We start from the raw sequence: 114,107 nt of genomic DNA on the forward strand, positions 1-114,107 counted from the left end.
CCCTCCGCACGAGCGTGCTGCGCACCCTTGGCGCTGGAGGCCCGGCGAACTGAACCGATCCGGCTCGACCGGCAAGGGCTACTTCGGGGCGAGGCGGGGAAGCAGGCGGATCCAGTGGCGGTCGAGGCCTGAGGGGCTGAGGGCTGCCGCGTCGGACATGGTGCAGCCGTGGATGATGCCTGGGTAGACCTCCGCAGTGCGCCGAACGGCGGCGCACCGGCGGCCGCGTGGTGACGCCACCGCATCGCAAGTTCAAGAAGAACCCGCCGGAGTGGCACGAGGAGATCTACGAGCGCCGGCGCAAGGCGCACTCCTCACGCCGGATCCGGGTCGGGCACGGCATCGCACACCTCAAGAACTGGAGATCTCTGACCCGCCACCTCGGGCGCCGCGAGCACATGAGCGACACGGTCCAATCTGTCGCCGGACTGCTTTCACACCAGTAGACCACCACCCGCGGAGACCGTCAGTCACAACGGCCACCGGGCCGACCTGGAGCCTTCGACGTGCCACCGCCAACCATGCACGAGCTCGTTAGGTCTGGCTGGAGCACGACATCGCGCACCAGGGAGAACGGCTGGGGGCGCCCACCATGTGGTGCGCGCCCCGAGGCGTTGGTGCTTGTTGGCGGTATGCGCGGGTCACGCCGGCCGTGTCGTGACGCAGCAGGGACCTGATCTCCTCCAACGATGGGCGGCCGACCCGGCCCGCGGGCGTCGGTCGCTTGCGCGGTGGGGCTGTCAGCGGGCGTGGTGGTGGATTCCCCGCTGGCCGGGGATGCCGTTCGGCCGCGTGGCGGTGCGGCGGTGGGTGGCCCGGTTGCCCCGGCCGGGCACGGGGTTGCGGCGTACGGGGGCGCTGGGAGCGAGGGCCAGCAGGCCGATGAGGGCGGCGACCACGACAAGGATGAGGGCGGTGACGAGGGTCATGTTCCTGCCTTCCGTCGGGTTCGGACTACCTGTAGCTACTCATTGTTGCCAGAATGAGCGGCGATAAACACGGTGGGTGACATTCGTTGCCGTGGTGGCGTCTCTGCATGGCGGCTGTGAACGTCAGTGGCGGTGTCAGCAGGTTCGGCGGGTGTGGACGTGGTCCGACCGTCCCGGACCCCAACGCCCGGGCGCCAAGCCGGATCCAGGCAGTACCGGCGATCCTCCCAGCCTCTCGGGCAGGCCCGCGGGCCGCGCCGCCTCCTCCACCACCCGATGACGGGGTGAGGTGTTCGGCGGCGCCGACGTCCCGCAGCTGTCGGACCCCGCAGGCGACCTGCGAGTGAGTCAGGCGGGTGGCCGCGACCAATTGCCGGGTCTGGAGACCGGCCGGCCTGGCCTCCATCAAGGCGACCCGGACCCGGTCACCGTAGTGCGTGCTGATCGGGGTGGCCGCACCGCGCATCCGGCGGCGGGCGGTCCGCATCTCACTCGCCGTTGAGGAGTTGGGCGAGCTGCTCGTCCAGGGTGAACCGGCCGCTGTCGAGTCCCCCGCGGTGAATCCTTTTCCCAGTACGGCTGTTCCAGCTGGGCGGGTTGGCCGGTCGGGGCGGAGACCGTCCGCGTGCAGCAGGACACCTGTGAAGAGGCCGTCATGTCGATCAACTGATGGCGGCCGCCACCATTCCCCGCTCCACCCCGGCCGCCTCCTGCCCGCTCCACACATCCCGGTACTGGCCGCGCGACGTACGCGGCCCGAGGCCAACCTTCCCAGCCCAGCGCGCAAAGACGGCTGCCCGTCCGGGATCCGCGATACGAGCCCGTGGCGAACCCGAAGACGCTGATCAGAAGCGGCAGGCAGAACTCCGCACCACCCAGGGGATCATCCCGCCCAGCACTCCCGTCAAAGCCTTCTGGGGCAATGACTGCCGGCAGCTCTCGAACGCCCAGACGCGGACCACCCCACCCCTCACCAGCCCAACCTTCTTCCGGCTCGTCGCCACGGACGCCACGACCGGCGGCCAGGCCCGCACCCATTCATCCTGCACCGGCGTCTTCGCGACGCCGGCCCCGTCTCCTGAGACATCCGACGGCGCGCACATCCGAGTTGAGGGTCTCGGGCCGGTAGGGCCGGTCGCGAGTGCCACGCCGACAGAAACGTCACTCTCCCAGCCGGTCCGCGGCCCGTGGGTAACTGGCCCGGTCCGTGAGGGTTACCAGGACTGCCGGGTGCAAGGGAGCGGGTTGATGGGTGCCGAGGTGACGTCGCCGGACTATGTCAGTGTCTGCGTAAGTCGTCCCGGAGCAAATCGTTTTCCGGGCTTTCTTCTGTCGGGTCGGATGTGGAGTGGCACTACGGAAGGGAAACTTGTGAACCGCCGTCAACGCTTTACAGGGGTCACCGTCGCCGCCGTCTGCATCGCTGCCCTGGCGAGTGCTCCGGCATCAGCAGCGTCAGGAACGACCATGGCCTACATCTCTGGCAGCAGCACTGCACTGACGGGCAGCTGCCGAACCTTCGACTGGGGGGCGCGCTCCGTCGGCATCACTTGCTACCTGTACAGAAACGGCGCGACCGTGGAGCGCTCCACTACAAGTGGCAAGGGTGGTGCGTCGTCACCGACCTTCTACGTGCCCTGTCCGGTTCCCGGCCGCTGGGAGGTAGCGGCGTATGGACCCGACGGGCAGAGTGACCACAAATACCTCACCGTCTGATCCAGCCTCCTTCCCCTATCTCCCATGGTGGCGCACATGCCAAACGTAGCCTTTCCAGCGCTCGGGTTCCCCGTGTGGGACTGCGACAGCCCGCTGCCCCCGAGGCCTGAGGACGTCTACGGGGCCACTGAAGACGGTGGCCCTGTCACTACCATCGGTCTCCCGCGAGGCCGGCAGGGCCCCGATACTCCGTGGGTCCACGTCTACTCGTTCTCCCCTGACTATCCGCGCAGTATTGGGGCTGCCAGCTATACCGGAGCAGCCTTCACACACCTGATTGAGGTGCTCACTGCAGGGATTGCCTCCGAGAGCGAGCGGCGGCGGATCGCCGAGGACCTCGGAATGATCCCGCTGCGGGACCATTCCGGGCGGCCTGGGACGGTGCGGGTGCTGGGGCGGCTCGTCGAGGGCGCCGGCTGGCAGGTCGGAGAAAGCAGCTCGGTGTTCGCTGCGATCACAGGACATTCAGGCCTCGCCATCGCCCGACACCTCGTTCCCGAGCTGCCCGCCCTGGTCGACGCAGACCCCACCCTCTGGGGCGATTCCATCGCGGACCTGACACGGCTCCTCACGCCCAGGGATTGAAAGAAGCGACACAACACCGTCCTTCTGCCAGGCTGCGAAGTAGCCGTAGACGGTTTCCCATGGCGCGAAGTCGTGCGGAAGGTACCTCCAGGCAATGCCGGTGCGGTCGACGTAGAGGACCGCGTCCATGATCCGGCGCAGGTCATGCTCGGGTGGCCGGCCGATGTCCATGCCCTTCCCTCTCCGCTCGGCCCGCCAGGCCGACAGGATCGGTTCCAGGAGTTCCCACCGGGCATCGGACAAGTCACTCGGATACGGTCGTTGGCGCATGTTTCGGCACTACCGCCGGCCGGCACCGCCAGACAGGGCGCAAACGGGGGTGAGTAGGGGTGCCTTGGGATCAGACAGGAGTGAAGGGGCCGAAACGGACCGACGACCGACGCCGGCATCCACATCTGACACACAGGCACCAGACTCAACAGTCACCCCGTGGCAGCCACCCGTCCAAGTCGCAAGGAAATACCTTCGCCGGGCCAAAAGCTCTTTAAGGGTTCTGGCACAGATTCCGTGAAGCCGATCAACGGGGTTGGCCTCGTCGACGAGGGCCCGTGGGCGAGGAGAAGGCCGGGGTGCCGGACCGCCCCTCCACAGCGACCGGCGGGCTGGGCGGACAGCCGGCCGCCGGCCGCTGCGGCGGACCTCGGCGCGACCGGCGTCCTGCTTCCGTATGGGGCGCGTGTCAGCGCAGGCGGAGCGCCTCGCTGATGGTGGTGAACAGGTCGGTCTGGTTGGTGATGCCCAGGACGCGGTAGGCCTGGGGGCCCTGGGCCGCGATGCGGACCTCGGTGCCGGTGTGTTCCTGGGACTGGCCCGGGGTGTTGGTGGAGTAGTTGACCTTCAGCTGCTGGCCCTCGTCGGTCACCAGGGTGGAGGACAGGCCGGGCGGGGTGGCTTCCAGCGGGACGATCTGGCTGGTGTGCCCGTGGTCGGCGGTGGTGACCACGAGGGTGTCGGGGTGGCCGGCCGCGTAATCCCGGGCGACCTTGACCGCGCGGTCGAAGGCCGCGGTCTCGCCGATCTGGCCACAGGGGTCGGCGGCGTGGTCCTGCTTGTCGATCGAGGCTCCCTCGATCTGCAGGAAGAAGCCCTGCTTGGAGTGCTTCTGCTTCTGCTTGGCCTCCAGGAGCTGGATCGCCTTGGTCGCGGACGCCTCCAGGCTCGGGGTCGTGGACGGGCGCTTGGGGTTGGAGGTGACGCAGCGCTGCGGTTCCGTGCCGCCGACCGCGGCCGGCTTGCCGGTCCACTCGACGGGCACGTTGCCGGTGGCGAACAGGCCGAGTACCGGCTCGCCGGGCTTCGCGCCGTTCAGGCCCGCGCTGTCGGTGACGACGTTGTAGCCGAGCTTCTGGGCCTGCTCGGTGACGGTGAGGCCCTTGTACCGGCCGTCGGTGACCTTCTGGTCGAAGCGCTGCTTGCCGCCTCCGAGGAGGACGTCGACCTGGTGGTTGACCGACTGCTCTGCGATGGAGCCGGGGCCGCCCGCCGCGATGGTGTCGGTGGGGCACTTGGCCATGTCGGCCGGGCCCTGGCAGGAGCGGTCGGTGGTGTGGGAGGCGAGGACGGCCGGGGTGGCGTCGGTGAGCTCGGCGGTGGTGACGCTGCCGGTGGCGTAGCCCTTCCTCTGGGCGAGTTCCAGGAGGGTGGGGGCGGCCTTGTCGGTGCCGGGGGTCTTGGAGATGCGGCCGTTGACCGTCTTGATCCCGGTGGCCCAGCCGGTGCCGCTGGCCGCGGAGTCGGTGACGTAGTCGGGCGTGCCGTCCGCGTGGACCGCGTAGGTGGTGTAGGAGCCGGTGAGCGGGAACTTGTCCATGTTCAGGCGGCCGTTGGCGCCGGCGGTGTAGTCGCGGGCGAGGGTGATCTCCGAGTCGCCCATGCCGTCGCCGATGAGCAGGATGACGTTCTTCGCGTTGCCGCCCTGAACCGCTGCCCTTGCCCGCTGGGCTGTGTCGGTCGCGCCTGCGGTGGAGGTGACCGCCACGGCTGCGACGGCTGAGGCTGCGGCGACGGCGGTGGCCACCGCGAGGTGGCGGCGCGTGGGCTTGGGCATGGGTTCCACTCCTCGATGCAACTGGATGGCCGGTGCGTCGACCGGCGTGGAGCAGACCATCAGGGGCTTGCGAAGACGAGGTGAACGGCTGGTCGAACGCGCGTGTCCCGGACCCCCGGTGTCGGTCAAGTGGTCGAGCCCGGTCGGAGGGTGGCCGTGCCGCAGGCACTCGGCGCCGCCGGCGCGAGCGAGGGTCGTGGGGCCAACGGCGAAGCGTCCGGCGTTCTCACGAGCCGCCCCGGTCACAGCTGAACAACATTCAGCTTTTGGCCACCACCGTGCCGTGCCCGTATGGGAGAACAGGCTGCATGTGCGGAGACGACGCGATACCCGAGAGAGCGGACCTGACGGAGAGCCAGTGGGCCGAGAGCCTGGGGCTGGCAAGCCGACGTGCCGGCGAACCCACGCTGCGCCGGCGGACACTGCTGGCCTCGATGGTGGTGGGCGCCACGCTCGCCACCCTGCCGGGCGGGCCGCGGCCGAGCCGGCGCACACGGACGGCCCGGAAAAGTTCCCGCTGCCCACCGGAGTGGGCCGCGACGGCACCCTGTCCGTGCTGATCACCGGCGACGCGGGAACCGGGGGAACCGCTCAGTACGCGGTGGCCGCGGCCGCCCGCCAGGTCTGCGCGGCCGAGGGCGTGCTGCTGGCCGTGGGGCTCGGCGACAACATCTACGAGAACGGCCCCGATTCCGACCACGACTCCGAATTCGCCTCGAAGTTCGAGAATCCCAACACCGGCATCGACGTCCCCTGGCTCATGGTGCTCGGCAACCACGACTGCTCCGGCATCATCCCCGGCAGCGGCGGCGACCCGTCCCGGGGCGACCGAGAGGTGGCCTACGCGGCGGTCTCCCCCCGGTGGTACATGCCGTCCCGGTACTACTCGGTGACCGTTCCCGCCACCCCCGGGGGCACCACGCCGCTCGTGGAGTTCTTCGCCCTCGACACGAACCCCGTGGCCTCCACCGTCACGCAGACCGACCCGTACTACCAATGGGACGGCCCGTACATGCGCGAGCAGCGCCGCTGGCTCGACGAGTCGCTGTCCCGCTCACAGGCCAGGTGGAAGGTCGTGCTCGGCCACCACCCCCATCTGAACAACGGCAAGCACGGCAACGCCGGCCGCTATGACGGATTCCTCGTCGGCCACTACACACGCGGGATCCACCTCAAAGAGCTGTACGAGGAAGTCGTCTGCGGACGAGCCGACCTGATCCTGTCCGGGCACGACCACACCCTCCAGGTGCTGGAGCCCACGGCGGCCGGCCGGGGCACCCGGCAGATCGTCTGCGGAGCGGCCGGCAAGACGGGCGACGGCCGGGCACACGGGTCGACCCCGGCCCGCTGGCAGGACTTCTCCCGACACGGCTTCATGATCGCCAAGATTGCCGCGGACCGCCTGACCCTGAACGCCTACACCGTCAACGTCGACACCGCACAGGCCGCCTTGGCCCACACCTCGTCCGTCCAGCCCCTGCGAGTTCCGGCCGTCTGAACCCCGGGGTCGTCTTCCTGCCCGTCGCGTCGCCGCGATACGCCATGGCCCTGGAGCCGGCCGCGTTCCGTTGAAGCGTGCAACGGCGAGCGGGGGCGTCGACGGGAAGTCCTGTCAACGCCCCCGCTCCGCTCCGATCAGCCCTGTTCGCGGATGCCCCACGGGGAGCCGTACGCGGTCAGCAGGTCCAGGAACGGGCGCGCGGGCAGGGCCTCCGGGCCGAGTACGCCCGACTCCGCCCAGACCCCGCCGGCCATGAGTTCGAGCGCCACGACCGGGTTGACCGCGGTCTGCCAGACCACGGCCTGTGAACCGTACTCGCCCATCGACCACTCGTTGTCCACCACGTGGTACAGGTACACCTCGCGCGGCCGGCCGTCCTTGCTGCCCTTCACCCAGGTCCCCGCGCAGGTCTTGCCCGACATCCGTTCGCCCAGCGTGGCCGGGTCGGGCAAACACGCCGCCACCACGTCGCGCGGCGAAACCCGTACCGGGGTGCCGTCCGCTCCGCGCACCGTGACCGGTTCGGTCGAGTCCAGGCCCAGCGCGTGCAGGGTCTTCAGCTTGCCGATGAAGTCCTCGCCCAGGCCGTACTTGAAGGTGACCCGTCGGGCGTCCACCCAGCGCGGTACCAGCAGCACCTCCTCGTGCTCGACGTTGACGCACTCGACCGGGCCGATGCCCTCCGGGAAGTCGAACACCTCCGGCTCGCTGAACGGCTCGGTGGTGAACCATCCGCGGTCCCGCTCGTAGACCACCGGCGGGTTCAGGCACTCCTCGATCGTCGTCCAGATGTTGAAGGACGGGGCGAACTCGTGGCCCTCGACCGTCAGGTTCGCCCCGTCGCGGATGCCGATCTCCTCGATCTCGTCGAAGAGCTCGTCGGCCGCGTACCGGGCGAAGACGTCCGACAGGCCGGGCTCCACGCCCATGCCGACGAGAGCCAGCCGCCCCGACTTCTCCCAGGCCTCGGCCCGCTCGAACTGCTCGTCGCCGAGCTTGACCCCGCACTCCTCGTAGGGCTTGCCGGGGTGCGGCCGGGACAGGGACATGGCCATGTCCACGTAGTGGCTGTCCGCGGCGAGGGCCGCCTCGAACAGCGGCATGACGAACCGCGGGTCCGTGGCGTTCAGCAGCACGTCGCACTGCTCCTCGGTCAGGAGCGCCGCCACCGCCGCCTGGTCCGAGGCATCGATGCGGCGCGCGTGGAACCGGCCGCCGGCCTCGCCGAGCGCGGCGACGGCCGCCTCCGCGCGGGCCAGGTCGTAGTCGGCGACCACGAAACGGTCGAAGAAGTCCCGGCGGGCCGCGATCCGGGTGATCGCGGTACCGACGCCGCCGGCGCCCACAAGCAGAACACGCATGACGAAACCCTCTCTCGGTGAGGTTCGCGGAGTTCCGCGCCTCATGGGAGGGATGAAAGCCGGGGCCGCAAGATAAGGTCAATGGCGTTGGCATAAGGAGAAGGAGGTGTCTGATGGCGAAGCCCGTGGTCCCCGAGGAAGCCCGCAGGCGCCGGCGCCCCACCCGGCAGGGCGTCGTCCTGTCCGAGCGGCTGATCGTCGAAACCGCCCTGCGCATGCTGCGCGAACACGGCAGTGCCGGCCTGACCGCCCGCCGGCTCGGCGCCGCCCTCGGCGCTGACCCCAGCACCCTGTACCGGTACTTCGACGGCATGGACTCCCTCACCCTGGCCATCGGTGAGGAGCTCATCGGCCGGGCCCTCGACGGCTGGGCGGTCACCGGCCAGTGGCGTCACGACCTGCGCGAACTGGGGCTCCGCATTCACGGCGCCTACCTCTCGCACCCACAGGCAGCCGTACTGACCGCCGGCCGGGTGACCGGCCGGCCCCGCGAGATCGCCGCCGACGAAGCCGTACTCGGCATCCTGCGCACCGCGGGCTTCCCCGACCCGGAGGCGGTCCTGATCTACCACGCCTTCATCGACCAGAGCCTGGCCTTCGCGGCCCTCGACGCCGGCGCCCTCGCCCTGTCCGAGTCTTCCCGGACCTCCGACGAGGGGCAGTGGGAGTCCACCTACGCCCGGCTGCCGGTCGACGAGTACCCGCACATCAACGCCACCAGGCGGCTGCTCGCCGCCCGGATGAACCACAGCGCCTACCCGGTCGCCCTGGACATGCTGCTCGCGAGCGCGGAGACACGCCTCCAGGCACTGCGGGACGGCTGACCCGGCCACTCCCCCAGGACCTGCGCGGATCCCTTACGCCAACACCATTGACCCTTCCCCGCCCGCACGGGTTTCCTCTTCGCAGTTCACACCCTGTTCACACCGCGCCCGCAACGGCGTGGCCCGCACACCGCACTCAGTACAGCGAGGGACGATGGCCGCAGACACCCCGCCGGTAACCACCCCCCGGGCCGCCACGGCCACCGCCACGCCCGCCGCCGCGGGCGGCTCGACCCTCACCGTCGGCACGGGCGTCGTGGTCGGCACTGTCGGCACCTCGGCCCCGAGCGGGAACGGCACGCCGACGGCACACGCCCCGGCCGGCGCCCTCACACCGGACGCGATCGGCTTCCTCGACGCCCTCGCCATCGGCCTCAACGCCACGTCGCCCGCCTACTCGCTGGCCGCCGTCATCGGCCCCCTCGTCGCCCTGGTAGGCGTCCACGCCCCCGGAGTGATGCTCGCGTCCTTCGTCCCCATGCTGCTGATCGCCTCCGCCTTCCACTTCCTCAACCGGGCCGATCCCGACTGCGGCACGACCTTCTCCTGGGTCACCCGCGCTCTGGGCCCCACCACCGGATGGATGGGCGGCTGGGCCATAGCGATGACCGGAGTGCTCGTCGTCGGCTCGCTCGCCGACGTCGCCGTCGGCTTCGGCCTGCTCGCCGTCGGGGCCGACGGACTGGCCGACAACACCCTGGTCCGCGAGGCCCTCACCGTCCTGCTGATCCTCCTCATGTCCTGGCTGTGCGTACGCGGCACCGAGGTGTCGGCCCGCTTCCAGAACGTGCTCGTGCTGCTCCAGGTCCTGTGCCTCGTCGTGTTCGCGGGCGTCGCCGTGTTCCGCGTATACGCCGGGACGGGGTCCCTGGACGCCGTTCGCCCCGCCGCCGGCTGGCTCGACCCCTTCGGGGCCGGCGGCTCCGCGCTCACCGGCGGCCTGCTGCTCGGCGTCTTCGCGTACTGGGGCTGGGAATCCGCCGTCAACCTGACCGAGGAGACCAAGGACCCCGCCAACGCCCCCGGCCGGGCCGGCATCTGGTCGACGGTGGTCCTCCTGGCGACCTACCTGGCCGTGGCCTTCGCGGTCGTGGCCTACGCCGGCACCGCGTACCTCGCCGGACGGGCGGACACGGAGGAGGACGTGTTCGCCGCGCTCGCCCGTGAGGTGCTCGGCGGCTGGGACTGGATCCTGCTCCTCGCCGTCGCCACCTCCGCCCTCGCCTCGACGCAGACGACCATCATCCCGGCCTCCCGCACCGCGCTCTCGATGGCCCGCCGCAAGGCACTGCCCGCCGGATTCGGTCACATAGACGCCCGCCGGGGCACACCGAGCACCAGCACCTGGTGGGTCACAGGCACGGCGATCGTCTGGTACGTCGTCATCCACCGGATCAGCGAGAACGCCCTCGCGGACTCCCTGACCGCCCTGTCGCTGCTCATCGCCTTCTACTACGCCCTCACCGGCATCGCGTGCGCCGTCTGGTACCGGCGTCGGCTGATGCGGGGGCCGGGCCCCTTCCTCCTGCTCGGCGCGGGCCCGCTGCTCGGCTCGGCCATGCTGATCTGGCTGCTGGTCGAGTCCGTCGTCGACATGGCCGATCCGGCCAACGCCTCCAGTTCGACGGCCTGGTTCGGGCTGGGCGCCCCGCTGGTCATCGCGCTCTTCCTGGCCGGCGCCGGGGTGGTGCTGATGCTGGTGCGCCGCGCCGCGTCCGGAGCCTTCTGGCGCGAACGCCCCGGCGTGGCTCCCGAGGCGCCGTAGGCCCCCACGCGTGCCGGCCTCCCGGCCGGGGTCCGGTCGGGAGGATCCCCGAAGACTCTGCTTCACCGCCCGCGCGCGTCACCGGCGGCACTCTCGCGATCTCGGACGAGAGGACGCTCCCGGCACCTGGGCGACACGGATGGCCCGGAGCCAGTTGACCGCATAAGCCCGAAATATGTCGGTAACGTGTGACCAGCCCGCCTGGTGGTGGTGTGGACCGCCCCGTCCGAGCCGGTGCTCCGTTCGCGCCATGCGCCCGCATCCTCCGTGGCGAGGACGCCAGGAATCCGCGCCGCTCGAATGGAGCTGCCCCATGAGTCAGAGCCGAGCAACCGAGGCGACGCGCCGTTCCCTGGCGGGCGCGGTCGAGGCGTTGCCGATGGCCGATGAGCAGGATTTCGAGGACGTCGCCCGGGGGTTCGTCGGGCGCAGCATCGTCCGGCAGATCACCGCGGTGGACGGGCGGATCGTCTGGGACCTGGACGCCTACCGGTTCATGGACGGGGGCGAGGGCGGGGGCGGGGACGCGCCGGAGACGGTCAATCCGAGCCTGTGGCGCCAGGGGCGACTGCTGATCCAGGACGGCCTGTTCGAGGTCGTTCCCGGGATCTACCAGCTCAGGGGCTTCGACCTGTCGGTCATGAGCGTCATCGAGGGCGACAGCGGCGTCATCGTCGTCGATCCGCTGGTCACCAAGGAGACCGCGGCCGCGGCCTTCGCCCTCTACACCGAGCACCGGGGCCCGCGTCCGGTCTCCGCGGTCATCTACACCCATTCGCACATCGACCACTTCGGGGGCGTGAAGGGGGTGGTCGGTGACGACGACGTCACCTCGGGGCGCACGCAGATCATCGCCCCGGACGGTTTCATGGAACACGCGGTGTCGGAGAACGTGTTCGCCGGTACGGCCATGGCCCGGCGGGCCGGCTACATGTACGGAGCCGCCCTGGACAAAGGACCGTCCGGACAGATCGGTGCGGGCCTGGGGCTGACCGTCTCGGACGGCGAAGCGACGCTCATTCCTCCCACCGTCCACATCACGAAGACCGGTCAGACGCTCACCGTCGACGGAGTCCGGATCGTCTTCCAGGTCACGCCGGGCACGGAAGCGCCAGCAGAGATGAACTTCTACCTTCCCGAACACCGAGCCCTGTGCACCGCGGAGAACACCTCCCACACGCTCCACAACATCCTCACCATCCGCGGTGCGCAGGTACGCGACGCCCGTGCCTGGGCCGACTACCTGACGGAGACCATCGGCCTGTGGGGCGACGAGCTCGACGTCGTGTTCGCCTCGCACCACTGGCCGACGTGGGGGCGGTCGAACGGGGTGGAGTTCCTCAGCCTGCAGCGCGACCTGTACGCCTACGTCCACGACCAGACCCTGCGGCTGCTGAACCAGGGTTACGTCGGGCGCGAGATCGCCGAGATGCTCCGGATGCCGCCGGCCCTGGAGGCCGCCTGGTCCACCCGCGGGTACTACGGCTCGGTCAGCCACAACGTGAAGGCCGTCTACCAGCGGTACATGGGCTGGTACGACGGGAACCCCGCCCACCTGTGGGAGCACCCGCCGGTCGCGGCGGCGCAGCGGTACGTCGCGGCGATGGGCGGTCCGGACGCGGCCGTCGGCGTCGCCCAGCGGGCCTTCGACGAGGGCGACTACCGCTGGGCGGTCGAGGTCCTCAACCACGTCCTGTTCACCGACGAGCACCACGCCCGTGCGCGCACGCTGCAGGCCGACGCTTTCGAGCAGCTCGGCTACGGGGCCGAGAACGGCACCTGGCGCAACGCGTTCCTCTCCGGCGCCCACGAACTGCGGCACGGGAAGTTCGGTACGCCCACCACCGCGGCCACGCCCGACATCATGGCGGCGCTGACGGTCGAACAGGTCTTCGCCGGCATCGGTGTCCGTATCGACGGCCCGCGCGCCTGGGACGAGCACATCGTGCTGTCCTGGGTCATCACGGACGAGGGGACCACCCACGTGGTCGAGGTGCGCAACGGCGCGCTGAACCAGCGCGTGGCCTCCGGCCCCGCGCCCGGCTCGACGACGTTCACCCTCACCCGCCCGGCGCTCATCTCCCTCGTCGTCGGCGGCCAGGACCTGCCGACCGCCCTCGCGGAGGGCACGGTGAGCGTCGAGGGCGACCCCTCGGACCTCGGCCGACTCGTGGACCTGCTCGGCCCCGCCGATCCGGACTTCGCCATCGTGACGCCGTGACGCAGTGAGGTAGGCGTGATGGGTGGGGTTCGGGTTGCGGACCTCATCCTGCCACGTCAGCGAACTCCGGCGTCCAGGTGGCCGGGTACGGCAGGCAGAGCGGCCACTCGGCATCGACGACGCTGATCAGCCCGGCCGACTCGCCCCGGCCGTCCGCGAGTGGCTGATCATCAGCGGCCCGGAGCGTGGGCGCATCCGGTCCGGCAACAGGGTGGACGACGAGGACCTGAAGCCGCTCCTCAACGACGACGGCGCGCCGATGACCTTCACGCGCTGGTACCTGACGTGGCTTGAGAAGGCTGAACGTCAGCCGGTACCTGGCCCGGCGGCAGACTGAGCTGCGCTCCCGGCAGTGCTCGCCCCGGGCTTCCTTGTCCCGCTTTCGGTGCCGGACCCGGCGTACGGATCAGGTCGCCGGACCGCTCCGAAGTGGCACTGAGCGCCCCTGCCACATCGTCTCTCCTGTGTTCCATCGAGTCATCAGTCGGTCTTCCGCCTCCGCTTGCCAGCGGGCAAGGCTGGAACGGACGCCGCTTCGGGGTGGTCCCGGCCCACCACCGGTTCAGTGCGCCGAGTCAGCCGGGCCATGGCCGCGCCCGCGCCTTGAGGATCCCCGGTCTGTCCCCGAAGCACAGCTGGTGACCAGGTCCGTCGTGCAGCGGCACTCTATAGAGTCGCCCGCGTGATCAAGAAGAGAATCCTCGCGGCCCTGCTCATCGGGGGCCTCCTGGCCGTGGGCGCTCCGGCAGCCTCCGCCGAGGACACGACGACGTACGTGACCACCGGCCCCGTCTTCAACAAGCCCAAGGGCACGACCGCCGAGCGGGGCGCGATCCTCAGCCACCTCGGCCGCCTCGTCAACGGCGCCCCGAGCGGGTCGGACATCCGGATATCGCTGTATCTGTTCGGATCGAGCTGGCTCGCGGACCAGCTCGTGGCGGCGCACCACAGGAACGTGAACGTGACCGTCCTCGTCGATGACGACAGCATCACGGACCCCTGGATGTCCGGCTCCGGTGCGGCGGTGCGGGACAAGCTGACCACGGCCTTCGCGGCGACCCCGCCCGCGGGCGAGACGTACGGCAAGTCCTGGTTCAAGGTATGTGCCGCGAACCAGCCGTGCCTGGCCAAGGGCACGGGCGGCGTCAACCACAACAAGTTCTTCCTCTTCTCCCGGACCACCGGAAGCGGCCTGCCCGACAAGGGCAAGCCGGTCGACAACGTCGTCGTGCAGTCCTCGGGCAACCTCACCGCGTGGGACCGCGAGTCCGCCTGGAACGACGCCATGACCGTCGCCGACAACGCGGAGCTGCACGCCGGCTACACCCGTTACTTCGACCTGATGGCCGCCTCGCAGGCGCTGCCGGACGGTTCCGGGCGGGTCGACGACCTGGCGATCGACGTGGAGGCGGGGCCGGCCAAGGGCTACTTCTTCCCGCGCGACTCGACCGACGTCGTCGAGAACATCCTGAGCATGATCGAGACTCCGGTGACGAATCCGGACGGGTCCACCGCCCCGGTCTGCCACGGGAACACCGCCGGCCACGGCACGGCCGACGGGCGTACCGTGATCCGCATCGCCAACGGTCACATCTCCCGGCCTGTCGTCGCCGAGAAGCTCTGGAAGCTGGCCAACGCCGGCTGCTTCGTCGACGTCGTCTACGGCAAGCTCTCCGACTACGGAGCGCAGGGTGTGCACCGCGAGACGGCCTACTGGCTCACGCGGTCGACCGAGAAGGGCAAGATCTCCCTCCACCGTCTGGCCAACGACGATCTGAAGAACCCGGCCGACCCCCAGGTCTCCGGAAGCTTCAGCCACACCAAGTACCTGCTCATCGAGGGCTCGTACAAGGGCGCGAAGGACCAGAAGCTCGTCTTCACCGGTAGCCACACCTACACCGGGATGGCCCTGACCAGCAACGACGAGGCGCTCCTGAAGTACAACAGCCCGACCGTGCACGACGCCTACGTGGCGAACTTCCGCGAGCAGCGCGCCGCCTCGGTCGCGGAGGCCCAGTACGGCGGAGTCCTGTAGGGAGCGTGCGCTCAGGTCACCAGGCGGCCGTCCCGGCCCTGGGGCCCACCGTCGTCGGAGGCGGGCCGCCTGTGGTGGGGTGGCGCGATGATCGCCACAGTGCTTTCGGAGCGCGAACTGGACCAGCGGGGTGGCGCTTCCGTCTTCGTCGTGGGGCCGGACTGTGTCGTCCTGCACGAGAGGCACACCCGGCTGGCGGGGCCCCGGGGTCGCTCGGTGTTCGGTGACCCGCCGTGATGGACGCCGGCATCCGGGGCGGGCGGCTTCGCCGTTCGGGCGCGTGCGTGTGTCACGGGCCGGCCGGGCACCGGGTGTCGCGAGCGCGGGATGTGCGCGCGGCACCCGGTGGTGCGGAGGTGACCGGAGCCCTGTGTTCCAGAGCGTCATCGGGGGTTCAGAAGGTCAGACGGGTTCCGCAGGGTGGGGCCCGGGGCACCGGACCGCGGGAGAGGCTCAGGCGTCGGCCGCAGCGTGAACCCGCTGCCCGCCGACGAAGGTCTGCAGTACCCCTGCGTGCGCGATTTCCTCCTCAGGGCGGGAGAAGATGTCTCGGTCGAGGACGGCGAGGTCGGCCAGCCGGCCCGGAGTGATCGTGCCGGTGTCGTCCAGGTGGTTCACATACGCGCTGCCTGCGGTGTATGCCGTCAGGGCTGCGTTCAGGGTGATGCGCTGCTCGGGGAGGAACACCGGCCGGTCGGAGCCCGGGTCCTTCCGGTTGACGGCGTTGTGGAGCGCCGCGAGCGGGTCGGGGCTGGTCACCGGCCAGTCGCTGCCCGCGGCGAGGACGGCGCCACTGCGTACGAGGTCTGCGAACGGGTACTGGCGGGCGGCTCGTTCGGCTCCCAGGAAGGGAATGGTCAGCTCGTCCATCTGCGGTTCGTGTGCAGCCCACAGAGCCTGGATGTTGGCGGTCGCCCCCAGCGTGCGGAACCGCGGGACGTCGGCCTCGTCCACGACCTGGAGATGTGCCAGGTGGTGCCGGTTGCCGCGCTGCCCGTTGGCGGTGAGCGCGGCCTCGACGGCGTCCAGTGCCTCCCGTACGGCGCGGTCGCCGAGTGCGTGGAAGTGGACTTGGAAGCCCTCGTGGTCCAGCCGGGTCACGATCCGTGCTAGCTCGGCCGGTTCGATGAAGGACAGGCCCGCATTGGCGGAGGCGCAGCCGCAGGCCGTGAAGTACGGCCCGAGCAGGGCGGCGGTCCCGTTCTCGGCGATGCCGTCCTGCATGATCTTGACTGTGTGTGCCTTGATCCGGCCGACAGTGAAGGTGTCGCGGCGCGCGAGCAGCTTTCCGACCTGTTCCAGGCCCTTTTCCCGGTCCCACCAGAGGGCGCCGCGGACCCGGGCGGTCAGCAATCCCTCCAGAGCGGCGCGCCGGTAAGCAGGAGCGGGGTCCGCGGTCGAGGCGTGCTCGCCCAAGAGGGCGTCCTGCCAGGCAGTGATGCCGTGGGAGTGCAGGACTTCCTGTGCACGCAGCAGCCCTGTCAGCTGCTCGTCGAGGGTGACCTGCGGGACGTGGCGTGCCACCAGTGCCATGGCGCCCTCCTGCAGGACTCCGCTGGGCTCCCCGTCGCTGCCGCGCTCGATGCGGCCGTCGGCGGGGTCGGGCGTCAGGCGGGTCACACCGGCCAGTTCCAGGGCCGGGGTGTTGACCCACGCGCCGTGGTGATCGCGGTTGACGAGGTAGACCGGCCGGTCAGGCACGGCCGCGTCGAGCAGGTCACGGCTAGGGATGCCTCCGGGGAAGGTCTCCATCGACCAGCCGCCGCCGGTGATCCACGGGCGGTCGGGGTGGGCGTCGGCCCAGGTTCGGATCCGGGCCAGGCACTCGGACGCCTCGGTGGCACCGCTCAGGTCGCACTGGCCCAGTTCCACTCCGGCACCCACCGGGTGGACGTGGGCGTCCTGGAAGCCGGGAACCAGCAGCCGCCCGCGCAGGTCCACCACCTCGGTCGCCGGCCCGATCAGGTCGTGGACCTCGTCGTGCCCGACCGCGACGATCTTCTCCCCCCGCACGGCGACCGAGGTCGCGAACGGCCGCGTGGGGTCCACCGTATGGACCGGCCCCCCGGTGAAGACGAGATCGGCGTGATGCTCAGACATGGGTACTCCAGAGAATCTCGGAAAAGGCGGCCGGTGGACGCTGGGCCCACCGGCGCAGAGGGGCGGGCCGGCTGGTCAGGCGGGTGAGCCGGGCGAGGCGGGTGAGGCAGGTGAGTCGGGGCTGTCCATCGGCAGGGCGATGGCGTCCGCGTCGGTGCCGCGGCCGGTCGAGAAGTACGAGGACCGGCGGTACCACTTGGCCACCGCCGCGGCGATCAGCCCGCTGGCGAGGAACAGGGAGGGGATCAGCAGCATGAACCAGCCGTTGTCGGGGCGCGCCTCGAAGTGGTCGCTCATGGTCGCGTACTGGTACGCGAGGTATCCGCCCAGGCCGAAGAGGACCAGCGCGCTCGCGGCCGGGATCACGACGGACCGCAGGGCCTCCAGCGGCCCTTCGCGCAGCGCGCTCTTGAACCGCACGGCGCAGGCCACGGCCGTGAACCCGTAGTAGAAGGCCACGACCAGGCCGATCGAGTTGACGGCGGTGAGGATCATCAGGTTGATCTTCGGAATACCGATGGCCAGCACCGCGACGGCCGTCGCCATCGCCATGATGATCACCGTGGCGGCGGCGGGCGAGCCGAAACGGGGGTTGACCCGGGTCCAGACCCGCCCGAGCGTGCGGTCACGGCCCATGGCCAGAGCGCCGCGCGCGGTGGGGATGACGCTGGACTGCAGCGAGGCGAAGGCCGAACACATCAGCGCGGCCAGTGGCAGCGAGGCCCAGGGCTCGCCCGTGAGTTCCGACCCGAGGAAGGTCAGCGCCTGGGGTCCCTGCGTCACCAGCGTTTCTGCGTCCATCGCCCGCTGGAAGGCGATCGCGGCGAACACGAGCAGACCGAGCATGGCGAAGAGGGCGATCAGCCCGCCGCGTGCCGCGTCCGAGGCGTTGCGTGTCTCCTCGTTGACGGTGAAAGCGGCATCCCAGCCCCAGAAGACGAACACCGCCAGGACCAGCCCCTGCGCCAGCGACTGGAAGGAGCCGATGGCGAACGGGTTGAGCCATTCGAACGAGAACTCCTGGTGGCCCGAGACCAGGGCCCAGCCGCAGAACCCCAGCAGGACCGTGTACTCGAAGGCCAGCAGGACCCACTGGAAGCGGGTCGCCGACCGCACGCCCGTCACCGCGGTCAGCGTCACCGCGGCCAGCACCACCAGTCCCACCACGGTGCTCACACCGGTGGAGGTCGGATCCAGCGTGATTCCGAAGAGTTTGTGGAGCCCCGCCTTGTTGGCGAACTGGAGCATCACCATGCCGGTGATCGCGCTGGTGTAGGCCATGAAGACCACGTTGGCGATGAGGACCACCCAGCCGGTCAGGAATCCCAGCCACGGACTGAGGGACCTGCCGACCCAGGTGTAGCCGTTGCCGCAGTTGGGCTCTGTCCTGTTCAGCCGGGAGTACGACAGTGCGATGCCCAGGATCGGCAGGAAGGCCACCAGGAGCAGTGCGGGCGTCTGCCGGCCCGCATAGAGGGCCATCGCGCCCATCCCGATGCCGATACTGGTGGTCGCCGCCGTACTGGAGGCCGCGATCGCGATCCCGTCCCGCACGCCGAGGGTGCGTCGCATCCCGGTCGACGGGGGTCTGTGCTCAGCAGGGAGGTCCATGCCGCTCCTAGGAGGGGTGGGGGCCGTGAAACACGGCGGGCGATGAACGTTCGGTGTGCGGAGATGAAACCGGCCCGCCATGGTTACGTCAATAAGTTGTCATAAGCCGGCCGGACCCGGCGAGGGCCGCGGAACGCAGCGGGCGATGAGCGAACGGTGTACTTCGAGGAAACTTGCCTGCCATAATTACGTCAACAGGTTGTCGTAGACTGAGCCGGATTCCGGAGGCCCCGATGACTGCATCCGCACGCATCCCTGCCGAACGCCGTCGGCGGCGGCCCACCCGGAACGGAACCGTGCTGAGCGCGGAAGGGATCACCACGGCCGCACTGGCCCTCATCGAAGCACCGGGCGGCAACGCCCTCACCGTGCGCAGCCTGGGCGTCGCTCTGGGTTGTGACCCCAGTGCGGTCTACCGCTACTTCGCGGACACCGACGCGGTGCTCCTGGCAGCGGCGGACCGCTTGATCGACGATTCACTGCAAGGCTTCGTACCGGGGAGCAGCTGGCAGGATGACCTTCGGGACTTCGCGCTGCGGCTGCACCGGTCGATGCTGACCCACCCCAGGCTCGCGGCCGTACGGGCCTGCCGTGTCACCGCCGGACCGGCCGAGGCCCGTGCAGTCGATACCGGAATCGGTATCCTCCTCCGCGCGGGGTTCGAGCCCGGCCAGGCTGTACGCCACTACCGCATGTTCGTCGACACGGTCCTGGCCCAGGCCGCTGTCGATGCGGCGGTACTCGACCTCGACGCGCAGCGGCGCGAGCAACAGGACATGGCCTGGAGCGAGTACCACGCCGACCTCCCGGCCGACGCGTACCCGCACCTGAACGCCGTCCGCGACCACCTCTCGAGGATGAACGAACCCACCTTCCCCGACATCCTGGAGACGATGATCGACCACTTCACCACGCACTTGAACCGGCCCCTCAAGGCGTCGGCGGGCGGGACGTCGCCGCGCTGAGGCCATCAGGGAGCAGGGCGCCGCGCGTGCGAAGCGGCGTACGCGGACAGAGGCGGGTGGTCCGTGTGGTGAGGGGGCTCGTGGCCCGGTCAGGAAGTCGGCGAGCGCTCCGGTCAGTTCGCGGGTCCGTCGCGGCCCGCCTGAGTGGCCGGCCGGCCGTCCGCGCCGCGACTGTCGGCTCCCGCGGCGCCGTGATCGCGGCGGCGCACTGCCTGTCCCCGGCCTTGCGGGCCTTGGCCCCTACCCGTCGCCGGCCGCGGTGAACTCAGAGGGCCCGAGCCCGTACCGTTCGACCGCCGGCGATTCCACGTCCGTGCCTGGAAGTCTCCCGCCCGCGCCCCGACCGAGCCGACACCCCGCACGACACCGCCCGCCGGCGTCCGCGGGCCGGAGCCGGCTTCGCCGTCCCGGTCTGCCGGGTAGCTTCCGAGCGGGGGTCCGGAGGCCCAACCAGCAAACCCGCGCACAGGTTCGCGGGAGATGACCAAGCGGTCGCGCCCCGGCCGAGTGCCGCGACGGACTCTCCCTCCGGCTCGGCACGACTGCCGAACGCCCTGCGGACGCTTGATCCCCACCGGCTCCGCGCGAATGGCTGAAACACCCTCGTCCCGGACCCGCTTGGTGAGCGTGGTTGTTTGGCGAACACCCAACTGAGTAGGCGTACATCCGTGCGTTCGCCGTTTCCGTAGCGGTCCAGTCACCCCTGGTCCGTTTGCGGTTACCACGCGTACGGATCGTCCGCCGACGACGCCGTCGCACCATGCGGCGTCCCCCTCGACCCGAGGAGCACCATGACCCCGATCCTCTTCGTCCATGCCAAGGGCGGCCCTCCCCTGGAGTACGCGGTCCCGCGCATCGTCGCCCATGCCGAGGTGCACGTCCTGGCGCTCGCGCCGTTGCCCCGAACCACCGAGTCGGTGTGGTTGCCCGGGTGTGCGTCGGTCACCACGGCCCTGCCGGGCGAGGGCGCGGACCTGGTCGATCTCATCTGTTCCCACGCTCGCCGCGTCGGCGCCGAGGCGGTGCTGACCCTGTCGGAGTACGCGGTGGTGGCCGTCGCCCACGCGAGCCTGCGGCTGGGTCTGCGCGGTGCGGGCGAGCGGGTTGCGGGGGCGCGGGACAAACGCCTGATGCGCCGGATCTGGCAGGCCGCCGGGGTGCCCGTACCGGGGTTCGCGGAGATCCACGCGCCGGAGGACATCACGGCCGCCTTCGGAACCCTCAGGCCGCCGCTCCTCCTGAAGGCCGCCTGGAGCGCGGGTTCCACGGCCCACCTCAGCGTGTGGAACGAACAGCAGGCCGAGGCGGCCTGGAAGACCGGACGTTCCGTCATGGAAGCCTCCTCCGCGCAGGGTTACGCGGAACTGCACGCCGCGGACCAGGGCGTCAGCGATTTCCTACTGGAGGAGATCGTGACCGGAGAGGCGTCCTACTGGTTCGACGGGGACGGGTGGGGCGACTACGTCAGCGTGGAGGGGATCGTCGCCGACGGCCACTACCACCCGCTCTGCATCACCGGGCGGATGCCCACCATCGCGCCCTTCACCGAGCGGGCGAGCCTGGCTCCGGCCGCCCTCCCGGACGCGTTGCAGCACCGGATCGAGGAGGTGTCGCGGGCCGCCGTCGACGCGCTCGGCCTCGACACCTGCGCCACCCACACCGAGATCAAACTCGGCGCGGACGGAGCCATGTGGTTGATCGAGGCCGCGGCCCGTTTCGGTGGAGTGATGACCACCCGGCAGGTGGAGACCGTCTTCGGGCTCGACATGATCGGCATGCTGGTGCGCCAGTTGCTCGGCCGGGAGGTCGCCTACCCGCAGCGGATGCTGACCGAGGGCAAGGGCGCCGCCGGATCCCTCGTCGTCCTCGCCGTCGACCCCGAGGGCCGGCCCTGGACCGAGCACCCGGCGTGGGACTTCGACGCGGTCGACTGGCCCGCCCTGGTCTCGCCCGGAACCCGTGTGGAGCTGGTGCGCGAGCACAGTCTCGCGCCGGGCAGCCCCGTCCCTCCGTACGAGGAGGCGGGAGGGGCCAATTCCATGGCCGCGCTGTGTTTTCTCACCGCCGAGTCCGGGCCGGCGCTGCTGGCCGACTGCGGCCGCATCCTCGCGGCACTGCCGAACGCGCTGACCGCGCCGTCCGTCGCTCCCCACGCTGCCGCCGCCCCCACCACGCCCTCCGTCCTGTCCGCCGACCGCTCGACGCCCGGGAGCATCGCATGACGAACGCCGGAACCATCGCTGCCGCCCCGTCCCCCCGGGGCGCCGCCGTGGACACCCTGCTCACGCTCCCCCTGTTCGAGCAGCTGGCCGGAGTGCTGGGCGGGCATCCGTACGTGAAGGTCGTCGTGGACCGCGACCAGAACCACTGGCACGTCCTCGACAGCGCCGTGCACTCCTTCCACGTCAACTACATAGCCACCGAGATCCAGGGGCTGACCCTCGACCAGCTCGACGCCGAACTCGACCGCTTCAACCATGACGTCTACCAGGACCCCGCACGACGCTTCCTCCTCGGTGTCCTGTCGCTGCACTCCGGGGGCGGTCCGGAGCGGGACGAGCCGTTCATGGTCCTGGAGACCACCGAGGCCGACACCATGGGCGCGGATCTGTTGATCGAGTTCCACGCCTTCGTACGGGACCACCTCGAACCCGGGCTGGAGCTGCTGGTGAAGCCGGCCAACCACGGGCAGGAGAACGCCCTCGCGGCGGTGCCGGAGACCGTGGTGCCCCGTGCACGGGGTCACGCGCTCCTGGCGACCGCGCCCTTCGTGCCGTTGACGCTCGCCTCGGCCACCGGCCGGCTCCGCGCCTTCGCCTCGGGCGAGGAGTACCTGGCCGCCCGCGGGGACCTGACCTGGTACGACATCGTCGCCATGCCGGTGGTCCCCGACGACATCCCGCGGCTCGCCGGTCTGATCAACGCCCGGCCCACCACCCCGCTGTCGCACACCAACATGCTGGCCGCCGGCTGGGGCATCCCCAACGCCATAGTCCGCGGAGTCCTCGACACGATCGCCGACGAGAAGCTGGACGGTGCCTGGGTCCATTACGAGGTCACCGCCGACGCGTTCGTCATCCGGCGCGCCGAGGAGCCCTCGGACCTCTCCGAACCGACGTGGCACACGCAGCGGGTCCGCCTCGACGCGCCGCACGTGACGGACGTTCCCCTCGTACCGCTGTCCGCGTTACGCGCCCGCGACCGGAACCGTTACGGCACCAAGGCGGCCAACCTCGGGGAACTGCACCACGTACTGCGCCACGGCTCGGGCCGACTGACCGGCTACTACTCCGTGCCCCGCCCGCCCCGGGCCGACCTGCTCGGTCACCTGGCCGCCCGGCTGGGGATGCCCGAGGACGGCGATCTCGCCCAGTACGCGGGCGCGTTCCTGACCCGGCACGTCCAGGCACCGGCGGGCATCGCCGTCCCCTTCGCCGTCCAACAGCGCTTCCTGGACTCCTCGCCGGCCGTGCAACAGAGCATCGGCAAGCTGAAGATGGCCCTGGAGCTGAACGCCATGGACGCCGTGGACACGGTCTGCCTCCAATTGCAGCACTTGGTGCGCACCCTTCCGGTGCCCGAGGACCTGGTGCGCGCCCTGGACACCCAGCTGGTCGAGCACTTGGCGGGCACGGACCGCTTCGCCGTGCGGTCCTCCTCCAACGCCGAGGACCTGCCGGGATTCTCCGCGGCCGGGATCTACGAGTCCCACACCAAGGTCACCGATCTGCCGGGGCTGCTGGACGCCATCCGCCAGGTATGGGCCTCGTTGCTCTCCCCCCGCAGCGTGCGGCTGCGCCATCAGGCCGGCATCTCCCTGGACGACACCTACATGGGGGTGATCGTCCAACGCTACGAGCCGTCGCCGCTCGGAGGCGTCATGGTCACCTGCAATCCGACCAACCGGGCCGACTTCCGCAACGTGTACCTCAATTGCGCGCACGGGTCCACGGCCGACGTCGTCGACGGCCGGACGATGCCCCTGCAGTACCTGTACAACACGGTCGAGGGCGGCGGCCGCACGATCTCGCTGGGCGCGGCCACCGAGGACCTGCCCCAGGAGACGAGGGCCCACCTGGGCCGGCTGGCCTTGGCGGGCCGCCTGCTCCAATCCCATTTCGCCACGGACTACACCTTCGCGGGGCCGCTCGACATCGAGTGGCTGCTCGGGCCGGGAGGCGTGCCCCACATCCTCCAGCTGCGCCCGTACAGCGCCTGACCCGCCCGTACTTCTCCGCGTCCCGTCCACCCGAAGGGTCACGCCCATGCCCGTGCCCGTGTCCCTGCGTGCGCGCGTGAAACGCCGCGTCCGTCCACCCGCCGCGGTGCTCCGCGTGATCCGACTGAACAACGGGTTCCAGCTGCTGTTCAACCTGCTGTGGTGGATGCCGGTCTTCTACCAGTACCAGAAGCAGGCGGGCCTGTCGGACAGTCAGATCTTCGGCATCCAGAGCGTCTACTACGTGGCGTTCTGCCTGCTGGAGATCCCCACCGGCTTCCTCGCCGACCGCATCGGACAGCGCCGCTGCATACAGCTCGGGGCGGCCGCGATGGTCGCGGCGAACCTCCTCCCGGTCGCCTCGCCGTCCTTCGCGGGCTTCGTGGCACACTTCCTGGCCATCGCCGCCGCCCGCTCGCTGGTGTCGGGGGCATCCAGCGCCTACCTGTACGAGTACCTGCACGAGCACGATGCGGACGCGCACTACGTACAGGCCGAGGGCACCGCCCGAGCGCTCGGCCTCTGGGCGAAGATCGCCTGCTGGCCCCTGGTCGGCGTCCTGATGCACGTCCGGCACGAGGCCCCTTACGTACTGACCGCACTCTCCGCGCTCGGTTCGCTGGCCTGCGCCGCGGCCCTCCCGGCGATCACGGCACCCCGCGGGGGCGCTCACCCGCCCGCCGGCCGCGTCGGGCTCCTCGACTCGGCCCGCCATGCCGCGAAAGTGCTCGGAACGTCACGGTCCCTCGGGCCGTTGATGGTGCAGGGCGTAGCCGTGTTCACGCTCGCCCGCGTCTGTCAGGTCAACCTCTTCCAACCGCTGCTCCTCGAAAAGGACCTCCCCGTCGCCGACCACGGTGCGGTGCTGTCGGCGATGACGGTCGCCGAGGCCGTTGGTTCGGCCAGAACCGGCTGGTTGCGCAGCCGCCTGTCCGACATCACCGTGGTGAGCGTCCTCAGCGTGGTCATGGCGCTCACGCTCGCTGCCACCACGCTGTCGGGAGGTCCGGGCACGATCCTGTGGCTGTGCGTGTTCGCCGCCGCGGCGGGCCTCGCGTACCCCGTACAACGCAACCTGATCAACGCGGCCATCCCACCGACCCCCTACCGGGCGACCCTGCTCTCGGTGGAGTCCATCGTCGACCGCGGCGTGTGCGCGCTGGTGGCGCTGGCCGTCGGCGCCTATCTGGAGGCGGACCGCCTCGACGCGCTCCTCGTGCACGCTGCGGCGGGCACCTGTCTTCTGCTGCTCGTCGTGGGCGTTGTCCTGCGGCGGCTGCGCCGGGAACCCCCAGAAGCGATCATCAGGTATCGACCGCGGTGGCGGATTGCCCAGGTCCGTATGCAGATCCGTACGCCAGTCGAAGGGCAGGTGGCCGCGGATGCTCACGCTCCCGCACACCCTCGGCCACCTGCTTCCGAATGCGGCTGGGGCCGGGGCCGGGTGAAGTAGTCCGGGTCCTTGGGGCGGGTTGCGTCGTGGCGGGCGGTGCGGTCGGCGGGTTCCAGGTGGGGTATGAACTTGGAGCAGTGGATGTAGGCCTCCTCGACCGTGAGGCGGACCCATATGTCGGGGGTGCGTCCGCGCGTCGTGTCCTCGGGCAGATCGGGGTGGATGCGGCGCAGTGCGCTGTCTCGGTAGACATGGGCCGTGCCGTTCACGTGCAGCCCCACGTGATGGTGGGTGAAGTCCACGAAGAGCATGCCGAGGTGAGGGTTCTCGGTGATGTTGCCGGCACTCGCCAGTACGCCGTTGCCGCGGAATTCGGGGTAGGCGAGCGTGCGGTCGTCGATCACGTGGACGAATCCCGGGGGGCCGGCCCGGAGGCTGGCGTCGCACTCCCCGTGGGAGTCGGCGGTGGCCAGGAAGACCATGGCCTGGCGCCCGATGAAGTCGCTCATCTCGGGTGTGAGGCAGGGGCGGACCTGCTGGTCGTAGAACCGGGCGGCGCGGTCGGCGGTACCAAGCTGCTGCTGCAGATGGTGTTCACCTGCTGATCCGAAGGGCGGTGGAGGCGAGGTCACGGAGGTTCTCCTTGCAGGGCGGAGCGGATGGGGCGGGCGCAGTCGGCGGAGCGGCTCAACGTGTGTGCAGGACGGGGGTCTCGAACGGGTCGTGGTGGATGCGTTCGGGCAAGGTGCCGCCCCGGGTGAGCGCCCCGCCGGCGGAGACGACCATCTCCGCCGGGCCGCTGAGGAAGACGTCGTGCTGGTACCACGGCCCGTACTCGGCCAGGACGTCCGGCAGGGATCCCCGGATTCCGGGGATGTGCTCGTGGGAGACCGCGCCCCTGATGGTCAGCCAGTGGTGCCGTTGGGCCATCCGGAGCATGTCGTCGACGCCGTACAGCTCGGCGCCGGTGCGGGCGCCGAGGAACAGGTCCACTTGGTGGCGGCCCCCTCGCCGGGCGACCTCTTCGACGAGTGCGCGGATCGGGGCGAGCCCGGTGCCGCCCGCCACGAGGAGCAGTTCGCGGTGGACGGCGGCGTCGAGGACCATGTCGCCCATCGGGGCTCCCAGCCGGACCACGTCGCCGACCGCCGCGCGGTGCACGAGTGCGTCGCTGACCGAGCCGCCGGAGACCGCGCGTACGTGGAAGGTGAGCGTGCCGTCCTCGCGGGGTGCGTTGGCGGCGGAGTAGTACCGCCACCGCTTCGGCCACCACGGGGTCTCGAGGCTCACGTACTGTCCGGCGACGTACTCGTACGGCAGGTGGGGACGTACGGTGATCTCGGCGATGCCGTGGCCGCGCGGGACTCGGCGCACCACCGTGGCGGGCCACACGGCGGGCCGTACCGCTTCGTCCTCCTCGGCCGCGCCGATCATGGCCTGGGCGACCGCGCCGTACGCCTTCGTCCAAGCGGCGGCGATGTCCGCGGTCCACGCGGGGCCGGCGTAACGGGCCAGGGAGGCGAGGAGGCATTCGCCGACGGCAGGGAAGTGCGCGGCGACGGTGCCGAACTTCCGGTGGTCCCGGCCGAGATGTCCGCAGAACCGGACCAGGCTTTCGGGGTCGTCGACCAGATCCACGATGCGCAACAGTGCGCGCAGGAGGCGACCGCGCTGGGCATCCATTCCCGGCGGGAACAGCGGGCGGACCTGGGGATGGCGGGCGAACAGGATCGCGTAGAAGTAGACCGTCATCTCCCCGGCCAGGGGCTCGACCACCGACAGGGATGCCCTGATCAGGTCGATCTCGTGATCCGACAGAGGGGGTTCGGCGGGCTCCGGCACCCGGGTGTTCTCCGCGGCCGGTGCGGGTACCGGCTCCTCGGGTGACGGGCGGGCGGTGGAGGCACTGCTCGGCTTGCCGGTCCGGAACCTGAAGAACGGGGCGGTCATGAGTCCTCCAGAGGTCGTGACAGGTGCTGTTCGGTTGCCTCGGCCGGGCCCGGGCGGGTCGACGGTGCGCGGGTCATCGCAGCTGGCGGCGGACCAGGTCGTGGAACGGGCCCGTGGGGTCGGCGAGCAGAGCGGCCGGGGGGCCCTGCTGCACGATCCGGCCGTCCGACATCACGATGACCCGGTCGGCGTCCGTGATCGTGGACAGCCGGTGCGCGATCACGATGCGGGTGGCGTGCAGGGAGCGGGTGGACCGGACCACCACGCGCTGGGCTTCGTTGTCCAGCGCGCTGGTGGCCTCGTCGAAGAAGAGGACGCGCGGTTTACGGATGAGGGCCTGCGCGATCATCAGCCGCTGGCGCTGCCCGCCGGAGACGGTGCCGCCGCCGTCGGAGAGCATCGTGTGCATGCCCATCGGCATGGCCTTGATGTCCTCGGCCAGCCCCGCCATCGCTGCGGCCTCCCACGCCTCCTCCAGCGAGAACGCCCCGGAACCGCGGATGCAGTCGAGGATCGAGCCGGTGAAGGGCTGGGCGTTCTGCAGGACGACGCCGCACTGGCGGCGCACGGCCGCCTGGTCGAGCGCCGCCAGGTCCTGGCCGTCGTACAGCACACTGCCTTCGGTGGGCCTGTCGAATCCGATGAGCAGGCGCAGCAGTGTCGACTTTCCGCAGCCGCTGGGACCGACCACCGCCACGAACTCGCCCTGCCGGATGTGGAAGTCGATGCCGTCCAGCACCAGCGGGCCGTCCTCGCCGTAGCGGTAGGACAGGTTCCTGGCTTCGACGGCCCCGGTCAGTTCGCCCGGCAGGCTGCCGGACCGGGCCACCTCGGGGACCTCCCGCAGGAGCGGCCTGACCTGCTCGAACATGGGCAGGACCGCAGCGGCCGAGAGGAGCGCGCCCGTCAGCTGCGTGACCGAGGACAGCAGCATCGTCAGGGCGGTGCTGAACGTGAGGAACTCGGCCGCGGACATGGCGCCGCGGGCCGGTCCGGCCAGCAGCACGAACATCACCAGCGTGCACAGCGGCAGGTGGACCGCGTCCAGCACCGTGATGACGTTCTGCAGGCGGCCGATGCGCTGCTGCAGCTCCCGGGTACGGGCGAACTCCCCGGCCCAGGCTGCGTAGGCGAAGCTCTCGGCGGCTGCGACGCGCAGCTTGGGCAGCCCGCGCAGGGTCTGGAAGGCCTGGTTGTTCAGCCGGTTGCCGAGCTCGATCAGCCGGCGCTGGTAGCGCAGCTGCCACAGCCCCAGGCCGAGGAAGACCGCCGCGATGACGGCCAGCACGGCGACCGCGGTCATCGCGAGCGGAATGCTGTAGGCGAGCAGCAGCACGAGGTTCACCGTGCCCACCGCGCTCGCTTGTACGGAGACCGAGCCGATACCGGACAGCACGCGGCGGATGGCGCTGATGCCCATGGCCGCACCGGCCAGTTCACCGGTCGAGCGGCCGGTGAAGAACTTCGCCGGCAGGCGCAGCAGCCGGTCCCACACCGCGGGCTGCAAGGTGGCCTCCATACGGCCTTCCATGCGCAGGATGGAGGTGTTCTGCAGCAGCATGAAGGCTGCCGAGACGACGGCGGTCGCGATGAGTGCCAGGGCGGTCTGGACGATGCGGCCCTGCTCCGCGTCGGGTACGTACCGGCCGAGCACCTGACCGGTGGCGATGGGCACCAGCGCGCCCAAGGCCACCGCGACGAGCCCGCCCAGGACGATGCCGCGCAGTTCCGGCAGGGTGCCGCGGGCGCTGAAGAGGATCAGAGCGGGCATGCTGACGGGCCCGTCGGGCAGCGGGCGGTAGAACATGACGGCGCGCGGTGCGTAGACGGCTTCGTCGGCCTTGCCGATGCGCTGCAGCCGGCCCGTGACGGGGTCGGCCGCCACGTAGCCGCCGCGCCGCCACAGCAGGGCGACCGGCGTCCCGTCCTTCGCGCGCCGGCCCACCAGGGGTCCGCCGTTCTCCCGCCACCAGGCGCCGCTGAGCCTGACCGTGCGGGTGCGGATCCGGGAGGCGAGCGCGATGCGCTCGACGGGGTCCATCCGCTCGGAGGAGGTGCTCGCCCCGCCCGGTTCGGACAGCGTGATGCGGGCGTCGCGGGCGACCACGCGGCACGCGGCGAAGGTCGCGTCGGCGCTCCCGCTCCCGCCCGCGCCCGTGCGGGTACGGCCCCCGGAGCGGTCGATGGCAGCCAGCAGTACCCGGTCCGCCTGGGCACGGGCGGCCTGACCGGCCTCGATGCCGGCCGCCGTCCGGTCCTCGTGGGCGCGTTCGCGCTGCTCGATCCAACGGTCCAGGGCGTACAGCAGCCGGTACTGCTGGTCGACCATGCCCTGCCACATCGCCCCGTCGACGAGAAGGGTGCCGACCGCCTCCGTCTCGTACGCGGATCCGTACTGGACGGCGCCGGGGGCGACCTGCATCCACAGGATGTCGTCGTCCGCTCCGCCCTGCCCCGTGGTGGCGGGGCCGTCCAGCGGTGCCTGGTAGAGCACGCGCAGGCCGCGGCCGATACCGCGCGCGAAGGCGTCGTCGAGCGGGCCCTGCTGCGCCGCGGCGACGCCGTACGCCCCCGGGCTCGCCCACGACTGCGGGAAGGGGCCTCCGTATTGGGCCCCGTACGGGGCTCCGTACTCCGGGCCGGGCAGCTCGCGCAGCTCGATGCGGCGCAGCCGGCACCCCTGCGAGGGCCGGCCGACCAAAGTGTGCCGGGGGCCCTCGGGCGGGCCCAGCAGCAGGGTGCCCGGTTCCAGCCTGCCCAGGAAGTGCCAGTGCCCTGCCTGCGCGGCATCGACGGCGAAGAGGTCCAACGCGCCGTCCACGACGAGCCACAGCACGAGGGGGCCTTCCAGCGACAGGCTGCTCCGGCCCGTGCAGTCGACCGGCGCCCCCAGTCCCCCCAGGGCCGCTACGACCGCGTCGGCGTCCTGTCCGGGTACCCGTCCCGGGACTGCGGGAGGAGCCGTGGCGTGGTGCGGGTACGTCACGTCAGTGCTCCTTGACCAGTTCGGCGTACGGTCCCTGCGCGGCGGCCAGGTGCTCGTGCCGCCCGCGTTCCACGACCGTGCCCCGGTCGAGCACCACGATCTCGTCGCTGTCGCGCACGGTGCTCAGCCGGTGGGCGATGACCACACAAGCGCAGCCGCGGCGGCGCAGGTTGTCGATGACGACCTGCTCGGTCACCGCGTCCAGGGCGCTGGTCACCTCGTCCAGGACCATGACGCTGGGGTGGCGCACCAGGGCCCGGGCGATCTCCAGGCGCTGGCGCTGGCCTCCGGAGAAGTTGCGGCCGTCCTGCTCGACACGGCTGTGGATGCCACCCGGCCGTCGGGCGACCACGTCGTGGACCGCGGCGTCCTCCAGCGCGGCGATCACGGCGTCGTCCGGGATGGAGGGGTCCCACAGGGTGACGTTGTCGCGGACGGTACCTTCGAAGAGGAAGACGTCCTGGTCGACGAAGGAAACGGAGGCGGCCAGCTCACCGCGGGGGATGTCCTCCAGCCGTATCCCGTCGATGCTTACTGCTCCTTCCCAGGGCGTGTAGAGGCCGGAGATCAGCCGGGAGACGGTGGACTTGCCGCTGCCGGAACCGCCGACGAGCGCGACCTGCTGCCCCGGGCCCACCGACAGCGAGAAGTCCTTGAGCAGCGGGGCGTCCAGCGGGCTGTAGCCGAAGGTGACGCGGTCCAGCTGCACATGGCCCTTGAGGCGGCCGGTGCCGACGGCGGGCTCGTGCCGCGAGTGGACCGGGTCGGCGGGGAAGTTCTCGACGTCCCCCAGGCGTGCGACGTCGGCCGCGAAGTCCTGGATCCGGCCGGCGACGCCTCCCAGCCGTGAGATGGGCGCGGTGAAGCTGGTCACCAGCGCCTGGAAGGCGACGAGCAGACCGACGGAGAGGTGCCCGTCCACCGCCCGCAGGCCGCCGATCATCAGGATCAGAGCGCTGTTGAGCGCGGCCAGCGTGGGCGCGACGATCGCCAGCCAGGCGCTGGGCACGCCGAGCCGCTGCTGGACGTCGAGGGTGACCGCGTGCTGTCCGCTCCAGCGGCGGAAGAAGCCGTCCTCGCCACCCGTCGCCTTCATCGTCTCGATCAGCTGGAGACCGCTGTAGGACGTGTTCGTCAGCCGGGCGCTCTCGGCGCGCAGCTTCTGCGTGCCGGTGGACCTCAGGCGGATCACGGTGCGCATGGCCACGACGTTGAGCAGCGCCACGGCCACGCCGAGGAGGGTGAGCTGCGGGTCGTACGTCCACAGCAGCAGCGCGTAGAGCACGACCACGGCGGCGTCCACGCCTGCGGCGGCCACGTCACGCGCGAGGGTCTCGGCGACGGCGTCGTTGGACTGGAGGCGCTGGACCAGGTCGGCGGGGTTGCGCTGGGCATGGAAGGCGACCGGGAGTCTGAGCAGGTGCCGCATGAAGCGGGCACTGCCCAGGGTGGAGGAGATGATCCGCCCGCGCAGCAGATTGGCCTGCTGCAGCGCCGTGAGTACGGCGGTGAGGACCAGGGTGACGGCCATCGCCGCGAACAGCACGCCGAGCAGTGACGTCTGCTCCCCGATGAGGAACATGTCGATGTACGTGCGGCTCAGCGCCGGCACCGCCGCACCGACCACCACCAGCAGCAGGCTGGAGATCACGGCGGCGGCCATGGTGCCCGAGGTGCCGCGCAGGCGGCCCGGAACTGCTCCGAGGACGCCCGGTTTCCGGCCGCCGCGGCGGAAGCCGTCGCCCGGCTCGAAGGTGAGCACCACACCGGTGAAGCTGCTGTCGAACTCCTCCATCGGAACGAACCGGCGGCCATGGCCCGGGTCGTTGACGTACACGCCCTGGCGGCCGAGGCGGCGGCTCGTTCCTTCGTAGACGACGTAGTGGTTGAACTCCCAGAAGAGGACGGCCGGGGCGCGCACCTCGGCGAGCGCGGCCAGGTCCATCTGCATGCCCTTGGCCTTCAGCCCGTAACCGCGCGCGGCCTTGAGCAGGTTGCCGGCGCGGGAGCCGTCGCGGGAGACGCCGCAGGCGATCCGCAGCTCCTCCAGGGGGACGAAGCGGCGGTAGTGGCCGAGCACCATGGCCAGGGCGGCGGCGCCGCATTCCACCGCCTCCATCTGCAGCACGGTGGGTGTGCGAACGGTACGGGGCTTGCTGCCCTTGCGGGCGGGGGCGGGCCTGCGGCGCGTACCGCCCCTGGGCTCGGGGCGACGGCGTGTGCGCCCGGCCGGGGGCAGCTGGGGCGCCGATGCAGGTGCACCGGTCCGGGAAGCGGTCATGGCAGCATCCAGTCGACGGGGCGCTGCGCGGCGAGGTGGACGGTTCCGCTGACCGGAGCCGGCGAGCCCACGGCGTACGGAGGGCCGTCGGCGGAAGACCACTGGTAGCCGGACTTGGTGGCGGAGGAGCGGTCGAGCTCCACCAGTACCGCGACCGGGTTGCCGTGCCGGGAGACCTCTCCGGCCAGTACAGGGTCGGCGAGGAAACCGCTGATCTGCGCCTGCGTCTGGGGGGCGCGGCCGACCGCTGTGACGTGGCCGCGCAGCACGCCGAACCGGTGCCGGGGAACGGACTGGACGCTCAGGTCGACCGGGGCGCCCACCGGGATGGTCGAGCCGGTGCCGCCCGGCACGTACAGCACGGCCACCAGGGGGTCGTCCGGGGACTTCACGCGTTCGACGGTCGCCACGTCCGCGCCGGTGGTGACGACCGAACCGACCTTGGCGACCAGTGTCGTCAACCGGCCTCCCGTGACCGCGCGTACGGGCCGGTCTCCCTGGTCGGTGCGGACGGTGAGCAGGGGCGCGCCGTCGGGCAGGAGCCGTCCCTCCTCGGCGAGGACGCCGGTCACCTGTCCCGCGATCGGACTCTGCAGCACGTAACTGCCCTGGGCGTGCGTGAGGACGCCGGGGGCGGTCAGCCGGGAGGACACGGTGCCGGTGAGGGCCCAGAAGGTCGCGGCAGCCATGACGGTGACGGTGACGGCCAGGACGAGCCGCCCCTGCGGGCGCGCGAAGCGCACCGGCAGATCGAGTTCCTCCGGCGATTGCAGCTTGGAAAGAGCCTTTTGGCGAAACTGCACGGACTATTCCTTCAACTGCATTCTCATCTGTCGGGCAAGGCGGTTGGGACGGGCACCCGTGAACCCCGGAGCCGTGGGGGATGCTCCGGGTTTCACGGGGTTATCCCGATCAGAGTCCGGCGTGACCGGAGTTCACGGAAACGCCGGTGATGCCCGAGGCCAGGCCGGGGACGTGGGAGACGAGACCGGTCGCGGCCTGCACGGTGTGCAGGGAGCCCGCGAGACCCACGACGTCGTTGACATCGCTGCTCACGGCGCCGGCCAAGCCGCCGGACACGCTGATGATGCCGCCGGAAACAGCGTCCAGCTCGTCGTCGGCGATCTCACGGGTCTCGATGTCGTTACGCATGACGCGCACCTTTCATTTGTTGGGGGGAATGTGCGGCACGCCGGTGGCCCGAAACTCGGCCAGGATTCCGGCAAGGGGTGCAGCGGCCAAGATGAAAGCACGCGAACGGGCCGCTCAGCCAATCCGATTGACCCTCCTTCATGAAGACACGTCCACCTCGGACGAGCGGTGTGCAGTTTCGTTCACCGAATGGGGGCAGCTTCTCCGCAGGATCGAGTAACAGATATGAGCGCGCCGCTGCCTTGACGGATCAGATGGGGGCAAACACCCGTGAACGGCACGGGATTGGCCTGCCGTTGTGAGGAACTGTGAAGACGGATCGCCCGTCGCGCACAGGGATGTGGAGGTCTCCCGAAGGCGCGTGGTGTGACCGGCCGGTCACACCCGGTCTCCTCCCCCGCACCTGGACCTGGCGGGCCGACGTCGGGGGGCGGCAGGGTGGCAACGGTCCTCGGCCCTACCCCGGCCGGGTGATCGATCCGCTCTCCGACCCCGCCCACGCGGCCTGGCGCCCGCCTGCGGCCCCGACGACCACGATCCACCTACCGGCGCACCCGGACCGCCATCCCGAGTTGCGCTCGGCCGTGACCCTCCTGCCGGCCGAGTTGGAGCACCCGCGCCTGCTCCGCGCCGCCGCAGAGGACGTCGCTGCCGTCGAGGCCGTCGTTCCGCTCGAGAGCGAGGATCACGTCGTCGCCGGAGGTGCCGGTCAGGTTGTCGTTGCCGGAGGTGCCGGCGATGGTGGGCGAACCGGCGTTACCGTCGGGCAGCAGCAGGTGCGACGGGCAGTGCCGTCCGCCCGTGCCACCCGAGGTCCGGGTTCCCCCGCCGCCGGCACCGGTGGCACCACCGGTGTCCACGTTCACGCAGACGGTGGCGCCGGGGGTGACGGGCAGGGTGCCGGTAACGGCGGCCCCGTCGGCGGTGACGGTCAGCTGGGTGACGCCGGTCGGTACGAGGAAGGCATGCTCGCCGGACACGGTGAAAGTGACGTGCACCCTCCCGGTTCCCCCGGCCGAGCGCGACGCTTGGGTCATGCGCCTGGAACGACTGAATCCCGCCCGTGTCCTGCTCCTGTTCCTCGTCGCGGCCTCGGCATGGGCCGCCTGGCTGGGCTGGGACCAGCACCGCGACGTGCATCCCGACGGTTCGGTGACCGGCCCGTACGAGGCGTGGCAGGTGATCGGGCTCGTCCTGACCCTGTCGGTTGCGGTGGCCTGGGCCGCCCTCCGTGGTCACGCCGAGAGCGCCGTCCTCGGCGTCACGGCCGGTCTGACCGTTGCCTGCGCCTACGACTGGTCGGACGACTCCAGCGGCCTCTTCGCCCTGGGCGTGGTCATGGTCATGGTGGGCAGCTTCGCGGCGACCTCCGCCCTTTCGGCCCTGATCACCTACCTGACCGGCGACGACGGCCGCCGCGGGGGAGCGTGACCAGACGGACGGTCCGGCAGATGGGTGGCCGGGCTCCGCAGCCCGGGACGAGGCATCCCGTGTTCCGCCGGTGTGAGCACCCCGGCGGAGTCGCGCCCGCCCGGGCACTGACACCCGCATCCGCATCCGCACCTGAAGATGGCGCGTGGCCGGTCAATTCGTGGGGGCGGCCCCGGCCCGGCACGGTACGTGAGGCCACCGTGGCCGGCAGCCGTCTGCGGGTGCCCACGGATGCCGCCCTGTTGCTTGTCCAGGATCGATCAGCGCTTCGCCTTCACGATGCCGCTTTCTGCTGCACCCAGACGGCGGCGTGGAACGGGCCGTTGGCGGTGAACGGGTCAGGGGGCGGCAGCGCCGCGCTTCCCGCGACCACGCCGCGGGCGTTGGCCTGCGTCGCGGAGGAGTTGCGGCCGCCGAGGGACGGCAGGTAGGTGAAGTCGCCGTTGTCGGCACGGGCGACGAAGGCGAAGGAGTTGGGGGCGAAGTTGTCGCCGACCATGAGGTTCCCGGAGATGTGTTTGACCTCGGTGACACCGCGCCCGGAGCCGATCACGGCACTCTCCTGCGTCACCAGATCGAACGAGCTGGCGAGCAGACTGTCGCCGCCGACGACGGTGTTCCCGCTGATCAGTTGGTCCTTCAGAAAGCGGGACCCCAGGTCCGTGCGGATGCCGGTGCGGAGGTCGTGCGCGTATCCGGTGAGACGGTTGTCGGCGGTTCGGGACTGACCGACCACGGTCGAGCCGCTGATGTCGTTGGCGGTGCTGGAGCTTCCGCCGAGGGTGCCCAGATCGTTCATCGTCCCGGTGCGCAGGTTGTACGCGAACCCGTGCGTCGTGGCGGCGGCCGTGTCCGGCAGGGAGGAGCTGCCCACGACGGACGCTCCGCTGACCGCAGCAGCGGTGCTGGAGCCCGCCGGGCCTGCGAGGCTGCCGAGATCGGTCATCGACCGGGTGCGCAGGCTGTAGGCGAACGCGTGGGTGACCGCGTCGCCGGAGAGCGCCGACGTCCCCACGACGGTGTCACCGTCGAGGTCGGTGATGCTGGTGCTGCTGCCGCCGAGAGTGCCGATGTCGACGAGACGTCGACTCCGCATGTCGTAGACGAAGCCGTGGGTCGGGCCGTCGGCCGAGAGGTCCGACTCCCCGACGACGTAGTTCCCCTCCACGCCGGTCGCACGACTTGCGTGCCCGAGCGTACCGAGGTCGGTCATGGTGCGCCCGCGCAGGTCGTACGCAAAGGCGTGTTCGACTGCGTCGCCCTTCGTCAGTGAGCTCCCGACGACCGTGTTGCCGTCGATGGCGGTTGCCTCGCTGCGGGTACCGCCCAGGGTGCCGAGGTCATGAACGGTGTACTGCACCGACCCGGTCGTCGGCGCACCGGCCCCGTAGGCAGGACCGGCGCCCGCTACGAGCAGGCCTGCGGCGACCAGACTCCAGGTACGTAAGCGTAAGAAGCGCATGGAACGCATGGAACGCATGTGCATGATGCCCCCCTGAAAGGATCGGTCGAAACGACACGGTCGGGCGGACCGCTGCGCCTTCCCCCGGCAAGGGCCCGCCGGACGTGCTGCACAGCCTTCACTTGTACGCCAGTTCCGACCGGTCAAAACAGGGGGTGCTCGGCCACACGCAGGAACGGCCGAGGAGCGGCTGCGGTTACGCGCCTCCGGTCACCCTTGCCGCCGTGCCGGGTCGCTCCACCCGTATTCCACGGCCGCGTCCAGCAGCCAGTCCGCCAGGTAGCCGGCGAAGGAGGAGCGCACCAGCACCCAGAAACCTGCCCCGGGCTCATCGCGGGCCACCAGGAGGACGTGGGTGCGGGCCAGTGTCGTCTGGGCCGAGCGGCCGGGGCCGAAGGCGCGTGGGTGCAGATCCAGCGGACAGCCGTGGGAGAGCAGGTCTCGGGCGCGCGGTCCGCCGACCAGGAGGGTGGTGCGCTGGGCGGAGACGTCGGTTACGGAGACGTGTTCGTCCCCGGCGGCCGAGCGGATCCGGTTCTCCAGGTCCCGCTGGGTGCCGGGGCCGCCCACCACCAGCCATTCGTCGGGGCCGAGCCACACGGCGGCCCGGTCCCCCGCACGCACGACCGTGCCGGGTTCCAGGGGCAGTTGGAGGCCCAGGGCCAGTCCGACGGCGAACGCCGCCGGGCTCTTGGCGTCGAGGCGGAGGTTCAGCTGGGTCAGGAAGGGGACTTCGGCCAGCCGGACCGCTCCCCCGGAGGAGCGTGTCGTGGCGGCCATACGGTCGGCGGCAGCGGCCAGGGGGCTGCGCCTCCGCGCGGTCAGGGCCGTGTCAGCCATCGCGGCGGGCTCCCTCGGGGTCGTAGAGGACGGGACTCGCGACCGTCACCGGGATCAGCCGGCCGCCGACGGGTGCGTGGAGGCGTTCGCCGATGCGGTCGCGGCCGCCCTTGATCAGGGCCAGCGCGAAGGCCCGGCCGAGCGTCGCGCTGCGGTAGCTGGAGGTGACGTGACCGAGCATCGGGACGGGCGGGGCGGGCAGTTCCGCGTCGGCGACCAGGTGGGTGCCCTCGGGGAGGAAGGCGGTCGGGTCCTCGGGGAGGAGGGAGACGAGGTGCTTGCGGTCGGGGCGGACGGTGTCGGTGCGGGCGTGGGAGCGCTTGCCGAGGAAGTCGGGCTTCTTCTTCGACACCGCCCAGCTCATGCCGAGGTCGTGCGGGGTGACCGTGCCGTCGGTGTCCTGTCCGATGATCGGGTAACCCTTCTCGGCGCGCAGGACGTGCATGGTCTCGGTGCCGTACGGGGTGATGCCGTACGGGGCACCGGCTGCGGACAGCTCCTCCCACAGGGCGAGGGCGTCCCAGGGCGACACGTTGATCTCGTAGGCGAGTTCGCCGGAGAAACTGATCCTGCACACGCGCGCCTCGATTCCGGCGACTTCCGCGTCCCGCCAAGACATGAACGGGAAGTCTGCGTTCATCAAAGGGAGTTGGGGAGCCAGCGAGCCGAGGACCTCCCGGGAACGCGGGCCGACCAGGGCCACGGTGGCCCACTGCTCGGTGACCGAGGTGCAGTGGACGCGCAGTTCCGGCCACTCGGTCTGCAGCCACTCCTCCATCCAGTCCAGGACCGCCGCGGCGTTTCCGGTCGTGGTGGTGATCAGGAACCGGTCCCCAGCGAGCCGGATCACCGTGCCGTCGTCGAAGACCATCCCGTCGAGCCGGCACATGACGCCGTAGCGGATCATGCCGACCTTCAGGGTGCTCATCATGTTGGTGTAGAGCCGGTCGAGGAACAGCCCGGAGTCCGGACCCTGCACATCGATCTTTCCGAGGGTGGAGGCGTCCATGAAGGCCACGCTCTCGCGGGCGGCGCGGCACTCGCGCAGCACGGCGCTCTCCATGTCCTCGCCGTCCTGCGGGTAGTACCAGGGCCGCTTCCACTGGCCGACGTTCTCGAAGAGTGCGCCGTGCTCGGCATGCCATGGGTGCAGGGCGGTCGTGCGGACCGGGTCGTGCAGGGCGCCGCGGTGGCGGCCGGCGAGGGTGGCGAAGGAGACGGGGGTGTACGGCGGCCGGAACGTGGGCAGGCCGAGCGCCGAGACGTCCACGCCGAGGAGTTCGGCCACGACCCCGCTCGCCAGGACGCCCCCGGTCTTGCCCTGGTCGTTGGCGGTCCCGGCCGTGGTGTAGCGCTTGGTGTGCTCCACCGAGCGCAGGCCCGCTCCTGTCGCCCGTGCCAGGTCGTCGACCGTGACGTCGCGCTGGAGGTCGACGAATCGGGGGGTGCCGGTGGGGGGAACGGTGAAGACCTGCATGGGCGGGGTGTGTGGTTGGGGGGCCACCACCGGGAGGGCGGGCGCCTCGGCGGCGTGACCCTCCGCCTCGACCGCGCGGACGCCGGCGGCCGCGCCCTGCGCGAGGGCCGTGGCGAGGTCGAAGGCCCCGTTGGCGCTGCCCGCGGCCTCGACCGCCTGTCGGCAGCCGGCGGGTACGAACGTGCCGAGCACCTCGTCGTGGCGGAGCTTGCCGCCCGCCTGGCTGTACAGGTGCGCGACCGGGTTCCAGCCCCCGGAGACCAGGAGGAGATCGGCTGCGAACTCCCGCTGCTCCACGGACTGCCCGTACGGGGCGACGGTCACCGCGGTGAGGCGGGCGCCGCCCTGCGTACCGGTGACCGCGTGCCCGGCGAGCACGTCGATCCCGGCGGAGCGGGCACGCTCGGCCCACTCCCCCGGCTCGGACCGGGTGTCGACGATCACCGCGATGTCCACTCCCGCCGCCGCGAGGTCGAGGGCGGCGCCGTAGGCACTGTCGTTGGTGGTGAACACGACCGCGTGCCGGCCTGGCAGCACGGCGTACCGGTGGAGGTACGTCCGGGCCGAGGCGGCGAGCATCACACCGGGGCGGTCGTTGTCGCCGAACGCGAGCGAACGCTCATGCGCGCCGGTCGCGAGGACCACGCGCCGGGCACGGATCCTCCAGACGCGCTCGCGGGAAACGTGCTCCGGGGCCTCGGCGCCGAGATGGTTGGTACGGCGCTCGACGGCGAGGACATGGTTGTCGTCGTAATGGCCGAAGACCGTGGTGCGGCGCAGGACACGGACCTCGGGGGCGGCCGCTTCGAGCCGGGCGCGCGTCGCTTCGACCCAGTCCAGGTGTTCGCCGGTGCCGAGCAGGCTGCCGCCGGGTTCAGGCTGGTCGTCGGCGAGGATGACGCGTGCACCGCTCTTGGCCGCCACCGCTGCCGCCGCCAGGCCGGCCGGGCCGGCGCCGACGACCAGTACGTCGCAGTGGGCGTGGACGGCGTCGTAGCGGGCGGGGTCGGGTTCGGTGGCGAGGCGTCCCCGGCCCGGGAGACTGCCGGCGACCAGTCCGTCGTAGAGCTCGACGGTCGTGGCGGGGAGCATGGGCTCGGGGAAGGGGGCCTCGATCTGGACGACCGCGTTGGGTTCCTCCACGCCGGCCGTGAAGATGCCCCTCGGGCGGCCGAGTTTGATGCTGGTGGCGGCCTGGACGACGCCGTTGGCAAGGAGCGCGGAGGCGAGGGTGTCGCCCCGGTAACCCTCGTACCGGACTCCGTCGAACGTGAATCCGAGTCGTTCGCCGCGGTTGACCCGACCACCTCCCGAGAGGCGGAATGCCTGACCGGGGTCGCCCAGCGGGGAGAACCGCCGCGCCGTCGGCGGCCGCGGGCCGGTGGTCGTGCCTCGCCGTTCGGGTTCGTCCTCCGACTGCGCAGGTGCGGGAGGCTCCGGACGGGCCGGCCTCGGCTCCACGGGTGCCGGACGTTCCTCCCCCACCTGGTACGCGGCCAGGATCTCGTTCGTCGAGGTGTCCCGTACGGCGTTGAACCACCTGCGGCAGCCGGCCGCATGGCTCCAGCGCTCGGCGAAGGGGCCCTTGGGGTTGTCGCGGAAGAACAGGTACCGCGCCCACTCCTCGTCGGTGAGGGCTGCGGGGTCCTCGGGGTACGCCACGTGTGCCTGGCCGCCGTAGTGGAACTCGGCCTCGTCACGGGGCCCGCACCACGGGCAGGGGATGAGCAGCATGGTTCGGCTCCCTAGTGGGCCACCGCGGCCGCGCCGTGCTCGTCGACGAGCGCGCCGGTGGTGAAGCGGTCGAGCGAGAAGGGGGCGTTCAGGGCGTGGGGGGTGTCGTGGGCGATGGTGTGGGCGTACACCCAGCCGACACCGGGGGTGGCCTTGAAACCGCCGGTCCCCCAGCCGCAGTTGAGGTAGAGGTTGTCCACCGGGGTGAGGCCGATGACGGGCGAGGCGTCCGGGGAGACGTCGACGATGCCGCCCCAGGTGCGCAGCACGTGGGCACGGGCGAAGACGGGGAAGAGTTCCAGGGCGGCGGACATCTGCTCTTCGATGATGTGGAAGGCGCCGCGCTGGGTGTAGGAGTTGTACGCGTCGATGCCCGCGCCCATCACCAACTCGCCCTTGTGCGCCTGGCTGACGTACACGTGGACCGCGTTGGACATGACGACCGTGGGGTGGACCGGCTCCAGGAGTTCCGAGACGAGTGCCTGCAACGGGTGGCTCTGGAGCGGGAGTTCGATGCCCGCCATGGCGGCGAGGACGGAGGTGTGACCGGCCGAGCACAGGGCCACCTTGCCCGCGGCGATCGGCCCCCGCGTGGTCTGGACGCCGACCACCCGCCCGCCGGCCACGTCCAGCCCTGTGACCTCGCAGTTCTGGATGATGTCGATGCCGGCGGCGTCCGCGGAGCGGGCGAAGCCCCAGGCGACGTAGTCGTGCTTGGCGATGCCGGCGCGTGGCTGGTAGGTGCCGCCGAGGACCGGGTAGCGCACGTCGGGAGAGGTGTTGACGATCGGGCAGACCTCTTTGACCTGCTCGGCGTCGAGCCACTCGGCATCGACTCCGTTGAGCCGGTTGGCCTCGACACGGCGCACGCCGTCGCGGACGTCCTGCGGGCTGTGGGCGAGGTTCAGCACTCCGCGCTGGGAGAAGAGGATGGGGTAGTCGAGCTCCTCCTCCAGTCCCTCCCACAGTTTCAGCGCGTGCTCGTAGATGCCGGCGCTCTCGTCCCACAGGTAGTTCGAGCGGATGATCGTGGTGTTGCGGGCCATGTTGCCGCCGGCCAGCCAGCCCTTCTCCAGGACGGCGACGTTGGTGATGCCGTGGTTCTTCGCCAGGTAGTGGGCGGTGGCGAGGCCGTGTCCGCCGCCACCCACGATCACCACGTCGTACGACCGCTTCGGCTCGGGATTGCGCCAGAGCCGGTCGGGGTGGTCGGGCAGGCCGGCGCCGGGGGTGCTCGGGCTCATCGGACGTCTCCGCCTTCCTCTTCTGCGCTGTCAGCCGCGGAGGCGGGACATGGTCGGGTCGAACAGGGGCTCCTGGGCGGCGACCGCCTCTACGCGCTGGTCGAAGTAGCCGATGTGCAGGGTGGTGCCGGGGACGGCGAGGTTCGCCGGGAGCCAGGCGTAGGCGATGCCCTTGCCGATCGTGTGGCCGTAGGCGGCGCTGGTGACGTAGCCGACCGCGCGGTCGCCGTCGTAGACCGGCTCCTTGCCCATCACGACGGCGTGCGGGTCGTCGATCGTGAGGCAGGTCAGCTTCCGCCGTACGTCGGCCTGGCGGTGCTCCAGCGCCGCCTTGCCGATGAAGTCGGCCTTGTCGGGCTTGACGGCGAAGCCGACGCCGGCCTCGTAGGGGTCGTGTTCGAAGGTCATGTCGGTGCCGAAGGAGCGGTAGCCCTTCTCCAGGCGCAGGCTGTTGAAGGCACCACGGCCCGCGACGATGCCACCGAGCGGTTCGGCCGAGGCCCACAGGGTGTCCCACAGCTTCTGGCCGAGGTCGGCCGTGGTGTACAGCTCCCAGCCGAGCTCGCCGACGTACGACAGACGCATCGCGGTGACCGGGACACTGCCGATGTGGGCGCGCTTGGCCCGGAAGTACTTCAGGCCGTCGTCCGAGAAGTCGGTGTCCGTGAGGGGCTGCAGGACCTTGCGGGCGAGTGGTCCCCACAGGCCGATGCAGCAGGTGCCGGCCGTGATGTCGCGCACCTGGACCGGTTCTCCCCCGGTGGGAAGGTGGCGGGTGAACCAGTCGAGGTCGAGGTTGCCGTTGGCTCCGACCTGGAAGAGGTCGCGGGCGAGGCGGGCGACGGTGATGTCGCTGCGGATGCCGCCGTCGTGGTCCAGGAGCAGGGTGTACGTCACCGAGCCGACGGCCTTGTCGACCTTGCCGGTGCACAGCCGCTCCAGGAAGGCGGCGCCACCCGGGCCGCTCACCTCCAGGCGCTTGAGGGCCGTCATGTCGTAGAGGGCGACGGTCTCCCGGGTGACCTGGGCCTCGGCGCCGACGATGGGCGACCAGTACCGCGCGGCCCAGTCGTTGGGGGTGGGAACGGAACGGCCTTCGACGAGCGACGCGTTGGCCTCGTACCACTGGGGGCGCTCCCAGCCGTTCGCCTCCAGGAAGAACGCGCCGTGTTCCCGCTGGCGGGCGTGGAAGGGGCTCGTGCGGATCGGGCGCGGCTCACCGGACGGCTGGAGGGGGTGGAGGATGTCGTAGACCTCGACGAAGTTCCGGCAGTCCCGGGCCAGGACGTACTCCGGGGACAGCTGGTGCGGCTCGAAACGGTTGACGTCGCACTCGTGCAGGTCGAAGGAGGAGCAGTAGCCGTCGACCAGCCATTCGGCCACGGCGCGCCCCACGCCGGCGGAGTGGGTGACCCAGACGGCCTCGGCGACCCAGAAGCCCTTGACGTCCGGGGACTCGCCGAGCAGCGGGTAGCCGTCGGTGGTGAAGGAGAAGAGGCCGTTGATGCCTTCCTCGACCTTCGCCTCCTTCGTCGCCGGAAGCAGGGACCGGGTCTCGGTCCAGGCGTCCTCGAAGTCCTCCTCGGTGAACTTCAGGACCGAGGGCATCCCCTCGGCCTCGTCCACGGACAGGATGTCGTCGGCGGAGACGGGCATCGGGCGGTGGCCGTAGGAGCCGATGCCGATGCGGTCGAAGCGGTCGCGGTAGTAGAGGTCGGCGTCCTGGTGGCGCAGGATCGGGCGCAGCGCCTCCTCGGTCTGGCCCGCGAGGGCGGGAATCGGGCCGGTCCAGGCGAGTTGGTGGGCGAGCGGCGTGAGTGGCAGGTTCATCCCGACCATGCGGGCGATCTTCGACCCCCAGATGCCGGCGCAGCACACGACGATGTCGGCGGGGATCTCGCCCCGGTCGGTCAGCACGCCGGTCACCCGGCCCTCGCCCTTCGTCACGTCGAGGACTTCGTGGCGGGCCAGGAAGGACACTCCGCGCTCGGTGGCCCGGCGGATCTGCGCCTCGACTGCGAGGACGGCGTTGGCGAGGCCGTCCGTCGGGACGAGGAGACCGCCGAGGATCCTGTCGCGGTTGACCAGCGGGTGCTGTCGGACGCACTCCTCGGGGCTCAGCAGGCGTGCCTCGATGCCCCAGGCGGTGATCCAGCCGTGGCGGCGGTGGAGTTCGGCGAGGCGCTCGGGGGTCGTGGCCACTTCGAGGCCGCCGACCTGGAGGAAGCAGGGCTTGCCGTCCACGTCGAGGGAGCAGAACTTCTCGACGGTGTAGCGGGCCAGTTCCGTCATGGTCTTCGAGGGGTTCGTCTGGAAGACCAGGCCGGGGGCGTGCGAGGAGGATCCCCCGGTGACGGGGAGGGAGCCTTGGTCGACCACGGTCACCTCGGTCCAGCCCCTGGCGGAGATCTCGTCCGCGAGGGCCGCTCCCACGACGCCCGCTCCGATGATGACCACTCGGGGTCCCGCCATCGTCCAACCTCCGAACTCGGAAACCGGCCATGTTGCTTTTTGCGCAACTTGGTTCAGGCTGCGCAACTCAATGTGCCCGCCGCCGAGGAGACGTGTCAAGGGATCCGTGGCGTCACGGAGCGGCCCGGGACACGGCAATGCCCGGCGGGCGGCGCCACCTGCGCGCACCGTCCGCCGGGCATCGTCAGCCGGCCCCTTGTCGACCCCGGTGCTATTTCAGCCAGGCCTCGACCTTGTCGTGGTTCGCGTCGACCCACTTCTTGGCTGCCGCCTCCGGGGACATCTTGTCCACCGCGATGTACTTCGCCACGGCGTTCTGGTCGTCGTTCGTCCAGTTGAAGTTCTTCACCAGGTCATAGGCCGGACCGCCCGATGCGGCGAACTTCGTACTGACGATCTTGTCGAGCTCGTACACGGGGTAGTCACACGCGACCTTCTCCGGGTCGGCGTCGCAGCCCTCCTTGTACTCGGGCAGCTTGACCTTCACGAGCGGCACCTCGGACATGAACCACTGTGGCTCGTAGAAGTAGCCGATCACCCATTCCTTGTTCTTCTCCGCCTTGCGGAAGGTCTGGATGAGGGCGGTCTCGCTCCCCGCGTACACCACCTTGTAATCCAGGTTCAGGTTCTTCACCAGGGCCTCGTCGTTGGTGACGAACGACGGGTCACCGTCGAGGAGCTGCCCCTTGCCGCCCGACTCCGACGTCTTGAACTCGGCCGCGTACTTGCCGAGGTTCTGCCAGTCGGTGATGTCGGGGTGTTCCTTGGCCAGCCACGGCGGCACGTACCAGCCGATGAGGCCCTTGTTGCCGGTCCGGCCGGCTTCGACGGCGGTCTTCTGGTCGGTGATGTACTTCTTCTTCAGATCGTCGTGCCCCCAGTTCTCGATGACGGCGTCGACCTCGCCGGTCCCGAATCCCTGCCAGGCGATCTCCTCCTTCAGGTCCTTCTTGACCACCTTGCAGCCGAGTTCGTGCTCCGCGACGTAGGCGACGACCGCCGCGTTCGCCTCGTAACCCACCCACGGGTTGACCGCGAGGTTGAAGGTGCCGCACTTTCCCGAGCCGCCCGGGCCGCCCGAGCCGCCGGATCCCGAGGAGCCGTCACCGATCTTCGCACCGCCACAGGCGGTGAGGGTGAGGCCGAGGACCACCATGCCGGCCGCGCCGGCTCTCCACTGCCTTGCTTGCCTTGCCATGGTCAATAGCTCCTTCATCCGCTGGTGCGCCGCGCGGCTGCCTGAGTGATCCGGTCGAACATGACTCCGAGAAGGACGATGGCCAGCCCTGCGGCAAGCCCCTTCCCGTACAGCTGTCCCTGCGAAAAGCCGGCCACGACGTCGTAGCCGAGGGCACCCGCACCTACCAGGCCGCCCACCACGACCATCGACAGCACGTAGATCAGCCCCTGGTTGGTCGCGAGGGTCAGGGCGCCGCGTGCCATCGGCAGCTGGACCTTGGTGATGATCTGCCAGGTGTCGCACCCGGCGGAGGTGGCCGCCTCCACGGTGGTCGCGGGCACGTGCCGCACGCCGTCCGCGATGATCTTGATGGCCACGGGCGCCGCGTATACGACGGCCGCGACGATCGCGGTGAACCGGGTGGCGCCGAAAAGGGCCAGGAAGGGCACCAGATAGACGAACGGCGGCATCACCTGTGCCGCGTCCAGGCTGGGCCGCACCAGCCGGTCCACGAGCGGACTGCGTCCCATCCACACACCGAAGACGACACCGAGCAGCATCACCAGCACGGTGGCCACGACGGTCGAGGCGAGTGTCGTCATGCCGTCCGACCACAGGCCCGTGCCGACGAGCAGACCGACGCACACCGCGGCCGTCGCCCCGGCGCGCCATCCTCCGATCGCCGCACCGAGCGCGACCAGGACGACGCCTACCAGCCACCACGGCGAGTCGGTGAGCAGCGCCTGGAACGGGTTGAGCAGGCCGTGGGTGATGGTGTCCCGGAAGGCATTGGTCAGGCCCGACAGATGGTCCTGTAGCCAGGCGGTCGTGGTGTCGGCCGCGCTCGCGATGCCACGGCCGACGTTGCCGTCGCCCGGGAACTCGGCCGCCCAGACGTAGGTGTGGGACAGGTAGAACAGTACCGCCACCGCGATCCCGCCCGCCCCCAGCAGCATCCGGCGCGACGTGAGGAGGTGGTCTCCGGTGCGGCGGGCCGCCTCGGCGCGTCCGGCCGCCGCCGTGGTGACCCGGTCGAGCACGATGGCCATGGTGACGATCGCCAGGCCGGCGTTGAAAGCAGTGCCCACATCGAGTGACTGCAGGGCTTGGACGACCGTCTTGCCGAGGCCCGGCGCGTCGATCAGGGCGGCGATGGTCACCATGGCCAGGGCGGCCATGATCGTCTGGTTGACGCCCATGACCACGGTGCGCTTGGACATCGGCAACAGCACTTTCAGCAGTTGCTGCGAGCGCGTCGCACCGAGCGAGTCCGCCGCCTCGACGGTGGTCCGAGGCACGGAGCGGATGGCGTGCGCGGTGATGCGGATGGCGGGCGGCGCCGCGTAGATCACCGTGGTGATCACGGCGGCGGCCCCCCCGATGAGAAAGATCAGGGTCAACGGAGCGAGGTAGACGAAGGTGGGCATCGTCTGCATGAAGTCCAGGAAGGGCGTCATGATCCGGTTGAACCGGTCGGAGAGACCGGCCCACACCCCGAGCGGAATGCCGATGAGCAGCGCCACGATGACGGCCGACAGGGTCAGCGCCAGAGTGTCCATGCTCTGCAGCCACAGGCCTTGCAGCCCGAAGAAGGTGAAGCCGGCCACGGCCAACAGGGCGACCCGCCAGTTGCCGACGGCCCAGGAGACGTAGCCGGTGAGCCCGACGACGCCGAGCCAGCCGATCTGCGGGACCGGACGGCCCCCCGTGGGCTGGGAGATCAGGGACCGGACGAAGGTCACCAGGTTGTCGATGACCAGACGGATCTCATTGAAGAAGTACAAGAAGAGCGGATTGGAGTTGCGGTTGGCTCCGACGGTGTCGTTGACATCGTTCAACCAGCGGTGCAGAGAGGTGAGATCGGCGGCCGCGAGGGTCAGCGTCTGCCGGCCGCGCAGCGCGGCGAAGAGCACCAGCCAGCCGATCAGGATCGCGGCCACCACCACGGTGCGGCCTGCCTTCCCGCGCACGGTCGCGGCCGGAGCGGTCGCGGTGGCGGCGGCCATCACGCACTGCCCTGCCGGCCCGCGACGACGGAGAGGATCTCCTCGTCGCCGACGACGCCGAGCAGCTTGCCGTCTTCGACGACCTTGACCGGCTTCTCGGCGGCCAGCACCACCCGGATGGCCTCGCGCACCACGACGTCCGGGCCCAGCTCGGGACCGTCGAGGTCGTCGCCGGGCTGCGCGGGGCGCATGATCCAGCGCAGCGTGAGTACGTCGCCGCGCGGCACGTCCTTGACGAAGTCCCGTACGTAGTCGTCGGCGGGAGCACCGACGAGTTCGTCCCCGGTCCCGCACTGCACCACCCTGCCGTCCCGCATGATCAGGATGCGGTCGCCCAGCCTCAGGGCCTCGGAGAGGTCGTGGGTGATGAACACCATCGTCTTGCCGACTTCGTGGTGCAGGCGGATGACCTCGCTCTGCATGTCGCGACGGATCAGCGGGTCGAGCGCGGAGAACGGCTCGTCGAAGAAGAGGACGTCGGGGTCCCCGGCAAGGGCGCGGGCGAGGCCGACGCGTTGCTGCATGCCACCGGAGAGCTGGTCGGGGTAGGCGTTCTCGTATCCGGCGAGACCCACCAGTTCGACGACTTCAAGGGCCTTCCTGGTGCGCTCGGCCTTGCCCGTGCCGCGGATCTCCAGGCCGAAGGCCACATTGTCGACGACCCGGCGGTGGGGCAGCAGCCCGAAGTGCTGGAAGACCATGGAGAACTTGCTGCGGCGCAGCTCACGCAGTCGTTTGGGGTCGGCGCCGCGGATGTCCTCGCCCTCGAAGACGATCTCGCCCGCGGTGGGCTCGATCAGCCGGGTGAGGCATCGCACCAGGGTGGACTTGCCGGAGCCGGACAGGCCCATGACGACGAAGACCTCACCGGGCGACACGTCGAAGTCCACGTCGCGGACGGCGGCGGTGCAACCGGTGCGGTCCATGAGCTCACGGCGGGTCAGCCCGCACAGTTCCTCGGATTCCGGCACCTGGTCGGCCTTCGGCCCGAACACCTTCCACAGCCGGCGCACGGAGATGACCGGGGTGCGGCCCTCGGGATCCTGGGACGTGCCGCGCCGCTGCGACACCTCGGTCTGTGCTGCGGTCACGATCGACCTCATTTCGGCGTTCAGCCGCGGAACCAGCGCTGCGGCCGGGGTTGGATGTTCTGCCAGACGTGCTTGGGCTCTCGGTACTCGTCCAGGCCGGTCGGTCCCAGCTCACGGCCCACACCCGAGCGCCCGAAGCCACCCCATTCCGCTTGCGGCACATAGGGGTGGTAGTCGTTGATCCACACGGTCCCGTGCCGCAACCTGCGCGCGACCCGTTGGGCCTTCCCCGCGTCCTGCGTCCAGACGGCTCCGGCTAGTCCGTACTCCGTGTCGTTGGCAATGCGGACCGCGTCGTCCTCGTCACGGAAGGGCTCGACGGTCAGCACGGGTCCGAAGGACTCCTCGTGCACCACACGCATGTCCTGCCGGCACTCGTCGAGGACGGTGGGCGGGTAGTAGAAGCCGCATCCCAGCGCGGGATCGCCGGGTCGTTCGCCGCCGCAGCGCAGTACGGCGCCTTCGACGAGGCCCGCCTCGACGTACCTCTCGACCTTTTCCAGGTGCTGTGCGGAGATCAGTGGACCGGTCTCGGCCTCGGGGTCGAAGGGCCCGCCCAGACGGATGAGTCGGGCTCGGCGCACGACCTCGTCGACGAAGGCGTCGTGCAGAGAGTCCTCGACGATCAGGCGGGCGCCGGCGGAACAGACCTGGCCGGAGTGCAGGAAGACGGCGGTGAGCGCGAAGTCGACCGCGGTGTCGAAATCAGCGTCGGCGAAGACCACGTTGGGGTTCTTGCCCCCGAGTTCCAGGGCGACCTTCTTCACCGTCCCGGCGGCGGCGGCCATGACGCGACGGCCCGTCTCCAGGCCGCCGGTGAAGGACACCATGTCCACGGCCGGATCCTCGGACAGTGGCGCGCCCACCTCCCCTCCGGCGCCCAGGACGAGATTGGCCGCGCCGGCCGGGAGCCCGGCCTCCTCGAGGGCCTTCATCAGCAGGATCGCGGTGGAGGGCGTGAGCTCGCTCGGCTTGAGCACGATGGTGTTGCCGGCGAGGAGGGCCGGCGCGACCTTCCAGGACGCCTGGAGCAGCGGGTAGTTCCACGGGGTGATCAGTCCACAGACACCGACGGGTTCGTAGGTGACCCGGCTGAGGGCGTCGTCGCGTCCGGTGTCGATCACCCGGCCTGCGTTGGTGCCGGCGATGCCTCCGTAGTAGCGGAAGCAGGAGACGACGTCGGCGATGTCGTACTCGCTCTCCACCAACCGCTTGCCGGTGTCGAGCGACTCGGCGCGGGCGAAGTCCTTGGAGTCGCGCACGAGTATGTCGGCGGTGCGCAGCAGCAGTGCGCCGCGTTCGCGCTCGGAGGTGCGCGGCCAGGGGCCCTGGTCGAAGGCGCGCCGGGCCGCCGCGATCGCGGCCTCGGTGTCGGGGCGCGTTGCCTCCGACACCGTCGCGACGAGCGTGCCGTCTGCCGGACAGCGGATCTCCCGGTGGCCGCCGGCCGCCGGAGCGCGCCATTCTCCGTCCACGTACAGATCTGCCACGCCATGCCCTTCGAACGGGAATCCGTTGCGCATCGTGCATTGCATTGCTTGTGGTGAAACCCTGGCCGAACGGGCCAACGATCGTCAAGAGGGCGGCGGTTCGCGATTTCACCATCTGGCCGGTTGCCCGTCCGCTGTCGGCAGCACCTCGTGGCGGACGCGGGCGAGCGTCGCCCGCGTCCGCCGCGCACGTACGCCGCGCACGCGCTACCCGGACTGCCGCTGGGCGTCGTCGCGGTGGCGGTAGTACGCCGCCTTGGAGGGCGGCAGGGGCTCCTTGCCGAGGATGAGGTCGGCGGCCTTCTCGGCGATCATCATCACAGGCGCGTAGATGTTGCCGTTGGTGACGTACGGCATGACGGACGCGTCCACCACGCGCAGCCCTTCCATCCCGTGGACCCTCATGCTCAGCGGGTCGACGACGGACATCTCGTCGGTGCCCATCTTGCAGGTGCACGAGGGGTGCAGGGCGGTCTCCCCTTCCTCAGCCACCCAGGCGAGGATCTCTTCGTCCGTCTCGACGGAGGCTCCGGGCGAGATCTCGCCGCCGTTGTAAGCGGCGAGCGCAGGCTGGTTGAGGAGTTCGCGGGCCACCCGAATCGCCTCGACCCACTCACGGCGATCCTGCTCTGTGGAAAGGTAGTTGAAGCGCAGGGCCGGGTGCTCGCGCGGATCGTTGCTCTTGATCTTGACGGAGCCCCTGGCATCGGAGTACATGGGCCCCACATGCACCTGGTAACCGTGGCCACCGGCCGGTGAGGAGCCGTCGTAGCGGACCGCGACCGGCAGGAAGTGGAACATCAGGTTGGGGTAGTCCACGTCCTCGTTGCTGCGGGCGAAGCCTCCCGCCTCGAAGTGGTTGGTGGCCGCGGGCCCCTTCCTGAACAGCCACTGCAGCCCGATGAAGGGGGCACGCCACTTCGCCATGTACGGCTGCATGGACACGGGCTGCTCGCAGGCGTACTGGACGTACACCTCCAAGTGGTCCTGCAAGTTCTCGCCGACGCCCGGCAGGTCGTGGACGACGTCGATGCCGAGGGCGGACAGTTCCGCGGCGTTGCCGACGCCGGAGACCTGCAGCAGCTGAGGGGTGTTGACGGCGCCGCCGCACAGGATGACCTCACCGGCCCGGACCTGCTGCGGTGCACCGCGCCCGCGCTGGTACTCGACACCGACGGCACGTTTGCCTTCGAAGAGGACGCGCGTGACGAGGGCGCGGGTCTTGACGGTGAGGCCGGGCCGCTTCCGCACGGGGTGGAGGTACGCCTTGGACGCCGACAGACGCCGCCCTCGGTGGATGTTCCTGTCGAAGGGGGCGAATCCCTCCTGCCGGTAGCCGTTGACGTCGTCGGTGCGGGTGCGGCCGGCTTCCTGGGCCGCCTTCAGGAAGGCGGTGAAGAGCGGGCTGCCGGCCGGGCCGCGTTCCAGAACGAGGGGACCGTCGTGGCCGCGGAACTCGTCGTCGGGATCGGCCGCGAGACAGTTCTCCATCCGCCTGAAGTACGGAAGGCAGTGGGCGTAGTCCCAGGTCTCCATCCCGGGGTCGGCGGCCCAGCGCTCGTAGTCCATGGGGTTGCCGCGCTGGAAGATCATGCCGTTGATGCTGCTGGAGCCGCCGAGTACCTTGCCGCGCGCGTGGTAGATGCGCCGGCCGCCCATGTGCGGCTCGGGCTCGGACTCGTACTTCCAGTCGTAGAAACGGTTGCCGATGGGGTATGTCAGGGCTGCCGGCATGTGGATGAACACATCCCAGGGATGGTCCGACCGACCCGCCTCCAGGACGAGGACCCGCTTTCCGGGGTCGGCCGAGAGCCGGTTCGCCAGTGCGCTGCCGGCTGATCCACCGCCGACGATGACGAAGTCGTAGTGCAGAGGAGCCATGGTGCCTCGTCTCGCTCGCGCCGTCGATTCGCCGGGCATGCTATTACGGGTATCGCTATACGCACTAGGTTGCGAACCACGCAACTTGCCGACCTGCGATTCGGGCAGGTTGCTTGCAGAAACGTTGTTTACGACGCCTATAGTTTCGCTATGAGCAACTTCAGTCCGGATGCCGAAACGCACGGTTCACAGGCCGGCGGGGTGCAGTCCGTCGACCGGGCCATCAGCGTGCTCGAAATCCTGGCCCAGCGCGGCGAGGCGGGCGTCAGCGAGGTGGCCGCCGAGATCGATGTCCACAAGTCCACCGCGTTCAGACTGCTCGGCGCTCTGGAGACGCGCGGCCTGGTGGAGCAGTCGGGCGAGCGCGGCAAGTACCGGCTCGGCTTCGGCATCGTACGCCTGGCGGGCGCGGTCACGGGACGCATCGACATCACCCAGCAAGGACGTCCGGTCTGCGAGCGCCTGGCCGAGGAGATCGGCGAGACCGTCAACATCGCCGTGCTGCAGGAGCACTACGCGATCAACCTCCACCAGGTGCGCGGTCCTGCCGCCATCACCGCGCACAACTGGGTCGGCCAGCTGACCCCGCTGCACGCCACCTCCAGCGGCAAGATCATGCTGGCCCACCTGCCCGCCAAGGAGCGCGCCGCGCTGCTGGCGGAGTCCGGCATGAAGAAGCTGACCCCGCACACGATCACCGCGAAGACGAAACTCGAGAAGAACCTCACCGAGGCCCGCGAGCGCGGCTACGCCTGGACGCTGGAGGAGCTCGAAATCGGACTGCACGCGATGGCGGCACCGGTCCGTGACCGCGACGGCCTGGTCATCGCCGCGATCAGCGCCTCCGGACCCTCCTACCGGTTCACCGAGGAACGCATGCACGAGCTCGCTCCGGTGCTGGTCAAGGGCGCGGAGGAAGTCAGCCGTCGCATGGGGTACCTCGGCTGAGCCTCCATGCGCGTGCGCGCACGCTTCGGGCACCCGGTCCCACCGGGGCTACTCCGGCCGCCGGGTGCCGAGGCGCTCGTGCACCCAGTCGTGGAAGGCGCCGATGTGGTGCTCGCTGGGCACGAGCACACCGCCTTTCGCGTACAGCCGGGAGCTCATGCCGGGCTGGGTGCGCTCGCAGGCGTCGAAGTCCTGGCGGTTGACGCGGTCGAAGAGCTCCACGGACCGGCTGACGTCCTTGCCGCTCTCCACCACGCCCGGCAGATAGAGCCAGTCGCACTCGACGATCGTGCGGTCGGCCGCAACCGGGTACATGCGATGGAAGATCACATGGTCCGGCACGAGGTTGATGAAAACCTGCGGCTTGACGGTGATCGCGTAGTAGCGGCGGTCCTGCTCCTCGGACACCCCCGGGATGCGGTCCAGGCCCTCGGAGCCGTCGACGGTGAAGCCCTGGATCTCCTCGCCGAACTCGGCCCCGTGACCGACGTAGTACTGAGCCGCGTAGCCACCCGCGAACTCCGGTAGCACCTCGGTCAGTTCGGGGTGGATCGTGGCACAGTGATAGCACTCCATGAAGTTCTCGACGATGAGCTTCCAGTTCGCCTTGACGTCGTAGACGATCCGCTTGCCCACCGCGAGGTTGTCGATGTCGTAGCGCTCGATCGATTCCACGTCGCCGAGGCGGGTGATCGCCGCGCCGATGACGTCCTCCTCGAAGGAGGGGGGAGTCTCCGCCAGGCACACCCACACGTAGCCGAGCCATTCGCGGACGGCCACGCCCACCAGGCCGTACTCGGTTCGGCCGACATCGGGCATCTTGGTGAGGTTCGGCGCCGCGACCAGCTTGCCGTCGAGGTCGTACGTCCAGGCGTGGTACGGGCACTGGAAGGCGCGCTTGACCTCGCCGGTCTCCTCCGTGCAGAGCTTGGCTCCGCGATGCCGGCAGACGTTGAAGTAGGCGCGTACGGAGTTGTCCCGGGCCCGGGTGACGAGGATGCTCTCGCGGCCCACGTCGACCGTGCGGAAGGCGCCGGGCTTGGCGAGTTCGGACGCGCGGGCGACGCAGAACCACATCGCTTCGAAGATGCGTTCCTGCTCCTGGGCGAAGACACCCGGGTCTGTGTAGGAGGAGCCGGGGAGAGTGGCGATCAGGCTGTCCGGCAGGCTTGTGGAGGTCACGCTGCACTCCTCGGGAATCGTCGTGGAAGGACCGGTCACACGCGGCAGGGCCCGACTTCGAGCCGCCGCCGCGCATGAAACAAAGCTGGGTACTGCATGCAACGCAGTGCGGGAGCCCGCGTCGGCAGTGTCACGACTTCGCGGCGGTGAGCTGCTTGCGCCAACGTGTGAACAGGCGTGGCTGGTTCATTCCGAGCACGGCGACCGGATTGCCGGCCCGCCGGTACACGGCCAGGAAGCTGCGCTCGTCCGTGGAGCCTTCCTCGACCGTCACGCTGTCGGCGCCGACGGCGTGCCCGACGAACTGGATCTTCACTCCGTACTGGTCGGACCAGAAGTACGGAGGCCGGGGCACACCCGGTGTCGTCGCACCGTGTGCCAGCAGTGCGGCCACGGCGACGTCGGGCCGTTCCAGCGCAGCGGTCCAGTGCTCGACCCGGCGGCGACTGCCGGTATGCGGGTCGTACCAGTTGGCGCAGTCGCCGACGGCGACGACTCCGGCCAGGCTGGTGCGGCCGTCGGCGCCGCATTTCACACCGTTGTCGAGCGCCACGCCGGACCCCTTCAACCACTCGACGCAGGGCCGCGCGCCCACACCGATGACGACAGTGTCGGCGGGGACGCTGCGGCCGTCCTCCAGCAGTACGGCGTCGACCCTCCCCCGGGCTCGGTCCGAGGGGACCCCCATCTCGCTTCGCCCTTCCTCGCTCAGCCCCTTGACCCCCACCCCGCACAGCAGCCGTACGCCGTGGTCGGCGTGGAGGGCGGAGACGATGGCGCCCATGTTCTCGCCGAGCGGTCCGGCCAACGGTGTCGGCGCGGCCTCGACGACCGTGACGTCGAGGCCGAGCGCGTAGGCGGTCGAGGCCACTTCGGCGCCGATGAATCCACCGCCGATCACCACCAGCCGGCCTCCGCGGGCCAGATCGTCGCGCAGGGCGCGGGCGTCGTCCAGCGTGCGCAGCACGTGTACGCCGACGAGGCCCTGGGCGCCGGGCAGCGTGCGCGGGGCCGCACCCGTGGCGATGACGACACCGTCGGCGCGGATCTCCCGGCCGTCGGCGAGCCGGATCGCACGCTCGGTGCGGTCGAGCCCGGTGGCGCGGGTCGCGAGCACCCATTCCGCCTGCAGGTCCTCGTCGTCCCCCTCCAAGGCCAGATCCGCTTCGCCGAGGGCTCCGGCGAGGAACTCCTTGGACAGTGGCGGCCTGTCGTACGGGCGGTGGGGTTCGTCGCCGATGACGACCAGCCGACCGTCGTACCCCCGTTTCCGCAACGAGCGCGCGGCCGACAGTCCGGCCAGGGAGGCGCCGACCACGACGACGGTCCTCACGCGGGTCCCCCGGTCAGTCGGGAGGCGAGGCAGGGCGGCACGTCGGGGGCCCCGGTCGACAGCCGGACGTAGATCATGCCGCCCTCGAGCACGACCTCGTGGGTCCGCACCGGCAGCTTGGCCGGTGGGGCGTCCACCGCTCCGGTCCTCAGGTCGAACTTCGAGGCGTGCAGGGGGCATTCCACCTCGCAGCCCTCCAGCCAGCCGTCGGCGAGCGAGGCGTCCTGGTGGGTACAGGTGTCATCGATGGCGAAGAGCTCGCCGTCGTCAGTGTGGAACACCGAGACCGGCGGATCGATGTCGAGCCGGTGGGCCTCGCCTCGCGGCAGATCCGCGAGACGGCACGCGGGAATCATCATGACACCTCGGTGCGTATAGCGAAACGGATTGCGGTGAGCGCAACGCAAGTCTGCTGGCCGCCCTGAACCGCTGTCAAGGCATCCGGAAGCCTGGTTGCACGGGGTCCGGCGCTGGCTTTGCAGGTCTGCCGGAACGACCTCGAAAGCGCATGTGAGCGGGCCGGACAGGTCCCTTGCAGGGCGTGGTGACGACCCTGTCGCCGATGCCGTCCGCAACGGTCCGCCACCAGGCCAGGGTCGTCGCGCGCCCATCGGGGCAGGGCCGTCTCCGCGCGCTCAGAAGCCTCGGTCGATCCACTCCTGGAGGTGCGGCGCCTCGGCCCCGATGGTGGTGGTCTCTCCGTGGCCGGTGTGAACCGTGGTGTCGCCGGGAAGCGCGAGGAGGCGTTTGCCGATCGAGTCGATGATGGTGGGGAAGTCGCTGTACGACCGCCCCGTGGCTCCCGGCCCGCCGGCGAACAGTGTGTCGCCGCTGAAGAGGGCGGCGAGTGCCGGGGCGTACAGGCATACGGCGCCGGGGGCATGACCCGGGGTGTGCAGGACGGTCAGTTCCGTGCCCGCGGCAGTGACCCGCTGCCCGTCGATCAGCTCGCCGTCGGGCTTGCGGTCGGGATGGGTCTGATTCCACAGTGGCAGATCGTCGGCGTGCAGCAGGATCGGAGCGCCGGTGCGGTCGGCCAGTTCGGGCGCGGCGTCGATGTGGTCGTTGTGCGCGTGGGTGCACACGATCGCGCGCAGGGTGCGTCCGCCGAGGGCCCGTTCGATGGCGTCGGCGTCATGGGCGGCGTCGATGACCACCGCCTCGTCGTCGTCGCCCACGATCCACACGTTGTTCTCGACCTCCCATGTGCCACCGTCCAGCGAGAACGTCCCTGACGTGATGAGACGCTCGATGCGGATGCCCGCCATCAGAAGACCACCACCGAGCGCAGGACATCACCGTGGCTCATGCGCTCGAAGGCCTTCTCCACCCCGTCCAGCGCGATGGTCTCGGTGACGAAGGCGTCCAGGTCCAGGCGGCCCTGCAGGTAGAGGTCGACGAGCATCGGGAAGTCACGGGAGGGCAGGCAGTCGCCGTACCAGGACGACTTCAGTGCCCCGCCCCGGCCGAAGACGTCCAGCAGGGGCAGTTCCAGCTTCGCCTCCGGCGTCGGTACGCCGACGAGCACCACCGTCCCGGCGAGATCGCGGGCGTGGAAGGCCTGCCGGTACGTCTCCGGACGGCCCACCGCGTCGATGACCACGTCAGCACCGAATCCGCCGGTGAGCTCGCGCACCGCCTCGACCGCGTCCGTCTCCTTGGAATTGACCGTGTGGGTCGCGCCCAGCTTCTTCGCGGTGGCCAGCTTGCGGTCGTCGATGTCCACCGCGATGATCTTCGAGGCGCCCGCCAGGTTCGATCCGGCGATCGCCGCGCCTCCCACGCCGCCGCAGCCGATGACGGCCACGCTGTCACCGCGTCCGACGTTGCCGGTGTTGATGGCCGCACCGATGCCGGCCATCACGCCGCAGCCCAGCAACCCCACCGCGACCGCCGACGCGGCCCGGTCCACCTTCGTGCACTGCCCGGCCGCCACGAGCGTCTTCTCGGCGAAGGCGCCGATACCCAGCGCCGGCGACAGCTCCGTACCGTCGGTCAGGGTCATCTTCTGCTTCGCGTTGTGCGTGTTGAAGCAGTACCAGGGCCGCCCACGCAGGCACGCGCGACACTGGCCGCACACAGCACGCCAGTTCAGGATCACGAAGTCACCGGGCGCCACCTCGGTGACCCCCTCACCGACCGCCTCGACCACGCCCGCGGCCTCATGCCCCAGTAGGAAGGGGAAGCCGTCGCCGATGCCGCCCTCGCGGTAGTGCAGATCGGTGTGGCAGACACCGCAGGCCTCGATCTCGACCAGCGCCTCACCCGGGCCGGGATCGGGCACGACGATCGTTTCCAGACCGACAGGGGCACCCTTGCTCCGCGCGACGACAGCACGGACCTGCTGAGTCATGGCCACTCCTCGACTGACAGAGGTTGGGATGTTGCCTATTACGGCACGCAACGCGTATTTCGCAACACAGCATTGCTGAGGGCGAAGCAGCGGTCAAGGAACCTGTCATGCGATCCGCGACGGGTGATTGTCCGCCTGCCCCCTCACACACAGGCCAGGGCGGGTGCGTCGCGGAACCCGCCCCGGACGACGTAGGTCACCCGGTCGGTCCCCCAGCGGCGGCCAGGCGGACTTTCCCGAACTCGAACTCGAACTCGAACTCGCCTTCGACACGAACGCGGTGGGCACGATCTGCCACCTCCGCGCGGCCGCGCCGGATGTCTTCGCCTGGGATGACAAGCCCGGCACGGTCCGGTTCCCGGTCGCCCACCACGAGGCCGGCAAGGCCAACGTAACCGCCCGTGCGGCCCGCGCCCTTCAGGAGCTCGCGGCCTTCAGGAGCTCGCGGCCTTCCACCGCCGGCACCCGAAGAAGGCCCGCAGGGGAGGCAGGGGCAGCGGCAGGGCAACACGAAACCCTTGACCGTACGACAGAATCGCCACCTGCCGCGCGTCAGCCTGGCGGGCACCCGTTGGAGGCTCTTCGGCCCCCTCGGCTGCCTGTCGGTGGCGGATCTTAGGATCGGGCCATGAGCACCGCGTTGAGTCTGTACTTGCTGGACATCGAGCAAACCCGCCGGTGGGTGGGGTCGGGAGACAAGGGGTTCCTCCGGGCCGTCCGCGCCGAATACGCCGCCGAACTGGCCGAGGCAGACAGCTGGTTCGAGGACCAGATAGCCGCCGGCGCCCCCACTGCCTCCGAGGCGCTGGAGGCGGTGGTGAACGGAGGACCGTTCAGCGCGGAGGCCGGCCACGCCTTCCAGTACGGCTACGCGTACCGGCGGATCTGCGCCATGGGCGGCCCCTTCCTCGACAACGACTGCTTCTCGCCCTACCGGGGCGACTGGCTGTCGGTGGTGGACGAGGGCCTGCGCGCCGTGAACGTCACCGCCGTCTCCGTGGCGGACTTCCAGTACGGCGGCCTGCCCGCCGGCCTGCCGTACACGGACATCCCGGGCTGCGGCGAGTGGTCACCCGAGGACTGCGCGCGGGCGCTGGAGCAGTTCGAGGAAGGCGAACGCCTCGGGCTCGCCCCGGACAGGGAAGTGGCCGACGCGCTCGCCCAGGTGATCGGCTGGCTGCGCCGGGTGCCGCGCGGGTCCGGGTACGGGATCATCGGATTCCGTTCCTGAGGCCGTTACGCCGTCAGGAGCCCTTCGGTGGGGCGGCCGGGTACAACCGGACCGGGCACGAGTACGAGAACGGGTACGGATGTGGGCGGGGGTACCACGCGGTGACCTGACGCTCCACGAGTCAGCCCTCGCCCCGGCGCCGAGCCGGCCGGCGGGGGCTTCGTCCTTTCCGGGGTCAGCCGCACTACCTTGTATCCAGCATGACGGGACGTTCCCCGCGCAGACCACCCCATTCTTCCCCGACGGTTCACACGATCGTCAGCAGGTCAGAGGCCATCGCCGGACCAATCCCAGCGACGCTGATCGCGCGGCCGCGGCTCACACAGGGGGCCCGGCCCGTGGCGCGTGCCGGTGGGTGTGCCGGCCCCTGGAGCAACACCGCGCTCACCGTCCGGTTCTCCGGCCACCGCCTTCGCTGACCCCCAGGCAGACGCGGCTCCGAAGACATCGTCGAAGGAGTGGACCTCGTCCGTGGTGATCAGCATCCACGCGCCGCTGCGTGGGCGGCGGGTGTGGGTGGAGGGCACGTCGTCCCGAGGAGACATGGGAGGCCCAGCTCGCCGCACCCCGCTCCTCCCGGCGGGCCACCGAACACCTGGCACCCCGACAGGACGCCATGTGAGGCGAGGACGACGAAATGATGCCCATCGCCCACTACACGGCCAACCCCCACCGCAAGAGCGCGAAGAACGGCCCGGGCAAGGACCCGGACCGCGCCGCGGAACGCGCGGCGCAGCCGACCGCGATCGACGCAGACCGAGACTGCCCCTGGCCGCTGGACTGGCAGAGGCACTACCGCGTCTTGGCCGACCTGGCCGACGCCGACAGCGCCCTGCCCCACATCGCGCCGGGCGTCGTCTTCGACGGCGACGACATCGGTAAGTGGCTCCGGCAGCAGAAGCAGCCGGCCACCTGGGCCCGGCTGCTGCCGAAGCAGCAGGCACGGCTGACCGCGCTGGGCGTGCAGCCCGACCCGTCGTCCACTCCCGCCCCTGCGGCCAGTCGCGGGGCCGGACGGGGACCGGCAAGGCACAGCAGGCGTTCCAGCGCGGCCTGGAGGCCCTCACGCAGTGGGTGGAGCGGGAAGGCGCCCACCGCCACCGCCCGCGCCCCGCGCGCACGGCGAGATCACGGCCGAAGGCGAGGCGGAGCCGGTGACCGCGAAGCTCGGCGTGTGGGTCTCCAACAGCAAGAGCCTGCGCGACAACTCACCCAGGACCAGCTGGAGGCCTTGAGGAAGCTGGGAGTGGACTGGGCGTGACACGCCACCTCGCCCGTCGTTGAGCTGGAAGGTCAGCGAAGTGAAGGCCCCGGGACGTCGTAACCCCCGGGGCCTATCCAACAGCTGGTGTCGTCGGAGGGCGTTCCGGGATCTACGCGCCACCCGAGGCGGGCAGCGCCCACACGCGAGCCGCGCAGGGCCACATCCAAGCAAGATCGTGCTGACGGTGGACTCGTGATCGCCGAACTCCAGCAGGCCCCTAGAACGCTGCGGCCCTCCGGGGTTGGTCCCCCGCATGATGTGGGCGGCTGTGCGTGTGGGTTCACAACCTCGCCTCGGCCGACGGCCGCGGGGACAGCAGGTCCGGTCGGGTGAGAGCGGAACGGTACTGCATTGCTCAGCATCCATCCACTCCGCACACCCACCGGGAGAACCCCTTCAATGCCCCCTACGCCAGGCCGGCGCGCCCTGCCCTTGATCGCGCCCCGCGTCCCTTATACGAAGTTCTTGTCGATCAAGAGCTTCATGATGTCGGGGCGGTAGTTGGGGTAGTCCATGGGCACGATGCCGAAGCGGGCTCGCTGGGTCTTCCTGGGCTCCAGGTACGCGTAAACACTCGGGAAGATCTTCTGGGCCCCGACGGAAGGCTCGGGGATGGGTCCCTTGGCGGTGCTGGTGAAGTTGATGAACATCTGGGAAGTGGTGTGGTTGAACCACGCCGCGTCGAAGCATTCGACGATCGCCTTCCTCTTCTCGTCGTCCGAGACGTTGTACTTGTCCTGGACGATGCAGTGGCTGTCCCACTTGAGGACGGTCCAGTTGTGGTCGAAGTCGGTGAGGAGCACGATCTTGCCGCGAGCTTGACCCAGGGTGGGCCAATTGTCGCCGGTAAAGAAGCGCGGACGGAAATTCATCGACGGATCGTCCAAGTGCCAGTTGAAGCGGCGCCTGAACTCCTCTGCGCCGAGCGCCTGTCCCCCCGCGTTCTCGTTCTTGACCCGCATGATGATCACTTCCTTCGGGTTGTTCCGCAGGAAGTAGTCGCAGTCGTTGAGGACATCCGCGAACCGCTTTTTCATGAATATGTCGGCGTGATAGACGCCCATCTCGTTCGCGGAGCCCTGCAACCCGTTCAAACGGATGTCGAGAAAGCGGATGCCGTTGTTGAGCTGTGTCCCCAGGTCCCAGTCCTGGCATTTGGCAACAAAGATGCCACTGTTGGCGCAGGTATTGTGGGTTCCGGGGATCGTCAGCCCCGTGACGGGCAGGCTGTTGGAGAGTTGACCCATCCAGGACCAGGCGGACCAGCTTGCGGCAGTTGCCGTACTCGGGAGGCCGAGCGTGGTGGCAGCGGCCAGGCCACCGGCTCCGGCTGCCCACTTCAGGACGTCACGACGGGTAGGACTCATGCCTGTTCTCCAATGCAGTACAAGTACGCGCGGAAGAGCGCACTCTGACCTCCGATGCGGGCGCACGGGTTCCGCGATTCACGACTCCCAGAGCTGACCAGTCAACGAAGAATGGAATTCTTGCTTCCACCGAACCGGGCAGGACCGACGCCCACCCGACCGACGGCGGACAGGACCCGCCGCCGCCGTCTCCCGGTACTCAGGGGAGGCCTAGTACTCCCGGGCCGGGCAGGTGGCGTCGCCCCAGGCGGTGGTCACGATGCAGTCCTTGCCGGGGTCGAGCCACCCGGGAAGCTCCGCGTCGGCGCGGACCCGGTGCCCGGCCGGCCCGTCCCCAGCGGCGGAGGCGGAGGCGCCGCCCCACCCGATGCCCGCGGCCAGTACGAGGGCCACCAGTGCCCGGGTCATGTTTCCCCGCATGTGCGTCAACTCCCGCTGTAGCCCGGCGGCGGTCAGTCCGCCGGTGTCGTGCCCGGTCCGCCAGCCGCATGTCCCGGCTGTGATCACCACTGTGCCGACCCGGCGCCGCCCGCGGCAGCCCAAGGGGGCATCATCTGTGTGCCATGCACTTTTAGGAGGGGTTCCATGGCCGAATCACCGGTCGGCGGCGGGGCGATGGGCATACCCGAACTGGACAGCGCCGCGGTCCTGCTCTACCGCTGGACCGTCGTCCACGAACGCCTCACCCCCGCGGACCTGCCCCGGGCAGCGGCCGAGACCGGAATCGGCGAGCACGAGAGCCGGCAGGCGCTGGACTCCCTCCTCGACGTCTGCCTCCTCCAGGAACTCCCCACCGCGCCCGGGGATCCCAATGTGCGTTGGCAGCCGGTGAGCCCGCAGGCCGCCGCGGGCCAACTGCTGTCCGACCGTGACTCCGCCCTCCGCGCCCAGGAGGAGTCCTTGCGCACCCAGCGCCGGCAGATCCAGGAGCAGCACGACGGGCTCGCGGCCCTCATGCCCGTCTACCTCCAGGCTCGCCAGCACGCCTTCCCCCAGGGCACCATCGACCACCTGCCCGACAAGTTCGCCGTCCGCACGCTGCTCACCGACGTCATCGACTCCTGCCGCAGCGAGGTCCTGGTCTCCAAGCACGGCGGCTCCTTCCCCGTGGCCGCCCTGCGCGAGGCACTCCCGCGCGACCTGGCCCTCCTCGCCCGCGGCATCCGCATGCGCAGCCTCTACCAGCACGCCACCCGCTTCGACCAGCCCACCCGCACCCACGCCGAACACCTCGTCGCCGCCGGCGCCCAGATCCGCACCCTGCCCGAAGTCCTCCCCCAGATGATCATCGTGGACCGGGCCCTGGCCCTGCTCCCGGCCCGGTCCGGCGGCGCCCTGATCATCCGCGAACCCGACCTCCTCGCGTACCTCCTGGACGTCTTCGAACGGGACTGGGCCCAGGCCACGCCCTACGCCACGGGCCCCCAGGCCGCGCAGGGCGTCTCCCAGAGCATGAAGCAGACCATCCTCGTCATGCTCGCCAAGGGCCTGAAGGACGACGCCATCGCCCGCCGCCTCGGCATCTCGCTGCGCACCTGCCGGCGGCACGTCTCCGAACTCCTCGAGACCCTCGGCGCACACAGCCGTTTCGAAGCGGGCGTCATCGCCGAACGCCAGGGCCTCCTCACCCACCACCCGGCACCCCCGCCCGCACCCGTACCCCCGCCCGCAATCGAGGCCCCGGTGGCAGCCCCGCTGAACACCGCGGTGGACGTCGCCGACCCGGCCCCGGACACCGCCCGGTCCGGCCCGGCAGCCGAGTGCCCGGCCTGCGGCCAAGCCCTGCCGGCACGGCCCCCAGGGCAGGCCATCGGACGACCGGCCCGCTACTGCTCCCCCAAGTGCCGCTCCCGCGCGTACCGTGCGCGAAGGCCCCCCGGAGAGACGGCGAAACGGGCCGGCGCCTGACGGCCGTCACGAAACCCCCGCCCACGTGACGAAACTCCTGCCGGCGCGAGCGCGTCCTGCGTTCAGAGCTCACGGAGAAAGACGTACGCCGTTCATCGGGGCGGTGTGCGTCGGCCGGGGCCGGATGTCAGATGCGTGGTTGCTGTGTCGTAGGCCTGCCGGTCGCGTTCGACGTGGCCGCACTGGGCCGTGATCACGCACCCGTTGGCGTCGTAGTAGCCGACGTAGCCCGCGGCCGAGGTGAGGATGAACCGCGCGCGGTGATGGAGGGGCTGTTGCGCTGGGCGAACGACTCGAAGACCTTCGCCTGGTCGGGGACGGGGAGTTCGTGGGTGGTGAGGCGGGCGGTGGGTGAGCCGAGGTAGCGGGCCTTGTCGTCGGCGGACAGCCCGTTGACGATGCTGCTCTCGCAGGCGATCGCCAGGCCCCGCCCGTTGACCTCCAGGCCGCCGCTTTCCATGGTCAGCCAGGTCGTATCGGGCGGTGTGCGGAGGTATTTGTTGACGGTCTTGGCGACGTCCCGGTCGCCTTCGATGGGCTGGTCGATGACGCCGTTCTTCGTATTCTCCGGGTCCTTGGTCCAGCCCGACAGGGCCCGTCACGAAGACCGGGGCGGTGTCGCGGGTCCACAGGTCGTTGATGTGCTGCGTGACGAACGTGATGGGGTGGGTCTTGATCGGCGGCAGCGCGGACACGGGACGGTTCTTGCCGATGTGGATCCGCCCGGAACCGTAGATCTCGGTGTGGACGCGGTCCTTGGCCGAGGTCTGGGCGAGGACCGCCTCCAGGTTCGCGGCGGCCCCCGGCCCTGTCGGCTTCCGAATCGACCAGCATGAACACCGGCTCGAAGCGGGACAGGCTGGCCGCGACACGCATCAAATCCTGCCGGGCCGCCGCGCGGCTGTTGGACAGGTCGCTGCCGAACGCGTCGGAGGTGTCGTCGCCCGACGCGGAGACCGTCGCACCGTACGCCATCCACGTCGCGGCATGGGGAGCCGACCCGGCCCGGCATCCGGAGCCCTCCCCCACCCGCCGCGGCCGAGCCAGGAGCGGCCCCAGAGACGGGCACGCCCTTCCGCGCGGCCGGATCCGTACACCCCGCCAAGCCCACCACCGCCCCGCCGACGACCAGACCGGCACCCGCAACCAGGAACCTTCTCCGTCCGACCACGACAACCCCCTTCATCATTACCAACTGAATTTTCAATTAGGATGGCCGGGGCTGTACTCAACCGGTTACGCCCGCACAAGAGCCGGAACCAACCTTTCCCCACACGCCCGACACGACACAGTCACCGCCACCGCCACCGCCGCCGCCAATGCAGCGCAGGGCTCTGCGAGCCGGGGAACTCGAGGCACAACGCAAGGAGCCGCCGGCCGCAAGGCGAAGGGGCCGAGCAAGACGCAGCAGGCGTTCCAGCGCGGCTGATGGCGCTCGCGCAATGGGTGAAGCGGCAAGGCACCCACCGGCCGGTGCCGGCGGCCGACGCTTCCCAGCCTGCCGGACTCCGAGTGCTCGGCGACAGCAGCGATCAGAGCGGCGGGAAAGACTGCAGGGACCTTACGCCGGCCCGCACCCTCCGCCACGAGACGCACAACGGCCGGACCCTGCCACTGCACACGCCGCGTCTCCTTGGCTAGGGTGCCGGCATGGCCACCGATCGCCCCCGCGAACCTGTCCTGCTGGACCCCAAGGGCCCGGCGATCACGGCAATCGCCTGCACCGTGGGTGCGGTTCTGTTCCTGGGCGCGGCATGCGCTTTCGTCTATGTCACCATCCGCACCGTCGCCGATTTCGACAGGACCGACGGCGGGTGGGTGTGGGCCGGCGCGGGTCTCGCCCTGGCCGCAGCGTTCGTCGCCTACGGTGGAGTGTCGACCATCCTCTTCGCCCGCGCAGAACGGCGCGCCACACTCCAACTCGCCACTCACGGTGTCGACGCCACCGTCCTGGTCCTGTCAGTCTCCTCCGCACCGCCCAGCAACGACGACCACGACCAGATCCGGCTCCTGATGCGTGTCAACGGACCGGGCTTCGAACCGTTCGAGCACAGCGGTGAGGTCCTGAAGTACCTGTTCGGCAGCGCCACACAGGGGACGGTACTGCCGGCCCGGGTCAACGCCACCACACGCACGTTCACCATCGAGCCACCCCCCACACCCCCGGCCCCGCAAGCCGGAAACGCATAGCGGAAACAGTCGATGACGCGCACCTCCCCCAGCACTGCCGGCGGCGCCGTACCCGGCGCGATGAAGCCCGCCCACCGACGCCCCGGACTCCCCTGACGTCAGGGCGAAGCCCGCCTGCACCAGCCCGAGGTGGCCCGCCCGCCAGCCCGCCGCGAGCAGAGCACCCGCCGGCAGCAGGTCCTCGACGGCGATCCGGTCCCAGCCGGACAGCGCCCACCAGAGCGCCCGTCCCCGGCCCACCCATCCCCGACGCCTCGCCGTCCGCGTCCGGAGGCAGGGGCCTGGGCCGTCATCGGCCCCGCCCCACGGCCCCGGCCGGGGCCGGCTGCCGGCGGTGCGCGCACGGCAGGCGCGGGAAATGCGCACCCCGCAGCTTCCTCTCATCGCTTCAGACCTCCGCCGCCGTGCCGGCGCCACTCCCGGCGGAAACCGCGGTGAACCAGGGGTGGACCGTCGCGAGGGCTGCCGACGCGGGCCAGCCGTTGACCGTGGCCGGCAGCCGCCAGTAGCGCTCGGCGCCCGGGTCCGCGGTGGAGCGCAGCCGGGCCAGGAGCCAGCGGCGCAGACCACCCGCGTCGGCCCGCCGGAACGCGTCGGCGTAGAGGCCGCCCAGCGCCTCGGCCAGGGACACCCAGGTGGAGGAGGCCGGCAGGAGACCGACGGCTGCGGCTTCGCCGACGCGTTCGCGCATCGCCCGGTCGATGGAGTCCTGCACGGCAACGGCGTCTTCCCCGGCGAGCTCCTGCGCCTGGTCCCGTGCGACGCGGCGGATCACGGAACGGAAGTCCGCGTCCTGGCAGAGTCCGGCGAGCTCCACCCACGCCTCGACCTGCTCGGGCGCGGGATCGTCCGGGAGTTCGGGCATCGCGGACCGCATCAGCGCCACGAACTCCGGGTTGGTGTCGAGCCCCTCGAAGGCCTCGTCGATGAAGCCGGACAGCAGCCGGTGCCGTTCGGTCCGGGAGAGCGTGGCGAGTCGGTGCATCAGGTCCATCTCCATGGCGGTGGGTCCGCGTCTGGCGACTGCCCGGAGCACTGCCCGGCGCAGGCGGAGGGTCCGGATCTGCACGTCCAGTGCCCTGGCGTGCGCTTCCGTGACCTCCGGTATGGACGCCTCCCGGTCCAGTACCCTCCGCACGGTTGCCAGGTCCAGCCCGAGGTCACGCAGCGTGCGGACGAGGGCCAGGCGTGCGAGCGCGTCGGGGCCGTAGAGCCGGTACCCCGCCGGGCTCCGGTCGGTCGGCGGGACGCGCGAAGGCCCCGCCTGCAACCGCAGGCGGGGCCTTCGTCATGCCGTGTTCGCGGACCGGGCCCCGGCCGCGGGGGCTGCGGACCGGCGCGCGCGGGGCCGTCAGGGAGCGGCGACGTAGACGACCTGGCTCACGGCGTTCTCGAACTGCGGCGCGCCGGTGTAGGTCGCACGCCAGTAACCCGCCCCTGCCTGCGGGGCGGTGGTGGAGAAGGCGTAGCCCTCACCGTTCCACCTGGCGTCCGGCACGGTGGCAACGGTGGTCCAGCCGCCCTTGCCGGTGGCGGAGTACTGGATGTTCACCGGGATCGTGCCCGGCGTCGCGTGGCCTTCGAACACCATGCTGCCGCCGACCTCCACGGTCGCGGCATCGGAGCGGGTCGCGGTGAGGGACCGGAACGCGGCGGGCTGCACGACCATGATGTCGACGCTCGCCTGGGCGTCGGCCAGGAACAGGTCGTCGCTGTGCCAGCCGACCACGATCGAGGAGTTGCTCCAGAGCGGCTGGGTCGCCGGGAAGAACGCGTTGCCGCCGGCGTCCGTGGTGCGCTGGACGAAGTCGCCGAAGGAGTTGGAGCCCATCGTCTTGCCGGCCAGCGGCTGCCAGCCGGTGGGCGAGTTCCAGAGCAGGGTGGCGCTGGTCGAGTTCACCGTGCCCTTGAACGGGACCTTCCGCTCGCTCGGGGTCTCGACGATCTTGGTGGCGGTCTTCTTCACCGTGATCGGGAAGGTCTTCGAGGAGGACCGGTTGTAGAAGACGTGGTTCGGGTCGTACTGGAAGGCCGCCTCGATGCTGTTCTGGTACTGGTCGGTGACCGGGAGCGTGGCGGAGAAGCTGCCGTCCGCCGCGGTCGTCACCTCCGCGTACTCCATGTACGAGTTGACCGCCACGGTCAGCCCGCCCATCGGGGTGATGGCGCCGGAACCCGGCCACTGGCCCATCAGGTGACCGCTGATGGTGACGCTGCGGTGCTGGTAGTCGACCGTGGTGCGGTCGACCTTCGCGTCCTTCATGTTCGTCTGCACGGCGTAGGAGAAATAGCCCACGCCGACGGCGGAAAGCGTGTCGCCGCCCTCGTCGGAGGCCGACACGTCGATGCGGTAGTTGCCCAGGTCCGGCAGCTGGATGCGCCCGCGGTTCTTCCACGTACCGTTCTCGGCGGTGCCGGAGGTCAGATCGAAGTTCCCCACCGTGGCCACGGTCTGCTGGGTTTCCATCGAGTACAGGCTGACCTTGACGTTCTTGACGGCGCTCGGCGCGGACAAGGACAGGACGATCTTGCCGTTGTTGGTCCAGTCGTTGTGAGCTTCCAGGACCGTGATGCCGGTGACTCCGCCGTCCGCGTGCGCGGCCGTGGTGCCGCCCAGTACGAGACTCCCGGCGGCCAGCGCTGCGGCACAGGCCAGCAGGGCACGACGAGTTGCCATTGTTCCCCCCTTGGAAACCGCTGTGTCGCCGACCGGCGATCAGCAGACGGACGCTACCAGCACCCCCGACCCGTCCTCCAACGGGATATGCGGGACGTGGCGGGCCGCGGTCACGACTCCGGAGAGCTGCGGTCAAGACCCCGCAGGGCCGGTGCGGCGCCGGTGCGCGGGCGCTGGGAGGGCTGGGGCAGACGGGCTACCGCGTCGTTCCCCGGATCCGAACCGTGGGCTCCGTCGGGGGGGGGACTTTGTCCATGCGATGAGTTGGATCAGTGCTTGCGCCTTGTGCAGAAGGCGATCAGTGGTGAGAGGAGGCCGGTTGTGAACAGGCTTCCGATCGTGATCATGAGGACGCCGATGACGAAGAGTCCGCTTCCGTCGTCGGACCAGTCGTAGTAGGCGGCGATACCGAGTCCGGCGGGGACGCCGAGGATCGCAGCCGCTTCGTAGTCGTGGGAAGCCGCCCAGCACACGGCGACCAGCAACGTCATCGCGAGTCCGACCACCTGCCACACCTGGTAGGGACCGGTCACCGAGCCGTCGGGCTGCACGTCTCGGATCTGGTCCCAGCCCAGCCAGGCAGCCCATCCCGCCATCGCCATGGCAGCCACTATCGCGATCGCCAACGGCTGGGGCAGGGACTTCGAGAGTTCTCTACGCATGGCCTCAGTGTCCGGACCTGTCCGAACACCCGCCAGAGCGCACGTACTCAGCCGCACGTGAGTAGTGCAGGCCCGCGGTATTGACCGGCCCGGTCGAAAGATCATCAACTTCCGGGGGGCCCACCTCCGGCCGCACCCACAATCCCCCGCCCAGGGCGCGTATCGAGTGGTGATCATCGGGTGGCCCTGGTGAGGTCTTTGATCCAGATCATCGAGGTACCCGGCTCAGGTTCCGGGGAGGATACGGCGCGTTTCGTAGGCCCACATCGCGATCTCGACCCGGTTGCGGGCGCCGAGTTTGGCCATCAGGCTGGCCAGATGCGTCTTCACCGTGCTGAGGCTGATGTGCAGCGCGTCGGCGATCTCGGTGTTGGTCAGCCCGCGAGCGACGGCGAGGAGCACCTGCTCCTCGCGGGCGGTGACGGGAGAGACCGGCTGGGCCGCGGGCCGGCCGGCGGGCAGGTCCGCGAACGCCTGGAGCAGACGGACGGTGACGCTGGGCGCTATGAGCGCCTCACCATCGGACGCCGACCGTACGGCCTGCGCCAGAAGGTCCGGTCCCGTGTCCTTGAGGAGGAATCCACGGGCGCCGGCACGCAGTGAGCCGTAGACGTACTCGTCGAGGTCGAACGTGGTGATGACGACCACGACCAGCGGGTCGGCGACCCCCGGGCCGGCGACCAGCCTGGTGGCCTCAAGCCCGTCGAGCACGGGCATGCGGATGTCGAACAGGCAGACATCGGGGCGCAGTTCGCGGGCCAGACGTACCGCTTCCCGACCGTCGGCGGCCTCGCCGACCACCTCGATGCCGGGCTGGGCGTTCAACATGATCCGCAACCCGGTGCGGATGATCGTCTGGTCGTCAGCGACGAGGACCCGAATGGACAACGCTCTCGCTCCTCGCTCTCGGCAGTTCGGCGTCGACATGCCAGCCCCGGTCGGTACCCGGGCCGGCTCGTAGTGTGCCGCCGAGCAACGTCGCGCGCTCGCGCAATCCGGTAAGTCCGTATCCGTCGCGACCCCGGCCGGTGCGCCTGCCGTTGTCGCGCACGCTCACCCGAACCGTGTGCCGTTCCGCGGCGACCCGGACGACGAGTTCGGTCGCCTCGACCGCATGGCGCAGCGCGTTGGTCACCGACTCCTGCACGATCCGGTAGACGGCCGCGTCCACGGCCGGGGGCAGCGCGTCCAATTCGCCGTCGAGCCCCAGGTCGACCCTGAGGCGACCACCCGGGGTGCGCACCAGGCGCTCCAGATCCGCGACTCCGGCAGGGGGCGCCAGCTCGGCGCCGACCCCGCGGTCGCGCAGCGCGGCGACCATGGCGCGCATTTCCTCCAGCGTGCGCGCCCCTTCCTCCTCGACCCCCTCCAGCGCCTCGACGGCAGCGGACGGGTCGGTGCCCGCGAGCACCCGGCCCGCTTGGGCGATGATCACCATGGCCGACACGTGGTGGGCCACCGTGTCGTGCAGTTCCCGGGCGAGCTGCTCGCGCTCCCGGGAGCGCACCTGCTCCAACTGCCGCTCGTGAGCGGTCACCCGGAACCGCACGGCAGCCCCGACCACGCCAGGCAGCAGCAGGAAGACCAAGCCCACGACCTTTTCGACGACCGGGGTCCCGTCCGTGACGACACACAGCGCGCCGACCGCGAGGATCACCACGCCGCCCAGCACGATCTCGCGTCCCGATCCCCACCGGGCCAGCGCGTACACCAGCACGAGCACGACCGCGCCGGTGTACAGGCCGACGGGCTCGCGCGGTGCGGCGACGAGCGAGGCCACCGGAAGCAGGGCCACCGAGCCGAACGCCAGCGTCACCATCGCCAGCGGGCGGGTCCGGCGCCACAGGGGCAGCAGGCACAGCCATACGGCGAACACCACCGCCACCGGCCGCCACACGACGTTCTCGCGCAGGGTGGCCTCCAGCGCCACACCGGCGAGGCCCGCGGCGAGCAGCGCCCAGTCCCGCCGCACCCGGGCGGGCGCGCCGGGCGGCCGGGGTTCGGTCCACAGGGTTCGCAGGTCTTCTCGCAGCACGTACTCAGCCTAGGGACCGTGCCGTGCCGCGCATCGGCCGAAAGGACGGGTCGTCACTCCGACTTGGGGCCGACGGATCCGCGGCCCGCGGGCCGATGCCGGGGAGCGCCGTGGCGGCGAACCTCGGCATCGGCGGCCGTACAAGGACGGCCGACGAGGTGGTTGGAGGACCCGATGCTCTCGAAAGCCCTGTTGCGCCTGGGCGCAAGCGCCGCCCGTCATCCCTGGCGGGTGATCGCGGCATGGCTGGTCGCCGCCACGCTCGCGGTCCTCGCCGCCGTCGCCTTCGGCGGGCGGACCGCGGACTCGATGACCGCTCCGGGACTGGACTCCCAGCGGGCCGCGGAATTGATCGAGCGGGCGGGCACCGGGCAGGAGGGGATGACCGCCCAAGTGGTCGTCACCCCCCGCGACGGCGGTGCGACGTTCTTGGACGACGACGGCGCGCGCACCGCTCTCGCCCGGCTGCGGACCGAGGTGGGGCGGCTGCCGCACGTGCTCGGCACGAGCGATCCGGCGGGGGCACTCGCCGCGGGCGGGGAGACCGCCGTGCGCGGCGGCCTCGTCTCGGCCGACGGGCGGATCGCGGTCGTCCGGGTGCAGTACCCCGACCAGAGCCGGCTGTCGGCCGAGGACCTCGACGCCCTCGTCGCACTCGGTGACCGGCTGCGCGCCGAACTGCCCCTGCGCGTCGAGATGGGCGGGAGCCTCTTCTACGCCTTCTCCGACCCCGACGGCGGCGTGAGCGAGTTGATCGGCCTCCTCGCCGCGGCCGCGATCCTGTTCCTGGCGTTCGGTTCGCTCGTCGCCGCCGCGCTGCCGATCGGCATGGCGGTCTTCGGGCTGACCGTCGGGGTCGCCACGATGACGGTACTGGCGGGGGTGACGGACGTCCCCACCTTCGCACCGGTCCTCGGCAGCATGGTCGGGCTCGGAGTGGGCATCGACTACGCGCTGTTCGTGCTCGCCAGGCATCGGGAGTACCTCGCGCGCGGGCTCGATCCGCACGAGGCGGCCGGACGAGCGGTGGCCACGGCGGGGCGGCCCGTGGTCTTCGCCGGTGGCACCGTCGTCGTGTCGATCCTCGGCATGGCGGTCGCGAACGTGCCGTTCATGACGGTGGGCGGGCTAGCCGTCTCGATCGTCGTCCTGACCATGGTGCTCGCGTCGGTGACGCTGCTGCCGGCCTTCCTCGGCGCGGCCGGCCCGCGCCTGGCCCGGGCCGGCGGGATCGCCCGGGCTCTTCGGGCGGGGCGGTTCGGCCGATTCGGCCGGCGGCGGGACGCGGAGGCGGGCGCCGTCCCCGCCGCCGGGTGGCGGCGCTGGATCGGGCACGTCAGCCGGCACCCGGTGCCGTACGCGGTCGGTGCGGCGGGACTGCTGCTGACGGCGACGCTGCCGGTGCTCGGCCTGCGCGTCGGCCTGCCCGACGACGGCTCGCTGCCCCACAGCCGTACCGAGCGCCGGGCCTACGACCTCGTCGCCGAGGGGTTCGGCCCGGGCACCAATGGTCCCCTCGTCATCGCCGCCGACCCCGCCGGTGATCCGGGAGCGCTGGACCGTCTCGTCGGGGCGGTCGCGGCGGATCCGGGCATCGCGTCCGTCGCGCCGACACACGTCGACCAGGACACCGGCATCGCGACCCTCGTGGTGTTCCCGACCACCGGCCCTCAGGACAAGGCCACGGCCGACACCATCGCCCGGCTGCGCACCGACGTGCTGCCCACGGCGATCGGGGACGGCCCGGCCAGGGCCCACGTCGGCGGCGCCGCCGCGAGCCTGTCCGATGTGGGCCGACGCACCAGCCAACGCCTGCCGGCGTTCGTCGCCGCCGTGCTGGCGATGTCGTTCCTGCTGCTGATGCTGGTCTTCCGCTCGGTACTCGTACCGCTCAAGGCGGTACTGCTGAACCTGCTGAGCATCGGCGCGGCCTACGGCATCATGGTCGCGGTCTTCCAGTGGGGCTGGGGAGGCGTACTCATCGGGCTGGAAGCGACGGTTCCGATCGTGTCGTTCATACCGATGTTCCTCTTCGCCATCCTGTTCGGCCTGTCCATGGACTACGAGGTGTTCCTCCTGTCGCGCGTGCGTGAGGAATACGTGCGCACCGGCGACAACGCCACGGCGATCGTGGAGGGCGTAGCGGGTACCGCCAGGATCATCACCTCGGCCGCCCTCATCATGGTGGCGGTCTTCCTGTCCTTCGCCGTCGCCGAGGACCCCTCCGCCAAGATGTTCGGGCTCGGCCTGGCCACCGCGATCTTCATCGACGCCACGGTCGTACGCATGGTGCTGGTACCGGCGACCATGACGCTCCTCGGCCGGACCAACTGGTGGCTGCCGAAGTGGCTGGACCGGATGCTTCCTCGCGGCCCGGTCGGCACCGACGACACCGTCGACACCAACGACACCGACGCGGAATCCACGGGTGGGGCCCCGCGTCCACGGCTGGTTGACCAATGACTCGACTCCTGCCCGCCCGTGGCGTCCGGCACTTCAGCGCGTCACCCGCTTCAGCCGCCTCAGATTCGCTTTTGGATCAGACGGCATCGCGGACCAAGGTGATCGGAGAGCCCGAGGAGGAAGGCGTCGGCGAGCGGCGGCCAGTTGTTGAAGTGCACCGCGACGCTGGCGACGTGGATGGCCCACTGGCCGGTCCAGTCGCCCAGTAGGGCGGAAGTAGCGCAGTTTTCGCAGGTCGCAATTGGTTCCGTCTGGTCAAGCCAGTGCTGGACGAGCGTGATGTGCGCGTCTTCGGCGAGTTGCGTGGTGCAGTTCGGGCAGGTCGGCGGGGTGTAGTTGCCGCCAGGGTCGTGGACTTGGCGTTGGTCGAGGATGTCGATGCCATCGCCGACGGGGCCGTTGCTGTCGTGGGTGTCGCGGACAGCCGCCGGGGCGGCGGGACCGGGGACGTACCGACTTGGCCGCCAGAGCGGATCAGGTCGGTCATTGGGGCGGATGATCCGCTGGTCGAGAAGCCAGGTGGTAGCGGCCGCCGCCCGCGCGGGAGCTTCCTCGACCGAGGCGGTCAGCTCCGCGATGATGATCGCACTGTCGCTCATGGCCGCGAGCGTAGCGTCGGGATTCCCCGATCGGCCGTCCTGCCGGACCGCAATCGCCGAGCCATTTGTGCGAGTTCGCCGTCAGCGCCGGCGATGCCAAGCCGGAGTCCATCGACCTCTCCGAGCCGGCCCTCGCACTCGGCCTCCGCTATGCGGGCGTACAGGTTGCCGCGGATCTCCACCAAACGGTCGCACGCACCTTGGCTGGACCTGTGGATGCCCGTGGGGGTACGGAAACCGAAGGGTCTTCAGTGGGAACCCGGAGGTTCGTCGCCGTGCTGCGAGGGGGTGGACCCGTGGGTTCGTGGCGAAGCCACGGCATCGGCTTCGGTTGACCGTTCCATGAGTTGCCGTGCGGAGGGCGCGTAACGAATCGCGGTCTTCTCGTCGATGAAAGAGATCGGAGCCTCACGACCCGAGCGAGGGCGTTGACGGACCGACACCACCGATCATGATCGTTCTCACCTATACCGACTGTCCGGCTGGTCCCCATGGCCGGGCTCGCGGTCCGGGTCGACTACAGCGGCGAGCGGCCCGTACTCGCGGTGCAGCTGCAGGAGTTGTTCGGCTGGTCTGCCGCCTTCGCGCCGGCGGACGGGCGGGCCCCGCCGACCGTCCATCTGCTCTCCCCGGCTGGGCACCCGGCCGCCGTCACCGGCGACCTCGCGTCGTTCTGGCGCGAGGGCTACCGCGCCGTGCGGGCCGAGCTCTGCGGCCGCTACCCCCGCCACCCGTGGCCGGAGGACCCGGCTGCGGCCGAGCCGACCCGGCGTCTCAATACGCCCAACCGGGGAGCGCCCACGGGCAGCCCAGGTTCAGCCGCCACCCGAGCCGACCGAGGCCGAACCTCCGGAAGTCCAGCCGGAGTTGCGCTGCGGCCTATCGCGCGTGCTGCGCTCTGTGCGCAGCACCACCACGACCCCAGCAGGGCCGAGCAGGGCCTTCAGCGCGGCGGCGAGCCGCTGCGGGTCGCCGTCGAACGGGAGCTCGAGCCGCTCCTCGACGCCCCGCAGGACGAGTTCCAACGCGAGCGTGGAGACGGCCGGCTTGTAGTCCCCCTGGTACGGCTCCACCACCTTGTGAGTCAGCCGCACCTCGCGCAGGGTCTTGACGGGCAGCCAGTCGTCCGGCCCGACGGCCCGGACCAACCGCAGAGACGCGGGCACCCCGACCGGCGCGAACTCCACCCGCAGGATGTCCCGGGCTCGGGAAGAGGCCACCGCCAGCCAGCCGATCAGGTACTCCAGCCCGACGATCACCCCGACCACCACGAACACGGTCGACGCCCGCGCCCCGGCCAGCGCCATCGCGAAGGCGACGATCAGGGTCAGCGCACCCAGAGCGAGCGGAGCGAACAGCGCAGGCCCCGCCGAGGCCAGCACGTTCCACGTCAACCCGGCCGGGCCGACGCGCAGGACCAGATCCGTCGAGTCGGGGCCTTGTCTCAGCAAGGGATCGGTGGCCATGCCTCCAGCGTAGGACCGGTCCGCAAGAGCGCCTCGACCATATCCGGCCGATGGGGCGCGACTTCCGACGGCCGTAGCCCACAGCCGGCGGGCTCGGCGGGCTCCCAGGGCTCGAACCACGGGTCGGGCCACTGCTCGGCGGCGGCCATCAGCGGGTAGAGGGTGGCGCCGTCCAGGCTCTCGTGGAAGATGTCGGCGTGGCCGCCGTGGCGTGCGGTCTCCTCGATCAGGTGCAGCAGCACCCACCGCGCCGACCGCCCCTCGACGTCGGCGGGGAACCACGGCACACCCCGGGGGACGGGAACGCCCTGGCCGAGGTCGGCGATGTCGGCGACGGCCTCGTCGGTCTCCCCGGTCGCCGGCCCGAAGTCGGCCGGCAGCCCGGCCAGGGTCTCGCCGGGCGCAGGCCGGAACTCGTCGTCGTCCGATTCGTCGGCCGCCCGCTGCAGGGCGCCGGAGCGCCACAAGGCGAAGGCCGTCCAGCCACGCTCGCAGCGCGCGGCGTGCTTGATCAGTTCGGCGATGCTCAGCTTCCTGGCGGAGGGAGTACCCGGCCCTGCTCCTCGGTCAGGCCGTACGTGGGAATGCGCAGCGACTGCCGCCACCTTCAGCGCCGCCACATCCCGGACCGTCGTGCTGTGCCCTCGCATCCGTTCCTCCACGGGCCGACCTACTCGACGACACGCGATGAAACCAGGTCCACCACCACATGCGCAGTCACCGCGACCGGCCAGCCGGGAGCCACAACCCCCTTGTCCTGAATATGAGTTGACCTCGAAGGGAGCCCAAGCCAGTTCGGTCGACGGGACGTGTTCGTGGATGCAGCGGGTACCGAATGAACGGCCGCAGGTGCCGATGGGGCTTGCGCCGTTCGAAGTGCCCCAGGAACTCGGTCCACTCTTCGTCGGTCGGGACACCGTATACATCGGTTGGCCGCATGGCTCGGCGACGAGTCACCCTCAATCGACGGCGAGCGCCCGGGTGCCACTCCAACACCGTGGCCACCGCGATATCGCGATCGACGGACCCCGGCACCGGGACCACACCGCCTCAACCATGCCGCCGGCACCGACAGCCCGGACCCGGAGCGGCGTCCCGGACGCCGGGGCGGAGCGCGCCGCCCGTGCTGCCGGCGGCGGTGCCATGCAGGCCGGCCCGCCAGGCCAAGGCCAGGTGCTGCCGGCCCCGGATGACCTGGTGGAGCGGTCGGCCACCTGCTCTCCCCCGCCGGCGGACCTGGTCCTGGAGGCGCTGCCGGAGGCGCACGAGGGCGCGAGGCCCGATGGGCCAGTGCCCCTTGGCGCCGTGCGCGCGCCCGGTGTGGCTGCCACCCGGACCCGCATCCGTGCACATACCGTCCGTTTTCGGCAGGGCCGCGCAAGCCATCGGTCGTGCGACGCCGAAGCCGGCGCAGGGACCGGACGTACCCGGGCGGCCCAAACCGCCACCGGGTCGCGGCACCACTCGGCCGACGGCGGTCCCTGCAGTGACTCATCCGACTGACAAGGCAAGGCGGCAGTACATGGCTATGCGCAGTGGCGAACCGAGGGTCGACGTCAGTACCGATGCGTGGACGGGCGCGGAGGGCGCCGAGAACTCGAAGGGCGGTGCACCGGATCCGCTCCGGCAGGGAGTGCTGTTCACGCCTGCACTGCGGGGGGACACGGCCCGCAAGGTGAACAAGCCGAATGCGGTGTGGCAGCTCACCGGCGCGTTCGAGTATGAGGGGGAGGTGGCCACCGGCACCGCCGCCGTCCACTACGGTCTCGACGCCGACGGCACGCCCCACAAGGGCCTGGTCAATCCGATGATCTTCGCGGACGGGTTCAACTACGGCGAGAGCGAACTCGGCGATCTCTACGCCCACCTTGACTCGCCCTACAACGCCGACGGCAAGCGGCTGCTCAGTCAGCTGCTCGCCGCGGGCGTGGACGTCATCCTTCTGGGCTTCAAGGAGCGCCACACCCACATCCAGGCCAACGCCGCCGTCGCGGTCAGCGCCATCCGCAGGGCCATCGCCGACCGGCAGGAGGGCGGCGCCCCTCTGATCGTGGGCGGCGTCAGCATGGGCGGACTCATCACCCGGTACGCGCTGGCCTGGATGGAGAACGAGGGCGAGGATCACGAGAGCCGCATCTACCTGTCCTACGACTCCCCGCACAACGGTGCCTGGATCCCGGTCGCACTGCAGCAGCTGGCGTACTTCTTCGAGTCCGTCCCGGACCCCTCCGGCAAGCCGAAGCAGGCCGAGCTGATCAGGAGCGCCGCCGCCCAGCAGCTCCTGTGGGCCTGGGTGCCGAACGCCAAGGACTCCGGCGCCGTCGCGACCTGGAGCGAGAAGCGTGTCCGGTTCCTCCAGGACCTGAAGGACATCGGGTGGTTCCCGTCCAAGCCGGGACTGCGCAGGATCGGCGTCGCCAACGGCACCGGTGACGGCACCCAGGGCCCGCTGCTGCCCGACGAGCTGGTCTTCGACTGGACGGTCCCGGGAATCGCCCGCGCGGTACTGCGCACCCAGCCGGACTTCGGCCGGCTCCAGGAAGTCGTACGGATGTCGGCCCTGATCCTCGGATACCGGACGAGCCGGACCAGCGAGATCCCCCCGCTCGACGGCGCGCCCGGTGGCACTCTTGCCTCCTACGGCATGCTCGCCGACGCGCTCGGCGCCACGATCGACGAGCGCCACCGCTCCGGCTGCTTCGTGCCCTCGGTCAGCGCCGTCGCCCTCAAGTACGACCCCGTCACGTGGGACGTCGACCTCACCACCCGCCTCAACGACCTCCCCCCCGGCCACAGTGAGCTGGACGCCTTCCACTGCGACGACACCAATTCCGAGCACAGCCTGGTGACCGAGAGCCTGGCCGAATGGATCCTCGCCGAACTCATCGGCTGACCGCACCGGCCGCCACCGACACGGGTGGAGCCGCGCCGAGTACGACACCGGGCTGTCCGACCCGGCGGAGCTCCTGATCCCTCCCTGCCGGCCCGACAAGGACCGAGCCACCGTCACGGGCCCCCGCGCACGCAGCGCGGGGGCCCTTCGCGTCTCTCAAGGTGTCGGTGACCTGCACTTGTCCCAGGAGGAGGAGTGCTGCGATGTCGATGACGCGGGGATCGTGCCGGGAGCGTGGGGTTCGGTTGCGGGGATCGCGGGGCTCTCGACCAGGTTGGGAGCGTGCCCGTACCGCTGCCGCGGCGGGCCTCAGTGGAGGGGCTGGGGACGGCCGCTCTGGTCGCGGTGGTGGTCGGCTCCGGCATCCAAGCCACCGAACTGACCCGCCACGTCGGAATCCGGCTGCCGGCCAACTCCCTCGCCACCGTGTCCGGCCTCGGCCTCGGCGTACTGATCGCCCTGCTCGGAGGAGTGTCCGGGGCGCACTTCAACCCTGCGGTCACCCTGGCCGCCTGTTTCACCGGCCGGCGCACCGGCGACGGCCCCGCCCCGCGCGACGTCGCCGCGTGCGTGCCCGCGCAGGTCGCCGGGGCGATCGGCGGCGCGATCGGCGGCGCGGTGCCGGCCGACGCGATGTTCGGCAAGCCAATGGTCGCCTTCTCCGCCCACGAGCGGTGGGACGGGCGCCTGTGGCTGGGCGAGGTCGTGGCCACCGCCGGGCTGGTCTGGCTCGTCTTCGGCCTGGCCCGCGCCGGCCGGGCGAACCTCGCGCTGCTGCTCGTCACCTCCTACATCGGAGCGGCGTACTCGTTGACCTCCTCCACCCGCTTCACCAACCCGGCCGTCACGATCGGCCCGGCGTTCACCGACATCTTCGCCGGCATCGCCCCCCGCCTCCGTACTGCCCTTCCTCGCCGCCCAGCTGATCGGCGCCGCCGCCGGTCTCGGCCTGGTCGCCGTCCACTTCGGCCGCCCGGCCGCCGCGCGCGGGGACGAGGTCGTCGTCCCCCGCACCGGGCAGCAGCCCGCCACTCCCGCCTGTTCCTCCGTAGAAAGCGCCCTGGCCTGATGATCCCCTCCCCCGTCCCCTGCGTGCTGGTCGTCTGCGCGCACAACGCCGGCCGCTCTCAGATGGTTGCCGCCTTCCTCACCCACCTCGGCCTTACCGCGACTCTCGTCAGGTTCCGCACGCTCATCCGACGCTCGACGAGCCGCTACCACCGGGACGGCCGCCCCACCACCCGACGCCTCAAGTGAACCCTCTGCCGGTCGGCCTTAGAGGTCATCACATTTGGTGAGTCGGCAGCGGATGGTGAGGGGCAGGTGCCGGTGGCGAAGGCGAGGAAACCGTCTCGGCATGCCACAAGATCAGATAGCGTGCGCGGCTATGGGTGAACTGATAGTGATCCGGCACGGTCAGACCGAGTGGAGCCTGTCGGGACAGCACGCGGGCCGGACCGACGTTCCGCTGACCGACGTGGGCGAAGCTGCGGCCAGGGCTCTTGCTCCGAGGCTGGCCCGCCGCCGTCTGGTCGCCGTGCTCAGCAGCCCGCTGAGCCGCGCCATGCGGACGGCCGAGCTGGCCGGCCTGACCGGCGTCAGGCCCGATCCCGACCTGCTGGAGTGGGACTACGGCGGCTACGAAGGCCTGACCGCCGAGCAGATCCGCGAGTCGAGGCCGGATTGGGACCTGTGGCGCGACGGCGTCGTTCCCGGCGACGCCGACCACCCAGGTGAGCACCTCACGCAGGTGGCCGCGCGCACGGACGCGGTGTTGGACCGCATCCGTCCGCTGTTGAACGACGGCGACGTCGCCGTCGTCGCGCACGGCCACCTGGCCCGCGTGCTCACCGTGCGGTGGCTCGGCCTGGACGCGTCCGCAAGCCGACTGCTCGGCCACCCACATCCCGGCACTCTCAGTTTCCTGGCCGCTGAGGGCGGGCAGCCCTTCATCTCCGCCTGGAACGTCCCGTAGCTGGAACCCGCAGAGTCACTTCTGACACGAGGCGCCGGAAGCAGATCAGCACCGCGGCCATGCCGGCAAAGGCGAGGAAGTGCTCGGCCTTACGTTCGTAGCGGCGGTGAAGTCTGCGGCAGCCGGCGAGCCGGGCCACCGTGCGCTCGACTGTGCAGCGGTGACGCGCCCCAGCCGTTGGGAGGATTCGACTCCCCTTCGCGCGATGCGAGCGGTGATACGGCGGGCGCGGAGCCACCGTCGCAGGTGGTCGTAGTCGTGCCCTTGTCGGCATGGAGCTTGGCGGGCCGCCGTCGGCGCGGCCCTCGGCGCGAGCGGATCGGCGGAATCCCACGCACGAGCGGGTCCAGACCCCGACTGTCGTGAGTGTTGGCGCCCGATACGCCGATCGACAGGGCAGACCGGTGCGCTCCGTGATCAAGTGGATCTTCGAGCCCGACTTGCCCCGATCCACGGGATTCGGACCCGTCAACTCCCCCCTTTCATCGCCCCCATGTTCACCGAGTCGATCGCGCACCGCGACCAGTCCAGAGCCCCTCGGGCACCGAGTTCGTCGAGGACCAGCCGGTGCAGCTTCGCCCACACCCGGGCCTTGCTCCACTCCGAGAAGCGCCGATGCGCGGTGGGACCGGAAGGGCCGAAGCACGGCGGCAACTGCCGCCTCGTGCAGCCGGACGTCGCCACGAACACGATGGCGACCAAGACCTCCCGATCCCCATAGCGCGGCCGTCCGCAACCCTGCGGGCGCGTCGGCGCCTCCGGCACCACACGCTGGAACAACTCCCACAGCCCATCAGGAACCAGCCGCTCACGATCGTCACGAACGCAGACTACTGATCCAAATGAGATGACCTCTTAATCGAGTGCGAGGGTCCCGGCCCGGGTGATACAAGGTCCGCGTGACTGATCATCTCTACTTCCCCACCCTGCTGCGGATGATTGACGAGCGTTCCGCCGCGTTCCGCGCCGCCGTCGCCGCGGCCCCGAGCCTCGACGCCGACGTCCCGTCCTGCCCGGGCTGGACGCTGTACGACCTGGCGAACCACCTCAGTGAGGGGGACCGCTTCTGGGCCCACATCGTGCTGAACACCGCGCCGGGCGACGAACGGCCGAGCAAGGACGGGCTGGTGGCGCCCAGGGAGCGCGAGGAGCTCATAGCCTGGCTGGCCGACTCGACGCAGCAGCTGCTCACTGCTCTGCGCGAGGCCGGCCCGGACCGGGGCTGCTGGGCCTGGTGGGAGCCGCTGGCCTCGCCGCACACGGTGGCCGCCGTGGCCCGCCGCCGCGTCCCGGAATCGCTGATCCACACCTACGACGCCCAGCTGGCCTCCGGTGCCCCGCAGGAGCTGCCGACGACCGAGGCGGCAGACGCCATCGAGGAGTTCCTCGCCACCGTCTGCACCGGCACGGTCCCGTGGCCGGGCGAGCCCGCCACCATGGACTACCACGCTGCCGAGGCAGGCTCCTGGCGCCAGACGGTGGACGCCGCCGGTTCCCGCTTCACCCGCCTCACCTCGGCGGAGGCCGCCGAGAGCAAGCCCACCGCCGCCATCTACGGCACGGCGAGCGAGATGGCCCTGCTCATGTACATGCGCATCCCGGCCGGATCGGTGCGGATCGAGGGCGACGCCGACCTGCTCCAGCAGCTGCAGGACTGGGGCTGAGGCCGACCGGCAGATGGATCACTCGAGGCTTCGGGTGGTGGGGCGGCCGTTCCAGCGGTAGCGGCTCGTCGAGCGTCGGATGAGCGTGCGGAGCCTGACGAGAGTGGCGGCGAGGTAGAGATGGAAGTCCACGACGCGTAGCCGGAGCAGTGGACCAGCGCGAGGACGATGTACGCGAACACGGTCCGGTCTGGCCGTCGCCGGTGGCGACCCAGCGGATGGTGCTCGGCGTATCCCTTCCGCATGGCCGCAGAGCCCCACAGGGGTTCCGATACTGCTACGACAGAACTTCCGACGTGGGCCGAGGCTGATCTTCTTGAGCGAATACAACATCTACGCCGGCCTCCGGGAGCCGCAGGCCCCCGGAGGCACCCTCGCGGAGACCCTGTGGGCTGACCTGGAAGCGGCCTTCGGCATCGGGTTCTCCGGTGACGCCGGTGGGCAGTCCCCCTCCTTCACCTGGGGAGACAACGAGCGCTGGCTGAGCGTCTGGGTCGCGGTGCCGCCGGACCTGGATGAGCCGTACCACTCCCACCCGGCCCGGGTCACTGCGAATCAGCCGGACTCGGACGCCTGGGCCCACCGGGTCTTCGACACCCTGAACGCAACGGGCCGGTACTCGCTCTTCATGATCGAGGACGACTGGAAGCTCGTCCGGAGCAACTCGGAGGTCGCCCGCACCCAGTGGGAAGACCCCTGATCCCCCGACCCGTGCCCGAACAACCGGTGCCCCTGTGTGATGCGAATCGCGCAGGGGCACCGGCCTTTCCGCGTCCTGCTCGACGGCCCGACGGACGCCGCCCACCGCACCTCGGATGCCTTCGGAGTCGCGGAGCCACACCTCTCCCAGAGGATCCGCGCCCGCCAAGAAAGTGGCCGGCGCACCAGTACTGGCGGGAACGTGTGAGGATCCTGCCGTGGCCCGTGGCTGGTGTGATCACGGCGTTGGAGCCGTCCTGGATCGTCACCGGAGCAGACCCTGCCGAGCCGGTGCACCGCCACACCCCGCAGACGGCGGTGATCGGCGCGCGCCTGCTCGGCCGGCCGGAACCGCTCCAGCCTGTAGGTCAGCGCCCGCGCGCTCAGCGACAGCCGGCGCGCGGCCTCGGTCGCCAAGCCACAGTCGAAGTACGCGGGGCGGGTGCCCCTGTCCCTTTGGTCAAGGGAAACGGGGCTGCGTTGGATCGGTGAGCCGGGCAGCATGGCGGTGTGGCTGATCTTTTGTGGGATGACGTCCGCTGTTTCTTCGACCCGGACCTGATGGGGTCGCTGCCGGACGTGCGCGTCCCGGATTGTTCTGTGGAGGACTGGCAAGCGGTACTCGATCTCGTCGAGGCCAGGGGCTGGACGTGCCAGTACTCCGAAGGGGAGACGGTGCTGCCGGTGCCCCGGGCGGAGACGGTGCTGTCCCGCCCGGCGGACGCTGAGTGCCCAGACCTGCGGGTCTGGCCGACTCCCGACGTGCTGGCGATCTTCCGTTTCAAAGACGACGAGGTCATCGACTTCGACGTCGACCTGCGGGAGTTGCAAGGCCAGGAACGACTCGATGTGTTCTGCGGTTTCCTCCGGAAGATCGGGCGACGCTTGGGCAAGCCGGTCCTGATGGATCCGGAGGGCGACCACGGCCATCCAGTGCTCGGCTTCGACGCCGGGGCCGATCGGGTCGTTCTTCTGGCTGAGCCGCTGGTCATGTGATCGCAGCCGCACGTCGAGCCTCGTAGAAGGCGCCGTTGCGCAGCATCGCGACGAGGACACCGGCCCGTCGTCTGGCGAGGCAGAGCAGAGCCTGCGCGGGGTGTTTGCCCTGACTGACTCTTCTTGTCGTAGTAGGCCCGCGATGCCGGGTCGCCCAGGGCCGCGAACGCGGAGGGGAAGAAAGCCCTCTTGAGCTGCTTGTTTCCCCTGCGGGAGGGCTGTTCGCCGCGGATCGAGGACCCGGAACTGCGGGTCGCCGGGGCGAGACCCGCGCAGGCGGCGAGGTGGCCGGCGGTGGGAAGGTACTGCCGTCTCCGACCTCGATCAGGATCCGTGCGCCAGTCCTGACTCCGATGCCCGGCATCGAGGTCAGGACCATCGAAAGAGGGTGGGCCTCCAGGAGTTCCTCGATCCGCCCGGCCAGGATTTTGCGCTGGTCAAGGACTGCGGCGAGCGATCCGGCCAAGCTCGGGACGATCAGAGCGGCCGCGTCGGTGCCGGGCACGACCACGGTCTGCTCGTCCAGTGCTGCGAAGATGTCCTCGACCAGCCGCTCGACCAGCCGCTCGACCATCCTCGCGGCCATCCTCGCGGCCTTCGGCCTCAACAGCGTGACCAGGCGGCGCCTGCCGGCCTTGCGGATCTGGGCCGGGGATCCGAACCGCTCCAGCAGGGCCAGGACCGCCGGGTGCTGCAATCGTGGCCCCAGTACCCGTTCCGGCGACGGGTGGATCTGGGTCAGCTCGCGGAGCCACGAAGAAGGTAACGGGGGGGCGGAGCCGTCCGGAGTCTGCGGCTGCGAGGCTCTCGGCGACTTGACCGGAGGATAGTTAGCCGCCATATTAATTCTCATGAGTGACGAGGACGCGAACCCCGGCGCCGTACCCACGCTGGAACAGGCGCGGAAGCAGATCGCACGGTACGGGCTTGAGGCCGACCCGCAGGCAGTGCTTGTCGCGGTGCGCCTGATGGCCGCCGGGGCGCGCCTGGACCGAGCGTCCGAAGTGCACTTTGCGCGTTCCGGGCTGTCGACCGGGCGCTACCGCCTCCTGGTGGATCTCGAGGACAGCGACGGGGAGAAGTCGCCGTCACAGCTCGCGAAGAGTCTTGGCGTCTCGCGCGCCACAGTGACCGGCCTGGTCGTCGGCCTGGAGCGAGAGGGTCTGGTGGCTCGCCGCGCCTCGACGGAGGACGGGCGGGGCGCAGTGGTCGTACTCACGGCGCGCGGCAGCCGACGGTTGCACGATATGGCCGCGGACCACTTCGCACGGCTTGAGGCGCTGGTCGGCGGACTGGCTGCCGACGAACGCGGGCTGTTCCTCGACCTCCTGGAGCGGATCACTCAGCGGATCGGCGCATTGACCGCCGAATAGCCGCGGCATCACTTCCGCGCGGGGGCGGCTGCCTCGACCGCGCGGCACCCTTTCCCACACCCAAGTAGTTAGCTGCCTAACCAATTAGTTAGCCAGCTAATTTATTTTGGAGGAGTCACATGAGTCCCCCTACCGGAACCTCCCAACGCGGTTTCGCCACGCGTCCGTTCACCCTGTGGAAGGAAGTCGCGACCGCCTACCTGGCCCCCGCGCTCACCGCCGGGCTCGGCGGATTCCTCAGCGGGCAGCCCGAACTGACACGGGCCGCCTTCACCTCCATCGGGGCCACATCGGCCTTGGTTGCCTGCATCGTCGGCGCGTGGCTGCACCGCCGTGGCCGACCTCGGCGGTGGACAGCCTCGGCGCCGCGACCGGTACTCACCCTCGGACTTGTCATTACCGCGGCCGGAATTGCCGGCCTGGCCGGATGGCTCGGATCCGACTGGCTGCCGTCACACACACCGGTGCCCGATGCCGGATGGCTGGAGCGGCTGCGGATCGACCTGCCGCTGTCGGCCGGCCTGGCCGCCGCCATCGTCACCTGGCGGTGGCACGGCACGACATCCCACCAAGACCACCAAGAGGCCTGACCCAGCCCTTCCCAACCGATTCTCCAGACCCCTCACCCACCCAGGAAAGGCACACCGTGATCACCATCATCGGCGCCTCCGGCGCCACCGGCAGCGCCCTGCTCCGGCGGCTCATCGAACTCGAAGTCCCCTGCCGCGCCGTCAGCCGTACGCCCGGCCATCTGCGCGCCGCCATCGGCACGAACACGCCAGTCGAGATCGTCGGTGCGGACGCCGCAGATCCTCAGACGCTCCGCGACGCGTTCGAGGGATCCACGCAACTGTTCCTCGCCATGGCCAACAGCCCGCGTCAAGCCGAGCTGGAGACCAACGTGATGGACGCCGCGGCCCAGTGCGGAGTACGGCACGTGGTCAAACTCTCCGCCCCGGCAGCCGAGCCCGCCTCACCAGTGGCCATCTCGCGCAGCCACTGGCGGGTCGAGGAACACCTGGCGAAAACCGAGATGACGGCCACCCTGCTCCGGCCGTACGCCTTCATGCAAAAGCTGCTCCTGAACGCCCCGGCGATCGCCGAGGGCGTACTCATCGGAGCCATGCGCGAGGCACCCTGTAACTACATCGACGTCCGAGACATCGCCGACGTCGCCGCCGAGACCCTCCTGCGCCCCAGCCTTGCCGGCGCCACCTACACCCTGACCGGCCCGCAGGCCTTCAGCCACCCCGAGCTCGCCCGTCTACTCGGCGAGCTGACTTGCCACCCCGTTCGCTACATCGACCTGCCGCCGAGCGAATTCCACAGCCACCTCCTGTCCACCGCACGGATGCCGCCCTGGCTCGCCGGCCACGTGGTAGAGATCCAGCAACTGGCCATCGCACGCCCGGAATCTCCCAACGACACCATCGAGACCATCCTCGGCCGCCCCGCCAGGACACTGCACAGCTTCCTCCGCGAACATCTCCACACGTTCACCAAGACCGCCTGACCGACCACCCAACCGCCTGGCCCCGCCCCTCCCCCTTCTCCGGGATACCGGTCCCGGTATCGAATCGTGCGGTGTCGAGGGAAGGTGTCATGGGGCGGGCTCGAGCGGTTCAGCTCGCGATCACCTTGGGTTCTTATGTCATGTGAAATATCACATGACATAAGAACCGCCCGGTGGAGTCCGTCGGCGGTGATGCATGACGATGGGGAGAATCCCGATGAACCGCTTGACCCTTCTTGCCGCCGGTGTCGCAGGCCTGACCTTCTTGACGACCGCCCCCGCCTTCGCCGCCGCCCCCGCGGTCGCCACTGAGACGGTTACCACCTGCGGCAGCTCCGGCCTCCAGGCAGGTCTGGCCACCCGGGCGTGCGCCGATGTCACCGGCACCACCGTCGAGTTCTTCGGCAGGGTCGGACTCGCCGGCCCGCCCTCCCCGGGCAGCCCGGCCCCCGAGCCGAGGCAGCTGTTCACGACGCTGTCCGTCGAGGTCATCGGCAGCGGCTCGCCCGTCGCGCGCGAACTGCCCGTCATCTTCACCGCGTCGACCGTCGAGGCGCGCGGTCAGGTCGTCACCGCCCCCTGCGGGTCGACCGTCCGCGCCTCCTTCGGCGTGGCCTCGTTCCCCTGGACCGCCAAGCCGGTCGTCCACGAGGTCACCCTCACCTGCTGACGCCCGCCCCTGACGCCGGGGTCGTGCGGGACCCCGGCGTCAGGATTCACAGCCCCAACCTGCCTGATGACAGCCACGCAACGGCCCTCCGTGCACACGCCACCAACACCGGCCGCACGGGTAGTGGTGCGGTCCGACCGGTCAACGGCGGCGCGACTGCCGGCCTTATCAGACCCCAGCCCCGCACATGTCCCGTGAACCGGGAAGACCCCGAACAGGTTCGAGTACTGTTCGGCAGCGGACGATAGACGACAAAGCCAGTGCCTGTGTCTGAACCCGGGCGCCAGGCGGACAACGGCTCAGTGTCAGAGGCTCGTCGTACTCTGCGGCGGATGACACACCATCTGATCGATCCGCGCACTCTCGAAGCTGCTGTCCGCGATGCCAAGCAGGCGCTGGCTGAGCACGACAATGCCTTGAAGTGGCTGCTCCGCCCTGATGTCTCGCACGACGGTCCGCTTGCAACTGAGGTGTGGGTGTTCGATACGACCCTGACGCACGTCTTGCTGGTGGACCACCGCTGGCGTGGGTGGGTGGCCCCCGGTGGCAAAGTGGATGCTGGCGAGACTCCACGAGAGGCAGCCGTGCGCGAAGTGTTCGAAGAGACTGGGCTGGTCGTGGAACCTCTTTGGGCCCCGGCGGCCGTCACTGTTCGCTCGTATCACCCGGATTGGCCGGCCGTCATGGGTGTGTCGTTCATGGCGGTCGTCGACCGCCAGAGTTCGCTGGCCCCGGAAGACGGGCAGCCTGCCGCTTGGTTGTGCCTGGACGAACCTTGGCAGGGGTATTTCGCTGAAGATCGCCTCCGGATGAAGCAGTGCGTCGGCTGGATCAGAGACGGCCGGTGAACCGGTGGTGTGGTGTTGTGCTGACGTTGTGTAGACAGGATCCGAGCGGCTGAGGTGGGTGTTCAGGGCAGGGGTGAGAACCGCTCTGGGGGCTTGCGTGCCTTGGTGATCCGGCGGGACATGAGGGTGGTTGCCGCCCAGGTGATGAGGGTCTCGGAGTGCTGGACGAGTCGTTCGTAGTCGCGTGCGTGCCGGCGGGCCCGCATCATCCAGGACCAGGTCCGCTCCACGGACCCAGCGGCGCGGCAGGATGATGAATCCGGAGCTTTCCTGGGGTCTGCTGACGGTCTTGTGCCAATGGCCACGTGTTGCTCCCCGTCGGCGGCCAGGAGTTCGCCCCGCCGGCGGTGGTCAGAGGTTCTCCGGTGGCGGCCGGATAGTTCCCCGCCTTCGGGTTGTCCGGGTCAGTGGAAGGGCTTCACCCCCTGGCCGGTGGTGGCTTCGGTGAACCGCGGCTGCCGCCCTGAGTGACGACGATGTGAGCGTGGTGCATGAGCCGGTCCACCGTGGCGGCGGCGAGGGCCTTGGGCATGATGTCGTCGAATCCGGAGGGGTGGGGGTTGCTGGAGACGGCCACCGCGCGTCGTTCGTAGGCTGCGGCGACCGGGCGGTAGAAGCCCTCGGCGGCGTCCGGGGAGACGGGCGGGAGCCCGATTCGTCGACGACGATCGGTCCGAGCGGATGATCTCCGCCAGTGCCCTGCCGATGGAGTCGTCGGCGCGGTGGCGTCGGAACAGGGCTCCGAGGTCCTCGATGGTGAACCAGGGGACGGTCGGAACGGCCTCGACCACAGTCTGTTCGAGGGCTTGGGTGCAGAGACTCCCGGACGTACCACCCAGACAGTAGATATACCCGACCGAAGGCACATCAGAGGCGTTCCGGGTGCCTGAAGTCAGCCAGGAGCCAATCAACATGCACCATGAACAGCAGGCCGCAAACCTCGCCTACAGCCGGCTCGCACGCGACCTGCACGCCATCGGCCGGCCGGAAGACCGCTCCCCGTACTTCGGCTATCGGACGGCCGGCAGCGCGGCGCCCTGCCCGGGCACTGGCAGCGAAAGAACCAACGACGCTCCGCACGCCAAGCCCCGACCTACAGCCCCCGTCCGATCAAACAGCTGACCTGTGCAAGCCGTTCTCAACCAACCTGAACACACCAATGTCAGCACACCAGCCGAGGCACTACATCACTTACCTGTCATACGATCGATTGGTCGCCGTCGGCCGGTTCCGGGGTGATCATCCGAAATACCGGCAGGTGCGTCAGATGGGGAACCACCTCAGATTAGGGGCGAACTTACCTGCCGGAAACGATCATTGTTGTCATACGATTGCGCCCGTGATGTGGAAGGGGCGACCGGCGAACTTACCCCGATGGAGAGCGTCATTCACCTCCGCGCTCTCGCAGGTCCGGGGTGTGGAGCCTTCTCTCCATGGCTGAGGAAGAGTCGCCGTACGTAACTGCTTCTACTCCCGACCGGACACCGAGCGCGCCGAAATCACCCGGCGCCGCCTTGCCGCCGGGCCGGGGAATTCCATCCATTCGGCAGCAGTTCCGGACATTTCGTCGCCTTGTCTCCGGCAGCCCGACCTCGCCGGTTGTGTATGCGTGGATGCGACACGACCTGTCCTGCGATCCACACAGGAAAGATTGACCGCTGTTCAAAATATCTGGGGGCGAATGCCATCGGAGAATTCTGCCGGTGAGATGCGTTTGATGTGGGATGGCATACCGAATGGCTTGCCGCGGCCGGGTTCCCCGCAGGACCGGGCTGTTCGGCGAAGGGGGACGATACACAGTGACGAGCACGGACAGGGCCGAGGATGAGATGGCCGCGCTGGTGACCGCAGCGCAGCGGGGCGACGTGCTCGCGATGGACGATCTACTGAGCGTCCTCGAACCCATGGTCCGGCGGGTCTGCCGGCAGATCGCTCGTGAGGACGGCGCCGACGCCACCCAGGAGGCACTGGTCGCGATCTTCCGCAACATCCGCCAGTTGCGCTCGCCGTCGGCGCTCTTCGGATGGGCCAAGGCCATCGCCGCCCGCGAGGCGGTGCGGATGACCGCGCAGCGCAAGCGGATCGTGGTGGCCGAGGTCGCCGACCGGGCGGCCGACGAGGTGGACGTGGAACTGACCGCGGGAATCGCCGATGTGATGAGCCGCCTGAAGGACGACCACCGCGCGGTTCTGGCGCTGCGTCACATCGACGGGCTGGACGAGCAGGAGGTGTCCGAGGCCCTGAGCATCCCGGTCGGGACGGTGCGGTCCCGACTCTTCCGGGCCCGGGAGGCGTTCCGCAACGCCTGGCTCTAGCCGGTCGTGAACGAGCGGGCATCGATCCGCTGCTGGAGGCGGTCGAGCAGGGCTTCTCCGCGGGCATCGGTGCCGAACAGGCCCAACCTCTTCAGCAGGGATCCGCCGGGGACGCGCAGGCCCGACATGAAGGCGAAGGTGGTGCCGTGCCCCTCGGGCACGGCACTCATCGCCCCGGTCAGGGTCTTGCTCTGCATCAGGCACCAGCCGGGGCGCAGTACGACATCGAACGACTCCGCGAGACCGAGGCGTCCCACGGCACGGGCGGAAAGGCGGCCCTCCCGGCGGCTGACGACGGTGAAGGACCGCAGACCGGAAATGACGTGCGGGAGCTCGTTCTCCAGGTCGGAGGCGACGTCCCAAAGCCGGTCCATCGGAACGTCGAAATGGCGCTCCGCATACATGGGCGCACTCGTCGCCGCGGCGATGACCTTAAGACGGCGAATGGGGTCCAGACCCGCCTCGGTGTCACTCATGTTCCTATTGCTCCTCAGTACGGCCGCGCGCCCGCCCCCTCGTGGCGGCCCGGCCCATTCTCACACTCCGGGGCCCAGACCGAAATGGCGGTCTCATGCAGACGTCCCGCCCAATCGTGAACCGCCCAATGATGCTGTCGGTCTCGCCAGGACGCGAACGGGATCTCTCGGGACTGCTCAGCGACGGCATCGGGGGCCGATGTGCAGCCTGCGTCAGGTTTGCGGGGTCTCCGGTCCCTGGGCGGGTGGTACCAGGCGGGGGAAGTGAATGGCCAGGAAGTCACGCATGATCCGCAGGGCCTGTTCCGGAGGGACCTCCGCTTCGGGATCGTCAGGAAGTCCCTCGATGTGGATGTTGTGATGGTCCGCGAAGCCGTGGATCCCTTCGAAGGCCGCCCTGCCCAGTGTGGAGAGGGTCCTGCCCACGAGCAGGGCGTCCTCGATGTATTGGGGCACGGGATGCGGGGCGGGCGTGGGCCAGGTGTGCGGGTCTCGCGGGGTGTCGAGGGTGAAGGCGTGGGAGATGGTCCGGGCGGCGGCGTCGCGCGCGGTGAACGGGGCGCCCAGGTCCCACTGCTCGCGCAGGGTCGCGATCAGGGAGGTGTGGCGGTGTTCCTCGTTGAACACCTGGCCTTCGGCCACCCAGGGGGAGACCACGACGGCCGGGACCCGGTAGCCCGAGCGGTCGAACGTGAACCCGAGCTGTCCGGCCGGAGCGGACGGGTCGGGTGGCGGAACCGGGCCGGGTGGGACGTGGTCATAAGTGCCGCCGGGTTCGTCCCAGCCGATCAGCAGGGTCGTGTTCCACACGTTCGCCCCGCTCGGCGACCGCATCGCCCGGTAGGCGTTGTAGACCCGGGCCAGGAACGCCTCGCCGCCCAGGATCGAAGACGGCGGGTCGGCGCCGCGGATCACGGCCCCGTGGCCGAGGACCCGCGAGAACGCCGGGTGGTAGTCCCCGTGCCCGAGCACCAGGCACGGCTCGATGAACGAGAAGTCGGGCAGGTCGCCGTTGCCGGCGTCGGTCTCGAACTGGGAGAACGGCACAAAGTGAGTGTCGAAACGGTCCTTGAGCCGCGGGTAGTGGATCAGGCCGGTCATGGAGAACCGGTCCGGCTCGGCGACGTACACGCGCCACGTCCGGCCGTGCTGTTCGAGCCGATTGAAGATCGTCTCGGCATCGTTCTCCAGCACCCAGTTCCTCACCGGCGAGTTCACCACGAACCCCGAGGCCGTCGCTGCCGTCCAGAACGAGCGGTTGGTGAACGTCTGCGACGGCACCTCGCTGAACCAGTGGTCGAACACGCCGAAGGCGCGCGCCAGGCCGCTCAGCACGGGGACCTGCTCCGGGGTGAACCCCGTCATCACCTGCGCGTACTCGTCGTACGTGGGTTGGCGGCCCAGTTCGCCGGTCAGGGTGCTGATGTAGTCGGTGACGAAGCCGTCCATCGTGGGTGCCCGGCCGGGCTCGGGCGCGTTGTACGGCTCCCAGATCTCCTCGCCGAGCTTGAAGCGGTTCTGCTCACTGAGGATGTTGAAGAGCTGCGTGTTGGTGTGCGGATACTCCTCCCCTGTATCGGGGTTGGGGCTGTCCATGTCCGTCGCCACCGTGTAGGGCACCACCTTGCGGTCAGCGCCGTACTCGGCCCATACCGGGATCGGATTCGTGAGTTCCTTGCCGCTCACTCCGTCGAACGTCTTGCCGTCCTGCGGCCCGTACAGCCGGCCGAGCAAGTTGTCCAACGACCGGTTCTCGAACACGACGACCACCATGTGGTCGAGCGCATGATCCCTGCTCTGACTCGCCATCCCTGACCTCGGATCTCGAAGGGCCGACTGTTCACCCGCGGCCGCACCGGTGTCCGGCATTCAGGCGACGACGATGGCAGCCGTCGACAGCCGAGCCCGCAGTGCCCGGTGACGCACAGCCCGGGGACGAGCTCCGGGCGAGGCGCTGGGAACTCAAGGATCCTGCCGGTGCTCAGCGGACCAGCCCTGGCCAGAACGGGGGGACACGGATATCTTCCCGTCTCCCTACGCTCCGGTTAAGTCTGTGCACCTCCACTTCGGTCCGATCACTCGTCGGGCCGACCTCACCTTCCAGCGTGCCTCCACTCACGCGTAGGCGCACGCCGCCCACCTGGCCTGCGACACTCGCACCAAGATCGAAAGAACGCACTGATCCGGGTGCCCACCAGCAGGGTCAGGCCCTGGGATGATCTTGGTGTGGCTGGTGTGATCACGGCGTCGGAGCCCTCCTGGACAGCCCCCTTCTCCGGGCTGAGCCCGCATGCTTTCGGGAAGCTGGTGACGGTTCCGCGGCACGCGGGCGCGGACGTGGTCCGTAAGGGCCGGCCGTGGAGCCTTCCGCTGGGCACTCACCTCGGGCCGCTGCTCGCGCTCCAGCACCGCAAGCGGTTCGCGACGGACACTGTGCTCATCGTCGACGGCACCCTGGTCCCCACCCGGGACCACACCGTCGCCGAGCGGTCGAAAAACCATCGGTACTCCACCAACCACCAGGTCGTCATCGACGCCGACACCCGCCTGGTCGTCGTGGTCGGCCGGCCGCTCGCCGGGAACGGCAACGACTGCAAGGCATGGGAGGAGTCCGGCGCCAAGGCAGCCGTCGGCAAGACCCTCACGATCGCCGACGGCGGCTACCCGGGCACCGGACTCGACTGGAAAGAGGATCACAACAAGTCCCACAAGCAGGTCCGCGCCCGCGTCGTGCACGTCTTCGCCCGCATGAAAACCTGGAAGATCCTCCGCGACTGCCGCCTCAAAGGGGACGGCGTCCACCACGCCATGCTCGGTATCGCCCGCATGCACAACCTCGCCCTCGCCGGATAGGCCAGCGGGCCGCACGGTGACCAACCTTGCCCGAGGCGTCTCAAAGAGCATCTGCGGGACAACCCTTAGGGCCCGCCGCCAACCGTGCACGGAGCGGAAATCGTCCTGGCGGTCGACATGCCGCCCACCCGCCGCGCCGCGGTGACGATGGCGGCAGGACGTCCGACGTCCACAGACCGGGCATCGACCCGGAGTTCAGCGGACCGCTGCTGGAGGCCGCACATCTCTTCCTCCGTGCCGGTGAGCGGGACCGGCTGGAAGGACCCCGGCGCCGATGCCAGGGGACGGCTGCTCACCGTGCATTCGCCGAAGGAAGCGGCCCTCAAGGCGCTCGACCCCCCTCATGGGCGAGGACCTTTCCTGCCTGCGGGCCATCGGGCTGCTCGCCCTCGGACCGTGCACGGGTGGTACCAGGTTCGTCGCCCGGCCACCGGCCCGGCCCGGTCTGAGCACCGAGGTGACCGCACAGCCGGCGAGACGATCACGGTGAGTCCGGAGACCACGATCGAGTGCCCGGAGGTGACGGCCGCCATGTTGATGGCCGCCTGGATGCCGCGTCCCTCGGCCCGCTCCTCACGGAGGTGCCGTTCGGGTCTACGTGGACCAGCCGGCTGGTGAGCGCCGGCACGCGGCGTCGAGTACCGACTGGACCTCCTCCTTGGCCTTGAGGGTACCGTCCTTCATGTCGAACTGCTCCAGGGCACTCGCGCTCCAGCGCCCGGCTGCCTCGGCGAGGCTGCCGCTGCTCTTCACAGTTTCTCTTGAATCGGTGTCGGCGGAGATGCCCGGGGCGGGCCCTCCGCAGGGTCAGGAGGAGGGGCATGGGGCAACGCGTTCCCTGCGCTTTCCGGGAACCTCGCGGCACATGCGGGAACCACGCCGGTCCTCGCGGAATCTCTCGGAATCCGCGGGGAACCTTTGCGCTGCCGGCCTCCTCCTGACCTGACAGGGGAGGTCGCAGGCCTCCGGTCGCAGTTCAGGAGGAGATTTCCGTGGAAGAACGCATCACGCCGCGCACCCCGGGCACGCAGGCGCCGATGCCGGAGGTCCCCGGCGTCACCCACCGCTCCGTGCGGGTCAACGGATTCACCATGCACGTCGCCGAGGCCGGCTCCGGGGACCCGGTGGTGCTGCTGCACGGCTTCCCCCAGCACTGGTACGCCTGGCGGCACGTCATCCCCGAGCTGTCGCGCGACCACCGGCTGATCTGTGTGGACATGCGCGGCTTCGGCTGGTCCGATGCCCCCGCCTCCGGATACGACACCGAAACGCGCGTCGCGGACGTCCTCGCGCTCCTCGACGAGCTCGGCATCGAACGGGCCGGGCTGATCGGCCACGAATGGGGTGCCTGGGCCGGGTTCATGCTGTGCCTGCGCGCACCCGAGCGAATCCGGGGCTACCTGGCGCTCAACATGGTGCACCCGTGGCCGCTGCACCGCCGGTTGATGCCGCAGGCCTGGCGTTACTGGTACACGTCGGTCCTGGAGGCCCCGCTGCTGGGCCGCTGGGTGCTGGAGCGCCGTACGTCCTTCACCTGCTTCCTGCTGCGCAAGGGGTACATCGAGGCGGCCGCCTGGGACGAGCGCGCGGCGGGCGAGTTCATCAGGTCCAGCGCGGAGCCCGCGCGGGCCAGGGCCGGGGAGCTGCTGCACCGGGCGTACGCGCTCCGGGACGTACGGGGGCTGGTCCTGGGCCGGTTCAAGAAGACGCGGCTCGTCACGCCGACGCTGATCCTGGCCGGGGAGAAGGACTTCGTCCTGCCGCCGAGCGTGCTGGGCGGCGGCGAGCGGTACGCCGACGACCTGCGGGTCGAAGTGCTCCCCGGCTGCGGGCACTACGTGCACGAGGAGCGTCCCGATGCGGTGGTGAAGGCCGCGCGCGAGCTGTTCGGGGCCGGGCGGTAATCGCCCTGGGTGCACGAAGACGGAGTGGTGGTGCGGACCGGTCCGGTCCGTACCACCACGCCGTTGTCGTACGATCCGGCGGGTCCGCTCAATGGCCCTCATCCCTCCTGCGGGCAGCAGGGGCGGCCACCCGGGCCCTGACCCGTTCGATGATGAGACGGGCCTGGTATCCGCCGAAGCTGTGCAACGCGGAGCTCAGGGGGGTGAGGACGCCGTGGCGCGCACCCGCGAACATCGCGAAGCGGGTGCCCAGGCCCTCCGCGACCACGGCCATGACCCACATCCGCCGTACCGGGTCGACATCTGGCAAGCGCTCGGGCTGCGGGGTCACCTGAGCCACGCAGCGCGGAAGCAGTTGCGGGCTCGGTGCAGCCGGGACTTCACCGTTCCGGGGGACACGCCGAGCAGTTCGCTGGTGGCCTGCTCCCCCAGGCCGCGCAGTTCGCGAAGGACGAGCACCTCCCGGTGCACGGCCGGCATGCGCCGCAGGAGGTCATGGACCTGGGTGGCGAGCTCATGGTCCCCGGGGTCGGGGGTGTCATCGGCTTCGGCGACCGGCTGCTCCCGGGAGCCGCGCCGGGCGATGCGTACGGCTTCACGCACGGCAATGGTGCGCACCCAGGCGTAGAGGGCAGTCGGGTCGGTGAGCCGGTCCAAGCCGCGGAACACGGCGATGAGGGACTCCTGTACGGCGTCGGCGGTGTCGTCGCGGGCGATCGGGCGGCACACCCGGGTGACGTAGGGCGTCAGCAGGTCGATCAGGTCGTCCAGTGCCATCACGTCGCCTGCCCGCGCGGCGCGGACGAGGACCGCGGCCTCGGCGAAGGGATCCGCGGCGGCCCGCGCGGGGGCGGCCGGGTGCGGCAGCACCTGCGGGGACGTGGGCACTGGGCTGTTCATGGGTGTCTCTCTTCCGGCGCGTGAAGGTGGGTCCACTCAGGAAGAGGACGGATCGGGACGTCGCAATCCATCGGATCCGCTGCGGCGGGCCGGGCGGACTCGTCGCCGCAGGCGAACTGCGCGTCGCGGAGATCACCGCCCATCCCCTGACACAGATCGCCGACGCGCACACGGCGTCCACCGCCGGCCGCGTCAGGGGGAGGCTCGTGATCACCGTCAACCAGCCCACAAACCCACTGATCTTGACGGTACCGTGCTGCTCCAGCGGGCTGACGTGGTGACTTCCAAGTGCCACGATGGTCCGTGCTTCAACAGTGTGCCCTTCGGGACGCTACGAGAGCGGCAGCGGCGTATCCCCGGGGGCGGCCCTACCCCACGAAAGGGCGGACACCCCATGCGCGTTATACCCGTCGTATGGCCCTTAGGCAGCGGCCGCGGCTCGGCCGCGGACGACGCGGTGCGGCTCTACTACAGCCGCAAGACACAGGAGATCCTGCAGAAGTACGGTCCGGGCCCACGTGTCCACTTCCACGTGGGGCTGTATCCGGACGGCCCACCAGAGACAACCGTCGCCCAGAGCACGCTGAAGCGGAGCCTGCTCGACGCGCAGGAGCGGATAGTCGACCACGCGGCCCGATCCTGGGGCGCGTACGAGGCGCCTCCCCGGCGGCTGCTCGACATCGGCTGCGGCCTGGGCGGCACCTCGCTCTACTGGGCGCAGCAGCACGGGGCGTCGGTCACCGGCCTCACCGTCGCACCGGAACACCTCCCGATCGTGCGGCGCTTCGCCCGTCACACCGGGGTCGCGGAGCACGTGGAGCCGGTACTGGCGGACGTCCACGACCTCGACGAGACCCGCGCGTACGACGCCGTCTACGCCAACGAGAGCAGCGGATACACCGACCGGGCACGGTTGTTCGAGGTCGTCGCCAAGGCCCTCGTACCCGGAGGCTGGTTCGGAATCCAGGAGCACTTCGTGGGCGCGTCCGAGTGGCGGGAGTTCATGGACGGCTACTACAGGACGCGGCTCGGCCGGCGCGCCGAGTACCTGGCCGCGGCCGAGGCGGCCGGCTTTGAACTGGTACAGGAGGAGGACGTGACGGACTCCGTGGCTGAGTTCTGGGTGCAGTCCATGGCCTGGAACACCGCCGAACTCGACCGGCTGAGGGCGGACCCGGGCGCCGAGCCCGGAGCCTGGACCGCCGACCGGCTCGAACAGTCGACGATCGCGCACAGCAAGTTCTTCCGGCTGTGGCGCGACCACGCGGTGGAGACGCGGCTGCTGCGCTTCCGGATCGGCGGTGGCCGATGACCGCGCCGCCCCGGCCCTCCCGCCTCGGTACGGGCCTGCCGCCCTTCTACTGCCCCCTGCCGCGCGACCTCGTCCACCCTGACGCCAAGGAGGTGGAGGCCCGGGCGATCGAGTGGCTCGACGCCTTCGGCCTGTACCCGGATCCGGTCGAGCGCGCGTGGGGGCTCGCCACCCACAGCGCCGACTTCTCCTGCCGCATCATCCCCGACGGGGACACGGAAGCGGTCCTGCTGTTCACCGAGTGGAACTACTGGGCCAACGCCGTCGACGACTGGCAGGATTCCGGTTCCGACGAGGTGGGGACGGCGGCCGTCGTCGAGCACGGGGCTCGGCTGCTGCGCACCATCGAGGACCCCGGGGCGTCCCTGTTGCCCGAGGGGCCCATGACCTGGGCGCTGCTGGACCTGGTCGGGCGTACCCACGCCCTGCTCGCCCCCTACGAGCTGCGCAGATTCGTCGAGGGGACACGGGACTGGCTGCTCGGGGCGGCCTGGCGCGCCGCCCGGGCGGAGGAGGGGTCGATGCCGGGGCTGAACGACTTCGTCGCGATGGGGCCGCTCGCGAACGGCACACGGTTCTCGCTGACCTGGTCGGACGTCGCGCGCCGGGACCGGCTACCGGCGGACGTCCTCTGCTCCCCCGCGCTGACGGCACTGACGGACGCGGCCGGCTTCGTCGTCAGTGCGGACAACGACCTGTTCTCCTACGACAAGGACGACCACCTGGAACCGCGCGAGGTCAATCTGGTCAACGTCTTCGCCCATCAGGAGGGATGCTCGCCGGCCGAGGCGGTACCTCTCGCCGTGGCGCTGCGTGACCGGGTGATGGTCTTCTTCCTCCTGCTACGGGCACGCCTGGAGCACGACGCGGACCACGCACTGCGCCGTCATCTCGCGGCGTTGGGCCACTACATCGCCGGCTCCATCGCGTGGCAGACCCGTGCACCCCGGTACGCCAGCCCCCGCAACCGCAACGAACTGCCGCTCGTGGAGGCCGCGTTCACGGTCCGGTTCGCCGACGGCCCCGGCTCCGACGGGACCGAGCCGCCGGACCTGCCGGCCCTGGCGGCCTGGTGGCGGCACCTCCGCGACTGAGCAGTGGACGGAGAGGGCCCCGGCCAGTGCGACCGGGGCCCTCTCCACGCGGGTCAGGCGCGGGGGCGGCCGAACAGCCGGCGCCACCAGCTGACACCACGCCGCCTGCGGCCGCCTGTGACTGCGGCCGCGGGCGGCGCCGTCGGCTGCGGCGGGATCACCGGGTGGACGGGGTGCCCCGCCGGCTGCTCCATCGAGAGCCGCGGAGCCGGGGTGGCCACCGTGCGCGGGGCGAACCGGACCGGCAGGGACAGCAGGTGACGCGACATCAGGGTGCCCCGCCACTGGAGTTCACTCGCGTCGACCGCAAGCTGAAGGTCGGGCAGCCGGTCCAGCAGGACCTCGATGCCGGTGTCCGCGATGGCGCGCCCGATGTCCTGCCCCGGGCACTCGTGCGGGCCGCTGCTGAAGGCCAGGTGGGAGCGGTTGCCGTGGACGGACGCGGCCTGATCCGGCCGGATCTGCGGATCGGCGTTGCCCGCGGCCAGGCCGAGCAGGATCATGTCCCCGGCCTTCACCTGCTGCCCGCCGAGCACGGTGTCCCCGGTGGCCCAGCGACCGATGATCGTGTTGATCGGCGGGTCGTCCCAGAGGACCTGCTCCAGGGCGTCCGGCAGGGTCATGTGGCCGCCGGAGAGGCTCGCCCGGAACCGCGGGTCGGTCAGTACGGTGCGCAGCGTGTTGGCGATCAGGTTGGCGGTGGTCTCGTAGGCCGCGATCAGCACGACGCGCAGGTGCATGAGCACTTCGGTGTCGGTGAGGTCCGCCGGGTGCTCGATCAGCCAGGAGGCGAGGTCGCGGGCCGGCTTGGCTTTGCGTTCCGCGACCAGGTTCTGCAGCGTGGTGGTGACGTAGCGATCGCTCTGGAGGGCCGTCTCCGTCCCCTGGAGCATGTCCCGCGCCGCGTTGACCAGGAGCGGCCCGTGTTCGTCGGGTGCCCCGATGAGCTGCGTCATGACCAGCATGGGGAGCTGGTCGGAGAAGGCGGACACCAGGTCGGCGTACCCCTCGGCCGCGATCTGGTCGACGAGCTGGTTGGCGAAGCGCGTGACGTAGCGGCGGATGCCGCGCTTGTCGAAGCGTTCCAGGGACTCCACCACGGCGCCGCGGAGCCGTTCGTGGACGGGGCCGTCGGTGAAGTTGCACACCGGCACCCAGGAGACCATGGGGCCGAGCGGGGTGTCGGCCGGCACCCGGCCCTCTCTCATGTCGCGCCAGCCGCGGGGGTCGCGCGCGAAGCGCGAAGACGTGCGGGCGACGTCCAGGTTCTCCCGGTGGCCGAGGACCAGCCAGGCCGGGAGGTCGCCGCTCACCAGGACCGGGGCCACCGGGCCGTGTTCGGCCCGCAGCTTCTCGTACAGGGCGAGGGGGTCCGCCTGGGCTTCCGCTCCGTGCAGGCGGTGCAGGCCGCCGGCGGTCGCCGCGGCGTGGGCGGGGCACCCGGGCGGTGGGGTGGGGGTGGTGCTCACATTGCCTCCTGGGTGGCTGCCTGGGAGTACAGGTAGCGCATGAGGGTCAGCAGTACGTCGCGGGACGATTCCCGCCTTCTGGCGTCGCAGACGAGGATCGGGACGGCGGGCGGCAGATCGAGGGCCTCGCGCAGTTCCTCCAGCGGATGCTCGGGGGCCCCGGGGAAGGAGTTGACGGCAACGACGAAGGGGACGCCGCGCTCCTCCAGCCGTCCTATGACGTCGAAGCTGATCTCCAGCCGACGGGTGTCGAGGAGTACGACGGCTCCGAGCGCGCCTTCGAACAGCCCGCGCCACAGGAACCAGAAGCGCTCCTGGCCGGGTGTCCCGAACAGGTACAGCACGAGTTCGTCGTTGATGCTGATGCGGCCGAAGTCCATGGCCACGGTGGTGGTGATCTTGCGGGCGACGCCCCAGGTGTCGTCGACGCCGACGCCGGCCCTGGTCATCGTCTCCTCGGTGGTCAGCGGCTTGATCTCGCTGACCGACCCGACCATCGTCGTCTTGCCCACGCCGAAGCCGCCCACGATGACGACCTTCACGGCCGCCGCGGCCGTCTGCGGCAGTATGTCCGCCTCGCGCGGCCCGGCGGGCGGGTCAGAGCTTCTGAAGTCCATCGATCACTGCCTCGATCAGAGCAAGGTCGGGTAGCTGCGCGGCGGGAACGGGCGGGCGGACGTGCACGCGTTGGGCGGCCACCAGGTCTCCGACCAGCACGGTGACCACGCTCACGGGCAGGCCCGCGTACGCGGCGATCTCGGCCACCGACAACGGTGACTGGCACATCCGCAGGATGGAGACCTGCTCGGGTTGCATCTCGGGCCGGGGAGGCCCTTTGGCCACCACCAGGGTCACGAGTTCCAGCCGGACGGAGGTGGAGGGTCCGCTGCGTCCGCCGGTGATGACGTACAACCGTTCGGGACTGCTCTCCTCCCAGCTTGCGGGCGGCTCTTTCACGCGGGCTGCCCGTCGTGCCGCGGCGGGCTGCTCAGGTGGTCCCCCATTCGGGTCACCAGGTTGCGCATCTGCGCGCCCATCAAGCCCGCGTCGACACCCTCGTCGGCGAGGACCGCGAGGTAGGAGCCGTCTCCGGCGGCCATGAGATAGAAGAACCCGCCGTCCATCTCGATCACTACCAGCCGCATTCGGCCCTCGGAATTGGGCAGTTCGGCGGCGACCGCACCGGCGAGGCTCTGCAGGCCCGCGCAGGCGGCCGCCAAACGGTCGGCCGTGTCCGTCTCGGCCCCGTACTGCGCCACGCAGAGCCCGTCCGCGGACAGCACGATCACGTGCCGCGTCTGCGGCACTCCGGCGGCCAGGTCCTTGAGCATCCAGTCCATGCTGCTTCGCTGAGTCATCACTGTTTACGCCCCTTTGGTCGCTGAACCCGACGCGTCCTGGGCGCCCGCCGCGTCCTTGCCGGGCTCACCCGACAGGCCGCTGTGGAACGCCTCCAGCCACATTCCGGGGCCGTTGCCGTCCGCCGGCTGCGGCCTCACGGCCGGCCGGACGTCGGAGGTGGTGACACGGTCCTTCCGGCGCCGCTGCGGCAGGCCGGTCGCGGTACGTTCGGTGGTCGGCCCGCCGGCGGCGGGCATCGGCCCGGGTGCCGGAGCCGGCGCGGGCCGGGGCACGTACACGCCGGCCGACGTGGCGTCGACGGGGTGTTCGCGCGGTGTGGCGGACACCGCCCTGGGCCCGGAGGAGGAACCGATGCCGTGGGCGAGGCCGGTCGCCGAGGACGCGGTGGTGATCAGGTGCTGCGGCACGATGACCACGGCGCGGACGCCGCCGTACGCGGAGGAGCGCAGCGATACCTGGAACCCGTACGCCTGTGCCAGGCGGCCGACCACGGCCAGACCCAGCCGCGGCGTCTCGCCCAGGTCGTTGAGGTCGATGCCGGACTGTGCCTGCGCGAGCATCTTCTCTGCGCGCGCCCGGGCCTCCTCGCTCATGCTGAGCCCGCCGTCCTCGATCTCCACGGCGATGCCCGACTGCACCTCGACGGCAGTGAGGTGGACCCGGGTGTGCGGCGGGGAGTAGCGAGTGGCGTTGTCCAGCAGCTCCGCGATGGTGTGGATCAGCGGTTCGACGACCGGGCCGACCACGGCGACCTCGGTGACCGAATGGAGTTCCACACGCTGGTAGTCGATGATCCGCGACATCGCGCCGCGCATCACGCTGTAGAGGGTGACGGCCCTGCTCCACTGCCGGCCGGGGCGCGCACCGCCGAGGACCGAGATGGAGTCGGCGAGCCTGCCGATGAGAGCGGTGCCGTGGTCGAGCCGCAGAAGGTCGCCGAACACGTCCGGGTTGCGGCCGTGCCGGTCCTCCATCTCGCGCATCTCGTGGGCCTGCTGGTGGACGATCGCCTGCACGCGGCGGGCGATGTTCACGAAGGCCCGCTGCGCCGAGTCGCGCAGGCTCTCCTCGTTGTCGACGGCGTCGACGACGTGGGCCAGTACGGCCTGGAGGCCGGCCCTGAAGCGGGGGGTGAGGGCGGCGTCGTTGCCCCAGCGGTTGCCGTGGCCGGCGCGGCCTCCCAGGGAGGTGAGCACCTCCTCGGCCACCTCGCCCCGGCGCAGGCGCTCGATGGCCTCGGGGAGTACGACGGCGGACAGGCGGGTCGCCTCGGTCTCCTGGCGGGCCAAGGTGTGCCGGAGTTCGGCGATCTGGGCGCTGCGGGCGGCGAGCGCGCGGCCGCGCCGCAAGGCTTCCACGAACACCGCGGCGCCGCACAGCGCGCCGGCGGCGATCAGGACGGTGCCGACCGGCTCGGAGGAGGAAACAAGCGCCCCGACCAGGCAGACGGCGGCCAGGGACGCGATCGCGGGCAGCGCCCGGCTTGCTCCCGCCTCCGGGTGGACCGCTTCGGGTGGAATGTCTCTATGCTCCATCGGCGTCCTCGAATTATCGGAAAAGGGTCACCTTCTGACCGGTCGGCGGGAGCATAACTACGCCCAACTGCGCGCACGGGCGCTTTCATTGGAGTTCATCGGACCGAAGGAACCGCTACGCGCCATCTCTGGCGACGATTTTCGGCCGCCGCGCCAGGAGGTTCCCGGCGGCGGGCGGCGTAAGGGGAGGTCGACGGCCTGTCGGCGCTTTGGCGGAGCGGGCCGCACCCCCTGAAACCCCGTCGGCACCGGCCTCATCGCCCCGTCACGAAGTGGCGCCCCGGACGGAAATGCGCTAAGCCCTGTCAGGGCGCGTGGCAGGGCGCGTGGCAGGGCGCGTGGCAGGGCGCGTCCGCCGCGCGGTACAGCCGGGCGCGTCGCCAAGGAGGTACCGCAGGCGCGCAGGCCCCTGACGGCGCGGGCCCGACCGGCAGCCGCGCCCGCACGCCGAAAGCGAACCCCGGAGGCAGCACATGAGGACGCCCGCCTGTCGGCGGGCGTCCTGCGGCTCTGCGTCAAGGGGCGTTCGACCGGCCTTCCTCCGAGGGCCGACTACGGGAGCCGACTACGAAGGGCGCCTACGGGACAGCCCTCAGTTGAACGGCTCAAGCGTCATGAAGGCCTCCCGCGGGTCGGCTTCGTGGACCAGTGACTCGTGGGCGCCCACGTCGTCGAAGGCGAAGCCGTACGCCTTGCCGTCCGCCATCTGGGCGTGGATGAGGCGGGAGTAGTGGTTGGTGACGGCGTCGCGGTAGAAGCCGGCGCCGCCGGAGTCGGGCTGGTTGGGGTTGGTCAGGAGCGTCGAGCGGTTGTAGCCCGCGCACAGGGTTCGGGAGATCGGGCCGCGGACGGTGTCGTTGGGGGCGTCCAGGAGCTTGTAGCAGCCGAAGACGCTGTCCGAGTCGGGCTTCTGGAAGCTGGTGACCACCGCCCCCGACGCGTTGGTGAAGTTCATGACGTTGCCCGAGACGCGCCCGTAGTACTTGGTGTTCGGTTCGTTCGCGAACGGCGTCACCGTGAGGGTGGAGGCACCGTACTTGTTCCAGACGCGGTTGATGTAGTCGTTCATCGCGCCGGCCGGGATTCCGCCCGCCTCTATGCCGTGGCCGGGCGAGAGCGCGCGCAGGGGGGTGCCGTCCGGGCGGTTCTGGATCAGGCCGCCCCAGCCGGCCGAACGCAGCCCGCCGAAGACGGCGTTGTAGCCGCCTGACTTGAGGTGGCCGGTGCTCTTGACGGTGCCGCCCGGCGCCTTCGCACCCACCGCATAGGGGGCGGAGAACATGTCGACCTGCGTGCTGTTGATCCACAGGCCGCCGTCGTTGAGGGTGTACTCGGACCAGTTGAACAGGATGTCGTGGTTGGGGTCCGAGGGGTTCTGCACGGCGGGCTGCACCAGGCCGCCACTGGCGAGCTTGAAGACGAGCTTCTGCCCGATCGAGAAGTAGACGCGCCCGGAGAACTTGGGCATCCGGATCGTCTTGGTCTGCCCGTTGGCCGGGCCGGCGATCGCCGCGTCGGGTGCGGGGGTGGGTGGATTGCCTCCGGCGGGCCAGGGGTGGAACGTTCCGTTCGCGTCGGCCCAGCCCTGCCTGCCCGTCGCGAGCAGGGTGCCCAGGTTGTAGATGTAGACGGGTTCGTTGCGTCCGGAGTTGTTCTTGATGGTGAGCGGGATGGTCACCGGTACGGCCTCGGCGGACGGCGGCGGACCGAAGAACAGCACACCGGCACCGACGGACAGCGCCGAGACGCCGAACGCCAGCGCTTTCGACAAGCGGGACACTCTCATCCTCCTTGCGTGGGGGGGCCTGCCGGTGAGGAAATGGGCGACGGCAGGAATCGATGTATTGAAGCGTGAGAGCGCTCTCAGGGTCCGATTGTGTTCAACTTCTGTCAATACTCTTGACACAGCCTCAGCGGTCGGAAGGCGTACCGGATCCGGAGCCGGGTCGCGCGGGCGACGGTTGGGCGGGGGCGGCCAAGTCAGGCGTTCCGCGGGTTTTGAGCGTGCGTCAGGAGCCCCCACGGCGGCGGCCTTGTCGGTCCCCGCTGTTAGCGTCGCCACCATGGCCAACCGTTCATATCTCTACTCCGCAGACTCGATGCCGAACGAGGCAGGGATCCCCAAGCGGGTCCGATGCATCTCCGAGCACAACTGGGACATCCCGCTCGCGCACAAGATCATGGTGGGGCGCGGAACGACGATCGTCCCGTCCATGATCTGGAATCCGCCGGTCGGCGTCGCCGCGGACTACGTCAGCGGGGCGGCCCTCCTCCTCGACCTCCTGCGCGCGGTCGGCAAGGGACTGGAGCACGACGCCGAGTTCGCCGAATGCGTTGCCAGGACCGCATCCCACCTCGAGAAGCAGCAGGCGGAGTACTTCGTCCTCGAGACCGGGGAGATCGTCTCGATGTCGGGCGACGATCCGGTAGAGAGGGTGCGGCGCCTGGTGTCCGAGGACATCCCCGCCGCCGTCGCCAAGGCCGAGGCCGCGATCGCCGCCGAGGACGACGAGTGGCTGGCCTCGATCCGAGCCGACTGGCAGAACCACTTCGCCTCCTTCTACAACGAGGCGCTCTACTTCTCCTTCCCCGACTGAAGGGGGACTGCGGCGCAGTGCCGGGCGATCCCCGTCCGATCCGAAGGACACGACCCGGCCTCGGAGTCCCGATCGGCTACGGCGCCATCGGGGCACGGCCCTGTTCCGCGGTGATCGCGGTCTTGGCCGTGCCCAACGAACCGCCGACATGGGTACGGCGGGTACGCCTCGGAAGAGGCCCGGCAGTTGCACACGCCCCCGCGGCGGTTCGGCTGCGTCACGGCTGGGCGGGCGGGCCCGGCAAAAGAACGCGGCCCTACTTCTGCGGGTGGAACTGCCTGTTGCGTACCCGGCCACCGTGATCGACTGCTTCTGCCGCAGGGGCGCTGCCTCGTACCGGCGGACGACCGTGCCGCCCGGGCAACAGCGCCCCGTCCGGACCCCATCGGTGATCCGGGTTTGAAGAGCGGAACGTCAAGCAGAGCGAAAGGTAAGACCCCGCATGAAGCACAAGATCACTTTGCTTGCCGGTGCCCTGGCCCTGGCCGGTGGAGCCGTCGTCGCGGCCTCGGTCACCGGCCAGGCGTCCCCGGCTGACCGCGGACAGTCCGTTTCCACCCCTGCCCCGCACGCCACCGTGGCCTTCGGCGACTTCGGCTCGGGCCGGAAGCCGCCGCGCGCCTGACACGGCCCTCACGCACGGACCTGCCGCAGACTGCCCTACCGTCCGGTTCCCAGGGCCCTGCGCAGCCAACGGGTGCGCACGGCCTGCAGCAGGACCAGGATGTGGCGCAACGTTCCCCCGCCGAACCGAAACGGGTGGGCGGGGGACAGCGGTCCCATCACGACGCCCGTCGCGGTGCCACCAGCAGGTCAGCGAGGCACAGCAGCCCGTGGTTGCTCTCTGTCACGGGCGCAGCTCCTATGAGCCGACGGGAGGTACCCGTTCATCCGCAGAAGACGCCCTCGGCCACGGACGCGCCCTTCTTCCAACCGTCCGAGAACGGCTTGTTGGCCGAAGCAGGAGGCTTGGCGCCGCAGTTGGCGCGCACGGCGTCCCAACCCGCGATGAGGCCGGCCTTGTAGGTGGTACCCGGGGTGGTGGCCGCCTTCGTTCCGCCCGTGCACACGGTGGTGCGGCCGCTCTGGGTGACCGCGTACCTGTCGTCGGGTTTGCTCCCGATCTGGAAGGCGCCGCCGTCCGGGACGTTGAAGGAGGTCGTACCTCCGCGCGGCGAGGACAGTGCGGCCCTCCCCTGTGCGAACCCCTGGCCCGCGACGGTGACCCGGTCCGCCGCGTCGGCGGCGGACACGGTGCAGGTCGCAGCGGGTGCGGCGGAGGGCTGGGCGGCGTGCACCGCCGTCGGTGAAGCGGTGAGCGCCGCGACGCTCAGCGTGATCAGGGCGGCGGAGGTGCGTGCGCGTCGGCGCATGGTGGCACTCCTCGGCAGGGGTCCTGGGGGAAGGGCTCGTGGCCCGTGGCGTCCGGTTCGGCTCCGCGTTGACCGGAAGCATTCAGTCCATGGTCTCCGACCGGGTCCGGGGTGTCGACCGGACGCGTACCAGGGTGTGTGGGCGAGGGTGTGTGCGGAGGCCGGAGGGGCGGGTCAGCCCGGGAGAGGGAGGCTCACAGGCGTGAGTGGGTGGCCCGCGCCGGCTCCTCCGAGCTGAAGTGGGGAGTGCTCGTCGTTTCCGGCGCCGACGACGGCATGTGTACCGGTGAGAGCACTCCCCCACTTCTTCGTGGACGAGGGGAGAACCGGTGACCAGGCCCGTACGGCGCGGCGCACCCGCACCCGCACCCGCACCCGCACCCGCACCCGCGAACTGCTCGTCACGGCCGTCCGCGAGGCTTGGTTGATGGCCACCAGCGCCGGACTCGGCGCGGTCACACGCTCAAAATCCATGGCTTCGGTCGGGTCCTCGCAACCACCGCCCCACACGTGCCACTTGAGCGCGGCGACCGGCCCCCCGGCCTCGAGGGCTGCGAAGGGGCGAGACACCGGCGCTGATCACGGAATGCGCGGAGAGCGGCCCCACGGGATGACATCCGCCACGCCTTAGTGCATCGGGGGGAGGCGGGCGGAGCGGAGCGCGGGCGCCGGGGGCGGCGGAGGGCATGCTGAGGTGTCGTCGGTCGACCCCCACGAGATCCCGCCGTCGGGGGCGACCGATCGGCGGCCGACCGCCGCCGGTCCCTCGCCCCCGCCCACCGGCAAGCTACGGAGACCCATGTCCGCGCCCGCCGCCCCAGAAGCCACCGCCGCGGCCCTGCTGCGACGCCCTCAGATCTGGGTGGTTCCCACCGTCCTCACGGGACTTCTGGCCCTGCTGCTCTCCCTCCTCTACATGGGGGGCATCGTCAATCCGAACGGAGACCTCCGCGACCTGCCCATCGCACTCGTCGACGACGACACCGGCGGGCAGGACCTGGGCGGGCGGATCACCGCCGCCATCGCGGCCGACAGCGCGGGCGGCACGGTCGACTGGCGCGTGCTGACCCGCGCGCAGGCCCAGGACCAGCTCGACTCGGGGAAGGTCTACGGCGCCCTGGTGATCCCGGCCGGCTTCTCGGAAGCGGCCACCGCGCTGACCACCTCCGCGGCCACCCGACGGCCGACGATGACCGTGCTCACCAACCCCGGCAAGGGGAGCCTGGGTTCCTCGCTGGCCGGCCAGATCAGCACCAAGGCGGCGCACGGCGCCTCGCGCTCCCTCGGCCGCCAACTCACGCAGGCCGCGGGCGCCCAGGCGAGCCCCACGGCCAAGGTGCTGCTCGCCGACCCGGTCGAGGTCGTCACGCAGTCCGGCCACCCCATCGGCACCCACAGCGGTCTCGGCCTGTCGGCCTTCTACTACACCCTGCTGCTGGTCCTGGCCGGGTTCATGGGCGGCAACGTGATCAGCAACGGCGTCGACACCGCCCTCGGCTACGCCGACAACGAGATCGGCCCCTGGCACACCCGCCGACCGACCGTACCCATCAGCCGCACCCAGACACTTCTGCTGAAGATGGCCATGACCGCGGGCATCACGCTCCTCAGCACCGCCCTGGTGATGCTGGCCTGCATCGCGATCCTGGGAATGGACGCCTCCCACGTGCCGCTCCTGGCGCTCTACTCCTACTGCGCGGCGCTCGCGGTCGGCCTGGGGGTCCAGGCCATCAACGCGGCCTTCGGCGGGATCGGCCAGCTGGTCTCCATGTTCGTCTTCATCGTGCTCGGCCTGCCTTCGTCGGGCGCCACCGTCCCTCTCCACGCGGTCCCCGATTTCTACCGGTTCCTCTCCCATTTCGAACCGATGCGGCAGCTCAGCGACGGCGTACGGGCGATCCTCTACTTCGACGCCCGCGGGGACGCCGGACTCCTCCGCTCGTGGATCATGATCGGGATCGGTGTCCTCCTGGCACTGCTCTTCGGCTTCGCCATGACGACCTACTACGACCGCAAGGGACTCAAGCGCCTCACTCCGCAACCCGCCTGAACCGACACACGCGCTGCCTCCCGGGGCAAGACCTACGTTCCGTCCACCCGTTCCACCCGGATACGGGAGGACGGCGGGGTGGGACTGCCTCGTCCGCCGGGGGCGCTGTCAAGCGGAATGAAGGCCTACCTCCACCACCTCCGGATCCGTCCCGGCCCTGCTCTAGGATCACGGTTCGGCGACCATGCGGGACGCCGTACGCGGACTGAGCCGACTGAGCCGACCTAGTGGACTGGGGGACGGAAATGGCGATCGACAGGCCTGGCCGGCCGGAGGACCTGCCGGTCGCCGAAGAGCTGTGGGCGCGCTGGGCCTTGGCCGCCGTACTGGGGGCCACGGCGCAGGCGGAAGCCCGGGGCGTCCACCGGGGCGGCACGTGGATCGACGGACAGGGTCTGCACCTCGACGACCGCGGCTGCACCTGGTGGACGTTCCAGCAGGTGGGAGAGGGCCGGTACCTGTTGTACGGCGAGGACGAGTCCAGTGCCGTCAAATGGCACGAACCCGCGATCGACATGCTGGCGCAGGCGCCGGACTGGCTCCCGTACGAGCGCCTGCGGGAACTGCTGGAGGGCTGGGAGCTGGGCTGCGTGTACTGGTCCGAGCACGGCGTCTGGGCCCGCGCGCCCTACCCCGAGGAGCTGGACGACGACGGCCTCGACTGCGGAATGAGTCGATTCGCCGTGCGTGAGGAAGCCCTGAACGACCTGATCGCCGCGGAACGCGGCCTGCCCCGGGATCGGGCAGACCACCTGCTCGCCGCGGCCGAGGCGCGCAGCCTCACGGCCTCTGAGATCCAGGAGGTGCTGGACGCGGCGGCCGCCGCAGAGGAGTACGTACCGGCTGACCGGGAAGCGATCCTGAGGGCCCTCGAACTCGCGTCCCTGGCCGCCCCCGCTTCCATCACCCCCAGCCCGTCGGACCACCCCCGCTGACACCCGGCACCCCATCCCACCTGGCCAGACCGCACGCCGACCACGGCGAACGGGCCGCCGCCCGAACAAGGCCTGCCCTCCCCGCCGGCAGGGTCAAGGAACCGACCAAGGGTCTCGTGCGCCTGCTCGCGTGGGCCCTGTCCGGAGCCGGGGCAGGCAGCACGGCGGAGACAGCGGCACTCCCCCACCGCCACAACCGCCGCGGCCGCCGTTCGCGCAGCCACGTACCCGCCGGACACCGACGCACAGGCAGACGCCCCCTCCGCGCCGACGGCGAGACCACCGGCCGCACCCTCGCCACCGAAGTTCCACGGCAGAGTCGGCTCTCTGGAGCCCCACCCCCGGACGAGCCGTGAGCGCGGCGGTACGGGCCGCCACCAGGGAGGGAGCGGCGACCCGCGTGTGCCGGGGAATGCGGGGGTCAACGGCCGAGCAGGCCGCCGAACACACCGAGCCGGCAGCGGCAGCAAGGTCGATTGACTTCCTCACCCATGCGGATTACCTTCGAGCAATACTTGATGACATGAATTATCGATACCCTTAAATTGTTCCGCTGCGCATCTGCTTCCTGGGATGCCTGGGCGGGGCCGTCGAAGAAGGACACCAGCTATGAACCCCGCCCAGCACAGCGCGGCCGTGGCGACCGAAACCGCCCGATTCGTCGCCACGGTCAAGGCGGCCGACCTCTCCACCCCGGTGCCGTCCTGCCCGGGCTGGACCCTGGCCGACCTGACACAGCACACCGGCCACGTGCACCGTTGGTTCACCGAGCTGCTGCGCCGGCGCATTCAGCAACCGCCGACCAGCCGCGATGTGGACCTGCGCCTGCCTGAGCAGCCCGACGGCTATCCGGACTGGCTGGCCGAGAGCGCCGCAAACGCCGCCGAGGTGTTCGCCGCAACCGACCTCGACGCACCGATGTGGGCGTGGGGACTCGATCAGCACGCCCGCTTCTGGGTTCGCCGCATGCTCTTCGAGACCCTCGTCCACCGGGCCGACGCCGAACTCGCCCTCGGGCTCGCGCCGCACATCGACCGAGACCTGGCGGTGGACGGCATCGATGAATTCCTCACCAACCTGCCGTTCGCATCCTTCTTCGCGCCGCTGACCGCCGAACTGCGCGGCCCCGACCGCACCCTTCACTTCCGCTGTACGGATGCCGACACGGACTGGCTGGTCGGCCTTCGCCCCGACGGCTTCGGGCTGGTCACCGACCACATCGGGGCCCGCACCGCAGACGCCACGGTCCGGGGAACGGCGGCGGACCTGCTCCTGCTCCTCTACGGCCGCCTCGACCGCAAGAGCCACGCCTTCCAGCTGGTGGGTGACCCGGACCTGCTCGCCCACTGGTTCGCTCACTCGGCCTTCTAGAAGGAGCGCAAGCGCGCCGGGTGGCAGATCCTGCAAGTCCTTCTCGGGCTCGATGTGCAGGCCTGGCCCCGGCGCACCCGTCGTCGCCTCGGTGCCACCGAGTTTCGGCGCGCCGTGCTCGCCGTTCACGTGGAGTGGCACGAAAGGCGTTCGCGGGCGAGGCCCTGCGGGTGCGGGCGCGGACGGATCCGCGGGAGAGATGGGGCCGGGCGGGGCGCGGGAGGGGGAGGTGGAGTGGGCCGCGCTCCGCCCGGCGTCACGGGGGCCGCTCCGGGCGCTGTGGCCTCTCCGGTCACAGCCGAAGAGGCGGTCTATCGGTGTGAACGCTGGGCCTCGACGATCTGCCGCACGGAGCCGTCGACGTCCGCTCGCGCCTGGATCCGCTCGGCGAACCCGGGGAACTGCCCCGCGATGGCACTGAGCAGCCGCAGCTCCAGCGGTGCCACGTTGACTTCGCACCGGTCACGGAGGACGGCTCGTACGACGCCGTCGGCGACCTGTCCTGGCGTCACGGTCCTGATGCCGTTCGGCGGGGTGGCGCCCGTGGCCGCGAACATCCCCGCGTCGCGGACGAAACCGGGCTGGACGAGGGACACCCCCACGCCCGTGCCCCTGAGTTCCTGGCGCAGGGCGAGCGCGAAGCCCCGCAGCCCGAACTTCGTGGTGTTGTAGAGGGAGGTCGACTTGGTCGCCGCCTTGCCTGAGATGGAACCGACGAGCACGATCTGGCCGCGGCCACGGGCCACCATGTGCCCCGCCAGCAGCCGGGACAGCAGGACGGGCGCGCGCAGGTTGACGTCGAGGGCGCGGTCGAGCTGCTCCTCGGTGTACTCCAGGAGGTCGCCGCTGGCGGGCAGGGCGGCGTTCGCGACGAGGATGTCCGCTTCGGCACAGGTCTCGGCGAGCCGGACGACGTCCGACCTGACGGCCAGATCCGCGACCACGGTACGAGCACCACAGGTGTCTGCGGTCGCCTTGAGGGCCTCTTCCCTGCGCCCGGTGACCGTGAGGCGTGCCCCCTGGGACGCCAGGCGCGCTGCCAGGGCCGCTCCGATGCCCCCGGTGGCCCCGGTGAGCAGAACGTTCGATCCGGAAATGTCCACGATGACTCCCGTGCAGCCGCCCAGTGTTGTTCGTTCGAACGAACAGTAGAGATGGCTGCGTGCCCTGTCCACACCTCGAACTTCCCAACTCCCCTCCCGCAAAGGGACGGTAGGGGCAGCCGATGGGGCAGAATGTCGACATGCCCCATGCTTCCGACACCCGCCAGAGCATCATCGACGCCGTCATGCGGATCATCGGGCACGACGGCATCGCGGCCCTCACCAATCGGCGGATCGCCAAGGAGGCCGAGGTCTCACTCGGCTCCGTCACCTACCACTTCGCCACGCAGCACGAGCTGCTGCGCGAGAGCCTGCTGCAATTCGTCGCCGAGGAGACCCGGCACTTCACGGAGCTCGCAGACGCCTGCTCCGACGAGCGCTTCGACATCGGGCAGGCGGCCGAGGTGGTGGCGCAGGTCGCGGGGGGCAACGCCTTCGACAGCCGCCATATCGCGCCGTTCGAGCTGTACGTTCAAGCCGGCCGCGACGAACGCCTGCGTTCCGCCGCCGCCGAGTGCTTCGCTGCCTACGACCTGCTGGCCACCCGGATCCTGACCCACCTCGGCGCGGCGGACCCCGAGCGCTTGGCCGGCGTGGCCGTCGCCCTGGTCTTCGGCCAGCAGCTGCGCCGCCTGGCCACCGGCGCCCCCGCCGAGGACCTCGTCGACACCTTGCTGATCCTCACGAAGTTCACTCCGGCACAGACCTGAGTAGAAGTCCGGCCATCCGCACCCGCGCTCGCATCGTGGTCGGCGTCGCCGCTGCGCGGGCGACGTCCCCTGAGCCCGGTCTCGCCCTCAAGAAGCGGGACTGGCTGTGGCCGGCGGCCGTCGCCATCTGTTCGAGGACCTCCGTGTGGAGGGAGCGAATCATCGGGAGGATCCGCCTCGTCCCAGCTCAGGAGGCGAGGAGCTCACGGGCCGCTGGTCGTTCCGGCGGCCTCACCGCGCAGTGGCCACGGGACCGGAGCGCGCCGCCGACCGGTCGCAGGGCAGGCGGAGGAGTGGGTGACCGCCGCTCGTCGTTGTCGGCGGTGCCGAGGGCCCGCAGCAGCCGGGCGAGCGCGTCGCGCGGCGGGGTGGGGCGGGGGTCCATGCCGCGCGGGTCGATGGCGTACTGGCCGTGCGGGAAGTGGGGGGTCAGGGCGTGGGCGGCGTGGACGGCGAACGCGGTCTTGCCCAGGCCGGGCTGTCCGCTGAC

Annotated in this window: 92 protein-coding genes and 10 pseudogenes (2 of these 102 running past the window's edge); 43 read left to right on the forward strand and 59 right to left on the reverse strand. The window is 70.3% G+C overall.

Annotated features, from left to right (window positions below; all coding sequences use genetic code 11):
- On the forward strand, positions 1 to 53 hold the 3' portion of the coding sequence (locus ACFYYJ_RS16805; protein ID WP_389133056.1) for a hypothetical protein. It extends 373 nt beyond the left edge of the window; the window shows 53 of its 426 coding nt (coding positions 374–426); its start codon lies beyond the left edge, outside the window; its stop codon occupies positions 51 to 53.
- 177 nt (positions 54 to 230) lie between these two features.
- The gene (locus ACFYYJ_RS16810) at positions 231 to 446 is read left to right on the forward strand and encodes a transposase (RefSeq protein ID WP_389133059.1); all 216 of its coding nucleotides are present in this window, start codon (positions 231 to 233) and stop codon (positions 444 to 446) included.
- Between the two features lie 294 nt (positions 447 to 740).
- Here the strand turns inward: ACFYYJ_RS16810 and ACFYYJ_RS16815 are convergent, their stop codons facing one another.
- The 3 genes and pseudogenes from ACFYYJ_RS16815 to ACFYYJ_RS16825 all read right to left on the reverse strand — a co-directional run bounded on the left by ACFYYJ_RS16815 (position 741) and on the right by ACFYYJ_RS16825 (position 5,277).
- Positions 741 to 929 carry a hypothetical protein gene (locus ACFYYJ_RS16815; protein ID WP_385120463.1) on the reverse strand — a complete coding sequence of 63 codons (189 nt, stop codon included), beginning with the start codon at positions 927 to 929 and terminating at the stop codon, positions 741 to 743.
- Between the two features lie 2,298 nt (positions 930 to 3,227).
- A pseudogene (locus ACFYYJ_RS16820) lies at positions 3,228 to 3,500 on the reverse strand (transposase); the annotation flags it as partial.
- A gap of 409 nt (positions 3,501 to 3,909) precedes the next feature.
- On the reverse strand, positions 3,910 to 5,277 hold the full coding sequence (locus tag ACFYYJ_RS16825) for an alkaline phosphatase (protein WP_389133062.1): 1,368 nt from the start codon (positions 5,275 to 5,277) through the stop codon (positions 3,910 to 3,912).
- A 553-nt stretch (positions 5,278 to 5,830) separates the two neighbouring features.
- On the opposite strand from ACFYYJ_RS16825, the gene ACFYYJ_RS16830 reads away from it, so the two are divergent.
- Positions 5,831 to 6,775 (forward strand): metallophosphoesterase, encoded by a 945-nt coding sequence (locus tag ACFYYJ_RS16830; RefSeq protein WP_389133065.1) that lies wholly within the window; start codon positions 5,831 to 5,833, stop codon positions 6,773 to 6,775.
- Positions 6,776 to 6,912: 137 nt separating this feature from the next.
- Here ACFYYJ_RS16830 and ACFYYJ_RS16835 read toward each other — a convergent pair whose 3' ends face one another.
- Entirely contained in the window at positions 6,913 to 8,139 is a 1,227-nt protein-coding gene (locus ACFYYJ_RS16835; protein ID WP_389133068.1) for a saccharopine dehydrogenase family protein, read from the reverse strand.
- A 113-nt stretch (positions 8,140 to 8,252) separates the two neighbouring features.
- Here ACFYYJ_RS16835 and ACFYYJ_RS16840 point away from each other — a divergent pair, with 113 nt between their 5' ends.
- The 5 genes from ACFYYJ_RS16840 (at position 8,253) to ACFYYJ_RS16860 (ending at position 14,984) form a co-directional block, all read left to right on the forward strand.
- Complete coding sequence (locus ACFYYJ_RS16840) at positions 8,253 to 8,963, forward strand: TetR/AcrR family transcriptional regulator (RefSeq protein WP_389133071.1); 711 nt, start codon at positions 8,253 to 8,255, stop codon at positions 8,961 to 8,963.
- A 154-nt stretch (positions 8,964 to 9,117) separates the two neighbouring features.
- Positions 9,118 to 10,728: an APC family permease gene (locus ACFYYJ_RS16845; protein WP_389133074.1), complete on the forward strand. Its 1,611-nt coding sequence runs from the start codon at positions 9,118 to 9,120 to the stop codon at positions 10,726 to 10,728.
- A gap of 313 nt (positions 10,729 to 11,041) precedes the next feature.
- A complete protein-coding gene (locus ACFYYJ_RS16850) occupies positions 11,042 to 12,949 on the forward strand; it encodes an alkyl/aryl-sulfatase (protein WP_389133077.1) in 1,908 nt (635 codons plus the stop codon).
- Positions 12,950 to 13,160: 211 nt separating this feature from the next.
- Positions 13,161 to 13,286, forward strand: coding sequence for a hypothetical protein (locus ACFYYJ_RS16855; protein WP_389133080.1), 126 nt, complete (start codon positions 13,161 to 13,163; stop codon positions 13,284 to 13,286).
- Between the two features lie 345 nt (positions 13,287 to 13,631).
- Positions 13,632 to 14,984, forward strand: coding sequence for a phospholipase D-like domain-containing protein (locus ACFYYJ_RS16860; RefSeq protein WP_389133083.1), 1,353 nt, complete (start codon positions 13,632 to 13,634; stop codon positions 14,982 to 14,984).
- A 453-nt stretch (positions 14,985 to 15,437) separates the two neighbouring features.
- Here the strand turns inward: ACFYYJ_RS16860 and ACFYYJ_RS16865 are convergent, their stop codons facing one another.
- Entirely contained in the window at positions 15,438 to 17,084 is a 1,647-nt protein-coding gene (locus ACFYYJ_RS16865) for an amidohydrolase (protein ID WP_389133086.1), read from the reverse strand.
- 75 nt (positions 17,085 to 17,159) lie between these two features.
- Positions 17,160 to 18,695 (reverse strand): APC family permease, encoded by a 1,536-nt coding sequence (locus tag ACFYYJ_RS16870; protein ID WP_385120431.1) that lies wholly within the window; start codon positions 18,693 to 18,695, stop codon positions 17,160 to 17,162.
- Between the two features lie 233 nt (positions 18,696 to 18,928).
- On the opposite strand from ACFYYJ_RS16870, the gene ACFYYJ_RS16875 reads away from it, so the two are divergent.
- The 4 genes from ACFYYJ_RS16875 (at position 18,929) to ACFYYJ_RS16890 (ending at position 25,332) form a co-directional block, all read left to right on the forward strand.
- A complete protein-coding gene (locus tag ACFYYJ_RS16875; protein WP_389133089.1) occupies positions 18,929 to 19,660 on the forward strand; it encodes a TetR/AcrR family transcriptional regulator in 732 nt (243 codons plus the stop codon).
- Between the two features lie 791 nt (positions 19,661 to 20,451).
- Positions 20,452 to 21,882, forward strand: coding sequence for an acetyl-CoA carboxylase biotin carboxylase subunit family protein (locus tag ACFYYJ_RS16880; RefSeq protein WP_389133091.1), 1,431 nt, complete (start codon positions 20,452 to 20,454; stop codon positions 21,880 to 21,882).
- The gene (locus ACFYYJ_RS16885; RefSeq protein ID WP_389133093.1) at positions 21,879 to 23,879 is read left to right on the forward strand and encodes a PEP/pyruvate-binding domain-containing protein; all 2,001 of its coding nucleotides are present in this window, start codon (positions 21,879 to 21,881) and stop codon (positions 23,877 to 23,879) included. The genes ACFYYJ_RS16880 and ACFYYJ_RS16885 overlap by 4 nt, the downstream gene beginning before the upstream one ends.
- Positions 23,880 to 23,994: 115 nt before the next feature.
- Positions 23,995 to 25,332 carry an MFS transporter gene (locus ACFYYJ_RS16890; protein ID WP_389133095.1) on the forward strand — a complete coding sequence of 446 codons (1,338 nt, stop codon included), beginning with the start codon at positions 23,995 to 23,997 and terminating at the stop codon, positions 25,330 to 25,332.
- Here the strand turns inward: ACFYYJ_RS16890 and ACFYYJ_RS16895 are convergent.
- The 7 genes from ACFYYJ_RS16895 to ACFYYJ_RS16925 all read right to left on the reverse strand — a co-directional run bounded on the left by ACFYYJ_RS16895 (position 25,266) and on the right by ACFYYJ_RS16925 (position 34,621).
- Positions 25,266 to 25,904, reverse strand: a complete 639-nt coding sequence (locus tag ACFYYJ_RS16895; RefSeq protein ID WP_389133097.1) for a pyridoxamine 5'-phosphate oxidase family protein — start codon at positions 25,902 to 25,904, stop codon at positions 25,266 to 25,268. The genes ACFYYJ_RS16890 and ACFYYJ_RS16895 overlap by 67 nt on opposite strands.
- Before the next feature lie 55 nt (positions 25,905 to 25,959).
- Positions 25,960 to 27,222 carry a globin domain-containing protein gene (locus ACFYYJ_RS16900; protein WP_389133099.1) on the reverse strand — a complete coding sequence of 421 codons (1,263 nt, stop codon included), beginning with the start codon at positions 27,220 to 27,222 and terminating at the stop codon, positions 25,960 to 25,962.
- 73 nt (positions 27,223 to 27,295) lie between these two features.
- Complete coding sequence (locus ACFYYJ_RS16905; protein ID WP_389133101.1) at positions 27,296 to 30,208, reverse strand: NHLP bacteriocin export ABC transporter permease/ATPase subunit; 2,913 nt, start codon at positions 30,206 to 30,208, stop codon at positions 27,296 to 27,298.
- Position 30,209: 1 nt separating this feature from the next.
- Complete coding sequence (locus ACFYYJ_RS16910; protein ID WP_389133104.1) at positions 30,210 to 32,489, reverse strand: NHLP family bacteriocin export ABC transporter peptidase/permease/ATPase subunit; 2,280 nt, start codon at positions 32,487 to 32,489, stop codon at positions 30,210 to 30,212.
- Complete coding sequence (locus ACFYYJ_RS16915; protein ID WP_389133106.1) at positions 32,486 to 33,292, reverse strand: HlyD family efflux transporter periplasmic adaptor subunit; 807 nt, start codon at positions 33,290 to 33,292, stop codon at positions 32,486 to 32,488. The genes ACFYYJ_RS16910 and ACFYYJ_RS16915 overlap by 4 nt, the downstream gene beginning before the upstream one ends.
- A 109-nt stretch (positions 33,293 to 33,401) precedes the next feature.
- Entirely contained in the window at positions 33,402 to 33,641 is a 240-nt protein-coding gene (locus tag ACFYYJ_RS16920) for a hypothetical protein (RefSeq protein ID WP_385365579.1), read from the reverse strand.
- 542 nt (positions 33,642 to 34,183) lie between these two features.
- A complete protein-coding gene (locus tag ACFYYJ_RS16925; RefSeq protein WP_389133108.1) occupies positions 34,184 to 34,621 on the reverse strand; it encodes a hypothetical protein in 438 nt (145 codons plus the stop codon).
- A gap of 55 nt (positions 34,622 to 34,676) precedes the next feature.
- Here ACFYYJ_RS16925 and ACFYYJ_RS16930 point away from each other — a divergent pair, with 55 nt between their 5' ends.
- Positions 34,677 to 35,072: a hypothetical protein gene (locus tag ACFYYJ_RS16930; RefSeq protein ID WP_389133110.1), complete on the forward strand. Its 396-nt coding sequence runs from the start codon at positions 34,677 to 34,679 to the stop codon at positions 35,070 to 35,072.
- 274 nt (positions 35,073 to 35,346) lie between these two features.
- Here ACFYYJ_RS16930 and ACFYYJ_RS16935 read toward each other — a convergent pair whose 3' ends face one another.
- The 10 genes from ACFYYJ_RS16935 to betA all read right to left on the reverse strand — a co-directional run bounded on the left by ACFYYJ_RS16935 (position 35,347) and on the right by betA (position 51,949).
- Positions 35,347 to 36,534 carry a hypothetical protein gene (locus ACFYYJ_RS16935; RefSeq protein WP_389133113.1) on the reverse strand — a complete coding sequence of 396 codons (1,188 nt, stop codon included), beginning with the start codon at positions 36,532 to 36,534 and terminating at the stop codon, positions 35,347 to 35,349.
- A gap of 210 nt (positions 36,535 to 36,744) precedes the next feature.
- Positions 36,745 to 37,374 (reverse strand): sarcosine oxidase subunit gamma, encoded by a 630-nt coding sequence (locus tag ACFYYJ_RS16940; protein ID WP_389133114.1) that lies wholly within the window; start codon positions 37,372 to 37,374, stop codon positions 36,745 to 36,747.
- Positions 37,367 to 40,585: a sarcosine oxidase subunit delta family protein gene (locus ACFYYJ_RS16945; protein WP_389133116.1), complete on the reverse strand. Its 3,219-nt coding sequence runs from the start codon at positions 40,583 to 40,585 to the stop codon at positions 37,367 to 37,369. Before ACFYYJ_RS16945 ends, ACFYYJ_RS16940 begins: the two co-directional genes overlap by 8 nt.
- Before the next feature lie 11 nt (positions 40,586 to 40,596).
- Positions 40,597 to 41,829 carry a sarcosine oxidase subunit beta family protein gene (locus ACFYYJ_RS16950; RefSeq protein WP_385365568.1) on the reverse strand — a complete coding sequence of 411 codons (1,233 nt, stop codon included), beginning with the start codon at positions 41,827 to 41,829 and terminating at the stop codon, positions 40,597 to 40,599.
- A gap of 30 nt (positions 41,830 to 41,859) precedes the next feature.
- Complete coding sequence (locus tag ACFYYJ_RS16955) at positions 41,860 to 44,301, reverse strand: FAD-dependent oxidoreductase (RefSeq protein WP_389133118.1); 2,442 nt, start codon at positions 44,299 to 44,301, stop codon at positions 41,860 to 41,862.
- A 211-nt stretch (positions 44,302 to 44,512) separates the two neighbouring features.
- Entirely contained in the window at positions 44,513 to 45,499 is a 987-nt protein-coding gene (locus ACFYYJ_RS16960) for an ABC transporter substrate-binding protein (protein ID WP_389133121.1), read from the reverse strand.
- 14 nt (positions 45,500 to 45,513) lie between these two features.
- A complete protein-coding gene (locus ACFYYJ_RS16965; protein WP_389133123.1) occupies positions 45,514 to 47,487 on the reverse strand; it encodes an ABC transporter permease in 1,974 nt (657 codons plus the stop codon).
- A complete protein-coding gene (locus ACFYYJ_RS16970) occupies positions 47,487 to 48,578 on the reverse strand; it encodes a glycine betaine/L-proline ABC transporter ATP-binding protein (RefSeq protein ID WP_385120379.1) in 1,092 nt (363 codons plus the stop codon). The genes ACFYYJ_RS16965 and ACFYYJ_RS16970 overlap by 1 nt, the downstream gene beginning before the upstream one ends.
- A gap of 20 nt (positions 48,579 to 48,598) precedes the next feature.
- Positions 48,599 to 50,068 (reverse strand): aldehyde dehydrogenase family protein, encoded by a 1,470-nt coding sequence (locus ACFYYJ_RS16975; RefSeq protein ID WP_389133126.1) that lies wholly within the window; start codon positions 50,066 to 50,068, stop codon positions 48,599 to 48,601.
- A gap of 207 nt (positions 50,069 to 50,275) precedes the next feature.
- Positions 50,276 to 51,949: a choline dehydrogenase gene (gene betA / locus ACFYYJ_RS16980; RefSeq protein ID WP_389133128.1), complete on the reverse strand. Its 1,674-nt coding sequence runs from the start codon at positions 51,947 to 51,949 to the stop codon at positions 50,276 to 50,278.
- 150 nt (positions 51,950 to 52,099) lie between these two features.
- Here betA and ACFYYJ_RS16985 point away from each other — a divergent pair, with 150 nt between their 5' ends.
- Positions 52,100 to 52,897, forward strand: a complete 798-nt coding sequence (locus ACFYYJ_RS16985; protein WP_389133130.1) for an IclR family transcriptional regulator — start codon at positions 52,100 to 52,102, stop codon at positions 52,895 to 52,897.
- A 48-nt stretch (positions 52,898 to 52,945) separates the two neighbouring features.
- Here the strand turns inward: ACFYYJ_RS16985 and ACFYYJ_RS16990 are convergent, their stop codons facing one another.
- From ACFYYJ_RS16990 to ACFYYJ_RS17010, 5 genes are all read right to left on the reverse strand, one after another.
- Positions 52,946 to 54,079 carry an aromatic ring-hydroxylating dioxygenase subunit alpha gene (locus ACFYYJ_RS16990; protein WP_389133133.1) on the reverse strand — a complete coding sequence of 378 codons (1,134 nt, stop codon included), beginning with the start codon at positions 54,077 to 54,079 and terminating at the stop codon, positions 52,946 to 52,948.
- A gap of 130 nt (positions 54,080 to 54,209) precedes the next feature.
- On the reverse strand, positions 54,210 to 55,412 hold the full coding sequence (locus ACFYYJ_RS16995; protein WP_389133135.1) for an NAD(P)/FAD-dependent oxidoreductase: 1,203 nt from the start codon (positions 55,410 to 55,412) through the stop codon (positions 54,210 to 54,212).
- Positions 55,409 to 55,771, reverse strand: coding sequence for a bifunctional 3-phenylpropionate/cinnamic acid dioxygenase ferredoxin subunit (locus tag ACFYYJ_RS17000; protein WP_389133138.1), 363 nt, complete (start codon positions 55,769 to 55,771; stop codon positions 55,409 to 55,411). Before ACFYYJ_RS17000 ends, ACFYYJ_RS16995 begins: the two co-directional genes overlap by 4 nt.
- Positions 55,772 to 56,047: 276 nt before the next feature.
- Entirely contained in the window at positions 56,048 to 56,680 is a 633-nt protein-coding gene (locus ACFYYJ_RS17005) for an MBL fold metallo-hydrolase (protein WP_389133140.1), read from the reverse strand.
- Positions 56,680 to 57,765: an S-(hydroxymethyl)mycothiol dehydrogenase gene (locus ACFYYJ_RS17010; protein ID WP_385120359.1), complete on the reverse strand. Its 1,086-nt coding sequence runs from the start codon at positions 57,763 to 57,765 to the stop codon at positions 56,680 to 56,682. Before ACFYYJ_RS17010 ends, ACFYYJ_RS17005 begins: the two co-directional genes overlap by 1 nt.
- A 628-nt stretch (positions 57,766 to 58,393) precedes the next feature.
- On the opposite strand from ACFYYJ_RS17010, the gene ACFYYJ_RS17015 reads away from it, so the two are divergent.
- Together ACFYYJ_RS17015 and ACFYYJ_RS17020 are read left to right on the forward strand one after the other, a co-directional pair.
- Complete coding sequence (locus ACFYYJ_RS17015) at positions 58,394 to 58,996, forward strand: hypothetical protein (RefSeq protein ID WP_389133143.1); 603 nt, start codon at positions 58,394 to 58,396, stop codon at positions 58,994 to 58,996.
- A 637-nt stretch (positions 58,997 to 59,633) separates the two neighbouring features.
- Positions 59,634 to 60,257 (forward strand): helicase associated domain-containing protein, encoded by a 624-nt coding sequence (locus ACFYYJ_RS17020; protein WP_389133145.1) that lies wholly within the window; start codon positions 59,634 to 59,636, stop codon positions 60,255 to 60,257.
- Between the two features lie 455 nt (positions 60,258 to 60,712).
- On the opposite strand, the gene ACFYYJ_RS17025 is transcribed toward ACFYYJ_RS17020, so the two are convergent.
- Positions 60,713 to 61,627, reverse strand: a complete 915-nt coding sequence (locus tag ACFYYJ_RS17025) for a phosphatidylinositol-specific phospholipase C (protein WP_389133147.1) — start codon at positions 61,625 to 61,627, stop codon at positions 60,713 to 60,715.
- A 210-nt stretch (positions 61,628 to 61,837) separates the two neighbouring features.
- Positions 61,838 to 62,035 carry a hypothetical protein gene (locus tag ACFYYJ_RS17030; RefSeq protein ID WP_389133149.1) on the reverse strand — a complete coding sequence of 66 codons (198 nt, stop codon included), beginning with the start codon at positions 62,033 to 62,035 and terminating at the stop codon, positions 61,838 to 61,840.
- A 177-nt stretch (positions 62,036 to 62,212) separates the two neighbouring features.
- On the opposite strand from ACFYYJ_RS17030, the gene ACFYYJ_RS17035 reads away from it, so the two are divergent.
- Positions 62,213 to 63,535: a LuxR C-terminal-related transcriptional regulator gene (locus ACFYYJ_RS17035; protein WP_389133152.1), complete on the forward strand. Its 1,323-nt coding sequence runs from the start codon at positions 62,213 to 62,215 to the stop codon at positions 63,533 to 63,535.
- Between the two features lie 193 nt (positions 63,536 to 63,728).
- Here ACFYYJ_RS17035 and ACFYYJ_RS17040 read toward each other — a convergent pair whose 3' ends face one another.
- Positions 63,729 to 63,995 carry a hypothetical protein gene (locus ACFYYJ_RS17040; protein ID WP_389133155.1) on the reverse strand — a complete coding sequence of 89 codons (267 nt, stop codon included), beginning with the start codon at positions 63,993 to 63,995 and terminating at the stop codon, positions 63,729 to 63,731.
- 1,190 nt (positions 63,996 to 65,185) lie between these two features.
- Here ACFYYJ_RS17040 and ACFYYJ_RS17045 point away from each other — a divergent pair.
- Complete coding sequence (locus ACFYYJ_RS17045) at positions 65,186 to 65,725, forward strand: hypothetical protein (RefSeq protein ID WP_389133158.1); 540 nt, start codon at positions 65,186 to 65,188, stop codon at positions 65,723 to 65,725.
- Positions 65,726 to 66,113: 388 nt separating this feature from the next.
- On the opposite strand, the gene ACFYYJ_RS17050 is transcribed toward ACFYYJ_RS17045, so the two are convergent.
- From ACFYYJ_RS17050 to ACFYYJ_RS17070, 5 genes are all read right to left on the reverse strand, one after another.
- A complete protein-coding gene (locus ACFYYJ_RS17050) occupies positions 66,114 to 66,995 on the reverse strand; it encodes a MerR family transcriptional regulator (protein WP_389133160.1) in 882 nt (293 codons plus the stop codon).
- An 81-nt stretch (positions 66,996 to 67,076) separates the two neighbouring features.
- On the reverse strand, positions 67,077 to 68,402 hold the full coding sequence (locus ACFYYJ_RS17055) for a hypothetical protein (RefSeq protein WP_389133162.1): 1,326 nt from the start codon (positions 68,400 to 68,402) through the stop codon (positions 67,077 to 67,079).
- Between the two features lie 269 nt (positions 68,403 to 68,671).
- Complete coding sequence (locus ACFYYJ_RS17060; RefSeq protein ID WP_385366763.1) at positions 68,672 to 69,064, reverse strand: hypothetical protein; 393 nt, start codon at positions 69,062 to 69,064, stop codon at positions 68,672 to 68,674.
- Between the two features lie 225 nt (positions 69,065 to 69,289).
- Positions 69,290 to 69,952, reverse strand: coding sequence for a response regulator transcription factor (locus ACFYYJ_RS17065; RefSeq protein WP_356749419.1), 663 nt, complete (start codon positions 69,950 to 69,952; stop codon positions 69,290 to 69,292).
- Positions 69,927 to 71,099 carry a sensor histidine kinase gene (locus ACFYYJ_RS17070; RefSeq protein ID WP_389133165.1) on the reverse strand — a complete coding sequence of 391 codons (1,173 nt, stop codon included), beginning with the start codon at positions 71,097 to 71,099 and terminating at the stop codon, positions 69,927 to 69,929. The genes ACFYYJ_RS17065 and ACFYYJ_RS17070 overlap by 26 nt, the downstream gene beginning before the upstream one ends.
- A gap of 174 nt (positions 71,100 to 71,273) precedes the next feature.
- On the opposite strand from ACFYYJ_RS17070, the gene ACFYYJ_RS17075 reads away from it, so the two are divergent.
- Positions 71,274 to 73,562, forward strand: a complete 2,289-nt coding sequence (locus ACFYYJ_RS17075; RefSeq protein WP_389133168.1) for an MMPL family transporter — start codon at positions 71,274 to 71,276, stop codon at positions 73,560 to 73,562.
- Between the two features lie 59 nt (positions 73,563 to 73,621).
- Here ACFYYJ_RS17075 and ACFYYJ_RS17080 read toward each other — a convergent pair whose 3' ends face one another.
- Positions 73,622 to 74,161 (reverse strand): hypothetical protein, encoded by a 540-nt coding sequence (locus tag ACFYYJ_RS17080; RefSeq protein ID WP_389133171.1) that lies wholly within the window; start codon positions 74,159 to 74,161, stop codon positions 73,622 to 73,624.
- A gap of 497 nt (positions 74,162 to 74,658) precedes the next feature.
- Here ACFYYJ_RS17080 and ACFYYJ_RS17085 point away from each other — a divergent pair.
- Positions 74,659 to 74,943: pseudogene (locus tag ACFYYJ_RS17085) on the forward strand (ATP-dependent helicase C-terminal domain-containing protein); the annotation flags it as partial.
- Between the two features lie 33 nt (positions 74,944 to 74,976).
- Here the strand turns inward: ACFYYJ_RS17085 and ACFYYJ_RS17090 are convergent.
- Both ACFYYJ_RS17090 and ACFYYJ_RS17095 read right to left on the reverse strand, forming a co-directional pair.
- Positions 74,977 to 75,627 carry a hypothetical protein gene (locus ACFYYJ_RS17090; RefSeq protein ID WP_389133174.1) on the reverse strand — a complete coding sequence of 217 codons (651 nt, stop codon included), beginning with the start codon at positions 75,625 to 75,627 and terminating at the stop codon, positions 74,977 to 74,979.
- A complete protein-coding gene (locus ACFYYJ_RS17095; protein ID WP_389133178.1) occupies positions 75,606 to 76,277 on the reverse strand; it encodes a DUF664 domain-containing protein in 672 nt (223 codons plus the stop codon). The genes ACFYYJ_RS17090 and ACFYYJ_RS17095 overlap by 22 nt, the downstream gene beginning before the upstream one ends.
- Positions 76,278 to 77,149: 872 nt before the next feature.
- Between ACFYYJ_RS17095 and ACFYYJ_RS17100 the strand changes: the two genes are divergently transcribed.
- The 4 genes and pseudogenes from ACFYYJ_RS17100 to ACFYYJ_RS17115 all read left to right on the forward strand — a co-directional run bounded on the left by ACFYYJ_RS17100 (position 77,150) and on the right by ACFYYJ_RS17115 (position 80,495).
- Positions 77,150 to 78,520, forward strand: a complete 1,371-nt coding sequence (locus ACFYYJ_RS17100) for a hypothetical protein (protein ID WP_385120317.1) — start codon at positions 77,150 to 77,152, stop codon at positions 78,518 to 78,520.
- 348 nt (positions 78,521 to 78,868) lie between these two features.
- Positions 78,869 to 79,324: pseudogene (locus ACFYYJ_RS17105) on the forward strand (aquaporin); the annotation flags it as partial.
- A 348-nt stretch (positions 79,325 to 79,672) separates the two neighbouring features.
- Positions 79,673 to 79,777, forward strand: a pseudogene (locus ACFYYJ_RS17110) (IS5/IS1182 family transposase); the annotation flags it as partial.
- Between the two features lie 130 nt (positions 79,778 to 79,907).
- Entirely contained in the window at positions 79,908 to 80,495 is a 588-nt protein-coding gene (locus ACFYYJ_RS17115; protein WP_389133181.1) for a histidine phosphatase family protein, read from the forward strand.
- Here the strand turns inward: ACFYYJ_RS17115 and ACFYYJ_RS17120 are convergent.
- Positions 80,470 to 81,344 (reverse strand): annotated as a pseudogene (locus ACFYYJ_RS17120) (IS5 family transposase). The gene ACFYYJ_RS17115 and the pseudogene ACFYYJ_RS17120 overlap by 26 nt on opposite strands.
- Positions 81,345 to 81,394: 50 nt before the next feature.
- Here ACFYYJ_RS17120 and ACFYYJ_RS17125 point away from each other — a divergent pair.
- Positions 81,395 to 82,159, forward strand: a complete 765-nt coding sequence (locus tag ACFYYJ_RS17125) for a maleylpyruvate isomerase family mycothiol-dependent enzyme (protein WP_389133184.1) — start codon at positions 81,395 to 81,397, stop codon at positions 82,157 to 82,159.
- Positions 82,160 to 82,177: 18 nt separating this feature from the next.
- On the opposite strand, the pseudogene ACFYYJ_RS17130 reads toward ACFYYJ_RS17125, so the two are convergent.
- Positions 82,178 to 82,303: pseudogene (locus ACFYYJ_RS17130) on the reverse strand (IS5/IS1182 family transposase); the annotation flags it as partial.
- 172 nt (positions 82,304 to 82,475) lie between these two features.
- On the opposite strand from ACFYYJ_RS17130, the gene ACFYYJ_RS17135 reads away from it, so the two are divergent.
- On the forward strand, positions 82,476 to 82,859 hold the full coding sequence (locus ACFYYJ_RS17135; RefSeq protein ID WP_389133187.1) for a hypothetical protein: 384 nt from the start codon (positions 82,476 to 82,478) through the stop codon (positions 82,857 to 82,859).
- Between the two features lie 350 nt (positions 82,860 to 83,209).
- Here the strand turns inward: ACFYYJ_RS17135 and ACFYYJ_RS17140 are convergent.
- Positions 83,210 to 83,302: pseudogene (locus ACFYYJ_RS17140) on the reverse strand (PucR family transcriptional regulator); the annotation flags it as partial.
- Positions 83,303 to 83,368: 66 nt separating this feature from the next.
- Here ACFYYJ_RS17140 and ACFYYJ_RS17145 point away from each other — a divergent pair.
- Positions 83,369 to 83,854 carry a hypothetical protein gene (locus tag ACFYYJ_RS17145; protein ID WP_389133190.1) on the forward strand — a complete coding sequence of 162 codons (486 nt, stop codon included), beginning with the start codon at positions 83,369 to 83,371 and terminating at the stop codon, positions 83,852 to 83,854.
- Here ACFYYJ_RS17145 and ACFYYJ_RS17150 read toward each other — a convergent pair.
- A pseudogene (locus tag ACFYYJ_RS17150) lies at positions 83,847 to 84,596 on the reverse strand (transposase); the annotation flags it as partial. The gene ACFYYJ_RS17145 and the pseudogene ACFYYJ_RS17150 overlap by 8 nt on opposite strands.
- 109 nt (positions 84,597 to 84,705) lie before the next feature.
- Here ACFYYJ_RS17150 and ACFYYJ_RS17155 point away from each other — a divergent pair.
- From ACFYYJ_RS17155 to ACFYYJ_RS17175, 5 genes are all read left to right on the forward strand, one after another.
- Positions 84,706 to 85,227, forward strand: coding sequence for a MarR family winged helix-turn-helix transcriptional regulator (locus ACFYYJ_RS17155; RefSeq protein WP_389133192.1), 522 nt, complete (start codon positions 84,706 to 84,708; stop codon positions 85,225 to 85,227).
- A gap of 119 nt (positions 85,228 to 85,346) precedes the next feature.
- Complete coding sequence (locus tag ACFYYJ_RS17160; protein ID WP_385120301.1) at positions 85,347 to 85,817, forward strand: hypothetical protein; 471 nt, start codon at positions 85,347 to 85,349, stop codon at positions 85,815 to 85,817.
- A 56-nt stretch (positions 85,818 to 85,873) separates the two neighbouring features.
- The gene (locus ACFYYJ_RS17165; protein ID WP_389133196.1) at positions 85,874 to 86,740 is read left to right on the forward strand and encodes an NmrA family NAD(P)-binding protein; all 867 of its coding nucleotides are present in this window, start codon (positions 85,874 to 85,876) and stop codon (positions 86,738 to 86,740) included.
- A 217-nt stretch (positions 86,741 to 86,957) separates the two neighbouring features.
- Positions 86,958 to 87,410 carry a hypothetical protein gene (locus tag ACFYYJ_RS17170; RefSeq protein WP_389133199.1) on the forward strand — a complete coding sequence of 151 codons (453 nt, stop codon included), beginning with the start codon at positions 86,958 to 86,960 and terminating at the stop codon, positions 87,408 to 87,410.
- 332 nt (positions 87,411 to 87,742) lie between these two features.
- Entirely contained in the window at positions 87,743 to 88,258 is a 516-nt protein-coding gene (locus ACFYYJ_RS17175) for an NUDIX hydrolase (protein ID WP_389133202.1), read from the forward strand.
- 101 nt (positions 88,259 to 88,359) lie between these two features.
- Here ACFYYJ_RS17175 and ACFYYJ_RS17180 read toward each other — a convergent pair.
- Together ACFYYJ_RS17180 and ACFYYJ_RS17185 are read right to left on the reverse strand one after the other, a co-directional pair.
- Positions 88,360 to 88,549 (reverse strand): annotated as a pseudogene (locus ACFYYJ_RS17180) (transposase); the annotation flags it as partial.
- A 113-nt stretch (positions 88,550 to 88,662) separates the two neighbouring features.
- A pseudogene (locus tag ACFYYJ_RS17185) lies at positions 88,663 to 89,091 on the reverse strand (ATP-binding protein); the annotation flags it as partial.
- Between the two features lie 966 nt (positions 89,092 to 90,057).
- On the opposite strand from ACFYYJ_RS17185, the gene ACFYYJ_RS17190 reads away from it, so the two are divergent.
- Complete coding sequence (locus ACFYYJ_RS17190; RefSeq protein WP_389133204.1) at positions 90,058 to 90,573, forward strand: RNA polymerase sigma factor; 516 nt, start codon at positions 90,058 to 90,060, stop codon at positions 90,571 to 90,573.
- On the opposite strand, the gene ACFYYJ_RS17195 is transcribed toward ACFYYJ_RS17190, so the two are convergent.
- Entirely contained in the window at positions 90,570 to 91,049 is a 480-nt protein-coding gene (locus ACFYYJ_RS17195; RefSeq protein WP_389133207.1) for a hypothetical protein, read from the reverse strand. The genes ACFYYJ_RS17190 and ACFYYJ_RS17195 overlap by 4 nt on opposite strands.
- Before the next feature lie 213 nt (positions 91,050 to 91,262).
- Positions 91,263 to 92,822, reverse strand: a complete 1,560-nt coding sequence (locus ACFYYJ_RS17200; protein ID WP_389133210.1) for an alkaline phosphatase family protein — start codon at positions 92,820 to 92,822, stop codon at positions 91,263 to 91,265.
- Between the two features lie 453 nt (positions 92,823 to 93,275).
- Here ACFYYJ_RS17200 and ACFYYJ_RS17205 point away from each other — a divergent pair, with 453 nt between their 5' ends.
- The gene (locus ACFYYJ_RS17205; RefSeq protein ID WP_389133212.1) at positions 93,276 to 93,902 is read left to right on the forward strand and encodes a transposase; all 627 of its coding nucleotides are present in this window, start codon (positions 93,276 to 93,278) and stop codon (positions 93,900 to 93,902) included.
- 594 nt (positions 93,903 to 94,496) lie between these two features.
- Here ACFYYJ_RS17205 and ACFYYJ_RS17210 read toward each other — a convergent pair.
- Positions 94,497 to 94,655 carry a hypothetical protein gene (locus ACFYYJ_RS17210; RefSeq protein ID WP_389133215.1) on the reverse strand — a complete coding sequence of 53 codons (159 nt, stop codon included), beginning with the start codon at positions 94,653 to 94,655 and terminating at the stop codon, positions 94,497 to 94,499.
- A gap of 239 nt (positions 94,656 to 94,894) precedes the next feature.
- Between ACFYYJ_RS17210 and ACFYYJ_RS17215 the strand changes: the two genes are divergently transcribed.
- On the forward strand, positions 94,895 to 95,806 hold the full coding sequence (locus tag ACFYYJ_RS17215; RefSeq protein WP_389133218.1) for an alpha/beta fold hydrolase: 912 nt from the start codon (positions 94,895 to 94,897) through the stop codon (positions 95,804 to 95,806).
- 88 nt (positions 95,807 to 95,894) lie between these two features.
- Here the strand turns inward: ACFYYJ_RS17215 and ACFYYJ_RS17220 are convergent, their stop codons facing one another.
- The gene (locus ACFYYJ_RS17220; RefSeq protein ID WP_389133220.1) at positions 95,895 to 96,116 is read right to left on the reverse strand and encodes a hypothetical protein; all 222 of its coding nucleotides are present in this window, start codon (positions 96,114 to 96,116) and stop codon (positions 95,895 to 95,897) included.
- Positions 96,117 to 96,133: 17 nt separating this feature from the next.
- Positions 96,134 to 96,706, reverse strand: a complete 573-nt coding sequence (locus ACFYYJ_RS17225) for an RNA polymerase sigma factor (protein ID WP_389133223.1) — start codon at positions 96,704 to 96,706, stop codon at positions 96,134 to 96,136.
- A gap of 394 nt (positions 96,707 to 97,100) precedes the next feature.
- Here ACFYYJ_RS17225 and ACFYYJ_RS17230 point away from each other — a divergent pair, with 394 nt between their 5' ends.
- Together ACFYYJ_RS17230 and ACFYYJ_RS17235 are read left to right on the forward strand one after the other, a co-directional pair.
- Positions 97,101 to 98,018 (forward strand): SAM-dependent methyltransferase, encoded by a 918-nt coding sequence (locus ACFYYJ_RS17230; protein ID WP_389133226.1) that lies wholly within the window; start codon positions 97,101 to 97,103, stop codon positions 98,016 to 98,018.
- A complete protein-coding gene (locus ACFYYJ_RS17235; protein WP_389133230.1) occupies positions 98,015 to 99,112 on the forward strand; it encodes a hypothetical protein in 1,098 nt (365 codons plus the stop codon). Before ACFYYJ_RS17230 ends, ACFYYJ_RS17235 begins: the two co-directional genes overlap by 4 nt.
- A 53-nt stretch (positions 99,113 to 99,165) precedes the next feature.
- On the opposite strand, the gene ACFYYJ_RS17240 is transcribed toward ACFYYJ_RS17235, so the two are convergent.
- The 6 genes from ACFYYJ_RS17240 to ACFYYJ_RS17265 form a co-directional block, all read right to left on the reverse strand.
- A complete protein-coding gene (locus ACFYYJ_RS17240) occupies positions 99,166 to 100,581 on the reverse strand; it encodes a cytochrome P450 (RefSeq protein ID WP_389133233.1) in 1,416 nt (471 codons plus the stop codon).
- Positions 100,578 to 101,198, reverse strand: a complete 621-nt coding sequence (locus ACFYYJ_RS17245; RefSeq protein ID WP_385120272.1) for an ATP/GTP-binding protein — start codon at positions 101,196 to 101,198, stop codon at positions 100,578 to 100,580. The genes ACFYYJ_RS17240 and ACFYYJ_RS17245 overlap by 4 nt, the downstream gene beginning before the upstream one ends.
- Positions 101,179 to 101,538, reverse strand: coding sequence for a DUF742 domain-containing protein (locus ACFYYJ_RS17250; RefSeq protein ID WP_385120270.1), 360 nt, complete (start codon positions 101,536 to 101,538; stop codon positions 101,179 to 101,181). The genes ACFYYJ_RS17245 and ACFYYJ_RS17250 overlap by 20 nt, the downstream gene beginning before the upstream one ends.
- Positions 101,535 to 101,939 (reverse strand): roadblock/LC7 domain-containing protein, encoded by a 405-nt coding sequence (locus ACFYYJ_RS17255; RefSeq protein ID WP_384743777.1) that lies wholly within the window; start codon positions 101,937 to 101,939, stop codon positions 101,535 to 101,537. The genes ACFYYJ_RS17250 and ACFYYJ_RS17255 overlap by 4 nt, the downstream gene beginning before the upstream one ends.
- Before the next feature lie 6 nt (positions 101,940 to 101,945).
- Positions 101,946 to 103,478 carry a sensor histidine kinase gene (locus tag ACFYYJ_RS17260; protein WP_389133238.1) on the reverse strand — a complete coding sequence of 511 codons (1,533 nt, stop codon included), beginning with the start codon at positions 103,476 to 103,478 and terminating at the stop codon, positions 101,946 to 101,948.
- A 592-nt stretch (positions 103,479 to 104,070) separates the two neighbouring features.
- Positions 104,071 to 105,264 (reverse strand): glycoside hydrolase family 64 protein, encoded by a 1,194-nt coding sequence (locus ACFYYJ_RS17265; RefSeq protein WP_389133241.1) that lies wholly within the window; start codon positions 105,262 to 105,264, stop codon positions 104,071 to 104,073.
- Between the two features lie 277 nt (positions 105,265 to 105,541).
- On the opposite strand from ACFYYJ_RS17265, the gene ACFYYJ_RS17270 reads away from it, so the two are divergent.
- Both ACFYYJ_RS17270 and ACFYYJ_RS17275 read left to right on the forward strand, forming a co-directional pair.
- Positions 105,542 to 106,075 carry a hypothetical protein gene (locus tag ACFYYJ_RS17270; RefSeq protein ID WP_389133244.1) on the forward strand — a complete coding sequence of 178 codons (534 nt, stop codon included), beginning with the start codon at positions 105,542 to 105,544 and terminating at the stop codon, positions 106,073 to 106,075.
- Between the two features lie 442 nt (positions 106,076 to 106,517).
- Complete coding sequence (locus tag ACFYYJ_RS17275; RefSeq protein WP_385364541.1) at positions 106,518 to 106,700, forward strand: hypothetical protein; 183 nt, start codon at positions 106,518 to 106,520, stop codon at positions 106,698 to 106,700.
- Between the two features lie 262 nt (positions 106,701 to 106,962).
- Here ACFYYJ_RS17275 and ACFYYJ_RS17280 read toward each other — a convergent pair whose 3' ends face one another.
- A complete protein-coding gene (locus ACFYYJ_RS17280; RefSeq protein WP_385364543.1) occupies positions 106,963 to 107,448 on the reverse strand; it encodes a hypothetical protein in 486 nt (161 codons plus the stop codon).
- 799 nt (positions 107,449 to 108,247) lie between these two features.
- Between ACFYYJ_RS17280 and ACFYYJ_RS17285 the strand changes: the two genes are divergently transcribed.
- From ACFYYJ_RS17285 to ACFYYJ_RS17295, 3 genes are all read left to right on the forward strand, one after another.
- The gene (locus tag ACFYYJ_RS17285; protein WP_389133247.1) at positions 108,248 to 109,498 is read left to right on the forward strand and encodes a DUF3533 domain-containing protein; all 1,251 of its coding nucleotides are present in this window, start codon (positions 108,248 to 108,250) and stop codon (positions 109,496 to 109,498) included.
- A gap of 245 nt (positions 109,499 to 109,743) precedes the next feature.
- On the forward strand, positions 109,744 to 110,433 hold the full coding sequence (locus ACFYYJ_RS17290; protein ID WP_389133250.1) for a hypothetical protein: 690 nt from the start codon (positions 109,744 to 109,746) through the stop codon (positions 110,431 to 110,433).
- A gap of 609 nt (positions 110,434 to 111,042) precedes the next feature.
- Positions 111,043 to 111,804: a maleylpyruvate isomerase family mycothiol-dependent enzyme gene (locus ACFYYJ_RS17295; RefSeq protein WP_389133253.1), complete on the forward strand. Its 762-nt coding sequence runs from the start codon at positions 111,043 to 111,045 to the stop codon at positions 111,802 to 111,804.
- Positions 111,805 to 112,115: 311 nt separating this feature from the next.
- Here ACFYYJ_RS17295 and ACFYYJ_RS17300 read toward each other — a convergent pair whose 3' ends face one another.
- Positions 112,116 to 112,907 (reverse strand): SDR family NAD(P)-dependent oxidoreductase, encoded by a 792-nt coding sequence (locus ACFYYJ_RS17300; RefSeq protein WP_385120251.1) that lies wholly within the window; start codon positions 112,905 to 112,907, stop codon positions 112,116 to 112,118.
- A 140-nt stretch (positions 112,908 to 113,047) separates the two neighbouring features.
- Between ACFYYJ_RS17300 and ACFYYJ_RS17305 the strand changes: the two genes are divergently transcribed.
- Positions 113,048 to 113,617, forward strand: coding sequence for a TetR/AcrR family transcriptional regulator (locus ACFYYJ_RS17305; RefSeq protein ID WP_389133255.1), 570 nt, complete (start codon positions 113,048 to 113,050; stop codon positions 113,615 to 113,617).
- Between the two features lie 187 nt (positions 113,618 to 113,804).
- On the opposite strand, the gene ACFYYJ_RS17310 is transcribed toward ACFYYJ_RS17305, so the two are convergent.
- Positions 113,805 to 114,107, reverse strand: the 3' portion of a protein-coding gene (locus ACFYYJ_RS17310; RefSeq protein ID WP_389133258.1) for a hypothetical protein. 3 nt of this gene lie beyond the right edge of the window; only the last 303 of its 306 coding nucleotides appear in the window; its start codon lies beyond the right edge, outside the window; the stop codon is at positions 113,805 to 113,807.

The sequence above is a fragment of the Streptomyces sp. NPDC002467 genome, assembly GCF_042889825.1.
Lineage (GTDB): Bacteria > Actinomycetota > Actinomycetes > Streptomycetales > Streptomycetaceae > Streptomyces.

Bases quoted from the DNA above. Each gene is read 5' to 3' on its own strand.
- ACFYYJ_RS16815 (WP_385120463.1), bottom strand. From the start codon at position 929: ATGACCCTCGTCACCGCCCTCATCCTTGTCGTGGTCGCCGCCCTCATC.
- ACFYYJ_RS16825 (WP_389133062.1), bottom strand. From the start codon at position 5,277: ATGCCCAAGCCCACGCGCCGCCACCTCGCGGTGGCCACCGCCGTCGCC.
- ACFYYJ_RS16835 (WP_389133068.1), bottom strand. From the start codon at position 8,139: ATGCGTGTTCTGCTTGTGGGCGCCGGCGGCGTCGGTACCGCGATCACC.
- ACFYYJ_RS16840 (WP_389133071.1), top strand. From the start codon at position 8,253: ATGGCGAAGCCCGTGGTCCCCGAGGAAGCCCGCAGGCGCCGGCGCCCC.
- ACFYYJ_RS16845 (WP_389133074.1), top strand. From the start codon at position 9,118: ATGGCCGCAGACACCCCGCCGGTAACCACCCCCCGGGCCGCCACGGCC.
- ACFYYJ_RS16850 (WP_389133077.1), top strand. From the start codon at position 11,042: ATGAGTCAGAGCCGAGCAACCGAGGCGACGCGCCGTTCCCTGGCGGGC.
- ACFYYJ_RS16865 (WP_389133086.1), bottom strand. From the start codon at position 17,084: ATGTCTGAGCATCACGCCGATCTCGTCTTCACCGGGGGGCCGGTCCAT.
- ACFYYJ_RS16870 (WP_385120431.1), bottom strand. From the start codon at position 18,695: ATGGACCTCCCTGCTGAGCACAGACCCCCGTCGACCGGGATGCGACGC.
- ACFYYJ_RS16875 (WP_389133089.1), top strand. From the start codon at position 18,929: ATGACTGCATCCGCACGCATCCCTGCCGAACGCCGTCGGCGGCGGCCC.
- ACFYYJ_RS16880 (WP_389133091.1), top strand. From the start codon at position 20,452: ATGACCCCGATCCTCTTCGTCCATGCCAAGGGCGGCCCTCCCCTGGAG.
- ACFYYJ_RS16885 (WP_389133093.1), top strand. From the start codon at position 21,879: ATGACGAACGCCGGAACCATCGCTGCCGCCCCGTCCCCCCGGGGCGCC.
- ACFYYJ_RS16900 (WP_389133099.1), bottom strand. From the start codon at position 27,222: ATGACCGCCCCGTTCTTCAGGTTCCGGACCGGCAAGCCGAGCAGTGCC.
- ACFYYJ_RS16910 (WP_389133104.1), bottom strand. From the start codon at position 32,489: ATGACCGCTTCCCGGACCGGTGCACCTGCATCGGCGCCCCAGCTGCCC.
- ACFYYJ_RS16920 (WP_385365579.1), bottom strand. From the start codon at position 33,641: ATGCGTAACGACATCGAGACCCGTGAGATCGCCGACGACGAGCTGGAC.
- ACFYYJ_RS16930 (WP_389133110.1), top strand. From the start codon at position 34,677: ATGCGCCTGGAACGACTGAATCCCGCCCGTGTCCTGCTCCTGTTCCTC.
- ACFYYJ_RS16935 (WP_389133113.1), bottom strand. From the start codon at position 36,534: ATGCGCTTCTTACGCTTACGTACCTGGAGTCTGGTCGCCGCAGGCCTG.
- ACFYYJ_RS16940 (WP_389133114.1), bottom strand. From the start codon at position 37,374: ATGGCTGACACGGCCCTGACCGCGCGGAGGCGCAGCCCCCTGGCCGCT.
- ACFYYJ_RS16945 (WP_389133116.1), bottom strand. From the start codon at position 40,585: ATGCTGCTCATCCCCTGCCCGTGGTGCGGGCCCCGTGACGAGGCCGAG.
- ACFYYJ_RS16950 (WP_385365568.1), bottom strand. From the start codon at position 41,829: ATGAGCCCGAGCACCCCCGGCGCCGGCCTGCCCGACCACCCCGACCGG.
- ACFYYJ_RS16955 (WP_389133118.1), bottom strand. From the start codon at position 44,301: ATGGCGGGACCCCGAGTGGTCATCATCGGAGCGGGCGTCGTGGGAGCG.
- ACFYYJ_RS16960 (WP_389133121.1), bottom strand. From the start codon at position 45,499: ATGGCAAGGCAAGCAAGGCAGTGGAGAGCCGGCGCGGCCGGCATGGTG.
- ACFYYJ_RS16965 (WP_389133123.1), bottom strand. From the start codon at position 47,487: ATGGCCGCCGCCACCGCGACCGCTCCGGCCGCGACCGTGCGCGGGAAG.
- betA (WP_389133128.1), bottom strand. From the start codon at position 51,949: ATGGCTCCTCTGCACTACGACTTCGTCATCGTCGGCGGTGGATCAGCC.
- ACFYYJ_RS16985 (WP_389133130.1), top strand. From the start codon at position 52,100: ATGAGCAACTTCAGTCCGGATGCCGAAACGCACGGTTCACAGGCCGGC.
- ACFYYJ_RS17000 (WP_389133138.1), bottom strand. From the start codon at position 55,771: ATGATGATTCCCGCGTGCCGTCTCGCGGATCTGCCGCGAGGCGAGGCC.
- ACFYYJ_RS17005 (WP_389133140.1), bottom strand. From the start codon at position 56,680: ATGGCGGGCATCCGCATCGAGCGTCTCATCACGTCAGGGACGTTCTCG.
- ACFYYJ_RS17010 (WP_385120359.1), bottom strand. From the start codon at position 57,765: ATGACTCAGCAGGTCCGTGCTGTCGTCGCGCGGAGCAAGGGTGCCCCT.
- ACFYYJ_RS17015 (WP_389133143.1), top strand. From the start codon at position 58,394: ATGAGCACCGCGTTGAGTCTGTACTTGCTGGACATCGAGCAAACCCGC.
- ACFYYJ_RS17020 (WP_389133145.1), top strand. From the start codon at position 59,634: ATGATGCCCATCGCCCACTACACGGCCAACCCCCACCGCAAGAGCGCG.
- ACFYYJ_RS17025 (WP_389133147.1), bottom strand. From the start codon at position 61,627: ATGAGTCCTACCCGTCGTGACGTCCTGAAGTGGGCAGCCGGAGCCGGT.
- ACFYYJ_RS17030 (WP_389133149.1), bottom strand. From the start codon at position 62,035: ATGACCCGGGCACTGGTGGCCCTCGTACTGGCCGCGGGCATCGGGTGG.
- ACFYYJ_RS17035 (WP_389133152.1), top strand. From the start codon at position 62,213: ATGGCCGAATCACCGGTCGGCGGCGGGGCGATGGGCATACCCGAACTG.
- ACFYYJ_RS17040 (WP_389133155.1), bottom strand. From the start codon at position 63,995: ATGGAAAGCGGCGGCCTGGAGGTCAACGGGCGGGGCCTGGCGATCGCC.
- ACFYYJ_RS17045 (WP_389133158.1), top strand. From the start codon at position 65,186: ATGGCCACCGATCGCCCCCGCGAACCTGTCCTGCTGGACCCCAAGGGC.
- ACFYYJ_RS17055 (WP_389133162.1), bottom strand. From the start codon at position 68,402: ATGGCAACTCGTCGTGCCCTGCTGGCCTGTGCCGCAGCGCTGGCCGCC.
- ACFYYJ_RS17060 (WP_385366763.1), bottom strand. From the start codon at position 69,064: ATGCGTAGAGAACTCTCGAAGTCCCTGCCCCAGCCGTTGGCGATCGCG.
- ACFYYJ_RS17075 (WP_389133168.1), top strand. From the start codon at position 71,274: ATGCTCTCGAAAGCCCTGTTGCGCCTGGGCGCAAGCGCCGCCCGTCAT.
- ACFYYJ_RS17080 (WP_389133171.1), bottom strand. From the start codon at position 74,161: ATGAGCGACAGTGCGATCATCATCGCGGAGCTGACCGCCTCGGTCGAG.
- ACFYYJ_RS17090 (WP_389133174.1), bottom strand. From the start codon at position 75,627: ATGGCCACCGATCCCTTGCTGAGACAAGGCCCCGACTCGACGGATCTG.
- ACFYYJ_RS17095 (WP_389133178.1), bottom strand. From the start codon at position 76,277: ATGCGAGGGCACAGCACGACGGTCCGGGATGTGGCGGCGCTGAAGGTG.
- ACFYYJ_RS17100 (WP_385120317.1), top strand. From the start codon at position 77,150: ATGGCTATGCGCAGTGGCGAACCGAGGGTCGACGTCAGTACCGATGCG.
- ACFYYJ_RS17115 (WP_389133181.1), top strand. From the start codon at position 79,908: ATGGGTGAACTGATAGTGATCCGGCACGGTCAGACCGAGTGGAGCCTG.
- ACFYYJ_RS17155 (WP_389133192.1), top strand. From the start codon at position 84,706: ATGAGTGACGAGGACGCGAACCCCGGCGCCGTACCCACGCTGGAACAG.
- ACFYYJ_RS17160 (WP_385120301.1), top strand. From the start codon at position 85,347: ATGAGTCCCCCTACCGGAACCTCCCAACGCGGTTTCGCCACGCGTCCG.
- ACFYYJ_RS17170 (WP_389133199.1), top strand. From the start codon at position 86,958: ATGAACCGCTTGACCCTTCTTGCCGCCGGTGTCGCAGGCCTGACCTTC.
- ACFYYJ_RS17175 (WP_389133202.1), top strand. From the start codon at position 87,743: ATGACACACCATCTGATCGATCCGCGCACTCTCGAAGCTGCTGTCCGC.
- ACFYYJ_RS17195 (WP_389133207.1), bottom strand. From the start codon at position 91,049: ATGAGTGACACCGAGGCGGGTCTGGACCCCATTCGCCGTCTTAAGGTC.
- ACFYYJ_RS17200 (WP_389133210.1), bottom strand. From the start codon at position 92,822: ATGGTGGTCGTCGTGTTCGAGAACCGGTCGTTGGACAACTTGCTCGGC.
- ACFYYJ_RS17225 (WP_389133223.1), bottom strand. From the start codon at position 96,706: ATGAACAGCCCAGTGCCCACGTCCCCGCAGGTGCTGCCGCACCCGGCC.
- ACFYYJ_RS17230 (WP_389133226.1), top strand. From the start codon at position 97,101: ATGCGCGTTATACCCGTCGTATGGCCCTTAGGCAGCGGCCGCGGCTCG.
- ACFYYJ_RS17235 (WP_389133230.1), top strand. From the start codon at position 98,015: ATGACCGCGCCGCCCCGGCCCTCCCGCCTCGGTACGGGCCTGCCGCCC.
- ACFYYJ_RS17245 (WP_385120272.1), bottom strand. From the start codon at position 101,198: ATGGACTTCAGAAGCTCTGACCCGCCCGCCGGGCCGCGCGAGGCGGAC.
- ACFYYJ_RS17255 (WP_384743777.1), bottom strand. From the start codon at position 101,939: ATGACTCAGCGAAGCAGCATGGACTGGATGCTCAAGGACCTGGCCGCC.
- ACFYYJ_RS17260 (WP_389133238.1), bottom strand. From the start codon at position 103,478: ATGGAGCATAGAGACATTCCACCCGAAGCGGTCCACCCGGAGGCGGGA.
- ACFYYJ_RS17265 (WP_389133241.1), bottom strand. From the start codon at position 105,264: ATGAGAGTGTCCCGCTTGTCGAAAGCGCTGGCGTTCGGCGTCTCGGCG.
- ACFYYJ_RS17270 (WP_389133244.1), top strand. From the start codon at position 105,542: ATGGCCAACCGTTCATATCTCTACTCCGCAGACTCGATGCCGAACGAG.
- ACFYYJ_RS17275 (WP_385364541.1), top strand. From the start codon at position 106,518: ATGAAGCACAAGATCACTTTGCTTGCCGGTGCCCTGGCCCTGGCCGGT.
- ACFYYJ_RS17280 (WP_385364543.1), bottom strand. From the start codon at position 107,448: ATGCGCCGACGCGCACGCACCTCCGCCGCCCTGATCACGCTGAGCGTC.
- ACFYYJ_RS17285 (WP_389133247.1), top strand. From the start codon at position 108,248: ATGTCCGCGCCCGCCGCCCCAGAAGCCACCGCCGCGGCCCTGCTGCGA.
- ACFYYJ_RS17290 (WP_389133250.1), top strand. From the start codon at position 109,744: ATGGCGATCGACAGGCCTGGCCGGCCGGAGGACCTGCCGGTCGCCGAA.
- ACFYYJ_RS17295 (WP_389133253.1), top strand. From the start codon at position 111,043: ATGAACCCCGCCCAGCACAGCGCGGCCGTGGCGACCGAAACCGCCCGA.
- ACFYYJ_RS17305 (WP_389133255.1), top strand. From the start codon at position 113,048: ATGCCCCATGCTTCCGACACCCGCCAGAGCATCATCGACGCCGTCATG.